The sequence below is a fragment of the Lysinibacillus sp. FSL K6-0232 genome (genome assembly GCF_038008325.1).
Classification (GTDB): Bacteria; Bacillota; Bacilli; order Bacillales_A; family Planococcaceae; genus Lysinibacillus.
Window position 1 is genome coordinate 243,185 of record NZ_JBBOYW010000001.1, and the last position, 115,343, is coordinate 358,527.

Annotated in this window: 86 protein-coding genes, 17 tRNA genes, 3 rRNA genes, 1 pseudogene and 3 riboswitches (2 of these 110 running past the window's edge); of the genes and pseudogenes, 82 read left to right on the forward strand and 25 right to left on the reverse strand. The window is 38.0% G+C overall.

Translation table 11 applies throughout. The annotated features are described in order from the left end of the window. The 8 genes from MHB42_RS01185 to MHB42_RS01220 all read left to right on the forward strand — a co-directional run. Window positions 1-149, forward strand: partial view of a VanZ family protein gene (locus MHB42_RS01185; protein ID WP_340803933.1) — the end only. 997 nt of this gene lie to the left of the window's left edge; only the last 149 of its 1,146 coding nucleotides appear in the window; its start codon lies beyond the left edge, outside the window; it ends in the stop codon at window positions 147-149. A gap of 13 nt (window positions 150-162) precedes the next feature. Beyond that, window positions 163-1,497: an FAD-dependent oxidoreductase gene (locus MHB42_RS01190; RefSeq protein WP_340803934.1), complete on the forward strand. Its 1,335-nt coding sequence runs from the start codon at window positions 163-165 to the stop codon at window positions 1,495-1,497. A 10-nt stretch (window positions 1,498-1,507) separates the two neighbouring features. Further along, the gene (locus MHB42_RS01195; protein WP_340808502.1) at window positions 1,508-1,981 is read left to right on the forward strand and encodes a glutathione peroxidase; all 474 of its coding nucleotides are present in this window, start codon (window positions 1,508-1,510) and stop codon (window positions 1,979-1,981) included. 186 nt (window positions 1,982-2,167) lie between these two features. After that, entirely contained in the window at window positions 2,168-2,923 is a 756-nt protein-coding gene (locus MHB42_RS01200) for an ABC transporter ATP-binding protein (RefSeq protein WP_340803935.1), read from the forward strand. Further along, window positions 2,910-4,778, forward strand: a complete 1,869-nt coding sequence (locus MHB42_RS01205) for an ABC transporter permease (protein WP_340803936.1) — start codon at window positions 2,910-2,912, stop codon at window positions 4,776-4,778. Before MHB42_RS01200 ends, MHB42_RS01205 begins: the two co-directional genes overlap by 14 nt. A 1-nt stretch (window position 4,779) precedes the next feature. Beyond that, window positions 4,780-5,139: a YxeA family protein gene (locus MHB42_RS01210; protein ID WP_340803937.1), complete on the forward strand. Its 360-nt coding sequence runs from the start codon at window positions 4,780-4,782 to the stop codon at window positions 5,137-5,139. 122 nt (window positions 5,140-5,261) lie between these two features. Beyond that, window positions 5,262-5,669, forward strand: coding sequence for a hypothetical protein (locus MHB42_RS01215; protein WP_340803938.1), 408 nt, complete (start codon window positions 5,262-5,264; stop codon window positions 5,667-5,669). Between the two features lie 107 nt (window positions 5,670-5,776). Continuing rightward, the gene (locus MHB42_RS01220) at window positions 5,777-6,007 is read left to right on the forward strand and encodes a hypothetical protein (protein ID WP_340803939.1); all 231 of its coding nucleotides are present in this window, start codon (window positions 5,777-5,779) and stop codon (window positions 6,005-6,007) included. A 17-nt stretch (window positions 6,008-6,024) separates the two neighbouring features. Here the strand turns inward: MHB42_RS01220 and MHB42_RS01225 are convergent, their stop codons facing one another. Genes MHB42_RS01225 through MHB42_RS01235 form a run of 3 tightly spaced genes read right to left on the reverse strand, consistent with a single transcriptional unit; the run spans window position 6,025 to window position 8,980 of the window. Then, window positions 6,025-6,852, reverse strand: a complete 828-nt coding sequence (locus MHB42_RS01225) for a hypothetical protein (RefSeq protein ID WP_340803940.1) — start codon at window positions 6,850-6,852, stop codon at window positions 6,025-6,027. 29 nt (window positions 6,853-6,881) lie between these two features. Continuing rightward, window positions 6,882-8,261 carry a sensor histidine kinase gene (locus MHB42_RS01230; RefSeq protein WP_340803942.1) on the reverse strand — a complete coding sequence of 460 codons (1,380 nt, stop codon included), beginning with the start codon at window positions 8,259-8,261 and terminating at the stop codon, window positions 6,882-6,884. Then, window positions 8,258-8,980: a response regulator transcription factor gene (locus tag MHB42_RS01235; protein WP_340803943.1), complete on the reverse strand. Its 723-nt coding sequence runs from the start codon at window positions 8,978-8,980 to the stop codon at window positions 8,258-8,260. Before MHB42_RS01235 ends, MHB42_RS01230 begins: the two co-directional genes overlap by 4 nt. A 212-nt stretch (window positions 8,981-9,192) precedes the next feature. Here MHB42_RS01235 and MHB42_RS01240 point away from each other — a divergent pair, with 212 nt between their 5' ends. The 4 genes from MHB42_RS01240 (at window position 9,193) to MHB42_RS01255 (ending at window position 13,557) form a co-directional block, all read left to right on the forward strand. Further along, complete coding sequence (locus tag MHB42_RS01240) at window positions 9,193-9,807, forward strand: PH domain-containing protein (protein ID WP_340803944.1); 615 nt, start codon at window positions 9,193-9,195, stop codon at window positions 9,805-9,807. Between the two features lie 85 nt (window positions 9,808-9,892). Beyond that, window positions 9,893-11,251: an acetamidase/formamidase family protein gene (locus MHB42_RS01245; protein WP_340803945.1), complete on the forward strand. Its 1,359-nt coding sequence runs from the start codon at window positions 9,893-9,895 to the stop codon at window positions 11,249-11,251. Window positions 11,252-11,359: 108 nt separating this feature from the next. Next, entirely contained in the window at window positions 11,360-11,914 is a 555-nt protein-coding gene (locus MHB42_RS01250) for an HPP family protein (RefSeq protein ID WP_340803947.1), read from the forward strand. Between the two features lie 164 nt (window positions 11,915-12,078). After that, window positions 12,079-13,557 (forward strand): hypothetical protein, encoded by a 1,479-nt coding sequence (locus tag MHB42_RS01255; protein ID WP_340803948.1) that lies wholly within the window; start codon window positions 12,079-12,081, stop codon window positions 13,555-13,557. A gap of 40 nt (window positions 13,558-13,597) precedes the next feature. Here MHB42_RS01255 and MHB42_RS01260 read toward each other — a convergent pair whose 3' ends face one another. Beyond that, window positions 13,598-14,782: a CaiB/BaiF CoA transferase family protein gene (locus MHB42_RS01260; RefSeq protein ID WP_340803949.1), complete on the reverse strand. Its 1,185-nt coding sequence runs from the start codon at window positions 14,780-14,782 to the stop codon at window positions 13,598-13,600. 548 nt (window positions 14,783-15,330) lie between these two features. Between MHB42_RS01260 and MHB42_RS01265 the strand changes: the two genes are divergently transcribed. After that, complete coding sequence (locus tag MHB42_RS01265; protein WP_340803950.1) at window positions 15,331-16,896, forward strand: sensor domain-containing diguanylate cyclase; 1,566 nt, start codon at window positions 15,331-15,333, stop codon at window positions 16,894-16,896. 388 nt (window positions 16,897-17,284) lie between these two features. Continuing rightward, window positions 17,285-21,658 carry an S-layer homology domain-containing protein gene (locus MHB42_RS01270; RefSeq protein ID WP_340803951.1) on the forward strand — a complete coding sequence of 1,458 codons (4,374 nt, stop codon included), beginning with the start codon at window positions 17,285-17,287 and terminating at the stop codon, window positions 21,656-21,658. 511 nt (window positions 21,659-22,169) lie between these two features. Here MHB42_RS01270 and MHB42_RS01275 read toward each other — a convergent pair. Further along, window positions 22,170-23,459, reverse strand: a complete 1,290-nt coding sequence (locus tag MHB42_RS01275; protein ID WP_340803952.1) for a hypothetical protein — start codon at window positions 23,457-23,459, stop codon at window positions 22,170-22,172. A 717-nt stretch (window positions 23,460-24,176) separates the two neighbouring features. Between MHB42_RS01275 and MHB42_RS01280 the strand changes: the two genes are divergently transcribed. After that, window positions 24,177-24,923, forward strand: coding sequence for a peptidoglycan recognition protein family protein (locus MHB42_RS01280; protein WP_340803953.1), 747 nt, complete (start codon window positions 24,177-24,179; stop codon window positions 24,921-24,923). Window positions 24,924-25,059: 136 nt separating this feature from the next. Here the strand turns inward: MHB42_RS01280 and MHB42_RS01285 are convergent, their stop codons facing one another. Next, window positions 25,060-28,119, reverse strand: a complete 3,060-nt coding sequence (locus MHB42_RS01285) for an ATP-binding protein (protein WP_340803954.1) — start codon at window positions 28,117-28,119, stop codon at window positions 25,060-25,062. Between the two features lie 116 nt (window positions 28,120-28,235). On the opposite strand from MHB42_RS01285, the gene MHB42_RS01290 reads away from it, so the two are divergent. From MHB42_RS01290 to thiC, 4 genes are all read left to right on the forward strand, one after another. Further along, window positions 28,236-29,396 carry a response regulator gene (locus MHB42_RS01290; protein WP_340803955.1) on the forward strand — a complete coding sequence of 387 codons (1,161 nt, stop codon included), beginning with the start codon at window positions 28,236-28,238 and terminating at the stop codon, window positions 29,394-29,396. A 325-nt stretch (window positions 29,397-29,721) separates the two neighbouring features. Next, window positions 29,722-31,728 (forward strand): methyl-accepting chemotaxis protein, encoded by a 2,007-nt coding sequence (locus tag MHB42_RS01295; RefSeq protein WP_340803957.1) that lies wholly within the window; start codon window positions 29,722-29,724, stop codon window positions 31,726-31,728. 156 nt (window positions 31,729-31,884) lie between these two features. Beyond that, the gene (locus tag MHB42_RS01300; protein ID WP_340803958.1) at window positions 31,885-32,814 is read left to right on the forward strand and encodes an AEC family transporter; all 930 of its coding nucleotides are present in this window, start codon (window positions 31,885-31,887) and stop codon (window positions 32,812-32,814) included. Window positions 32,815-32,876: 62 nt separating this feature from the next. Next, window positions 32,877-32,991, forward strand: a riboswitch (TPP riboswitch). A 145-nt stretch (window positions 32,992-33,136) separates the two neighbouring features. Then, window positions 33,137-34,915, forward strand: a complete 1,779-nt coding sequence (thiC, locus tag MHB42_RS01305) for a phosphomethylpyrimidine synthase ThiC (RefSeq protein ID WP_340803959.1) — start codon at window positions 33,137-33,139, stop codon at window positions 34,913-34,915. A 121-nt stretch (window positions 34,916-35,036) separates the two neighbouring features. Here thiC and MHB42_RS01310 read toward each other — a convergent pair whose 3' ends face one another. Both MHB42_RS01310 and MHB42_RS01315 read right to left on the reverse strand, forming a co-directional pair. After that, window positions 35,037-36,542 carry a catalase gene (locus tag MHB42_RS01310; RefSeq protein WP_340803960.1) on the reverse strand — a complete coding sequence of 502 codons (1,506 nt, stop codon included), beginning with the start codon at window positions 36,540-36,542 and terminating at the stop codon, window positions 35,037-35,039. A 458-nt stretch (window positions 36,543-37,000) separates the two neighbouring features. Then, window positions 37,001-38,458 carry a helix-turn-helix transcriptional regulator gene (locus MHB42_RS01315; RefSeq protein WP_340803961.1) on the reverse strand — a complete coding sequence of 486 codons (1,458 nt, stop codon included), beginning with the start codon at window positions 38,456-38,458 and terminating at the stop codon, window positions 37,001-37,003. A gap of 228 nt (window positions 38,459-38,686) precedes the next feature. Here MHB42_RS01315 and hutH point away from each other — a divergent pair, with 228 nt between their 5' ends. The 5 genes from hutH (at window position 38,687) to MHB42_RS01340 (ending at window position 44,641) form a co-directional block, all read left to right on the forward strand. Next, window positions 38,687-40,201 (forward strand): histidine ammonia-lyase, encoded by a 1,515-nt coding sequence (hutH, locus tag MHB42_RS01320; RefSeq protein ID WP_340803963.1) that lies wholly within the window; start codon window positions 38,687-38,689, stop codon window positions 40,199-40,201. A gap of 19 nt (window positions 40,202-40,220) precedes the next feature. Next, window positions 40,221-41,891, forward strand: a complete 1,671-nt coding sequence (gene hutU / locus MHB42_RS01325; protein ID WP_340803964.1) for a urocanate hydratase — start codon at window positions 40,221-40,223, stop codon at window positions 41,889-41,891. Beyond that, window positions 41,888-43,159 (forward strand): imidazolonepropionase, encoded by a 1,272-nt coding sequence (hutI, locus tag MHB42_RS01330; RefSeq protein WP_340803965.1) that lies wholly within the window; start codon window positions 41,888-41,890, stop codon window positions 43,157-43,159. The genes hutU and hutI overlap by 4 nt, the downstream gene beginning before the upstream one ends. A gap of 291 nt (window positions 43,160-43,450) precedes the next feature. Beyond that, the gene (locus tag MHB42_RS01335; RefSeq protein WP_340803966.1) at window positions 43,451-44,167 is read left to right on the forward strand and encodes a GntR family transcriptional regulator; all 717 of its coding nucleotides are present in this window, start codon (window positions 43,451-43,453) and stop codon (window positions 44,165-44,167) included. A gap of 162 nt (window positions 44,168-44,329) precedes the next feature. Continuing rightward, entirely contained in the window at window positions 44,330-44,641 is a 312-nt protein-coding gene (locus tag MHB42_RS01340; RefSeq protein WP_340803967.1) for a transporter substrate-binding domain-containing protein, read from the forward strand. On the opposite strand, the gene MHB42_RS01345 is transcribed toward MHB42_RS01340, so the two are convergent. Further along, window positions 44,638-45,758 (reverse strand): IS3 family transposase gene (locus MHB42_RS01345; protein WP_152927986.1). Its coding sequence is split into 2 segments (ribosomal slippage): window positions 44,638-45,509 and window positions 45,509-45,758, totalling 1,122 coding nucleotides; the frame shifts between segments, so codons are not numbered across the junction. The genes MHB42_RS01340 and MHB42_RS01345 overlap by 4 nt on opposite strands. A gap of 89 nt (window positions 45,759-45,847) precedes the next feature. Here MHB42_RS01345 and MHB42_RS01350 point away from each other — a divergent pair. From MHB42_RS01350 to nadD, 10 genes and pseudogenes are all read left to right on the forward strand, one after another. Next, window positions 45,848-46,321: a transporter substrate-binding domain-containing protein gene (locus MHB42_RS01350; RefSeq protein WP_340808503.1), complete on the forward strand. Its 474-nt coding sequence runs from the start codon at window positions 45,848-45,850 to the stop codon at window positions 46,319-46,321. A gap of 36 nt (window positions 46,322-46,357) precedes the next feature. Beyond that, window positions 46,358-47,014, forward strand: coding sequence for an amino acid ABC transporter permease (locus tag MHB42_RS01355; protein WP_340803968.1), 657 nt, complete (start codon window positions 46,358-46,360; stop codon window positions 47,012-47,014). After that, window positions 47,011-47,733: an amino acid ABC transporter ATP-binding protein gene (locus MHB42_RS01360; RefSeq protein ID WP_340803969.1), complete on the forward strand. Its 723-nt coding sequence runs from the start codon at window positions 47,011-47,013 to the stop codon at window positions 47,731-47,733. The genes MHB42_RS01355 and MHB42_RS01360 overlap by 4 nt, the downstream gene beginning before the upstream one ends. Window positions 47,734-47,851: 118 nt before the next feature. Then, the gene (locus tag MHB42_RS01365) at window positions 47,852-48,853 is read left to right on the forward strand and encodes a hydroxyacid dehydrogenase (RefSeq protein ID WP_340803970.1); all 1,002 of its coding nucleotides are present in this window, start codon (window positions 47,852-47,854) and stop codon (window positions 48,851-48,853) included. Between the two features lie 16 nt (window positions 48,854-48,869). Further along, window positions 48,870-49,757: a 4-hydroxy-tetrahydrodipicolinate synthase gene (gene dapA, locus MHB42_RS01370; protein ID WP_340803972.1), complete on the forward strand. Its 888-nt coding sequence runs from the start codon at window positions 48,870-48,872 to the stop codon at window positions 49,755-49,757. Between the two features lie 77 nt (window positions 49,758-49,834). Beyond that, window positions 49,835-51,382: pseudogene (gene pruA / locus MHB42_RS01375) on the forward strand (L-glutamate gamma-semialdehyde dehydrogenase). Between the two features lie 165 nt (window positions 51,383-51,547). After that, window positions 51,548-52,348 (forward strand): NUDIX hydrolase, encoded by an 801-nt coding sequence (locus MHB42_RS01380; RefSeq protein ID WP_340803973.1) that lies wholly within the window; start codon window positions 51,548-51,550, stop codon window positions 52,346-52,348. An 84-nt stretch (window positions 52,349-52,432) separates the two neighbouring features. Beyond that, window positions 52,433-52,987, forward strand: a complete 555-nt coding sequence (locus MHB42_RS01385) for a cysteine hydrolase family protein (protein WP_340803974.1) — start codon at window positions 52,433-52,435, stop codon at window positions 52,985-52,987. An 18-nt stretch (window positions 52,988-53,005) separates the two neighbouring features. After that, entirely contained in the window at window positions 53,006-54,469 is a 1,464-nt protein-coding gene (locus MHB42_RS01390; protein WP_340803975.1) for a nicotinate phosphoribosyltransferase, read from the forward strand. A gap of 25 nt (window positions 54,470-54,494) precedes the next feature. Further along, a complete protein-coding gene (gene nadD / locus MHB42_RS01395; RefSeq protein ID WP_340803976.1) occupies window positions 54,495-55,112 on the forward strand; it encodes a nicotinate-nucleotide adenylyltransferase in 618 nt (205 codons plus the stop codon). On the opposite strand, the gene MHB42_RS01400 is transcribed toward nadD, so the two are convergent. Beyond that, window positions 55,081-56,889 (reverse strand): IS1182 family transposase, encoded by a 1,809-nt coding sequence (locus tag MHB42_RS01400; protein ID WP_340803978.1) that lies wholly within the window; start codon window positions 56,887-56,889, stop codon window positions 55,081-55,083. The two genes, nadD and MHB42_RS01400, sit on opposite strands and share 32 nt — an antisense overlap. Before the next feature lie 238 nt (window positions 56,890-57,127). Here MHB42_RS01400 and MHB42_RS01405 point away from each other — a divergent pair, with 238 nt between their 5' ends. The 8 genes from MHB42_RS01405 to MHB42_RS01440 all read left to right on the forward strand — a co-directional run bounded on the left by MHB42_RS01405 (window position 57,128) and on the right by MHB42_RS01440 (window position 66,653). Further along, entirely contained in the window at window positions 57,128-58,981 is a 1,854-nt protein-coding gene (locus MHB42_RS01405) for an SLC13 family permease (protein ID WP_340803979.1), read from the forward strand. Between the two features lie 276 nt (window positions 58,982-59,257). Further along, window positions 59,258-59,938 carry an RraA family protein gene (locus MHB42_RS01410; protein ID WP_340803980.1) on the forward strand — a complete coding sequence of 227 codons (681 nt, stop codon included), beginning with the start codon at window positions 59,258-59,260 and terminating at the stop codon, window positions 59,936-59,938. After that, the gene (locus MHB42_RS01415; protein WP_340803981.1) at window positions 59,935-61,101 is read left to right on the forward strand and encodes a pyridoxal phosphate-dependent aminotransferase; all 1,167 of its coding nucleotides are present in this window, start codon (window positions 59,935-59,937) and stop codon (window positions 61,099-61,101) included. Before MHB42_RS01410 ends, MHB42_RS01415 begins: the two co-directional genes overlap by 4 nt. Before the next feature lie 52 nt (window positions 61,102-61,153). After that, a complete protein-coding gene (locus tag MHB42_RS01420) occupies window positions 61,154-62,107 on the forward strand; it encodes a D-2-hydroxyacid dehydrogenase (RefSeq protein WP_340803982.1) in 954 nt (317 codons plus the stop codon). A gap of 119 nt (window positions 62,108-62,226) precedes the next feature. Next, window positions 62,227-63,606, forward strand: coding sequence for an MFS transporter (locus tag MHB42_RS01425; RefSeq protein ID WP_340803983.1), 1,380 nt, complete (start codon window positions 62,227-62,229; stop codon window positions 63,604-63,606). A gap of 165 nt (window positions 63,607-63,771) precedes the next feature. Further along, the gene (gene pxpB, locus MHB42_RS01430; protein ID WP_340803984.1) at window positions 63,772-64,563 is read left to right on the forward strand and encodes a 5-oxoprolinase subunit PxpB; all 792 of its coding nucleotides are present in this window, start codon (window positions 63,772-63,774) and stop codon (window positions 64,561-64,563) included. Next, on the forward strand, window positions 64,530-65,483 hold the full coding sequence (locus MHB42_RS01435; RefSeq protein ID WP_340803986.1) for a 5-oxoprolinase subunit C family protein: 954 nt from the start codon (window positions 64,530-64,532) through the stop codon (window positions 65,481-65,483). The genes pxpB and MHB42_RS01435 overlap by 34 nt, the downstream gene beginning before the upstream one ends. 33 nt (window positions 65,484-65,516) lie before the next feature. Next, a complete protein-coding gene (locus MHB42_RS01440; protein WP_340803987.1) occupies window positions 65,517-66,653 on the forward strand; it encodes a glycerate kinase in 1,137 nt (378 codons plus the stop codon). A gap of 57 nt (window positions 66,654-66,710) precedes the next feature. On the opposite strand, the gene MHB42_RS01445 is transcribed toward MHB42_RS01440, so the two are convergent. Continuing rightward, a complete protein-coding gene (locus MHB42_RS01445) occupies window positions 66,711-67,589 on the reverse strand; it encodes a LysR family transcriptional regulator (RefSeq protein ID WP_340803988.1) in 879 nt (292 codons plus the stop codon). A gap of 134 nt (window positions 67,590-67,723) precedes the next feature. Between MHB42_RS01445 and MHB42_RS01450 the strand changes: the two genes are divergently transcribed. The 23 genes from MHB42_RS01450 to MHB42_RS01560 all read left to right on the forward strand — a co-directional run bounded on the left by MHB42_RS01450 (window position 67,724) and on the right by MHB42_RS01560 (window position 77,715). Then, window positions 67,724-68,491 carry a LamB/YcsF family protein gene (locus MHB42_RS01450; RefSeq protein WP_340803989.1) on the forward strand — a complete coding sequence of 256 codons (768 nt, stop codon included), beginning with the start codon at window positions 67,724-67,726 and terminating at the stop codon, window positions 68,489-68,491. Window positions 68,492-68,940: 449 nt separating this feature from the next. Continuing rightward, window positions 68,941-70,491 (forward strand): 16S ribosomal RNA (locus MHB42_RS01455). A gap of 307 nt (window positions 70,492-70,798) precedes the next feature. Further along, window positions 70,799-73,727, forward strand: a 23S ribosomal RNA gene (locus MHB42_RS01460). A 69-nt stretch (window positions 73,728-73,796) separates the two neighbouring features. After that, window positions 73,797-73,912: ribosomal RNA gene (gene rrf / locus MHB42_RS01465) — 5S ribosomal RNA — on the forward strand. Together the 16S, 23S and 5S rRNA genes with 17 tRNA genes alongside form the textbook arrangement of a ribosomal RNA operon. A gap of 13 nt (window positions 73,913-73,925) precedes the next feature. Then, window positions 73,926-74,001, forward strand: a tRNA-Val gene (locus tag MHB42_RS01470). 4 nt (window positions 74,002-74,005) lie between these two features. Continuing rightward, window positions 74,006-74,081, forward strand: a tRNA-Asp gene (locus tag MHB42_RS01475). Between the two features lie 8 nt (window positions 74,082-74,089). Then, window positions 74,090-74,162, forward strand: a tRNA-Thr gene (locus MHB42_RS01480). Between the two features lie 10 nt (window positions 74,163-74,172). Further along, a tRNA-Tyr gene (locus MHB42_RS01485) sits at window positions 74,173-74,256 on the forward strand. Window positions 74,257-74,261: 5 nt separating this feature from the next. After that, window positions 74,262-74,335: transfer RNA gene (locus MHB42_RS01490), tRNA-Trp, on the forward strand. A gap of 45 nt (window positions 74,336-74,380) precedes the next feature. Then, window positions 74,381-74,456 (forward strand) — tRNA-His (locus tag MHB42_RS01495). A gap of 9 nt (window positions 74,457-74,465) precedes the next feature. Further along, window positions 74,466-74,540 (forward strand) — tRNA-Gln (locus MHB42_RS01500). Window positions 74,541-74,553: 13 nt separating this feature from the next. Further along, a tRNA-Lys gene (locus tag MHB42_RS01505) sits at window positions 74,554-74,626 on the forward strand. 17 nt (window positions 74,627-74,643) lie between these two features. Next, a tRNA-Arg gene (locus tag MHB42_RS01510) sits at window positions 74,644-74,720 on the forward strand. Between the two features lie 14 nt (window positions 74,721-74,734). Beyond that, a tRNA-Pro gene (locus tag MHB42_RS01515) sits at window positions 74,735-74,811 on the forward strand. A gap of 14 nt (window positions 74,812-74,825) precedes the next feature. Then, window positions 74,826-74,901: transfer RNA gene (locus MHB42_RS01520), tRNA-Ala, on the forward strand. A 17-nt stretch (window positions 74,902-74,918) separates the two neighbouring features. Beyond that, a tRNA-Ser gene (locus MHB42_RS01525) sits at window positions 74,919-75,011 on the forward strand. Window positions 75,012-75,017: 6 nt separating this feature from the next. After that, window positions 75,018-75,093, forward strand: a tRNA-Phe gene (locus MHB42_RS01530). A gap of 6 nt (window positions 75,094-75,099) precedes the next feature. Continuing rightward, window positions 75,100-75,173: transfer RNA gene (locus MHB42_RS01535), tRNA-Gly, on the forward strand. A 1-nt stretch (window position 75,174) separates the two neighbouring features. After that, window positions 75,175-75,248 (forward strand) — tRNA-Ile (locus tag MHB42_RS01540). Window positions 75,249-75,262: 14 nt separating this feature from the next. Beyond that, window positions 75,263-75,339: transfer RNA gene (locus MHB42_RS01545), tRNA-Asn, on the forward strand. A 1-nt stretch (window position 75,340) separates the two neighbouring features. Next, a tRNA-Glu gene (locus MHB42_RS01550) sits at window positions 75,341-75,412 on the forward strand. Window positions 75,413-76,025: 613 nt separating this feature from the next. Then, entirely contained in the window at window positions 76,026-77,072 is a 1,047-nt protein-coding gene (locus tag MHB42_RS01555; RefSeq protein ID WP_340803991.1) for a nitric oxide synthase oxygenase, read from the forward strand. Between the two features lie 106 nt (window positions 77,073-77,178). Next, window positions 77,179-77,715, forward strand: a complete 537-nt coding sequence (locus tag MHB42_RS01560; protein WP_340803993.1) for a hypothetical protein — start codon at window positions 77,179-77,181, stop codon at window positions 77,713-77,715. A 23-nt stretch (window positions 77,716-77,738) separates the two neighbouring features. On the opposite strand, the gene MHB42_RS01565 is transcribed toward MHB42_RS01560, so the two are convergent. Then, the gene (locus MHB42_RS01565) at window positions 77,739-78,950 is read right to left on the reverse strand and encodes a CynX/NimT family MFS transporter (protein ID WP_340803995.1); all 1,212 of its coding nucleotides are present in this window, start codon (window positions 78,948-78,950) and stop codon (window positions 77,739-77,741) included. 177 nt (window positions 78,951-79,127) lie between these two features. Continuing rightward, window positions 79,128-79,304: riboswitch (Lysine riboswitch) on the forward strand. 81 nt (window positions 79,305-79,385) lie between these two features. On the opposite strand from MHB42_RS01565, the gene MHB42_RS01570 reads away from it, so the two are divergent. After that, on the forward strand, window positions 79,386-80,840 hold the full coding sequence (locus MHB42_RS01570) for an amino acid permease (RefSeq protein WP_340803996.1): 1,455 nt from the start codon (window positions 79,386-79,388) through the stop codon (window positions 80,838-80,840). A gap of 61 nt (window positions 80,841-80,901) precedes the next feature. On the opposite strand, the gene MHB42_RS01575 is transcribed toward MHB42_RS01570, so the two are convergent. The 5 genes from MHB42_RS01575 to MHB42_RS01595 all read right to left on the reverse strand — a co-directional run bounded on the left by MHB42_RS01575 (window position 80,902) and on the right by MHB42_RS01595 (window position 86,424). Continuing rightward, window positions 80,902-81,573 carry a GNAT family N-acetyltransferase gene (locus tag MHB42_RS01575; RefSeq protein WP_340803997.1) on the reverse strand — a complete coding sequence of 224 codons (672 nt, stop codon included), beginning with the start codon at window positions 81,571-81,573 and terminating at the stop codon, window positions 80,902-80,904. Between the two features lie 115 nt (window positions 81,574-81,688). Then, window positions 81,689-82,360 carry a GNAT family N-acetyltransferase gene (locus MHB42_RS01580; RefSeq protein ID WP_340803998.1) on the reverse strand — a complete coding sequence of 224 codons (672 nt, stop codon included), beginning with the start codon at window positions 82,358-82,360 and terminating at the stop codon, window positions 81,689-81,691. Beyond that, window positions 82,344-83,225 (reverse strand): carbon-nitrogen hydrolase family protein, encoded by an 882-nt coding sequence (locus MHB42_RS01585; RefSeq protein WP_340803999.1) that lies wholly within the window; start codon window positions 83,223-83,225, stop codon window positions 82,344-82,346. The genes MHB42_RS01580 and MHB42_RS01585 overlap by 17 nt, the downstream gene beginning before the upstream one ends. A 429-nt stretch (window positions 83,226-83,654) precedes the next feature. Further along, window positions 83,655-84,782: an IS4 family transposase gene (locus MHB42_RS01590; protein WP_340804000.1), complete on the reverse strand. Its 1,128-nt coding sequence runs from the start codon at window positions 84,780-84,782 to the stop codon at window positions 83,655-83,657. A 376-nt stretch (window positions 84,783-85,158) separates the two neighbouring features. Further along, window positions 85,159-86,424, reverse strand: a complete 1,266-nt coding sequence (locus tag MHB42_RS01595; protein WP_340804001.1) for an Nramp family divalent metal transporter — start codon at window positions 86,422-86,424, stop codon at window positions 85,159-85,161. Between the two features lie 192 nt (window positions 86,425-86,616). Between MHB42_RS01595 and MHB42_RS01600 the strand changes: the two genes are divergently transcribed. The 11 genes from MHB42_RS01600 to MHB42_RS01650 all read left to right on the forward strand — a co-directional run bounded on the left by MHB42_RS01600 (window position 86,617) and on the right by MHB42_RS01650 (window position 103,139). Next, window positions 86,617-89,112: a LuxR C-terminal-related transcriptional regulator gene (locus MHB42_RS01600; RefSeq protein WP_340804002.1), complete on the forward strand. Its 2,496-nt coding sequence runs from the start codon at window positions 86,617-86,619 to the stop codon at window positions 89,110-89,112. Between the two features lie 27 nt (window positions 89,113-89,139). Beyond that, window positions 89,140-91,662: a LuxR C-terminal-related transcriptional regulator gene (locus MHB42_RS01605; protein ID WP_340804003.1), complete on the forward strand. Its 2,523-nt coding sequence runs from the start codon at window positions 89,140-89,142 to the stop codon at window positions 91,660-91,662. Between the two features lie 139 nt (window positions 91,663-91,801). Continuing rightward, a complete protein-coding gene (locus tag MHB42_RS01610) occupies window positions 91,802-94,435 on the forward strand; it encodes an InlB B-repeat-containing protein (RefSeq protein WP_340804004.1) in 2,634 nt (877 codons plus the stop codon). Between the two features lie 135 nt (window positions 94,436-94,570). After that, a complete protein-coding gene (locus MHB42_RS01615; protein ID WP_340804005.1) occupies window positions 94,571-95,266 on the forward strand; it encodes a response regulator transcription factor in 696 nt (231 codons plus the stop codon). Beyond that, window positions 95,256-96,551 (forward strand): HAMP domain-containing sensor histidine kinase, encoded by a 1,296-nt coding sequence (locus tag MHB42_RS01620; RefSeq protein ID WP_340804006.1) that lies wholly within the window; start codon window positions 95,256-95,258, stop codon window positions 96,549-96,551. The genes MHB42_RS01615 and MHB42_RS01620 overlap by 11 nt, the downstream gene beginning before the upstream one ends. Beyond that, a complete protein-coding gene (locus tag MHB42_RS01625) occupies window positions 96,548-97,219 on the forward strand; it encodes a PepSY domain-containing protein (RefSeq protein WP_340804008.1) in 672 nt (223 codons plus the stop codon). Before MHB42_RS01620 ends, MHB42_RS01625 begins: the two co-directional genes overlap by 4 nt. Window positions 97,220-97,309: 90 nt before the next feature. Further along, on the forward strand, window positions 97,310-97,831 hold the full coding sequence (locus tag MHB42_RS01630; RefSeq protein ID WP_340804009.1) for a PepSY domain-containing protein: 522 nt from the start codon (window positions 97,310-97,312) through the stop codon (window positions 97,829-97,831). A 267-nt stretch (window positions 97,832-98,098) separates the two neighbouring features. Continuing rightward, window positions 98,099-98,200: riboswitch (purine riboswitch) on the forward strand. A 135-nt stretch (window positions 98,201-98,335) separates the two neighbouring features. Next, window positions 98,336-98,920, forward strand: coding sequence for a xanthine phosphoribosyltransferase (locus tag MHB42_RS01635; protein WP_340804011.1), 585 nt, complete (start codon window positions 98,336-98,338; stop codon window positions 98,918-98,920). After that, window positions 98,920-100,218 carry a nucleobase:cation symporter-2 family protein gene (locus tag MHB42_RS01640; protein WP_340804012.1) on the forward strand — a complete coding sequence of 433 codons (1,299 nt, stop codon included), beginning with the start codon at window positions 98,920-98,922 and terminating at the stop codon, window positions 100,216-100,218. The genes MHB42_RS01635 and MHB42_RS01640 overlap by 1 nt, the downstream gene beginning before the upstream one ends. An 892-nt stretch (window positions 100,219-101,110) precedes the next feature. Next, window positions 101,111-101,677, forward strand: coding sequence for a hypothetical protein (locus tag MHB42_RS01645; protein ID WP_340804013.1), 567 nt, complete (start codon window positions 101,111-101,113; stop codon window positions 101,675-101,677). A 940-nt stretch (window positions 101,678-102,617) separates the two neighbouring features. Further along, window positions 102,618-103,139, forward strand: a complete 522-nt coding sequence (locus MHB42_RS01650) for a DUF2179 domain-containing protein (protein ID WP_340804015.1) — start codon at window positions 102,618-102,620, stop codon at window positions 103,137-103,139. Window positions 103,140-103,194: 55 nt separating this feature from the next. Here the strand turns inward: MHB42_RS01650 and MHB42_RS01655 are convergent, their stop codons facing one another. Then, complete coding sequence (locus tag MHB42_RS01655; protein ID WP_340808504.1) at window positions 103,195-104,061, reverse strand: DUF2252 family protein; 867 nt, start codon at window positions 104,059-104,061, stop codon at window positions 103,195-103,197. Then, window positions 104,046-104,435 carry a DUF2252 family protein gene (locus MHB42_RS01660; RefSeq protein WP_340804016.1) on the reverse strand — a complete coding sequence of 130 codons (390 nt, stop codon included), beginning with the start codon at window positions 104,433-104,435 and terminating at the stop codon, window positions 104,046-104,048. Before MHB42_RS01660 ends, MHB42_RS01655 begins: the two co-directional genes overlap by 16 nt. Before the next feature lie 157 nt (window positions 104,436-104,592). Here MHB42_RS01660 and MHB42_RS01665 point away from each other — a divergent pair, with 157 nt between their 5' ends. After that, window positions 104,593-105,162 (forward strand): YitT family protein, encoded by a 570-nt coding sequence (locus MHB42_RS01665; protein ID WP_340804017.1) that lies wholly within the window; start codon window positions 104,593-104,595, stop codon window positions 105,160-105,162. A gap of 26 nt (window positions 105,163-105,188) precedes the next feature. Here the strand turns inward: MHB42_RS01665 and MHB42_RS01670 are convergent, their stop codons facing one another. Further along, entirely contained in the window at window positions 105,189-106,064 is an 876-nt protein-coding gene (locus MHB42_RS01670) for a DMT family transporter (protein WP_340804018.1), read from the reverse strand. 106 nt (window positions 106,065-106,170) lie between these two features. Next, the gene (locus MHB42_RS01675) at window positions 106,171-107,331 is read right to left on the reverse strand and encodes a PucR family transcriptional regulator (RefSeq protein WP_340804019.1); all 1,161 of its coding nucleotides are present in this window, start codon (window positions 107,329-107,331) and stop codon (window positions 106,171-106,173) included. A gap of 376 nt (window positions 107,332-107,707) precedes the next feature. On the opposite strand from MHB42_RS01675, the gene MHB42_RS01680 reads away from it, so the two are divergent. The 3 genes from MHB42_RS01680 to MHB42_RS01690 all read left to right on the forward strand — a co-directional run bounded on the left by MHB42_RS01680 (window position 107,708) and on the right by MHB42_RS01690 (window position 111,412). Continuing rightward, the gene (locus tag MHB42_RS01680; protein WP_402896344.1) at window positions 107,708-108,589 is read left to right on the forward strand and encodes an EAL domain-containing protein; all 882 of its coding nucleotides are present in this window, start codon (window positions 107,708-107,710) and stop codon (window positions 108,587-108,589) included. Then, window positions 108,567-109,517 carry a GGDEF domain-containing protein gene (locus MHB42_RS01685; RefSeq protein ID WP_340804022.1) on the forward strand — a complete coding sequence of 317 codons (951 nt, stop codon included), beginning with the start codon at window positions 108,567-108,569 and terminating at the stop codon, window positions 109,515-109,517. The genes MHB42_RS01680 and MHB42_RS01685 overlap by 23 nt, the downstream gene beginning before the upstream one ends. Window positions 109,518-110,017: 500 nt before the next feature. Then, window positions 110,018-111,412, forward strand: coding sequence for an L-cystine transporter (locus tag MHB42_RS01690; protein ID WP_340804023.1), 1,395 nt, complete (start codon window positions 110,018-110,020; stop codon window positions 111,410-111,412). 56 nt (window positions 111,413-111,468) lie between these two features. Here MHB42_RS01690 and MHB42_RS01695 read toward each other — a convergent pair whose 3' ends face one another. From MHB42_RS01695 to MHB42_RS01710, 4 genes are all read right to left on the reverse strand, one after another. Further along, window positions 111,469-111,783, reverse strand: a complete 315-nt coding sequence (locus tag MHB42_RS01695; RefSeq protein ID WP_340804024.1) for a hypothetical protein — start codon at window positions 111,781-111,783, stop codon at window positions 111,469-111,471. A 123-nt stretch (window positions 111,784-111,906) separates the two neighbouring features. Continuing rightward, entirely contained in the window at window positions 111,907-112,446 is a 540-nt protein-coding gene (locus MHB42_RS01700; RefSeq protein WP_402896367.1) for a DUF1273 domain-containing protein, read from the reverse strand. A 125-nt stretch (window positions 112,447-112,571) separates the two neighbouring features. Then, window positions 112,572-112,820 (reverse strand): LapA family protein, encoded by a 249-nt coding sequence (locus MHB42_RS01705; protein WP_340804026.1) that lies wholly within the window; start codon window positions 112,818-112,820, stop codon window positions 112,572-112,574. Between the two features lie 212 nt (window positions 112,821-113,032). Continuing rightward, a complete protein-coding gene (locus MHB42_RS01710; RefSeq protein WP_340804027.1) occupies window positions 113,033-113,941 on the reverse strand; it encodes a TetR/AcrR family transcriptional regulator in 909 nt (302 codons plus the stop codon). A 157-nt stretch (window positions 113,942-114,098) separates the two neighbouring features. Here MHB42_RS01710 and MHB42_RS01715 point away from each other — a divergent pair, with 157 nt between their 5' ends. Then, window positions 114,099-115,343: the 5' portion of a DHA2 family efflux MFS transporter permease subunit gene (locus tag MHB42_RS01715; RefSeq protein WP_340804028.1), read on the forward strand. Its footprint extends 270 nt past the window's final position; 1,245 of the gene's 1,515 nt are visible here — the first part of the coding sequence; the start codon lies at window positions 114,099-114,101; its stop codon lies beyond the right edge, outside the window.

Below are 115,343 nucleotides of genomic sequence, written 5' to 3' on the forward strand. Positions count from 1 at the left end.
AAATTGCTTTTTCTCTATTAGCGTTTTTGGCAAAGCTGACTCTGACAATTATTATCATAATTCATGTTATACGTGTGATTGTCAGTGGAGGAAAGCGTCGTTTCTACGTGGATCAATATGCAGATTTAATCGCAACAAGGAAAAAATAAGGGGGTTTGTAGCATGAAATACGTCATCATTGGAGGAGATGCTGCAGGGATGTCTGCGGCAATGGAAATCTATCGTAATGTACCAGAAGCAGCTATAACGACTTTAGAACGTGGCTTTATTTATTCGTATGGGCAATGTGGGTTGCCCTATGTGGTGGATGGACGTATTTCATCAACCAAACGCCTAATTGCTAGAGATGTCGAAACTTTTCGTGATAAGTACGGCATTGATGCGCGAGTTGGCTATGAGGTAGAGCATGTAGATAGTGATAAGCAGCTTGTTACAGGTACTAAGGCAACAGGAGAATCCTTTGAAATCCCTTACGATAAGCTCCTAATTGCAACAGGGGCAGACCCAGTAATACCTATTAAAAGGGGAATAGATTTAGAGGGTATTCATACAGTGAAAACAATTCCTCAGCTTGAGGATTTGCTGGCGGATTTAACGCCTACTATTGAGCAGGTAACCATTATAGGTGGTGGCTATATTGGGTTGGAAATGGCAGAAACCATTCATGCTTGTGGAAAAAAGGTAAGACTTATTCAACGAGGAAGCCATGTGGCAAGAATTTTGGATGAGGAGCTTGCACAGCATGTGCATGAGGAAGCAAAAAAGCATGATGTAGAGCTGCTTGTTAATACAAGTGTCGAAGCCTTTGAAGGTGGTCAACGAGTTGAACGTGTTATTACAGATAACGGTGTATTTAGCACAGATTTAGTAATTGTTGCGTCAGGTATTCGTCCAAATACAAAGTTTTTACAGGATACAGATATAGCACTTGCTAAAAATGGCGCTATTATTGTTAATCGTCATTTAGAAACATCCATTGAAAATATTTATGCAGCAGGCGATTGTGCTACACATTTTAATATTGTAAAAGAACGTTTAGACTATGTGCCTTTGGGAACAACCGCTAATAAGCAAGGTCGTCTAGCAGGCTTGAATATGTCTGGCAAATTTGCGCCATTTAGAGGAATTGCTGGCACATCTATTTTAAAGTTTTTTAATTTAACAATTGCTACAACAGGTATAAATGAACGCAAGGCAAAAGAGCTTGGCTTTGATTACGAAGCACATAAATTATCAGCACGTCATATTGCAGGTTATTATCCAGGCGCACAGCGTATCTATATGAAAGTTATTGTACGCAAGCGCGATCAGCTACTATTAGGGGCGCAAATTGTTGGACCAGCAGGTGTTGATAAACGTATCGATGTTTTTGCTACTGCCTTATATAGTAAAATGACATTACCTGATTTATTGGACTTAGATTTAGCCTATGCACCGCCATTCAATGGTGTATGGGACCCATTACAGCAACTAGCAAGACTAAATGGACGTAATTAAGGAGGTAACAATGAGCATTTACGATATACAAGTAACGTTAGAGGATGGTACGGTTTACAGCTTAGAGCGTTATAAAGGACAAGCCATGCTAATTGTAAATACAGCTTCTAAATGTGGCTTTACACCGCAATTTAAGGAGTTGGAGGAGCTTTACAAGCAATATCAGGAGCAAGGTCTTGTTGTGCTAGGATTTCCATCCAATCAGTTTAAACAGGAGCTAGCAACTGCTGAGGAGGCGGCAACACAATGTCGAAGAACATATGGTGTTACATTTCCAATGCATGATATTGTTGATGTAAACGGCAAGGAGGCACATCCTCTTTTTGACTATCTTACAGCACATTCTAAAGGCTTTTTAGGCAATAGCATTAAATGGAACTTTACAAAATTTCTTGTGAATTGTGATGGTGAGGTAGTTGGACGCTACGCATCAAAGGATAAACCGAGTAGCTTTGAGGATGATATTAAACAAGTTTTAGCATAATAAATTAGAAGGATTCATGCACAGTTTTGTGTATGAGTCTTTTTTTGGTTAACAAATCTTAAAAGTTGGTCCATAAAATGCGAAGTTTGGTCAATAACAGATGATTTAAGGTTAATGTAAGCTTGTGACAAATTTGCTGTAAGTTTGGGCTCGTATACTAAAGTCAGAAAGAAGAGGTGAGCGTATATGAAGCCATTATTAAAGGTACAAAACGTTGAAAAAACTTACGGAAAATTTACTGCGCTATCAAATATCTCATTTGAAGTAGCAAAAGGAGAGTTCGTTGGTGTAATGGGTCCTTCTGGGGCTGGGAAATCTACGCTTCTCAATGTATTAGCTACAATTGATACGCCAACAACAGGTGAGATTATTATTGATCAGACAAACCTAGCACAGATGAAGGATGCACAATTAGCAGATTTCCGACGTGATAATTTAGGATTTATTTTTCAGGACTACAATCTGCTTGATTCATTAACAGTACGAGAAAATATTGTGTTACCACTAGCCATTGCAAAGATGCCAACAAAGGATATTAACGCAAGGGTGGAGCAAATTGCTTCATTATTTGGCATTAGTGACTTACTTGATAAATACCCCTACCAAATTTCAGGGGGACAAAAGCAGCGGACAGCCTCATCACGAGCGCTTGTTACGGAGCCAAAATTAATTTTTGCTGATGAACCTACTGGTGCGCTTGATTCGAAATCGGCAACAGATTTACTAGAAAGCTTAAGTGATTTAAACAGCTCCCAGAGAGCAACCATTATGATGGTTACCCATGATGCTTTCGCGGCTAGCTTCTGTCAGCGCATACTATTTATTCAGGATGGAGAGCTTTCGAAGGAAATTCATCGTGGCACTTTAACAAGAAAGCAATTTTTCCAGGAAATCTTACAGGTGCTAGCTAGCATCGGAGGTGGAGTAAATGACGTTATTTAGTTTAGCGCGTAAAAATATTCAGCGTAATTTATCGAATTACTTTTTATATATTGCCTCAATGGTATTTAGCATCGTTATTTACTTTACATTTGTCACACTAAAATATAACGATGACCTTGCAGCGTTAAAGCAATCCTCACAGCAAATTAAAGGATTGATGGGCGCTTCATCCATTGTGCTCTTATTCTTTATTGTCATTTTTATGGCTTATTCAAATTCATTTTTTATGAAAAAGCGAAAAAAGGAAGTAGCGCTATATTCTTTACTAGGCGTGCGCAAGCAGAAAATTGGCTTAATGCTCTTTTTTGAGAATTTAGTAATTGGGCTTGTTTCTTTAGTATTTGGTATTGTTTTAGGTTTCTTTTTATCGCAAGGCTTATTAATGATTTTAGTGCGCTTAATGGGCTATGAAATTGTTGGAAGTCTAACATTTTCAATGGATGCCCTTATGAATACAGCAAGTATTTTCGCACTGCTTTTTTTATTAACATCGTTACAAGGATATCGTGTTATTTATCAATTTAAGCTTATTGATTTATTTCATGCAGAAAAGCAAGGGGAGCAAATCCCTCGTGCATCTTTGATAGCTGCACTTCTGGGAGCGGCGCTTATAGCATTTGCCTACTATACATCTGCCTCTGATATCTTTTCAAGTGGAATTTGGAAATTTTTCACCTTCCTAGGCACACCGATGTTAGTAATTGGCATAACAATTGTAGGAACCTATCTTTTATTCCATAGTGTTAGTGTGTTTATATTAACAGCCTTGAAGAATGCAACGTCATGGTCTTGGAGGGGCTTAAATTTAATAGGAGTTTCGCAGCTCCTGTATCGCATTAGAGCAAATGCAAAATCATTGTCAATTATCGCTATTTTAAGTGCTACAACGATTACAGCAGGTGGTGGTGTCTTTGGTATGTACTACAATGCTGAAGTGTCAGTACGCCAAATGCTACCAAATACCTTTATGTGGAAAGGCGATACAGTAGAATTTTCTCAAGAAAATGTTATGTATCATGAATCACTAACTGTAAAAAATTTACGTGTTGATAATGAATTCGCATTATTTGAGTATACATTACTGAATGAAACTGACTATAACCGTTTAGCGCAATTACAAGGAAAGGATCAAGAGCTACACATTGCTACTGGCTCAACTGTCCTACTTGATGCAACCTTTGACGAACGTTTTTCATATGATTTCACAGGTGAGAACTTTAAGTTGGCGAATGGAGAGTCCTTCTATGTCGATAAAATGCTGACAGAAAGTGTCCTAAACTTTATACCAGCAGGCACTGTACTCGTTGTAAATGATCAGGACTTTGCTGCTACTAATGCGGAAGCTGTGACAATGCAAGTTGTTGGCATGGACAATGATTTACAGCAGCAGGAAACTTCACAGGACATTTACAAGCAATTATCAAGTGAGCAGCAAGAAGGTTTTTCTAGTGTGCCACAAAGCTATCAGGACAGCTTGGCTACAGTTGGCGCATTATTATTTGTAGGAAGCTTTTTAGGGCTAGTATTCCTAGCAGCAACTGGCAGTATTATTTATTTTAAAATTTTAACGGAAGCAGAGGAAGATCGGGCGAAATATGCCATTTTAAATAAAATAGGTGTGAATAGTAAGCAAAGATTAAAAACAGTAGCAGGGCAGGTAGCAGTTATTTTTAGTACACCGCTTATTGCTGGTATTATGCATAGTGCCTTTGCATTAATAGCATTTTCACAATTGTTCAATATGAATATTACAAAGCCCGTATTATTATGGATGCTTGCATATTCAGCCATTTACTTTATTTATTATATCTTTACAGTACGTTCATTCTACAAAATTGTAAGGCAGGAGAATTAATATGAAAAAAGCATTTTTAGGAATCGGTGCATTACTGATGCTATTTATTGCAGGCTTAATTATACTAATGACGGTAGATTTTAATCGTTTAAATAAAGATGCATACTATGTTCAAATTACAGTAGATGGAGAGGCAGAGGAATACAAGGCGGATAATGGTGAAATTTTTACAACGTATTGGTACGAGCTGCCTGCCTATAACGATAAGGGAGAAGAGAAAACATTAAAGTTTTCAGCTCAAAAAAACTTACGTCAGGATGCCTACCTACAGCTTTATGTAAAAAAAGAGGCAGAGGTCACTTCCTACGATGAAGTCCAATTCAATGAATTACCTGTGAAGGTGCAGGAGCAACTAAAATAGCAGGCAGTATTAAGGTAGAGATCACCATCTCTGCCTTTTTCGATAGAAAAATTTGGTGATTTATATATGGAGATATTGTTATAATATACATGATAATGTAATTTGAAAATGGGGGGATGAAGATGAAAAAGGAAAGCAAGCTACTGCTATTTATTTTAACAATAAGCATTGCAACGATTCTTATCATTCCTGTTTCTGTAAACTTTATTGCTCAATCTAACAATAGCCATCAAATGATTACGCTACATGGCATAGATATTGCAAGAGGTACATATTCGGGTAGCCAATTTTTCGATAAATATAGAGTATCCAAAAGAAATGGTGAAATGCTTAACTTTTGGATTAAAAATACGGGAAAGACAGGTATTAAAATTACAATAGATGAAAAGAGTGGTGCGATTTTTCAACCGGGGGAACAAGGGCATATTTCTACTTCTGTTGGGTTCTTTGCTAAAACCTATGAATTTAAAGCCACCTCTTTACAAAGTGGCGAAAATATACGGATGGAATATGGACTTAGTCAAAGATAATAACGGTTGACTATAAAATTATCCAAAGGCATAGTCAAGCAGACATTTAAAGTGAAGCTCTTCCACTTGCTTATTCGTAGTTATATTGAAATATGGGGGGAAATTGAATGAAAAGAATAATAGGAATTTTTCTAGGAATAGCGATACTATTAGTAGTATCAGACCTTCTTCAAGGAATTATGCTAACGATACTCTATGATCCAGTAGGGTCAGAGAATATTTATGAAGCTGCATGGATTGTAAAGTATAGTTTAACTGCGGCTATTCTTACTATTATGATTGTGCCAGTCATGAAATTTTATAGCCACATCACTAAAAAAGATGTACCCATAAATTAGAATGATGCCAACCTTCATTACCCAAATAATGTGAGTAATGAAGGCCAAATCTGAATAGTTGAAGAGCATGCAGGACAGTCAATCTTGCCTGCTAAATAGGGCAAATGGCGGATAAGTTTATCTTCGCCAATCGCCTCTGCTTGCTCTAGCAATATTTTTTGTTCTATATTTGTAAATTTTGTTGAGGGAATAATAGTGTGAATCTTTTGCTCCTCATTAAATACAGGGTCTTGTGTAAATGCCTGTATGCATGTATCATCCTCATTCGGCCATAAATACATCTCCTGTTTACATTTTGGACAGGTAATAATGTATTCATCTCCCATTGTAAATGTCATAAGCATATTTGCCACTTTGTATAATCCTTGATAGGTAGCATTAGCACTGAGGATGTAGCGCTTTTCCACATGATCCTCTAAAGTAAGCGCTGCATAAGCAAGTATTTCTGGTTCTAGTAATGCGATCTTACGTATAGCCTTTAGATATTCATTGTAAATATCTGCACAGGTTGATGCTCCGATCTGTTCAGCTAAGTCCATCCAAGTTGCAGGAAATGGAGCTGCATCATTTTGATCGCGGCTTGCTTCAATAATACCGCATGTAATAAATAGCTCACATTGCACTTTAAGATCTTTTGTTGAACGGGCAATGTGTACTAAATAAGGAACAGCAGCATAAGTAACCGTGTAAATGGTGTTTTGATGAAACAAGTATTCTTGAAAAAGTTCATCAGCCATTTCTTGACTGTACTCCTGCGTCAACTGCTGTAAGAGTGCAGGTACATCTGCCCCAGAACCATATGGTCCCATTAATTTGCTCCACACATCGCTTGTCCATTCAAGCATCGTAATTGCCCCCTATACAATAAATTCTGCTACGCCCGTTCCTTTTTTAGATAAATGCTTACAGTTGTCCCTTTTTGTACTTCGGAGGTGATAGTTACTGTTCCTCCATGTGCCTCAATAATATCTCTAGCAATAGCTGTGCCTAAGCCAGTGCCAGCCGTTTGCTCGGTATTTGTGCCTCGATAGTAACGTTCAAAAATATGCTCCAAATCCCCAGCAGCAATTCCTTTCCCAGTATCAGCAATTGTAATCGAATCCTCGTCAACCATTACTCGAACAGTTACATCTGGTGTATTATGAAGCAGCGCATTGTGTAAAAAATTGATAATCGCTCGACGCATAAAATGCTCGTCAATATAATATTCGATATTGTCAGAAGCGGCCTCAAAGTCAATATTCGCCAGCTCAAATTGTGGTGAATTTAAAGTATCAATAACAATCTCACGAACAAATGGTACAAGATTGACCTTATTAAATGTTAGTGGAAGCTGTTGATGTCTGAGTCGCATTGTTAAATTAAGATCATCCAATAACTCCTGCATATGCAATGCTTGTCTTTCAATAATTTTTGTATACTCGGCTTGTTCACTAGGTGTTAATGGACTATCATTTAAGAGTTCTGCATAGCCTCGAATGGAAGCGAGTGGTGTTTTCATATCATGTGATACATTACTAATCCATTCCTCACGCATCATTTCTAGCCTTTTTCTCTCCTGCTCATGGATAGCTAATTCTTGTGATACTTCATCTAAATTATCAAAAACAGGCTTATAGACCCCACTAGGTATTTTAATAGGGGTATACTTATGATTTTTTAAGTAATGAATACGTTCAATCATAGCATACAGTGGCTTTGTTAATGTACGACCAAAGAGCCAGCCTACTAATGCTGCGATCAATAAATCGACAATGATAATAAGAAGCCCAAATTTACTAATAAACTGTAGTGTGGACGAGCCAGAAATATGCATAATTAATCGAGAAATACCACTACCCTTAATGCCAATAAGATAACTTAGTTCATCCTTTGTTCCTACATAAACCGTTGTTTCCGCATCAAATTCTTTATATTTATACACTTGAATAATATCGATGGGTGCGTAGTGCGTAAGGGCATCATCTGGTGCAAAATAGTCTTCAAGCACCTGTCCATTTTTATCAAGCAATTGAATCCATGCATTTCGCTGATGCAATTCCTGAAGCCCTTCTTGATTAATGGTTGCTGCGTCACTATCAATATACTGCTGAAAATCACGAACAAACTGTTCCTCTGAATAGGAGGACACCTCATAATTATGAAGCTGTTGAAGCATAAAAAAGCCTATAAAAATAATGGAGTTAATGATAATAACAATAAAAACAATGGAAAGCACGGATAGAAGAAAACGAGCGGTGAGTTTCCATTTCATCCTTGTGCCTCTTTCGGTATAACCAATTTATAGCCAAGCCCCTTAACCGTTGTAATATATATAGGCTTTGAAGCATCCTGCTCAATTTTTTCGCGCAAACGTCGAATATGCACCATTACCGTATTATCAGAACCGAAAAAATCCTCGCCCCATACACGCTCAAATAGTGTTTCTTTACTTAAAATGCGATTCGGATTGCGCATAAAACATGCCATTAAGCCAATTTCCTTCGCTGTTAACTCCAATAAAATACCATCCTTCTGTACCTCGGTTGCATCGGCATTAAGCTGAAATGGTCCAACCTGAAGTGCCTTCTCAGAAATACTTGGCACAGCTTCTTGCATTTGATAACCAGCTCTTCGTAATTGTGCCTTAACGCGGTAGGCAACCTCTTTAGGACTAAAAGGCTTTGTAATATAATCGTCGCCACCAATAGCTAGCCCTACAATTTTATCAATTTCTTCCGCTTTAGCAGACATAAAGAGCACAGGTACATGTGATACCTCTCGAATTCGTCTACATAAATCATAGCCCTCACCATCTGGTAGCATCACATCAAGCAGCACAATATCAGGCTTTATTTGCTGAAAGCTTATCCAGGCATCCTGTATAGTGCCTGCTGTAGTAATTTGTTGATAGCCTTCTTTTTGAAGACTAACTTTTAGCAGATTGGCTAAATCAGCCTCATCCTCTACAATTAAAATAGTTGGCTCTTGCATATGCGCACACTCCTTTTTTTATTATTATAAATGAAATATGGAGGAAAGCGGTGGATAGAAGAGTGAAAGTGACGGATAGAAAGCTTAAAGTGGTGGATAGAACTCAAAAAGTGACGGATTGAGCCAAAAATCATCAAAAAATTTCTTGAGAAAGGAAACTTTTAGTGATATAAAAGCGTACAAAGAGTAATCATGAATTAGGAGGAATGAAGATGTTTAAAAAAATGGCAGCAGAAGCACTTGGACTTTCAGATATTGGAGTAGTTGTTCCAAAAGAGGATTATGATAAAACAGATGCAGATGATTTTATTTTGCATGAAATTGATGAGAAAATTTATTTTTTAATTAAAACAAAAGCAGATGAGTATTGCTTTACAAATCGCGCCATTATTCATGTAGATGGTGAAAGCGCAATGAGCAAAAAGCGCTTACTACGTCGCTATGATTATTCAATGTACACAATTACAGATGTTTTTCTCGAAACAGCAGGAACAATTGATCTTGATGTCGAAATTAAGTTTACAATAGGCAATACGCCATTATCCATTGATATTCATAAACGCTTTATTGACGAAATTAAAGATTTATATAAAGCATTGCATGCAATCAGCTATGAGCAAAAGCAAAATGCCTATAAGCTAGAGGTAGCAGAAAGAAGCCTAAATATCGCATCTTCATCTCTTGGGCGCATTGGCAATAACAATATTACACCAGCATCATCGTTCAAGGAAGTTACGCGCTTTGCAAATGATTGGATGATTGACCATAAAAGTAAATACAACAAAGAAGATTTCGCACATATTTTTAATTTATATATAAATAATTAATGAAAATAGCTCTCTGCATATTGTAGGGAGCATTTTTAACATATAGCTCTATACATAAAAATTCAAACGGGGAGTGTGAAGAAAAATGACAAGTGAGTGGCATGTACTAGAAAAAGAAGAACTAGAAGGTGATAATGCTGTTCATCAGCCACAAGCTGTGGAAACATTGTTTGTAAATGAGTTTATTAACGGTATTTTAGACCCCTCGCAACAAATGCTAGGACCTGTGAAAAATGGAGGAACCATCATTGCTAATACAACACCTGGATGCTGGGGGCCTATGCTAACACCAACTATTCGTGGTGGACATGAGGTGACAAAACCTGTTTTTGTAGAAGGTGCTGAGGTAGGAGATGCTATTGTTATTAGCATTAAATCTATACAGGTAACATCATTGGCAACCTCATCTGGTCATGATGAGGCAATCATAGAGCGATTTATTGGTGATCCATTTGTTTCTGTAAAATGCCCAGGCTGTGGTAGGCTGCATCCAAGCACAGTTATTAAAGGTATTGGAAGACAGGCAATTCGCTGTGCTACATGTGATACAGAAACAGCACCGTTTAAAATGACAAATGGCTATACAATGGCACTCGACCATAAGGGACATATTGGCGTGACTGTTGGGCGAGAGGGAGCACGACGCATTGCTCTTGATGCGAAAGGTTATATGAGAACACCTGAAAATTCGGTACAAAACCCTGTTGTTACATTAGCACCTAGCGATTTAGTCGGTGTGATGGCAAGAATGCGCCCATTTTTAGGTCAGCTTGGCACAACGCCTTCAAAGGCAATGCCTGATTCTCATAATGCAGGAGATTTTGGCTCGTCTTTAATTGGTGCACCACACGAATATGCCTTTACACAAGAAGAATTGGATAAACATCGTACAGACGGACATATGGATATTAGTAGAGTTCGCGAGGGGGCAACTATTATTTGTCCAGTAAAGGTTCCCGGCGGTGGTGTTTATATTGGTGATATGCATGCTATGCAGGGGGATGGTGAGATTGCAGGGCATACAACAGATGTAGCTGGGATTGTGCAGCTACAGGTGAGTGTCTTGAAAAAGGTGCCATTAGAAGGACCAATTTTATTGCCTAATGAAGAAGATTTACCTTATACAGCAAGACCTTTTACAAAAGAAGAAAAACGCCGTGCACGTGAACTAGCAGAGGAATTTGGCGTAAAACAGGTTGAGGAGGCATTTCCTGTATCTGTGGTAGGCTCAGGGAAGACGCTAAATGAGGCAACGGATAATGCAATCCAGCGAGCCGCTAAGCTATTCGATATGAGCGAGCCTGAAGTATTAAATCGTACAACTATTACAGGCTCTATTGAAATCGGTCGTCATCCAGGTGTTGTAACAGCAACATTACAAGTGCCAAAAGCAATATTGAAAAAGGTTCGTATATTAAAGACAGTGAAAAAGCAATACGATTAAAATTAAAGTATAGTAAATTTATCTGAATTTTAAAAATCACATTGAATTCTCTAGCTGTGTTGGTATAATAGTTTAAAAATTGAATGTTTATAGTAAGGTTGGTGACAAATGGCAGAGTCTATTCATGTACAACACAAGCTAGAGAAAAAGAATACTATAAAGCCTTTTATTGCAAAAATGCGAGGGGGAGGACAAGCTCCTTCGCGTACAAACTTCGCTGATGCTTTTACAGGAGCACTAGGCGGCTTAATATGTATTTTTGTTTTATTATGGCTAACAAATTATACAAATGCACCATGGCTAATGGCATCGCTTGGTGGGAGCTGTGTGCTTGTTTTCGTTGTTTGGAATGCACCATTATCTCAGCCACGCAATATTATTGGCGGTCATGTTATTTCTGCATTTATTGGTTTATCGATGTATTCTTTACTAGGATCAAATATGCTGTCCATCAGCCTTGGTGTTGGATTAACGATATTTTTTATGGCATTTTTAGGTACAATTCATCCGCCAGCAGGTGCTAATCCCATTATTATTATTTTAGGCGGCTATAGCTGGGGCTATCTTATTATGCCTGTACTGATTGGTGCTGTTATTATCGTGCTTTTTGGGCTGTTAATTAATAATTTGCGAGATACAAGAAAATATCCACTATTTTGGTAATAAAGCTTTTCCATCTATAAAGTGCTTAACTTTATGGATGGATTTTTTCTGTTTGCAACTTATGTATATCATAATTTTTTCGCATATGTTAGAAAAGATTTGTTATATTGAAGAAAGATAAACATTATTTGTATTGGTTAAATTTGATGGGAGGCTCCAATTGTATGTTGTTGGACTGTGATGAACAATTATTCATGGCATATAAACAAAGTAGTCAAAAGGGTGCAGAAAAATTACTTGCTACATGGCTAAAGGAAACGCCTAGTCTACAGGAAAATCCTCAAATATTAGGTCATTCACTCTCACCGCAGCTATTTTTAGTAAATGAAGAAGCTGCTAAAAATATTGCCTTTTCCACAGCACGTAAATATTGGGGTCGTATATCCACAGAAATGCAATTATTGTTTGAGCAATATGGCTTTGATGCAAAATTTGTGAATGAACGACTTAATGCATTTTTTTATACACAAAAAGGAAAAGAAACATTTTTTGAGCAGCTTTTTGCCCAGCATACTATAGATTTAGAACGAGTGATTTGGCTTATTTTTGGGAAACGCCTGCAAATAACGATGCCAGTGAATGAACTACAAACGATGTTTTTATATAAATTTCAGGATAAATATTTAGTGCATATGATGTACCAAGAAGATGCACCGTTCTGGCATTGGCTTTTTGCAAAAAAAGTTTATTCACTACTTATCCACAGACCTTTAGAACAATTCACATTTCTTTATGAAATAATGGGTCATTTTGAGCAATCTATTAAAGAAAATTGTGAACATGTGGATAACTTTGTGAATAACTATAAAGTGATACTGGATAAGTGTATAACCTATGTGGATAAGCATAATCCCTCTTGTTTAGTGAAAAAACAGCTACGACTGTATCAAATTGTAACCCATTATTGCTTAACAGAAGGGGATTTTGATAGGGTGAAAGCGTTAATTACTTCTTTTGAAATGGATTGGCGCTACTCGATGTATGCATTAACGGAGAAGGAAAAGGTATTAATTGCTTATATTTTATTGCATATTGCAAATAAAGAACAGCAAAGTGCGGCTGTTATACGCTATGGTGAGTATTTATTAGAGGATGAGCGCTTAAATAATTATGCGGTAGAAATATTATTGGAGTATAAGGAGCTGTTGCCGAATCGTAAGCCAACTCCACCTGCTATTATTAAAAATTATCAGCTTAATTATTTAGAAAATCTATATGCAGTATTACTTGATCATTATATAAAAATGGGACGTTATGAAGATGGCTTACTGCTGTTAAAGGAGCATGTATTAGCATCCAATAAAAAAATTCATGCTTCATTAGTACAAAAAAATTATAGTAAAGAGCAATTTATTACCATCGAGGCATATGTGCAGCAGGATATTGCTTTACATGTGAATAACTCGCTACAACATATTGGCTTATCTGTGGAGGAATGGCGGCAACATTATCGTCACAAGGAAGCACCCTATTATGCTGTTGCACAAAGCGCATCATTACATATGCTAAATATTTTACGTATATTGTTTGTTACGGAGCATTTTGAGCTTTTTGAAAAATTAATGGAAATTTATAAAAAATATTTGCTGATTGATGATCACTTTGAAAATCTTCGTTTATTTATTAGTGCATATGTTGAATAGCAAAAGGGCCATCGTGATTTTTCGATAGCCCTTTGCTATGTTATTCTAAAACGCCCTTTTCTGTTAAAGCTTTAATTTGCTCGTCATTATAGCCTAAAGCATGTAGCACTTCTTCATTATGTTCACCAAGCTTAGCACCAACATGTTTATATTCAGGACGTGCGCTACTAAATTTAAAGGGAGAAGCAATTTGTTTTTGCGTTGTTCCATCGTGCTTTGGAATATCTATGATCATTTCCCTAGCCTTGAACTGTGGATGCTCACATGCCTCTGGAAATGTCAGGACAGGCTCTACACACCCTTCAAAGTCCTCATTAAAAACCTCTAGCCATTCATCATATGTCTTGGACAAGAATGCATCCTGTACGGCCTCTTTAAAACGAATTTGTGTATAGTAGGAATCATTAAAAGTATTATCAATGAGCTCAGGAATATCAAGTGCTTCACAGAGTAGCTTTCGAAATTGAGGCTCTAAGCTACCAACAGAGAAAAAGCGACCATCCTTTGTTTTGTAAAAATCATAGTAGCTGCCACCATTTAAAATTTCTTGCTCAGGCTGTGGTACACGCCCACCACCAATATAGGCAGCCCCATACATGGCATTTAATGAAAAAACAGCATCCGTCATACTAATATCAACAAATTGACCTTCACCTGTTTTTTCACGATGAAGTGCAGCCGCGAGCACACCGATGGCAGCATGCATTGTGCCACCTGCAATATCTGCTAGCTGAAGCCCCATGGAAACAGGTTTTTTATCCTTATGACGTGAATAATCTAGCAATCCTGATAATGATAGATAATTATTATCATGTCCCGGTCGGTGGCTATATGGACCTGTTTGTCCATAGCCTGTAATTGCACAATAAATAACTTTTGGATTGATTTCTTTTAGTGCTTCATAGCCGATTCCTAGTCGTTGCATAACTCCTGGTCGAAAACCTTCAATAATAATGTCATACTCTTGTACAAGCGAGTTTACAATTTCTATCGCTTCTGGTGATTTTAAATTTAAAGTAATGGATTTTTTGGATCGATTTAAGTGTTGATGGATATACGCCTCATGATCATTATCATAGGGAGGCATAATACGCATTAAATCAACACGCTTTGAAGATTCAACATGAATAACATCCGCTCCTAAATCAGCAAATATCATTGTTGCCATTGGTCCTGGTAGTAATGCAGAAAAATCGAGAATTTTTAACCCCTTTAAAATACCCAAATCTTTCAACCCCTTTTTGTGTAGGCTACAGACTATCCATAGGATGACAGCGTAGCGCTTTTCCCATCATGTGCATTGTTATAAAAATGTATCGCTAAATCTGTAATAATACAGTTAGTTTTTATTTAATCAGTATTATAACAGATTGCTGCGTAACTTGCCTATGTTATTTTTTATTATAAAATAAACAATCTAAATTTTATATATCAGAATAGCAAAAAGAGTAGAAAAATTTAGAATTTAGACACCTTAGCAAAATTCAAATAAATAAAAAACATTTTTTTGAAAATTCAGTTGTATGAGTGCTTTTAAATAGAAGAATGATCATAAAGTTTTTTCTAAAATATTTTAATGAATGTTTAGCAAATGTCCATATGATTTGTACCTTTTGGTTGATACAATTTTAAGGATATATTGCATGTTACTTTGTAGTAAACTATTATACATGTTGGAGAATTCCAACTTTTCTGATAATAAGTTTTTATTTGTTATAAATGACATTTTGTTAAGATACATTTGAAAAATAATACAGGAGGTAATTAGTACGCATGCATCGGTTGAAATTAAAGCATTTAATTATGGGGGTAGCGCTAGCAGCATTCTTCTTCACATGCATTGGAAGTATTTGGAGCGGATATAGAATGAATGTTGATTCGATAAAGGAAAATGCACTTGAAACAAATCGGGTTTATGCTCAGAAATTGGCATCAACCGCAGATGACTATCTCAATGAAGCCTTTCAAATACTGGGTTATAGTGCCAAACAAATAAGTACAAGGATGGATGATGAACAAGTATTATATCAGGAAACAGATCGATTAAAATTGCAAAATCAAATGTTCAACTCTGTAGTCATTACAGATGCGGAGGGGCTTGTATTGGCTATATCACCACCGTCAGTTGATATTAAGGGAGAGGTGTTAACATCTGTCGGTGCTAAAGAAGCGTTAGCAAAAAAGTCACCAACTATTTCTAAACCCTATGAGGCGATCACAGGACGTCTCATTATTTTTATGTCCTATCCTATTTTCTCAGAATCTAATGAGTATTTAGGTATGGTAGCAGGCTCCATTTATTTAAAGGAACCAAATGTTTTTAAAACATTACTAGGAGAACATTACAGCAAGGATGGCTCTTATGTATATGTAGTGGATGCGGATGGACGCATCATCTATCACCAAGACCCAACGCGTATTAATGATGTTGTGACAAAAAATAAAGTAGTGCAAGCTGTAATGGCTGGAAAAAATGGTGAACAACTAGTAGAGAATACAAAAGGCGTAAAAATGCTTGCTGGCTACAGCTCAGTAACCTCTGCAGGCTGGGGAGTTGTTTCTCAAAGACCTTTACAGGTAGCACTAGCTCCTTCATTTGATCGCGTGGAGGAGTTTATTGTAAAATCTATACCGCTTATGATTATTTCGATTATTATTGTACTTTGGGCAGCCGCGCGTATTGCCAATCCACTACAGCAATTAGCGACATTAACAGAGGAAAGCTTAAATACAAAAAATATAGAAAGATTAGAATCAGTAAATGGTTGGTATTACGAGGCTAATTTTTTAAAGAGTGTGCTAATACGGAGCTTATCTTTTTTACAGGGACAGATTACATTTTTTAAAGATCAGTCGACAATTGATCCACTAACAGGTGTTACGAATCGGCGTACGATGGATGCCTTGCTTGCGGAGTGGCTAGCAAAGAAAATACCACATGCCATTATTTTGCTGGATTTAGACCACTTTAAAAATGTGAATGATACATATGGTCATGCAGTAGGTGATAAAGTATTGCAATTTTTAGCGAAACATATGGAATCAGTAGTACGTGAGGGAGATGTTTGCTGTCGCTATGGTGGTGAAGAATTTATAATACTTCTGCCAAAAACAACAGCACAGGAGGCAGAACAAATAGCAGAGCAGCTACGGATAAGATTAGCTCAAACAGATAGCCCATGTGGCAGACCTGTAACATTATCCGCAGGTGTTGCTGTTTACCCAGAAATGGCTCAAACAGCTGAGGCATTATTAGAGGCTGCTGATGGTGCATTATACCGTGCAAAGCAGGCTGGACGCAATCAAGTAAAGGTGGCTGAGCTAAAAAATTTATCGTAAAAAAAGCTTATTTCTCTAAATTTTGGGGTAAATGATTAATGTAAACCTCATTTGGGCAAGCTATTTTTGAGTCATCCGCCATATGACTTCTAAGCCATGTTCAAATGATATGTAACTCAGGCAACACCTTATGCTCGACTTGACGGTATGTAAGGTTATCCCCCTTTCCCTTACAACATAGCAAGTGTAGCGAGATGTATGCCTATATATCGTGAAAGCCAAGAAGCACCGATGCTTCTTGGCTTTTTTATTGTGTTTATTTGAATTTACACTTTATTTGATTTTCTTGTATTTATCTATGAAGGTTCGCTAGCTATTGGTCGATATAAAGAGTATGGAAAAATGATATTTGTACGTATCACGATACATAAGTGAAAGGAAGAGTGAGATGGATAAAACTAAAATCCAAAAAGTAAATAAAGCCTTGATCGCTACAGTATTTGCTACAAGTGGAATTGCCGTTGTTGTGCCTCCATCGCACAAAGCGGAAGCGGCAACATCACCCTTTAAGGATATTGACCAATACTCAGATCATTATAACGATATATTAAAATTACATTCGCAAGGTGTTATTAACGGTTTTTCAGATAACACATTCCGACCAGATTTGAATGTAACACGTGGGCAGGCAGCAAAAATGCTAGTAGCTGCGTTGAAATTAGATACAAAAAATGTGCAGGATCCTTACTATAAGGACGTACCTAAAAGCAGCGAATATTATCGAGCTGTTGCAGCATTACAAGATGCAGGTATTATGTCTGGTTATTCAAATGGCACATTTATGCCAAATGAAGTTATGACACGTGGTGAGCTAGCTAAAATTATCGTATTAGCCTTTAATTTAGAGGTATCTCCTACGTATAATCATATATTCAAAGATGTTGATAGCAACTCTAGCAATGCTGTTTATATTCAAACATTAATTGATTTGGATATTACGGAGGGAACAACACCTGTTACATTTGCTCCATTTGAGCCTGTAACACGTGGACAATTTGCATCTTTTGTTGTTGGTGCACAAGAGAAAAAGAGTAATGAAACATCTTTTAAAATTACCAAAGTTGATGATGATGCTATTTATATCAATGGAGATGCCTATACAGTTTCAGACAGCCTTACGCATATTTTCAACGAAGATAATGCGGCTGTTTTAAAAGGCGCACTTATTGAGGGGGAGCTTTCAGGAAAAAGACTTCGCTCCGTGTCAAAATTAACATTAAATGCAAGTGGCACAAGCTCGGATTTCCTTGAACTGGATGGTGACTATGGTTCCCTTGGAGCAACTATCGTTGTAAATGGTAACTATATCGAATTTTCAAATATTACACTAACAGGGACAATGTTTGTTAATGAAACAGTACGCCCGCCATTACGTCTAGGTACACCATATAGTCAGTCATTAACAACAGGACGTGTGGCAAGCTTAAATACTTCCTTTATCAATTGGTCTAATCCTGATAATGAGGAAGAGAATTCATCTACTAACAATTCAACAAATGATTTGCAAAATTGGACAAAGCCAAATCCAGATAATAATCCGCCTTTTGTAAACTGGTCAAAAGAAAAGCAGGAAATGAAAAATGTTGATAAGCATCTAGTGTTTTATAATAGCACGGTTGCGCGTTTAGTCGTATCACAATCCAATACGAAAATCGAAACTGATACAAAGCTACCACGTATAGATATTACTGGAAATGTCCGAGAGTTTGAGATTCAAGGCGATATTGGTACATTAAATCTTAATACAAAAACGAAGCTTACAATTTATGGCGAAGGCAATATCGATTGGATTAATTACAATAGTTCTACTGACCTTGAGCTATATATTGATGGGCGGATTGGTACATTATATGTTGATAATAAATATGGCAAGATTGATATTGGCGACTACACATATATAGATAAAGTTATTATTCCTAAAGATGAAACACCAAACAATATCTTTGATGACTTCCTTGAGGATAAAGATAACGTAGGGAGTATTACAGACCCAGATGGCAAGCCGATTGATAAAGATGATATTGATAATCAGCAGCCTGATGATAAAACAAAGCCTACTGTCAGCATTACAGCGCTGGAAGTACTAAATGGCAGTGAAATTGAAGTGAGATTCAATTCAAATGAGGTAGGCACATACTACTATATTGTGCGTGAAGCGGATGCAGATGCACCAACAAGACGAGAAATGATTGATCGTCTTTCTAATCAAAATGTAGCACATGGCACAGGTGCGGCCGTGAACGGTACAAATACGATTAGAGTTTCCAATCTTGGTGAGAAAAAAGAATATGAGATTTATATTTTAGTTGTAGATGGAGCGAAGAATGCGTCGGATATTGTGTCACAATCGTTCCAAATGAAGGATGCCTCACCGCCAGTTGTAAGATCACTCCAAGTAACACCTTTACATGGAGGCACACGTGCAGAATTTAGATTTACAGCAAGCGAGCCTGGGGATTACTACTACTATGTACGCCCACAAACAACAGCACCAGACCCAACAACAGAAGATATTATTGCCAACCCAACAGGCAGTGGCAATGCAAGAGCTGGTGAGTTAGGTATTGAAGGAATGCTAACAGGCTTAGAGGCTGAAACAACGTATCAGCTATATGTTGTGATGAGGGATGTTTCAGGCAACTTATCAGTAGACCCTCCAGCCGCGCGAGAATTTACAACGTCAGAGCTTGATCTTGTTCATCCATATGTAGAGGCAGGTCAGTTAGTAAGAAGAAACAATAATCAGTTTGAGCTAACTGTAAGCGAGGCACTAGACCCAGAAAGTGCTAATGATATTAATAATTATTTATTAACAGGTACGGTTATTGTCAATGTATCTGGAGAAAGAGGAATTAAACCATCTGCTGTTGAATACACGCCAGGTAGTCGAAGAGTATTGTTAACAATTCCATCTGACACAGGGTTTGTTAATGGCGATACATTGCGTGTAACAGTATTGCCTGATGTGAAGGACTTGGCAGACAATGCATTTGAAAATATAAATACTGTACAGCCGGGCGACCCAGTGCGTAACTATGCAGAATATAAGCATGCGGACACAGTAATGCCTGTTATAACAATTGAAAATGTTATCAATAGGGCTGATGAATCGGATGGATTTAGACGAGCAGAGGTTGAATTCAGACCAAATAAGGCTGGAACATACTACTATATGATTTTACCGAATGTAGTGGTAGATAATGGTGAAACAAAAACATTACAGCAATACTTAACAGATCACGAAATTACAGAGCGTGATTTTATTAATGAATTTAGTAGTACAGATAGATCAAATAAATTCCAAATAGATGGCGAGAATATTTATGTGACAAGCGGCACAGGTACAGCCGATTTAGAAACAGCTACACAAAGATTCCCTGTATCTGTAGCACAAAATGCCTTAAATCCATTTAATAATTACTCTGTTTATATGATATTAAGAGATCGTGGTGGTGAGCTTTCTCGAATTGCAGGTCCAAGAGAAGTATTTAATGATGTGAAAGCACCACTTATCCGAGGCTTGGAAATTAAGCCAATGGAAAATAATGATACAAAAGCAACCATTAGCTTTGAAACAAATGAAACAGCAAAGGTGCATTACTGGTTTGTTGAAAAGAAAATTCAGGATGCAGATGGGAATTGGATTGACAATCCAGATGCGAACTTAAGTGTTCCAGCAAATGAACAACGTTTAGAAGCTGAATTAAAACGTAGACCATCCGTTGAAAAAATAGGAAGCGGTCTTTCTGGAACAGTAGAGGCAAGAGGTGTAACATTAAAGCCTCATACAGACTATGTTGTGTATGTTGGAGCTGAAGACACATACGGTAACTTTACGATTTACCGAGCAAATAGTGACTATAATGACCATAATCGAACAGCAGCGGGCTTAATGAAGCAAGATTTCTATTCAGATGGTACGCCACCGAAAATCGGTATGAGGTCACCAATGGATAATCGGGATTATCCTGGATTAATTTACCGTAATAGTGATAATACCTTTACCATTACATTTAGCGAAACAATTATACGTGAGGCAGATGGTAAATCTAAATTGGTAACAACAGGAGATACAGTTGCTCTTGATTTAGCAGATATTCTAACAATTACTACAAAAGATGCAAATGGCAACGATGTGGATGTAACAAACCAATATGAACCTGTCCGTTATACAGTAGGCACGAATACAACAAGGGACAGTCAGCTTATTATTCAGCCGATAGCACCGAATACTGGAAATCAAACAATTACGGTGACAATGAATGATGATACAACAGAGGTAAGAGACTTTGTTATTCAAGGCTATGAGGGACATAGGTTTGTGAATGCTGCTCAATATCTATACCGTACACTGGATGCAACATTTATGGAAATTCAGCTTAGTGATTTGAATACAACTAATGACCATAGAAAAGTTCAAGCGACATTTGACTTGTTAGGAGCAGAGGAACAAATTTATGAGAATGGTGAGTTATTGAAATACTACTATCTATCTGATACAGCAGGAACAACAGAATCTGTTATTCAGAATCGAACAGCAGCACAAGTTATTCAGACAGTTAATGACGGTACAAATAGTTCATTAGCAAAAGGAACAGGAACAGTAGCAACTAATGTAGCACGTATTACGGTAGAATTTACGCACCCAGCTAAATTCTTCACAGGTGACTATGTAACGATTGTCTTAGAAGATAAATATGGTAATTTCCATAAATTCTATGCAAAGGTTGGTTACCGCAATCCTATCCTTGATACACCATAAATACCCAAAACCAAGTAGGCTTACACAGACCTACTTGGTTTTTAATTTTTAGGCTACTAGGTATATAAGAACCGAGGAATTCAACCAAGCATACTAGAAAGAATAGTAACATGGTCCTCCTCGTTGAACTTTGTATATTGAGTGTAAACATTCTTATCACCTAAGCATTTCATTTACGCTAATTGTTAGGGGACGGTTAATAGGATGTTCTCCTTTAATGATATTAGAGTTGTCATTATATCTGTCATGCTTGCTGTTTTTATGTAACATATCATCCCTCATCTGACTAAATAAGTATGGTTGGTTTGTACAGCAGGGGGGCTTTCCAAATATCTCTATAACGGTTTGCAGCGGACACATTATTTTTTCTCGGATTTTATAATGTGTTAGCCAATCCTCTGCATGTTGTTGGATCAGGTTGAAAAACTAATAAACAATAAATAATAAAAACATATCGCTTTCCTATCAAGTAAATAGGGAAGCGATATGTTTAAGAATAGATGTATGCAGTTTAGTTGTATTTAATTAGGAATGCACCTGAAGTAGGAGTTTGAATAAAGTGACGCAGACCATCCGTTGTAAACTCAAATGGAGCTGAATCGTCGGAACCATTTACACGAGTAATCATTGCATTTCGTCGTAGCCCCTCTATAATAATTTCCATATTGGCATCAAATTCTACAGGCTTGTTATTTAATGTAGCTGTAAGTGTAATACGATTGCCTCTTTTCATTACCTGAATATCCATCACACCCTCATCCTCATTAATAAGTGTGTAGAGCGGTGGAATAATAATGGTCATTTTATTTTTCGTTGTTAAAATAAAACGCTCTGTATCCACCTCAGCTGCTGAAACATTAATTTTAGCTTTATACGTATTTTTGCTTTTAGTCATTGCTGTGATTTTACCTGGAACGGCTGCGCTAATTGATGACTCAGGGATTTTTGGAATATTCTCCTTTGTCGGCAATGTATATTCTCCTTGGACAAAATCTACTAATGTCCAAACATTTGGTACAAGTTGCTGCTGGACAGGTGTTAAGGCTTCAAAGGCTGTCTTTACTTTTTGTACGTCCTGCACAGTGGATGTTTTTGGCGATAAAGCAGCAATGGCATTTTCTACTTCCTTGGCCGCAGCCTTATCCTTTACTACAAGCTGCTCTGCATCTAGCAACAATTGCTCAATGCCAGTAGGTAAAGAGGCATTGGAAAACTTACGCAGGGCATTCAGCTCAGCTCTAGCATCAGCTACATCCTTATGAAATGAGAGTCGAGATGAATTCAGTAACTGAATTTTATGAACGACCTTAGAGATAGTTGTGTTTGGTGCAATATAGGATGTTAATATTTTTCTGGCAGCTTCACTGACAAAGGATTTTTGTGCAGCATTCAACCTGTTATACCAATCTCTTGTTTCTATTACATTGGAGTAATAATTAATAGATGAAGAATCTACAGAAGCTAGCTTTTCTTCAATTTGAGCAGCAAGTCTACGATAATCCCCTCTTGTCTGCTGATGTGCTGACAATGTGGAATAGTTTGTGACATATTGTTTTTCTATTTCTGTTAAAGCATTATAAGCCTTTAACGCTGCCTCTAAATTGGTCTGGAAAGTGGCTGTTGTATTATTAATATTGTTAATAAGCTGTATAGTATTCGATACATTCGCATTGTAATAATTATTGGCTATGTAAGTTGCTGCTGTATGTTCTGTCACTTCAGTTGCTAATGCTGGTGCATTATAAAGAAGTGAAGGAACAGCAACCAAAGACAGCAAGGCCAATCTTTTTTTGTTTTTCATATGATAAGATGCCCCCTATTTTTATGATAGATAGTCGATGAAACGGAAATTCGCCCAATATATGGTGTTACATTAATTTTAGCATAGCCTAGAATTTTTTTATGCATTTTTTGAATGAATAGGTAGAATGGTTATAATTTCTTTGTTTGAGTTTCACAACTTCAGTACCTATAAAAAAGGCAAGATGGATAAAGTTAATGAGTAAAACAGGTAATGTTAAGCAGCATTACCTGTTTCTTATATTCCAGTGCTTATGTAGCAGTTAAGTAAGAATGAACATTTTTGAGCAATAATCAATGTAGATATTTTGTAGAGGTTGCTCTTCTAGCACTGGGCATTTAAAGAAATTGAAGAGGCAGCCACTACACATTCTTATTATATCGCTGAGGATGGTAACGAGCAGCTAGCATAATAAGTAAGAAACAAAACAGGCAAGGAGCAGCCCTTCGCCTGTTTTGTTATTAATTGTTTAGAAGTTGGTGAGGTTATGTATGTTAGTGTATAAACATGATTATTGTGAGAAACACAGCGTACAAGTATCAAGAATGACTAGGTATTCCAATGCCTAGTCATTTTTCTGTTGTATTAGGCTTGTTCAGAACTTGTTTAGCCCTTTGACGTAAGCTAGAAGTAACGTATTTTTCTTAAGAAATAGTAAAGAATTGCGGATGTTTTTAATGCAAAAATGTCAACGATGATTTGAGGGGATGGGATACAATGGTGGTATGGCGTCAATATTTAGTTCCCGAAGCACAGGCAGCTAAAGTAACTTATGGTAAACAAAATACAAAGAAATATATTATTATTCATGAAACAGATAATGAAAAATTAGGAGCCGATGCAGACGCCTATGCTCGCTTACAGTTTAATGGTATCAATCGAGAGGCTAGTTGGCATTTAACGGTGGACGATAAAGAGGCTGTTCAGTCATTCGAATTTGACCATGCCTGTGGAGGGGCAGGATCGGCTAAAGGAAATTTACAAGGCATTCAAATTACAATATGCGTAAATTCGGATGGCAACTATTTGCAAGCTCTTCATAATACAGCTGAGGTTGTTGCTAGAATTATGAAGGAAGAAAATATTCCGATTGAGAATGTAGTTCAGCATCATTACTTTAACGGAAAAAATTGTCCCAGAAAAATGCGAGAAGGGCAAGTTAATTGGTTGCAATTTATTTCATGGGTCAAAAATGCACCGGTAGGAACTGTGCGAAAAAGAAAAGTATTAGAAGATATAAAGCCATATTATGTTGTAACAGGTACATATGAAACGCGACAGGCTGCTGAAAATGCACATGATGTATTGACATATCGCTTTGGCTGGGGTGTATATATTGAGCAGATTAGCGGTAAGTGGAGGTTGAAAACAGAGGCGTTTCAAAGTAAGGCTGAAGCGAAGATAGCTGAGAAAAAAATAAAGGCTGCCCAGCTTTCAAAAATAACAAATGTCATTGCTGAATAGTGTATTGTTTAGAATTTGTTTAGAACGCTGTGATAAGCTATTCTATGTAATCTTGTCAATGTCTTAAACCTTAAACAAACCAAAAAAGACCAGGCTTCTTTATTGTAAGCTTGGTCTTTTTTGACTTTATTTTCTATTAATTTTTAGGAATGGAAAAGGAAATTATTGTGCCTTGACCAATCACACTATTTATTGTTAGTGTGACCCCAAATAACTGCTTTAGACGCTGCTCCGTATTGACAAGACCAACACTTGATTTCTTTTTAGAGCCGTTATGCTCAAAGCCAACGCCATTATCCGATATAGCTATTGTAAAATACTTCTCCCCCTCTTTAATAGAAATCGTGATAGTGCCGCCTTCTCGCTGTTGTAAAATACCGTGTTGGATAGCATTTTCAACAAGCGTTTGTATAGTTAGAGGAGGAACAAATAACTTGATATGCTGAGGAATATCCCATATTACTTGTATTTTATCAACAAAGCGAATTTGCTCGATAGCAAGATAGGCACGAACAAGCTTTAATTCATAGTCAATTGGCACGATTAAATCAGCATTTTTAAAATCGAAGCTCATTTGTAAATAATCACTAAAGGCAAGCAATAATTCCTCCATTTTTTCATCATCTATACCATGTAACGAAATAATAGAGTTTAGAGTATTGAAGAAAAAATGAGGCTGTATTTGTGCTTGAAGCCACGCAGCCTCAATACGAAGCCGTTCCTCGCTAGACTGTTTCATTTGAATAAGTGCCTGCACGCGTGATTTTAACTCCATATATTCCATTGGCTTCTTAACATAGTCATTTGCTCCACTTGAGAAGGCAGTTCGGATATCCTCGCTTTGCTGTCGAGCTGTTAAGAATAGTATTGGTAGCTCTGCAATAGAGAATTTTCCACGAATATGCTCAGCCAGCTCATAGCCAGACATATGCGGCATCATAATATCCGAAATGACTAAGTCAAAACTATTTTCTTGAAGTTTTTCAAGTGCCTCAGCTCCACTTAACGCTGTTTCGATTTCAAACGGCTCTGTCGAAAATGCATTTACAAGTATTTGCAGATTGACAGCATCATCATCAACGATAAGAACTCGTGAACGGCTTGTTACTAATGAATTTTTATCATCAGTAGAAGCTGCAATGCCGGGTTCCACCGAGAAATCATCTACTAATGGAGCATACTTGAATAATGCTGTATCCTGCATTGTATTAGATGTGTCACCTGTTATGTTGTGCGTTTTAGCAATTGGTAATGAAAAAGTAAAAGTTGACCCTTTGCCAATAGTAGACTGCACTGACATTGTACCGCCATGTAAGGATATAAGCTCCTGACAAATACTTAAGCCTAGTCCAAGCCCACCACTAATAGCTGCCATTGTGGAATCAGCCTGCTCATAAGGCTCATAAATTCTTTTTTGCATATCTTCGTCAATGCCAGCTCCAGTATCTATTACTGATATATACAATTTCTTACCTTTTACTTCAGCCTCAATACTAATGGAGCCCTGTTCAGTAAATTTAATCGCGTTATGAATTAGGTTAGAAAAAATTTGAATAATTCGTGTTTCATCTGCTAAGACAAGGGGAGAATCTTTTGGTATACGCACAATAAGCTCAATAGGCTTGCCCTTTAGCATAAAACGAAACATATTGCAGACACCACTGGCGATTGTATACGTATTTAATGGCTTAGGCTGTAATCGTAGTGTTTTTTCTTTTAATTTCACTAAATCTAATAAATCATCCAGCATAGAGGTCATATGGTTACCAATTCTTACGAGTAGGCGTAAATCCTCTTGGTCTTGCTGAGCGGAGGATTGATTTTGCTTGGCTAACAGTGTTTGAGCAATACTCATCATGCCATGCAGTGGGTTGCGTAGTTCATGAGAGGTATTTGCTAAAAAATCATCCTTTGTATGAATTTCTTTTTGTAATTTTACAGAAAGCTCTTCCGTTTGGATGGTTGTTTGGAAATAACGTGTAAACCAAAATGCTGATAAAGCAGTAATGCCGATTAGCAAATCAAAGGGATAATGACTATAAGGTAATATTTTATTTTGTTTTAAAGAGAAAAATAATGAATTTGTTGCTACAGCTGTTCCAGTTAATAATAAAAAGATTACACCTTTTTGCCCTTTAATAGCTATATTCAACATGAAAATAGTTATAATAATAGGGGAGATAATAAAAAGTATGATAAATATAATTTTTGTTTTAAGAATAATTTCAATGGGCGCTGTTAAAATAAATAATAGATAGGCAGCACAGATCAATGGGACAATTGTCAATATTTTGGGCTTAGCATATTTCTTCATCAATTCACGTAGAAATAGTACAAAGAACAACATATTGTTGATGTATGAAAAATAAAACAGCCTATTTGCCCAAATCCAATTAATCGGTATATAGTTATATAAAACTTTATTGCTGGAAACGAGTACTGTAACACATGTAGAAATAAGAATCATTGCAAAGTAAAGAAGTGATTTATCTCGAATACCTATAGCCCATATTAAAATTGTAAAGAGTAAATAAAAGGCGAAAATTAAGCAAACAGCCAATTGAGTTGTGATAGAAAAGTAGGCAGCCTGTTTCATTGAGTGCAAGTCACCAAAAATTATTTCACGGCTAAAACCACCTTGTACATAATGATTTACTTGAACACCCTGAATAATGATTTCGCTTTCATTTGTATTTAGCGTAAAATAATGCGTAATAGGTCTACCTATGGGAGAGGTGGACCTATTATCTAGGGTCAGGCTTCCAAGTCCTCCAATTAATTGACCATTTACATAAAGTTCATAAGGAGCTAAGCCTTCAGGTACTGTGATACCATACATCTGAGGAGAAGCATGTTCCTTTAAAATTTTTAAACGATAAGAGCCATAACGAACTTCATCGTTATGCTGAAAATATGCATCCCAAGCTTCAGGCTGATTTGTATAAACTTTTTGTTGCCCTAAAGGTTTGGTGCTTTCTGAAAAAAGCAGGGTGTTGGGATAGAGCTCCCACTCTTTTTGTAACCTAACTTTAAAATTATGGCTGGTATCTATGCCTGTTAAATCGACCACCCCTTGTTGAGCATCGACTCCTTCTGAAATATTGGTGAAATCCATCCAAGTAAATCGAAGCGTGGTAAGGAAGCAAAAAAATAATCCAGAAATTATTAATATTTTTAGTTTTTTGTTTTTCATCATAGCAATATTTTCGACGGATAACGCTAGTTCACCTTCTAAAGTAGTAGCTTCTCTATCAAGTTTTCTAAAAAGTAAACGATAATAATATAAGGAATAAGGCTAAAGGGGGGATACGTATGAGAATCGTGCTAGTAGATGATGAACATTTGCCATTAGCGAGATTAAGAGCCTTACTTGAGAAAAGTAATGTTCCTGGAATTGAGATCGTTGGCGAGTATACTGATTCTCTGAAGGTATTGAATGATATTGAAACGCTACAACCGAATGTTGTATTTTTGGATATAGTAATGCCTGGTATGGACGGTTTAGCATTAGGCGAAAAAATTCAAGAATTATTACCCCATGTGGAAATTGTTTTTACTACTGGGTTTGATCAGTATGCGATTGATGCATTTAATTTGCATGCGATTGATTATTTATTAAAGCCTATACAAAATTCACGTTTAGAAAAAACGTTGGAACGACTTGATAAAGTTACAAGTAAAAGCGACAAGACTATCACAAAGCATACAATGCTTAAGCTTTTTGGAGGACTTTATGTTGTGTCACCAGACGGTCAGACACAGCTTATGAAATGGCGAACATCCAAGGCGAAGGAATTATTTTCTTATATGCTTAATCATCGTGATGAGGTGATTTATCGTGATACTATTTTAGAGCTATTTTGGCCAGAATATGATATCGATAAAGCATCGAAACAGCTCTATACAGCGATTTATACAATACGTAAAACATTAAAAAACTATGGGCTAGGTGGTATACAAATTTCAAGTCCTTTGCTACATTCTGGTTATAGATTACTAGTTGAAAATACGGTGATTGATGTTGAACAATGGCTACTTCGTCTAAAAGCATTGCCTCCTTTACAGCGAACAACAGTAGAGGAACACGAGCAAGTTTTCCAAATGTATACGGGTGATTATTTAGGAGATTGTGATTATCTATGGGCTGAGAGTGAAAGGGAGCGTCTAAGACGACTGCTGCTACATCATACTTCCCAATTAACTGAATTTTATATTAAAAATGAAAATTATATTGCTGCTGTGAAAGTGCAGGAAAAAGTGAAAGCACTCTGTCCAGATGAAGAGGAAACGTATCTTACTTTAATGAAGCTATACGAATTACTGGATAATGTAGCTGCTGTAGAGGAGCAATATTTACTATTAAAGAGAATGCTTCAAGAGCATTTGGCGGTAGAGCCAAATGAGGAAATTGAAAGCTGGTATCAAAGCTGGAAGCAAATTAATAATCTATCACGTATAGATGCCTTTAGTTAGGAAAATGCCAAAGCGCTGTTAAATCAGTGCTTCGGCATTTTTTTGTGGCTGAAGCATCTTTTGCGATACTATCTGTCACATTTATTACCTTAAAGTAAGCCATAAGTCCCTCTATTTATCGGATAAATCTTTACAATAATATCAGTAATTTTTTACTATATTCAATAAATAATTTATTGTGATATAGATAGGTATCCTTTATTATTAATGTAAAAGTGAGGTGCTAGAGATGAAAAAATCTAGAGGTATTGCTTTAAAATTATCCTCTCTTATAATAGGACTATTTCTAGTGCTATTTATAACCTATACCGTTATAACTGGAGCTATGATAAAAAATCAAAGTATGAAAGATTCAGAGCATGGAGCGTTGGAAACGGCTGAATCTTCAGTAGCTATTATGAGCGAGCGTTTTAAAAAAGTGAATACGACATTGCTAACAACAAAACGCATGGTCGAAAGTATGGGAAAAAATGGTGCGTTATCTGCAAAAGCTATTCTAGATATAATGGAAGGTAATTTAACTAATAACGATGATTTAGTAGGTGTAGGTGCTATTTTTGAGCAGGGTTCTATTACGTTTGAGCCGTCTGAAGCCGCTACATTAGTAGATTCAAAACAGCGTTTCAGCCCTTATTTAAGTAAAAATAATAGTGATATTACGGCTGCTTTAATTGAAGGAGCTGATGATAAAAGTGTTGCCGATTGGTATTGGATTCCAAAAGAGGAGAAGCGAGCGGTTTTAACGGAGCCCTATAACTATAATGTAAACGGACAAACTGTATTAATGACAACTATTTCAGTGCCATTAGTCAATGCTTCAGGGACGTTTTTTGGCGTATTGACAGCTGATATGTCCATTGACTTCTTAAATGGGTTAACAGAATCCATTGCACCAGAGGGTGGCTATGCTGCTATTATTACAAATCAAGGTGTGCTGACAGCCAATAGCTTTGGTGAAGAGCTAGGTGGGCATAATATGCAGGAGGATGCTGCTTGGGCAAGTATTAGCGAAACAATGGAAAATGGCGAAATCACAACGCTATACTTGGATTCTGAGCAGTTAAAGGAAAATGCATTTAATGTGTTTGCACCAATGATTTTAGAGGACATCGATGAAACATGGACTGTTCAAATTGTGCTGCCCGAATCAAAAATTTTAGAAACGTATCATTATGTATCAATGTTTGCAGTGATAGCATCCATTATTATGGTTACGCTTATGGCTGTTGCAAGTGTGCTCTTTATTTATCGACAGTTAAAGCCATTAAAATTTTTACGTGCATCGATTGAACGAGCGGCAGAGGGAGATTTGACGCAAAAAGTAGATGAGAAATATATTAAGGCCGATGAAATTGGCATGGTAGCATCTGCTTATAATAATATGCTTGATAAAAATACCCATGCGATGCAAACAGTATTAAATTCTACGACATTATTGAGTCAATCCTCCAACCAAGTTTTTGAGGCTTTTAATGAAGTTGTTGCTTCGAGTCAAGAGGTTTCAGTAGCTATCAATGAAATTGCGCAGGGAGCGTCTAAGCAATCCGAGGATACAGAAGAAACGAATTATCGAATGATGGATTTAGCCGAGCAAATTGATGCTCTTACGATGCTTTCCAATGAAATGGAGGAGCTAGCACATCGAACAAATGCAACAACAGAAAAGGGCATGCAAGAGGTTACAAGCTTGCGTGAACGTAATATAGCAACAAATGAGATGAATGGGCGGGTTCAACAGCAAATTGAGTCTTTAGGGTCCAGTATTAATAATATTAATCAAATTATTGCCTCTATCCAAAGCATTACAGAGCAAACAAATCTATTAGCTTTAAATGCAAGCATTGAGGCTGCACGTGCAGGTGAATATGGCAAAGGATTTGCAGTTGTAGCAGATGAAGTAAAAAAACTAGCTGAGCAATCGAAAAGTGAAACAGAAATTATTAAGGACACTGTAGAAAGTATACTGAATAATTCCCATCAGGCTGTTGCTGTAATTGCTTCGAATGCAGATTTAATGCAAGCCCAAAACGAATCCGTACAAAGCACACAGCTAGCCTTTAAAGATAATAGCGAGCTATCACAATCCATCGCTACTTCCATCAATGAACTAATGAATAAGCTTGCACATATGCTGGAACATAAAAACCAGGCAATTATGGCAATCCAAAGCATTTCAGCTATTTCGGAGGAAACTGCTGCCTCTGCTGAACAAGTAAGTGCTTCTGCAATGGATCAACAAGCAGAGCTACAAAAGGTAGCAGAGTCTATTGACAATATGAATCATATTTCTAAGGAGTTGCAAGAAGTCGTGAATCGATTTAAGCTTGCATAAGGGAAGGGGCTGCCTAATCAAAGGCAGTCTTTTTAGCCTTGCTGTAAAAGGGGAGCTGACGGATAGAATATGGAAAGAGGCGGATAGGTTGCTGAAAATGGCAGATAGAGGATTGAAAATGACGGATAGCCAGACAAAGGGGGAGGGAGCGTTTATATGACTTATCTTGGTATGATTTTTTTCCAAATTGTTGCACCTATTTTAGTGCTACTTGTAGTAGGTGCTATACTACAAAAGAAATTTCGCTTTAATTTAAAAGCATTATCACAACTTATTACATATTGCTTTATGCCTGCAGCTGTTTTTATTAATTTATATGAAACAAGTGTAGAGCTATCTGTGCTTGGAGAGGTTGCCCTATTTATTGTACTCTTTATAGGTAGTCAAATGCTGCTTAGTCACTTTTTAGCAAAGGGATTAGGCTTAGCCAAAACAGAAACAGCTGTTTTTAAAAATAGTGTTGTACTCATTAACTCTGGTAATTATGGTATTCCTGTTGCCCAGATGATTTTTGCAACACAGCCAATTGGTGTAGCGATTCAGGTGATTCTTGTTATTTTTCAAAATATGACAACTTATACATACGGGTTATATAATTTAATTTCCTCCACTAAATCAGGTCTTACAATTATTAAAGACTTTTTTAAAATGCCGATTATTCACGCACTTATTATTGGTGTCGCAATGAATTATTGGAATATTGGTATTCCACAGTTTATTAGAATTCCTATAGACCATGTAGCGGATGGCTTTATTGCGGTGGCGTTAATTACTTTAGGCGCACAGCTATCACAGCTTGAAATGAAATCAATGTTTAATAAAACGGTTTTTATTAGTTGCTTTACACGCTTAATTATTGGGCCAGCTATAGCATTAACAGTTATTTTTCTATTGGGCTTGGACGGAGTTGTTGCACAATCTTTACTAATTGCTAGTGCTTTTCCAACATCCCGTAACAGCTCTAGTTTAGCATTAGAATATGATGTGGAATCAGAAACCGCTGCACAAACCGTATTATTTTCAACGATTGTTAGCTGTATAACGGTAACAGTTGTTATTTATCTGGCAGAAATATTGTTTGCATAGCTAAAAGAAAAAATAAGCTTCCATCTCTAAGCAATATCTGCTACACTAGCATCAAACTAAATAGTATTAACTAGGGGAGTCTGATGAGTCAGGCTGAGAGGGAAACGCTTAGAGGTTTCTTGACCCTTTGGACCTGATCTGGCTCATACCAGCGTGGGAAAGTTAAGAAGCTATTGCATCATAGTATTATATGCAATCAATAGACCTTTACATTGACAGCCGGATCCAAATGATTATTTTGGATTCGGCTTTTATTTATTTTGTTGGGGTGAGCTAGATTCGGTCCTTGTATCACAATATATATAAGGGAGAGAATTAGCTTATGTCAGAAATTAGTGAAAAGAACATGATGATTATGTCAAGCTTTGAAGGAAGCAAGAAGGTATATGTAGAGGGGTCACGTCCAGATATTTTAGTGCCTATGCGTGAAATTGCATTAAGTCCGACAACTGGTAGCTTTGGGGATGAGGAGAATGCGCCAGTGCGAGTATATGATACGAGTGGGCCCTATACAGACCCAAATTATCAGGTAGATATTACAAAAGGGTTGCCAGCTTTACGACGTACATGGATACAAGGGCGTGAGGATGTTGAGGAATATGAGGGACGTACGATTAAACCAGAGGATAATGGTTTTCGCCATGCAGACGATCCACGCATGCAAGAAAACGTCTTCCCTAAATTGACAAGAAAGCCTTTACGTGCAAAAAGGGGGGGAAATGTTACACAGCTTCACTATGCACGACAAGGAATCATTACACCTGAAATGGAGTTTGTGGCGATACGTGAAAATATGGACCCAGAATTTATTCGTTCAGAGATTGCAGCAGGACGAGCTATTATGCCTTCTAATATTAATCATCCTGAGGCTGAGCCAATGATTATTGGGCGCAATTTTCATGTAAAGGTTAATGCAAACATTGGCAATTCTGCTGTATCATCCTCAATTGCAGAAGAGGTTGAAAAAATGACATGGGCAACACGCTGGGGTGCTGATACAATTATGGACCTATCGACTGGTAAGCATATTCACACAACACGAGAATGGATTATTCGAAATGCTGCTGTACCAGTTGGCACAGTACCAATTTATCAGGCGTTGGAAAAAGTAAACGGTGTGGCAGAGGATTTAACATGGGAAGTTTATCGTGATACGCTTATTGAACAAGCTGAACAGGGTGTTGATTACTTCACGATCCATGCAGGCGTGCTATTGCGCTACGTACCACTTACAGCAAGTCGTGTAACAGGCATTGTGTCACGCGGTGGTTCGATTATGGCGCAATGGTGTTTATATCATCATCAGGAAAATTTCCTTTACACACATTTTGAGGAAATCTGTGAAATTATGAAAGCCTATGATGTTGCTTTTTCATTAGGGGATGGTTTACGCCCAGGCTCCATAGCTGATGCCAACGATGAGGCACAATTTGCAGAGCTTGAAACATTAGGGGAATTAACGCAAATTGCTTGGCAGCATGATGTTCAGGTGATGGTAGAGGGGCCAGGTCATGTACCGATGCATCTGATTAAAGAAAATATGGATAAGCAATTAGCGGTTTGTAAGGAAGCCCCCTTCTATACATTAGGGCCACTAACAACAGATATTGCTCCTGGTTATGATCATATTACATCGGCTATTGGCGCAGCAATGATCGGTTGGTTTGGCACAGCGATGCTCTGCTATGTGACGCCGAAGGAACATCTTGGCTTACCGAATCGTGAGGATGTTCGAGTAGGGGTTATTACTTATAAAATCGCTGCACATGCGGCAGATTTAGCAAAAGGACACCCAGGTGCACAACAACGAGATGATGCGCTATCAAAAGCACGCTTTGAATTCCGCTGGCGAGATCAATTCAATTTATCATTAGACCCTGAGCGTGCAGTAGAATATCATGATGAAACCTTGCCAGCAGAGGGAGCAAAGACGGCACACTTTTGCTCGATGTGTGGACCTAAATTCTGTAGTATGCGAATTTCACAGGATATTCGTAACTATGCGAAAGAAAAGGAGCTAACGGCAACGGAGGCTATCCATCAAGGTATGAAGGAAAAGGCAGAAGAGTTTCAAAAAGCGGGCAGTCAGATTTATCAATAATGAAAGGGAGCTTGCGTCAACTTTGTTTGACACAAGCCTTTTTCATATAAAAAAGCTCCATGTGAATATATTATTCACATGGAGTAAAAGTTGGATTTGGATATCAATAATAAGTGGAATTTTAAACGTTTGTTGTTTGCTGAACATATGGATTTGTAAGGTCCATACCATCTAATGAAAGACCCATTGCTTTTGCAACACCTTCACCATATGCTGGGTCAGCTAAATAGCAGTGAAGAATATGACGGCGTTTAATAAATTCTTCAACAGAAGCCATATCATTCGCTGTATTTTCGAATAAACGTTGTTGCTCTTCAGCAGTCATTAAACGGAATAGCTTGCCTGGCTGCTCAAAGTAGTTATTATCATCTTCACGGAAATCATGAATACCTGCATGACCATCAATGCGTAATTCAGGTTCTTTATAGTCTAAGTTATGCTCCCATTCACCGTAGCTATTTGGCTCATAACCTAAAGTTGAACCAAGGTTGCCATCAAAACGCATAGCGCCATCACGATGGAATGTACGGAATGGACATTTTGGTGCGTTAACAGGTAGCATATAGTGATTTACACCAAGACGGTAGCGTTGTGCATCAGCATATGCAAAGATACGACCTTGTAGCATTTTATCTGGTGAGAAGCTAATACCAGGAATAATGTTAGATGGTGCAAATGCAGCTTGCTCTACCTCTGCAAAATAGTTGTCTGGGTTTTTATTTAACTCAAACTCCCCTACAGGAATTAATGGGAAGTCTTTTTTATACCAAACCTTTGTTAAATCGAATGGGTTATATGGTAATTCACGAGCTTGTTCCTCAGTCATTACCTGAATATACATTTTCCATTTAGGGAAATCACCTTTTTCGATAGCTTCATATAAATCACGTTGTGAAGACTCACGATCTTGACCAATGATTTCATTAGCCTCAGCACCTGTTAGGTTTTTAATGCCTTGCTCTGTACGGAAATGGAATTTCACCCATACACGCTCGTTATCAGCATTAATAAAGCTATACGTATGAGAGCCAAAACCATGCATATTGCGATAACCAGCTGGAATACCACGATCAGACATAACGATTGTTACTTGATGAAGAGCCTCTGGTAATGAAGTCCAGAAATCCCAGTTAGAATTAGCATTTTTCATGTTTGTACGTGGGTCGCGCTTTACCACGTGGTTTAAATCTGTAAAGTGTAGTGGGTCACGGAAGAAGAATACAGGTGTATTGTTTCCTACTAAGTCCCAGTTACCTTCCTCTGTATAGAATTTAAGTGCAAAGCCGCGAATATCACGCTCAGCATCTGCAGCACCACGTTCACCAGCAACTGTAGAGAAGCGAGCGAACATTTCTGTTTTCTTACCAATCTCTGAGAATATTTTTGCCTTTGTATACTTTGTAATATCATGCGTTACAGTGAATGTACCGAATGCGCCAGAACCTTTTGCGTGCATGCGACGCTCAGGAATTACTTCACGGTTGAAGTTCGCTAACTTTTCAACCAACCATACATCTTGAAGTAAAAGAGGGCCACGTGGACCTGCTGACATAGAGTCATGGTTACTTACTACTGGAGCACCACCTGCTGTTGTAAAGCGACGGCTGCGATCATTTGCGTTTGTCATATTAGTTTACCTCCTGAAAAAAATGTGAGTCAAACTCTTCGTATATAACTATAACAAATATAAACTAGAATTGCTAGTACATTATAATAATTATCGTTAAAGAATTTATATATTTAAAGATAAAGTATAATTATATGTAGAGAACAGAAGCTTTATACATACATAGGTAAAGTCAAAACAAGCAGCGGCAATGGACATTGTTTTAATTCCTATATATAGTTTCTACCTTATTTAAGGCATTTTTAAACATCCTACTAAAAAGATTTATCTTGGTTCAGCAAATTCTTTTTGTATCGAAAGTGAAGCGACAAATCTTTTTTGCGCGAAAGTGAAGTGTCAGATGCTTTATGTACCAAAAGCATTAGCGACAGGTACAATTACACTAGGACGTAATTGATAAGTATTGCAAAATGATATTGAAAATAGAATAGACTAATTGAAAATTATTGAAAGCGCTATTATTTCGTTTTACGATAGCGATTAGGTGTAATCCCAACGTGCTGTTTAAATATTTTAATAAAATAATTGGGGTCATCAAAGCCATTTAATTGGGCAATTTCACTAATCGCAAAATCTGTTTCGATAAGCATTTTTGTAGCATGCTGAATTCTTAGCTGTTGTAAATAACGCTTAAATGGTAAGCCCTGCTTCTTTGAAAAAATGGTACTTAAATAATTAGGACTAATGCCAAGCTGCTGTGCAACATATGGTAGAGATAGCGTACTATTTTTAAATTGCTGGTCAATAATCTCTAACGCAAGCTCAACATAGTCTGCTCTTTTTTCCATACGAGCTTCACGTGCCAATTCAATTAAGCTTTGAGTAAAGGCAATAATGCCATTAAGAATTGTATACAATATAGGATGCTCAATAATTAAATGAAAGAGCTGACGATAGTTTTGTTCCACAACTGCTTTTTCATGCAATTTATATTTCAGCATAAAGCGTCGAATTTGCGCCAAAACACTTGTAAGATGGATGCGTAGGTCATCCTGCTCATAATAGACGCCCTCATTCGCCAAACGATATAAAAATGCTTTTACAGCTCCGATATTGCTATCCTCTAAGCTGCTTATTAATAATTGCTGCTCCTCGGGCGTTAATAAAGGATCGAAAGGCTGTGCTTCAAATTGCTTGCTAGCATAAAAGATTTGCCCAAAGCCCTCGTAAAAGCTTTGATAGAGTGCACGTGTTGTTGAGATATACATATTTTTAATGGTTGTAGGTGTACCATCATAGATGCCTATATTTAAAGAGCTATTACTCATCACGTGCCACTCTTTCATTAATGTACGCATATCCTTTTCCACCATTTTGAGATTATTTGTTTGAAAAAGGCAGACAATTTTCTCTGATAATGGATAGCTTTTCATATAAAAATGAATCGGTGTTTGTTGCAGCCAATTATAGAGCCTAGAAAAGGTGTCGGCATGTTCAGGCTCAATCATTGTAAAGATAATATCGGTTTCGATAGCATTAGGCGTATGATCTAAAAATAATTGATAGTAAAAGCTTTCGTTTGTAGTTTCTTGAATGTGCTCCATAAACTGTGGTGTGCGAAGTGAGATAGCTGTAAGCTGCTGCTTTAATACCTCTAAATCAATAGGCTTTACAAAAAGATGCGCTACTTGTAACTCAATTGCCTTTAATGCATTTTTAAATAACGGTTCAGCTGTCATAGCTAAAGTTGCAATAGATAGCTTTTGTACATCACGATAAAGAGCGGTTAAATGCTGACTTGACAATAAATCAATATTGACGAGAATGGCATCAGGCTTAAATTGCCGAATGCTTTGAGATACCTCTGAGGTAATTGTGCATATTTCAATAACAATATCGCCCGGAAAATATGTATGTAAAAACCATTTTATTCCTGCTAGCTCTGTAGAATCTTTGTCAAATAATAGCAGCCTCATGTTAATCACCTTTCCTTAAAATATTCTAGTTTTATATAAAAATACGATTATATTATTAAAAATAACATAAAAATCTGAAAAAAATCATATTTCCTCTTTTAAAATTCTCTATATTCCGAAAAAGGGAGTTAGTACAATGTAAATAGAGTAATTGATTATTTTTAAATGCATGTGAAAGCGCTTAATAAAAATTTTTATATAGCCATATAAGAAACAGGGGGATGTCATGTGAAGTCAATCATCGAGCTTGATGGCAATACATTAACAAGACAGCAAGTTGAACAAATCGTAAAGGGAGATGCAACGGTTGCACTTTCTGCGGAGAGCGTAGCACGTATTCGCTTAAGCAGAGAGCGTATTGAAAAACGTTTAGCAGAAGGACAAACGATTTATGGTGTTAATACAGGCTTTGGCAAGCTAAGCAATATCAAAATTGACGATGAGGATATCGAGCTTCTACAGTTAAATTTATTACGCTCAGATGCAACGGGTGTTGGTGAGCCGTTTCCAACAGATGTTGTGCGGGCGATGATGGTATTACGTGCGAATGCTTTAGCAAGAGGATTTTCAGGTATATGTGAGGACACGGTACAGCTATTAATAGCTTGTATTAATAAAGGAGTCCATCCTATTGTGCCTTCACAAGGTTCAGTTGGGGCGAGTGGCGATTTAGCGCCATTATCACATTTAGCCTTAGTGCTAGTAGGGGAAGGTAAGGCAGAGTTTAGCGGGCAGGTGATGATGGGCAGTGAAGCATTGCAGCAGGCAGGACTTTCGCCTGTTCGACTTCAGGCTAAGGAAGGCTTGGCACTTGTAAATGGAACACAAGCAATGACTGGTATTGGTGTACTAACGGTAAATGAAGCTGAGCGCATTGGACTTGCTGCGGATATGGCGGCTAGTTTAACGCTTGAAGCATTAAAAGGAATTACATCGGCATTTGATCCAGCACTTTTAGCGGTAAGACCACACCCAGAATTAGAGCTTGTTGGTGGTCGTATTCGCAAGTGGCTTGAGGGCAGTAAGCGTGTCACAAAACAAGGAGAAATTCGTATGCAAGATGCGTATTCACTGCGCTGTATTCCGCAAGTACATGGAGCCTCTTGGCAATCATTTTTCTATGCAGAAGGTCGTGTACAAACAGAAATGAATGCGACAACGGATAATCCCATTGTTTTAGAAAATGGCGAGGTGCTATCAGGTGGGCATTTCCATGGTCAGCCAATTGCTTTAGCAATGGACTTTTTAAAAGTTGGTGTTAGTGAATGGGCAAATATTTCAGAGCGCCGTACAGAACGCATGGTCAATCCGCAATTAAATGAAGGATTACCACCATTCTTAGCAACAAATCCTGGCATTGAATGTGGGCTTATGATTGCGCAGTATACAGCAGCGTCCATTGTGTCAGAAAATAAAGTGCTGGCACATCCATCTAGTGTTGATTCAATTCCTACATCTGGTAACCAAGAGGATCACGTTAGTATGGGCACAACTTCGGCTCGTCAAGTACGACAAATTGTTCATAATGCGGCTCGTGTTATAGCAATTGAGATGATTTGTGCGTCACAGGCAATTTATTTAGATAAGGCAGAAGAGCAACTAGCTCCAGCAACACGCCAATATTTAGAGAAGGTACGTGAACACTGTCCACCATTATTAGCAGATCAACCAATCGGTGATGAGATTGAAGCACTAGCGAAATATTTATTAGAGAGCAATGATTTAGTGACATTATCCAAATAATATTAAAGGGGATGGGCGTATGAAAACAACAACAAATATTCGTGCACCAAGGGGAAATACATTAACATGCAAGGGCTGGACACAGGAAGCGGCACTGCGTATGCTGATGAACAATTTAGACCCTGAGGTGGCAGAAAATCCAGATGAGCTAATTGTTTATGGAGGTATTGGTAAGGCTGCGCGCAATTGGGAATGCTATGAGCAAATCATTACCTCGTTAAAGGAATTAGAAAATGATGAAACATTGCTTGTTCAATCAGGAAAGCCTGTAGCAGTATTCCGTACACATGAGCATGCGCCACGTGTATTAATTGCTAATTCAAACCTAGTACCAGCATGGGCAAACTGGGAGCATTTCTATGAATTAGAGGATAGAGATTTAATGATGTATGGACAAATGACTGCGGGTAGCTGGATTTATATTGGTGCTCAAGGCATTTTGCAGGGCACATATTTATCATTTGTAGAAGCAGGAAAGAAAGTATTTGGCACAGCGGATTTACGTGGTAAATTCATCCTTACAGGTGGTATGGGTGGTATGAGTGGTGCACAGCCTTTAGCCGGAAAAATGGCAGGCGCTGTCATTCTAGTTGTTGAAGTAGAACGTGCACGTATTGAACGTAAAATTAAAGAAGGTTACTGTGATTACATCGTGGAAACGGTGGACGAAGCGATTGCATTAGTGAATAAATTACGTGACCAAAAAGAACCAGCCTCAATTGGGCTTGTTGGCAACTGCGCAGACGTTAATCGTGAGCTGCTAAATCGCGGCATTATTCCAGACTTTGTAACAGATCAAACATCTGCGCATGACCCGATTAATGGCTATGTACCAAATGGTATGACCTTTGAAGAAGCATTGGAACTCCGTAAAACAGATGTAAAAACATATGAGCGTAGAGCAAAGGAAACAATGGCAGAGCATGTTCGTACAATGCTGGAATTCCAAGCAGCTGGTGCAGAGGTATTTGATTATGGGAATAATATTCGTGCCTATGCTAAGGAGATGGGTGTGACAAATGCCTTTGATTTCCCTGGCTTTGTACCAGCATATATTCGTCCATTATTCTGTGAAGGAAAGGGACCGTTCCGTTGGGCAGCACTGTCAGGCAACCCAGAGGATATTTATAAAACAGATGCACTTGCGAAAGAAATGTTTGCTGAAGATGAGGGTCTTGTGAATTGGATTAATATGGCACAAAAAATGGTGAAATGGCAAGGGTTACCTGCACGTATTTGCTGGCTAGGCTATGGAGATCGCCATCGCTTTGCCTTAAAAGTGAATGAAATGGTGGCAAATGGTGAATTATCAGCGCCAATTGTTTTTGGTCGTGATCATTTAGATTCAGGTTCAGTTGCGTCGCCAAACCGTGAAACAGAAGGAATGTTGGATGGTTCGGATGCAGTATCAGATTGGCCAATTTTAAATGCACTTGTCAATACAGCGAGCGGTGCAAGCTGGGTAAGTGTACATCATGGTGGCGGTGTTGGCATGGGGTATTCACAGCATGCAGGTCAAGTATTAGTAGCAGATGGCTCAGCGCTTGCTGCAGAGAAAATTGCCCGTGTATTAGTATCAGACCCAGGTATGGGTGTGGCTCGTCACGCTGATGCAGGCTACGATATTGCCATTCAAACAGCAAAGAACAAAGGTGTGCATATACCAATGTTAAAGGATGATGTAAAGTGACCATTTTAATCAAGGATGCCAATGAAGTCATTACGCTAAAAAGCCATGTACAAGGACCCCGAACAAAGGAGCAGATGCGAGAGCTTGCAGTTGTTGAAAATGGCAGTGTACTTGTTGAAGGCGATAAAATTGTAGCTGTTGGGTCATTTGAGCAGTTAGCTATAGATTTTCCTGATTTGACGAAAAAAGCAACTATTATTGATGCCTCTGGGAAAATTGTTATGCCAGGCCTAGTCGATTGTCATACGCATTTAGTGCATGGTGGCACACGCGAGGAAGAGTTTAATATGCGACTCAACGGTGCTACCTACATGGATATTATGAATGCGGGTGGCGGTATTCATGCGACAACAAAGCGTACAAGAGAAACAAGCTTTGAAGCATTATATGAAAAAACAATGCAGCATTTAGATGTATTTTTAAAGCATGGTGTGACAACAGTTGAGGCAAAATCAGGCTACGGCTTAGATTGGAAAACTGAAAAGAAGCAGCTAGAGGTAGCAAAAAAACTCCAAGAAACACATAGCGTTGATGTTGTTAGCACCTTTATGGGCGCACATGCAGTTCCACGTGACTATAAGGGTCGTGAGGATGACTTTGTTGATATTGTTATTCGAGAAATGCTACCGAAAGTGGCGGAGCTAGGCTTAGCTGAATTTAATGATGTATTTTGTGAGAAAGGCGTCTTTACCCCAGAGCAATCACGGCGTATTTTAGAGGCTGGGAAAGCACTTGGCTTAACACCGAAAATTCATGCGGATGAAATCGAGCCATATAAAGGCGCAGAGCTTGCGGCAGAGGTAGGGGCTATTTCGGCAGAGCATCTATTAGTAGCTTCTGATGAAGGCATTCAAAAAATGGCTGAAGCGGGCACAATTGCCGTTTTATTGCCAGGGACAGCATTTTTCCTACGTGCACCGTTTGCAAGAGGGCGTTTAATGATTGATGAAGGTATACCTGTAGCCATTTCAACAGACTTTAATCCAGGCTCATCGCCAACAATGAGTTTGCCGTTTATTATGAATTTAGCCTGTATGCATATGGGCATGACCTTAGAGGAGGTATTAGCTGCCACAACGATTAATGCAGCCTATGCGATTAATCGGGGGGCACAAATAGGCTCCCTTGAAGCAGATAAGCAGGCGGACGTTATTCTGTTAGACGTTGCTAACTATAAGCAATTACAATATTTCTACGGCATGAATCATACAAATACGGTCATTAAAAATGGTCGCATTGTTGTGCAAAATGGCATTCTATTAGAATAGGAGCAGTGAAAAAGTGAGAAGTTGCTCAATTCAGTATATAGTTGTTGACGAATAAATTGATAATTTTCTCCCTCCATTGTTGACGAATGGGGGGATTTTATATATTTTTGGTGATTGAAATCAAAAAATAATTATAATGGGGTTATATACTCTAAATAAATTAAGGCTATTTAGAGAAAATGTCTTCATATATTTTAAGAAAAAGTTATAGTAAAATGAATACTTAGTATTATAAGTGTTTGTAAAAATAATGAATTATAGGGTATTATATTCTAAAAAGAAGTGGGGTAGATGATTATTCAAACGAAACCAGCCTATCAAAAAATTTATGAAACAATTAAAGAAAAAATCGTGGAAGGCACATATTTAGTGGGCGATATTTTACCTTCTGAGGCTGAACTGGAGAAAATGTTCAACGTCAGCCGCACACCTGTAAGGAACGCCTTGAAGCAGCTTGAAAATGATAAGCTTATTCATAGAGTGCAAGGGAAAGGTTCTTTTGTAAGCAACCAACAGCCAAAACAAACATGGACGAGCATGTCGGGCTTTAGAAATCATTATTCGAATGATTGGGAGAAGATATCTGTTAAAACAATTGAAGTGAAAAGGGTGACTAATCCACATTTTGCTAAGCTATTAAAACTAGAGGAAAATACAGAGCTCATCTATTTAAAAAGAATTCGCTATTTAAACAATCAGCCCATGTTTTTCTTGGAGCACTATATTCGCCCTGTACTTTCCACGGATATCTATCGTGATAATGCAACGATTTCCTCAGTGCAACAGTTGCTGAAAGAGAAAATGAATGTAGATATTGTTGAGGTAGAGGATGAAATCGAGGCTGTTATTGCGACACCATATATAGCAGGCGCTCTGCAAATTTCCGATACGGCAGCTGTATTAAAAGGAACAAGAATATCTTATGCAAAAAATAAAGAGCCTATGGACTTAAATATATTCTATATAAATACAGATAACTGGAAATATTACTCTTATTTTAAGTTCTAATAGACTGATTAGCCAATGAAACTATGTGAATTGGCAAAATAAGCATGGGATTTAATATAATACTTAGTATTATAAGATGTTGACATTCTTAGTATTATATTTTAATATCTAACTATTCGGTATTATCAGAATTAAATGAAAATGATCAAAGGGGATGAGAAAATGTTTAAAATGAAAAAGTTGCTTTTTTTGTTAGGGACAGTTGGATTGCTATCCATGAGTCTCGTGGGGTGTAGTAATAACAATGATAAGAGCGTAGATGGTGCAGAAAAAGTAAGCGTAGCTGCTTTAAATAATTATCCACCACTTATTTTTAAACAGGATGGTAAATTAACCGGTTTTGAATACGATTTATTGCAAGCGGTTGCAAAGGAGGAAAATTTAGAACTTGAGTTTAAAGAAATGAAGTTTGATGGTTTTATTCCAGGTTTACAATCTAATCAGGTAGATATTGGTATGTCAACACTAAACTAGACAATTTTTTTAAGGTGTCTATGTTTGTACTCAATTGGGCTTTCATATCCAAGGGTTCCATGAATTCTTATGCTATTAAACCAGTGAACATAGTCCTTTAACTCCCTTGTTAATTCTTCTAAACTACTAAAATGTCTGCCCTTCACAAACTCTGTTTTGATGATTTTGAATGTTGCTTCAGCTACTGCATTATCATACGGGCAGCCCTTCATACTTAAGGATCGTTGGATATTAAAAGTCTTTAAAGCATCATCAATCAAATTATTTTTAAACTCATTTCCACGATCCGTATGAAAAAGCTGTATCTTATTAAGATCGACTTTGATAGAAGCTAACGCACGATAAACGAGTAATGCATCTTTATTTGGCCCTGTACTAAAACCGACGATTTCCCGATTAAAGAGATCGACAAAGACACATACGTAGTTCCATTTTTGATTGACTCTTACGTACGTTAAATCGCTAACGATTGTGGTCATTTCTTGTTCCTGTGCGAATGCACGATTTAGTTCATTTGTTTGTTCTGATTCATTACAGGATTTTGTATGTGGTTTAAATTGAGCGATTGTGTATGAAGAAACGAGACCCTGCTCCTGCATGATGCGCCCAATTCTTCGCCTGGAAACAATATGACCGCGCTTTTTTAATTCTACTTTGATTTTACGTGTTCCATAGTTCTGACGGCTTGCGTGAAAAATATCGATTACATCAGAGGTAACGGGATCCTCCGATACTCTTTCTTTTGCTTCATAATAATAAGTACTTCTAGGGATTTGCAGGACTTTGCACATTGCTGATATCGAGTATTTGTGTTGATTATTCTTGATTACATTTACTTTCGTCCTAGTATCAGCGCGGCTTGCTTTAAAATGTCATTTTCCATTTCTAGTTGCTTGTTTCTTTTTCGGAGTTCCATCAATTCTTTTTGTTCATCTGTTAAATTGTCTTTCTCCTTAAAAGAACCTGATTTTTGACTCTGACTCACCCACTTGTCTAAAGATGAAGGAGTAAGATCATATTCACGAATAATCTCTTTTCTTGGTTTTCCATTTTGGTACAGCTGCACGATCTGTTGCTTGAAATCTTCAGTAAATGTTCGGCGTTCTCTTTTAGTCATGTAGATTCTCCTCAAATGTGTTATTTGTAGTCTACTTGACCTTAAAAATTCTGTCCAACTAAGTGTAGCCTATCCATATTGCCTCTTCCATTTTAATACGTGAAGAACGAAAAGAAGTAGTTGATTTTACAGATATCTTCTTAGAATCAGGTCTAGTGCTTGTTGTAGCAAACGATAGTTCTATTCAATCATTCGAGGATTTAAAAGGTAAAACAATTGTTGCGACACAGGGTTCTACGACATATGAGGAAGCAAAGAAATTAGCAGAACAATATGGTGGACAAGCGAAGCCATTGAAAGAAACTGATGCATTGTATTTAGATGTAGAGAACGGAAATGCAGATGCACTTGTATTAAATTCGCCAACAGTAGATTATCGCTTAGCTGTAGATGGGGACAATGTGAAATTCCGAATTGTTGGCGAGCATATGACAGTGGATGAGCATGCATTTGCAGTAAAAAAAGGAAATAAAGAGCTAGCAGATAAAATCAATGATGGTTTAAAAAAGGTTCAGGAAAATGGTGAGTATGACAAAATTCATGAAAAATGGTTTGGTAAATAAAATTCGTTAATGATTCATTTAAAGTGAGGTGTTTGTATGGAAACAACTTTTAACGTTATTGTAGACGCACTGCCTTATCTTTTAAAAGGCTTATATATGACAATATTAATATCTGTTTTATCAATTGTTTTCTCACTTGTAATTGGGCTTATTGCATGTTTTATGCGGATGTCAAAGTACGCAGTTTTACGATATCCAGCAGCCATCTATGTCAATCTTATTCGCGGTACGCCAATACTTATTCAAATACTATTTATTTACTTTGGCGCACCTACAGCTTTAGATATTCATCTTTCTGCTTTTACAGCAGGATTGATTGCCATTAGTTTAAATATTGGGGCTTATAACACAGAGATTTTCCGTGGAGGAATTGAATCGATTGGTAAAGGTCAAATGGAAGCGGGTAGATCATTAGGTTTCTCTTATGCACAAACAATGGCTTTAATTATTTTGCCGCAAGCTGTACGCCGCATGATTCCATCCTTTGTAAACCAATTAACGCATGCAATTAAGGATACATCAATGCTTTCAGTTATCGGCATCGCAGAATTAACAATGGTTGGACAATCCATTTATGCGATGAATTTCAGATCTTTTGAAATATTAACGATGGTAGGATTATTCTACTTTATCACGATTTACACAGTTTCCTTTATCTCAACTAAGATGGAACGGAGGTTCGTTATCTCATGATTAAAGTAAATAATCTAGCAAAATCCTTTGGCGAGTTACAGGTATTGAAAAATATTAGCACAGAGATTGCGGCAAAAGAGGTTGTTTGTATTATCGGTTCCTCTGGTTCAGGTAAAAGTACATTTTTACGATGCTTGAACTTGTTGGAAGAGCCAAGCGGTGGTGAAATTATTATAGAAGGCGAAAATATTTTAGATAAAAGTGTTGATATTAATAAGCTCCGTCAAAAAATGGGCATGGTGTTCCAACAATTTAATCTATTTCCGCAAAAAACAGTTTTAGAAAATATTTCATTAGCACCGATGAAACTGAAAAAGAAGAGCAAGGCAGAGGCTGAAAAGCAGGCAATGGAACTGCTAGAGAAAGTGGGATTAGCAGCTAAAGCAGATGCCTATCCAACGAATTTATCAGGTGGACAACAACAACGTGTTGCCATTGCACGAGCGTTAGCAATGGAGCCACATGTAATGCTGTTTGACGAGCCGACATCTGCCTTGGACCCTGAGATGGTTGGTGAAGTTTTACGAGTTATGAAGCAACTAGCGCAGGAAGGGATGACAATGGTAATTGTCACGCATGAAATGGGCTTTGCGCGTGAGGTAGCTGATCGTGTGATATATATTGATGGTGGTAATATTGTGGAAGATGGAAATCCAAAAGACATATTTACAAATCCATCCCACGAAAGAACAAGAGCATTTCTATCAAAAGTATTATAAAAGCAATGGAGTCTTTGTGTTGAAAAACGAAGACTTCCATTCCTAAAAAAGATATAAATTTTTTTATCCTAACTTAGTATACTAAGTATTATAACAAAGAAATTAGAGGAGAAATTACATGACAAAAACAGTCCTATTAATTGAACCTACTATTCGAGCGAATGGTGTTAAGTATTTAACAAATTATTTTAATGTAGTGTTAGCACCGAACGGTTCAGAGGAAACCATTATTCAATATATCAACGAACATCAGGCGCATGCGGTGATCGTCAGAACAGAAAAAATAACAAAGAAAATTTTGGAAAGCTGTCCTTCCCTTGAAGTTGTTGGGATGCATGGTGTTGGGCTGGACCATATAGATGTTCAAAGTGCTACAGAAAATGATGTAGTTGTGCTAAATGCACCATCCAGCAATTATACATCTGTTGCAGAACATGCAATGATGTCTGTTCTAGCTTTGAGTAGAAACTTAAAAATTAGTGATGCAAAAGTTCGGAATAATGAATGGCATTATCGAGAAACATATTTCCCAATGGAAGTGAATGGGAAGACACTTTTAATCGTAGGAATGGGTCGAGTTGGACAGGATTTAGCTAAAAAAGCAAAGGCATTTAACATGACTGTTTTAGGCTTCGATCCATTCGTCACAGAATCTGAAATGCAGCTACATGGTGTTGTAAAAATCAATGACTTAAATATGAATCTTCCAATATGTGATTTTATCTCTTTACACGCACCGCTAGCGAAGGGTACCTATCATTCGTTTTCTACAAAGCAATTTGAGTTAATGAAAGATTCCGCGTATGTCATTAATTTGGGGAGAGGCCCATTGATTGATGAAGAGGCGCTCTATCAGGCATTGGTGAATAAGCAAATCGCTGGTGCAGCATTGGATGTTTTAGAGCAAGAGCCCCCAGCTAGTGATAACTCTCTCTTTGCCTTGGACAATGTTATTCTTACACCACATTTCGGTGGCGATACATTAGAAGCGAAGGATAGATGCTCTGAATCGATCACACAAGAGGTTGGCGTTGTGTTACATGGAAGAATTTCGAAAAATGTAGTAAATCCGCAAGTATTAGGCTCTGCAAAAGCCTATAAAATACTAAATAACATTTAAAAGGAGAGTTTTAATTATGAAATACAATGGAATTATGACAGCATTAGTAACACCTTTACATCAGGATGGGACAGTAAATCAAGAAAACTTTGCCCATTTAATTGAAGATCAACTGAACCATAATATTCACTCTTTACTCGTACTAGGTGGAACAGGTGAATATGCTGCGATTACTATGGAGCAGCGAAAAGTTGCAATTGATGTAGCAATCAAAGCATCAGCTGGTCGTGTGCCAGTGGTAGTAGGCCTACTTTCTCCAGGAATAGGTGACAATGTAGAATTGGGAAATTATGCAAAACAAGCTGGTGCTGACGCTGTGATGGTCGTGACACCATACTATGTAAATCCAACAAGACAAGGCTTTATCGAATACTATCAAGAATTTGATAGACGTTTAGATATGCCAATTATCCTTTACAACATCCCTTACAAAACAGGTATTCATTTAGCAAACGATGTCGTAAAAGAAGTAGTTGAAAAAGTACCAAATGTAGTAGGAATGAAAGTTTGCTCAGATAATATTGGTGATGTTCTTGAGCTGCTTCAAACAGTTGGGGATAAAATCGCAGTTCTTTGTGGAGAAGATTTCAGGGCGGTATCTTCATTTATCGCAGGAGCACCAGGTGCTATAACGGCTAGCTCAAATCTTCTTCCAGATGTATGGGTACAAATTTATAACTTAGTTCAAGAGAAAAAATATGATGAGGCAGTAGCATTACATCAAAAATTCTTCCCGTTAATGAAGTCACTATATAAAGAAGGCAATCCAGGACCTGTAAAAGCAGCATTAAGTATGATTAATGTACCAGTTGGCTCAGTTTCAGTGCCGTTAGTGGATGTTTCTGTTAGCCTGCAGGAGGAACTAAAACAACAATTAATAGAACTAGAAGTGCCTGTAAGATAAGTAGATGAAATGCATATTCAATCAGTGGAGTAAATCGAGTTACCCATTAAGAGGGGATAAAAATATTGGAGGTATATATGGTAGTAGCATATAAGCATGAGCCTTTTACTGATTTTAGTGTAGAAGAGAATCATTTAGCATATACAAAAGCTTTACAAACAGTTGAAGGATATTTAGGGCAAGATTATGATTTAGTCATTGGTGGGGAACGAATTACTACAGAGGACAAAATTGTTTCCTATAATCCTGCCAATAAAAAAGAGGTAATTGGCCGTGTATCAAAGGCAGATCAGGAGCTAGCTGAAAAAGCAATGCAAGCAGCTGTCGAGGCATTTAAAACATGGAAAAAGGTAAAGCCTGAATTTCGTGCGGACGTTTTATTCAAGGCTGCTGCTATTATTCGTCGCCGTAAGCATGAGTTTTCAGCATTGCTAACAAAGGAAGCGGGTAAACCATGGAGAGAGGCGGATGCAGATACAGCAGAAGCAATTGATTTTTTAGAGCATTACGCACGTCAAATGCTTGTTATTAAAGATGGCGCACCTGTTCAAAGCCGTCCAAATGAATTTAACCGCTATGATTATATTCCACTAGGTGTTGGTATTATCATTTCACCATGGAACTTTCCATTTGCAATTATGGCTGGCACAACTGTAGCTGCGATTGTGACAGGTAACACAGTATTATTAAAGCCGGCTTCAACGACGCCAATTATTGCTGCTAAATTTGTTGAAGTCATGGAAGAAGCAGGTCTTCCTAAAGGTGTGCTTAACTTTGTACCAGGAAACGGTGTAGAGGTAGGAGATTACCTTGTTGACCATAAGGATACAAGATTTATTAGCTTTACAGGTTCACGTGATGTTGGTCTTCGTATTTTCGAACGTGCCTCAAAAGTTAATAACGGACAAATTTGGATTAAACGTGTTATCGCAGAAATGGGCGGAAAAGATACAATTGTTGTTGATAAAGAGGCAGACCTTGAGTTAGCAGCGAATTCAATTGTCACTTCTGCATTTGGTTTCTCAGGGCAAAAATGTTCTGCCTGTTCACGTGCAGTTGTGGTAGAAGATGTCTATGACCAAGTGTTAGAACGTGTTGTAGCATTAACAAATGAATTAACACAAGGCGATCCAACTGACTATGCAAACTATATGGCAACCGTGATTGATCAAAGTGCATATAATAAAATTATGGGTTATATCGAGATTGGCAAGCAGGAGGGCAAGCTATTAACAGGTGGAGAAGGAAACGATTCAATCGGTTACTTTATTCAACCTACTGTATTTGCTGACCTTTCTCCAGACTCAAGAATTATGAAGGAAGAAATTTTTGGCCCAGTTGTTGGCTTCACAAAGGCAAAAGATTTTAATCATGCTATTGAAATTGCCAACAACACAGAATATGGCTTAACAGGTGCAGTTATTACGAATAACCGCGAGCATATCGAAAAGGCTCGTGAAGACTTCCATGTTGGAAATCTTTACTTTAACCGTGGCTGTACAGGGGCTATCGTTGGGTATTAACCATTTGGTGGGTTCAATATGTCAGGCACAGACTCTAAAGCTGGTGGTCCAGACTATTTACTACTGCATATGCAAGCAAAAACATCCTCAGAGATGTTTTAATCATAAAAGCCAACCAATTGTCAGCACTTATATTAGCAATTGGTTGGTTTATTTTGAATACAATTATTAAAAGCTTGCAATAAGGAGAATGAAGGATTATTATATTAAATAGTAATCATTAAATTACAAATTACTTAAAGTTGCTTTTATAAAGGAGTTTACAAAATGTCAAAATTCCATAGTGAAGAAGATATACTTGCTCACTACGATTCTTCTAAATATCAAACACCCGATGGCTATACAGCAGATATTGCAATTTTTACAATTGTTTCAGAGAAAAAAGAGGAAAAAGCGCCGCCAAATATGACGCTAAAAATTATGCTCATCAAGCGTGCAGCAAAGGATGCGGAAGGCAATCCAAATATTGAAGGCGGCAAATGGGCACTGCCTGGAGGCTTTGTAGACGCTAATCACAAAGAAACAGCCTATATTGCTGCGAAAAGAGAGCTAAAAGAAGAAACAAACGTAGAGGGGTTGCATTTACAACATTTTGGCGTTTACGATAAGGTTGATCGTGACCCTCGTGGATGGATGATATCGAATGCCTTTTATGCAATTGTGCCAGAAATGTTTATTGAACAACGACAGGCGAATGATGATGCTGCTGAGGTGGAGCTATTCGATATTGAGGAGGTATTTACGCTCCAGCTTGCTTTTGATCACCGCCAAATTATTGCCGATGCATTGGCATTTATTAAAAGGGATATGATTCAAACAACTGTTGCGAAAAACTTTTTACCACAAGAGTTTACGTTATCTGAATTACAGCGTGTGCTGTTAACAGTGGATGAAGACCCACGAATTGCCAATGACTCTGTATTTTTTGCAAAGGCTCCTAAATTACCTTTTATTGATAAGGTATTGGATAGGGAAGGGAAGCCAAAGAAAACAAAGCGAAATTCATTTAGACCGTCACAATTGTATACATTTAATGACCGTGAGATTGTGGAATCAATTTATCATTAGGAAAGAGCCGTCTTTCCTGATTATTTTAAACTTTGTAATTTGTAATTTATATATTACTAATTAATAAAATGGAGTGATGAAATAATGACAAAGCGTGCATTGATTAATATTGATTATACAGTGGATTTTGTTGCAGCAGACGGAGCTTTAACATGCGGAGAGCCTGGGCAGCTACTAGAGCAAGCAAATATAGCATTAACAAAGGAATTTATTACGAATGGTGAGTTTACAGTATTCGCAATAGATGTCCATGAAAAAGGCGATCAATATCATCCAGAAACAAAGCTATTTCCACCGCATAATATTCGGAATACAAAAGGTAGAGAGCTATATGGTGGCTTACAAGCACTGTATGAGGCAAATCAAGAGCAGGAGCATGTCTACTACCTCGATAAAACGCGGTATTCTGCTTTTGCAGGAACAGACTTAGAATTAAAATTGCGTGAGCGAGGCATTACAGAGCTGCATTTAATTGGCGTTTGTACAGATATTTGTGTCCTTCATACAGCGGTAGATGCTTATAATAAAGGATTTACAATTGTTATTCATAAAAATGCGGTTGCATCTTTTAACCAAGCAGGACATGAATGGGCATTAGGTCATTTTGAACATACACTAGGTGCGACAATTATTGAATAGATAAATGGAGGGAAGGACATGACATATACAGATGATAGCTTTATGCTACACACTGATTTATATCAAATAAATATGGCTCAAGCCTATTGGCAGGATGGTATTCATCAACGTAAGGCTATTTTTGAGCTATATTTTAGAAAGCTGCCATTTGGCAATGGATATGCCATCTTTGCAGGTTTAAAAAAAGTAGTAGAGTTTATGAAAAACTTTGGCTTCTCTGCTAGTGATATTCAATATTTGCGTGAACAAGGGGGCTATCCAGAGGAATTTCTACAGTATTTACAGGAGATGAAGTTTACAGGCACAATTGTAGGCATGAAGGAAGGGGAGCTTGTCTTTGCAAATGAGCCGATTTTACGAATTGAGGCACCGTTAGCACAGGCACAACTAATTGAAACGCCATTATTAAATATTGTGAATTACCAAACATTAATTGCTACAAAGGCTTCACGTATTAAACAAGTAGTGGGTGAGGATATTGTTATGGAGTTTGGTACTCGACGTGCCCATGAGTTTGATGCAGCGCTTTGGGGAACACGTGCAGCTTATATTGGTGGCTTTTCTGCTACAAGTAATGTACGGGCTGGAAAACTATTTGGTATTCCCGTATCAGGCACTCATGCACATGCGATGATACAGGCTTATCAAGATGAATATATGGCATTTAAAAAATATGCAGCAGCACATAAGGACTGTGTGTTTTTGGTGGATACCTATGATACATTACGTTCAGGTGTGCCAAATGCTATACGCGTGGCGAAGGAGCTAGGTAATACAATTAATTTTATCGGTATTCGTTTAGATAGCGGTGATTTGGCATATCTTTCGAAAATGGCAAGAAAAATGCTAGATGATGCAGGCTTTACACAAGCAAAAATTATGGCTTCAAATGATTTAGATGAATATACAATTATGCATTTAAAATCGCAGGGAGCTCAAATTAATGCTTGGGGAATTGGCACAAAGCTTATTACAGCATACGATCAAGCTGCTCTTGGTGGCGTCTATAAATTAGTTTCCATTGAAAATGGGGACGGCGAACTGGTTGATACGATTAAAATTTCAGCTAATCCTGAAAAGGTGACAACTCCTGGGCGTAAGCGTGTTTACCGTATTATTAATAATGAGAATGGTCATGCTGAGGGGGACTATATTGCATTGGATGAGGAAAATATTCAGCAAGTAGAACGGTTAAAAATGTTCCACCCTATTCATACGTATATTAGTAAATTTGTCACCAATTTTACGGCGATTGAATTGCATGACAGTATTATAGAAAACGGCAAGATTGTTTATAAGGAACCGACACTGCAAGAAATACAGGCATATGCAAAGGAAAGCTTGCAATTGCTATGGTGTGAGTATAAGCGAACACTCAATCCAGAAGAATATCCTGTCGATTTAAGTCAGGCTTGCTGGGACAATAAAATGGCAAGTATTCAAGCAGTAAAGGAAAAGGTTTCAAGAAGAATGAAAATGTAAAAGACAACGGCAGGAGGAAATGACAATGGCGAGAATAGGCATCTATGGTTCATCCTTTGATCCAATTACTAATGTTCACCTTTGGACAGCTAGCACAGTTGCACATCGCTGTAAGCTAGATCAGGTTATTTTTTTACCTTGTTCAAGTAAACGTAAGGATAAAACCATTCAAACAAAGGATATGCATCGTTGGAATATGCTACAGCTAGCAATAGCCAAGGACGAACGTTTTATTGCGGATTCCTATGAAATGGAACAAGAGGGCTGGAATATCTACACATACGATACAATGAAATATTTTCGAGTAAAGCATCCAAATGATGAGGTACATTTTATTATGGGTGCAGATTTATTGGCGGATATCGGTGCAGGGTTATGGAAAAAAGGTGATGCACTTGTAGCGGAAAATAAATTTATTGTGATGGCAAGGCATGGTATTGATATGCTATCAACCATTAGTCGTTCTCCTATTTTAAGAAACAATGATGATGGGCGATTTCACCTTATTGATAAGGGCTTAGCTATGGAAATTAGCTCCACCTACATTCGAGAGGAATTTGCCATGGGCGGAGAACCAAGATACCTCCTGCCAGATGCATGCTATGACTATATTAAAGAGCATCAGCTTTATCAGAAGTCATAAAGGGGCTGTCCCATAAGTCCTTAAAATAAATCTGGAGGAGAAAAACATCACGTTTTTCCCCTCCAGATTTTTTGTCTATTCGCTTGTTCCCTGAAAGTAGCTGACGGATGGCAGCTACTTTCAGGAGATTGTGGGCTAATGCCACAATCCCAAATTCCACGTGGACCTTATCAAGGCCCCGTAATAGGAATCGACGGAACGACCGATTGCCCTTGATGTGACCGAACACACTTTCTACCTCGATTTTACGTCGAGCATAGATGGCGGCTTTTTCTTCACATTCAAGGGCTGCTTTTGCCTTTGCCTTCATTTCTTCAAATACGGTATTCCAATGAACCTGACGATTACCTTTTGCTGTTGTACATTGTGCCTTTAATGGGCAATCTGAACAATCTTCACATTCGTAGATTTTATAGCTTTGCTGAAATCCCGAGGCATTCTTTTTGTTTTGATATTTTTTAAATAGCACCTTGCGTCCATTCGGGCAAATAAACCAATCGTCCTTTTCCTGATAGTCCCAATTTTTCGCATTCTTGATATTATTTTTATACTTGCGCGTGTTTTCTTTTAAATATGTATTATATGGAATTAAATAATCAAAACGTGGCTCTTTTTCTTCCCCTATTGCATATAAGTAATTTTCTTCGCTGCCATATCCTGCATCGGCGATGACGGTTTTTGGCATTGGCAAAGTAGACGCTGCTAGTTTTTCCAAATGAGGAATAAAACAGCGCGTATCTGTTGGGCGTTGATGGATGGAATAATATAAAATAAATTGATTCTCCGTTGCCATTTGAACATTGTAGCCGGGTTTCAATTGACCGTTTTTCATGTGATCTTCTTTCATGCGCATAAACGTGGCATCCGTATCCGTTTTTGAAAAACTATTGCGATCGCCAAATGTCTCATGATACGCTTGATATTTTTGAATGCGTGGGATGAAATTTTCTTGAATTAGTTTGATCGGTTTCTTTAACGCACTTCGACGTGAACGGAGTTCTTTTCGAACAGACACCTCTTTGGTCGCTTCGATTTCAGCTGTTAAGGTATTTACTTGTGTTTCTAATTGATGGGAAAGGGTTGTCAATTGTCCTGACGTTACATCTTCCTCCGGAATCTCCTCCAGTTCCATTTCTTCTGTCTGGGCAAGTTCGTGAATGTGCTGAAGGTTTTCCTTGATTTTCTCTTTCAGTTTTTCTTCAAAACGGACCGTAGATTTTTTCCAAATGAAAGAATACTTATTGGCATTCGCTTCAAGCTTTGTCCCATCCAAGAAGTAGTCCTCAAAGGTAATATATCCTTTCTCAATTAATTGGTGGATCATGTTTTCAAATAACTCATCCATTAGGGTTTTCATACGATAGCCACGAAAAAAGTTGATCGTACGGAAGTCGGGGTTTTGCATGCCTGCTAACCACATCGCGGGAATGCTTTCCCGAATCAATTTTTCAATCCCACGGCAGGAATACACCTTTTGGGAATAGGCGTACAAAATCACTTTCAGCATCATTTTCGGATGATAGGAACTGCGCCCACCACCTAAATAGTGTTGAAAAAGTAGCTCATCTGGAATGTCTTCGATCATTTCATCAACAACACGTGCGACGTGATTCTCAGGAATCAGTTCTTGGAGATCATAAATAAAAAAACTTTGATGATTGTTATACGGTTTGAACGTAGGGGCAAGTTGTCTTTTGGATACAGGTTTTTCTTGTACCTCTAGAAGAAGTGTGGTTTGTGTGGTATACTCTTCATTAGTAATCTTTTGATTGCTCATAAAAAATCGTCCTTTCTACTAGTGATTGTGTGGTACTTTCATTTTACTAGAAGTGGCGATTTTTTTGTTGCCTTTTTTAGAAAAATTAAAAGGGGTGTCGCAAAAGGTCAGTTTTCACTGACTTTTTGGACAGCCCCTTTATTTTGAACAGATGGTGAATTTTATCATATCTCACCTTTTGTAAGCTATAATAAAATAATATGGACAATAAAATGTTTTGAATGTTAGAAAGGAATTCATGAATGTGCAGCTTACATTAACATTTCTTATTTTAGGAGCAACAATCTTTGCATTTATTACCAATAAAATACGAGCAGACCTTGTAGCTCTTATCTCACTTTTGGCATTTGTCATTACAGATATTTTAACGCCTGCTGAAGCATTAGCTGGCTTTTCCAACTCTGTTGTGCTAATGATTGCAGGGCTATTTGTCGTGGGTGCTGGTATTTTACGTACAGGTCTTGCAGGGATGGCAGGGCAATTACTGCTTAAATGGTCAGGCAATAGTGAGCTAAAATTATTTGTATTGCTGCTGATTATTGTAGGAACAGTTGGGGCATTTATGAGTAATACAGGTACTGTAGCATTAATGATGCCAATTGTCGTTAGTATCGCTATTAGTATGAAGGTGAGCCCTTCTAAATTTTTATTACCATTATCTTATGTGGCAAGCTTATCAGGGCTTATGACATTAATTGCATCACCAACCAATTTAATTGTAAATCAGCTACTAATTGATCGAGGCTATAGTAAGCTAGGTTTTTTTGAAATAACACCTATTGGCATTGTTGGAATGATAGCAGGGATTAGCTACTTAGTGCTTGTGCGCAATATTTTATTACCAAAAGATCAAAATCGTACACAGACAAATGAAGGCTATAAGCTTTCACCTAAAAAAATTATTAAACAATATGATTTAAACAACCGTCTTTTTAAAGTTTTTGTACCAGATGATTCACCGATTATTGAAACATCATTGGCAGAATTAAAGCTGCCAGCGAAGTATACACTTTGTATGATGAAAATTCATCGGAAATCACAGGAGGGCATCAATTTACTGCCAATGACCTATCAGGAAATGGCGGGTCCTACCAGCGTGATTCATGCTAAGGATGAGCTATATGTCCAAGGTGAGGAAGAGGATATTCGCCGTTTTGCTGAGGACTATCATCTTGAGGTGCAAGGATTAGTAAAAGGTGAGGCAGATGAATTAGTATCCAAACATCTTGGCATTGCAGAGGTATTGCTCACACCAAATTCAAGCTTTATTAATGAAACAGTTAGTTCTCTTGGTTTCCGTGAGAAATATAACTTAAATATTATTGGTATTAATCGCAGAGGTGGCTATAAGCTTCAGGATATGGTTTCACATAAGCTGAAATTTGGAGATGCGATATTAGTACAAGGTGCATGGGATGAAATTTTGTTACTGGCAAGAGAAACACAGGATGTTGTTGTTGTTGGTCAGCCGAGGGAGCATGCCAGCGTCGCAGCTGCTACAGGAAAAGCGGGTATTGCAGGGATTATTATGCTATTGATGATTATATTAATGGCATTTGAAATTTTCCCAGCCGTTATTTCAGTGATGATTGGCGCTGTGCTTATGATTTTAACAGGATGCTTGCGCAATATGGAAGATGCCTATAGCAATATGAATTTTGAAAGTATTGTATTAGTTGCAGCCATGCTACCAATGGCAACAGCGTTAGAAAAAACAGGAGGCATGACCATTTTGTCTGATGGTATCATTCATGCACTTGGTGATTATGGCCCTTATGGCGTATTAATTGGAGTTTATCTATTAACGGCTGTTTTTGGTCAGTTTATTAGTAATACGGCAACTGCTGTATTATTTGCCCCTATTGCAATGAGCGCTGCTATTGCAATGGAGGTTAGCCCTACAACTTTTATGATTGGCGTAGCAGTAGCGGCAAGTATGGCATTCGCTACCCCAATTGCTTCTCCTACAAATGCATTAGTCATGACAGCGGGTGGCTATAAATTTATGGATTTTGTTAGAATAGGTATTCCACTACAAATCGTGATGTTTATTGTGATGATGGTAGCTATTCCTTTCTTCTTCCCATTTTAAAAATACTAACACGAAGCAGTGCAAATTATGCGCTACTAGTGTTAGTATTTTTTGTTTCGATTAAGCAGATAGCAATGATTTTCTGTGTGAACTCGCTAATTATACCAAGCTGTAATTGGTTTTATAATCTCTGCATATTAGAATAATTTAGGTTTGAAAATCTATATTTTCGATTTTAAAACTCAATATATTCAATTTTACAATTAATAAATGAGCCATTATGATAATGAAAAATAAGAAATTTCTGAATAACCAGAAATTAAAGGGGTTTTCAAAATGATTTATCGTATGGAATCAATAGAGAAAAAGGTTTCTAAAGAATTTGTTGATGCATTTGGCAAAATTAGCACAACCATTATTGGAGATGCTTTAGGTCGTTTTAATTGTATGAGTTCTATTAAACATTTCAATAAGCCGGGTATTCGTTTAAAGGGGACAGCTTTTACAGTAAAAACATCAGCTGGCGATAATTTAATGATTCATAAGGCAATACATATGGCAGAGCCAGGAGATATTATCGTCATTGATGGGGGTGGCTTTGAAAGCCGTGCATTGCTAGGAGAAATTATGAGTTCCATTGGGCAAAAAAGAGGACTTGCTGGATTTGTTGTTGATGGTGCAATTCGTGATCCAGAGGAGATTAAGGAATTAGGCTTTCCCGTATATGCAAAGGGGGCAACACCAGCCGGACCATTTCGTGAAGGGCCAGGTCAAATTAATGTCCCTATTATTTGTGCAGGAGCTATCGTCAATCCGGGAGACTTAATTATTGGTGATGATAATGGAATTACCGTGATTCCTTGTGCACAAGCAAATAACGAAGTATTACAGGAAGCTCTACGAATCGAAGCGATGGAAAAAAATCAACTAGAACAAATTGAAGCAGGCACCCTTAATTACGACTGGATTGATGAAGCTTTAATGAAAAAAGGTGTGTTAGGAGGTACGCGTGTATGACGCTATTAAATGCTGAGGTGTTTAATCATTTATCGGAATCAAAAACTGTCGCAATAAATGATAAAGCAAGGTCATTAATTGAACAAGGGAAGGACGTTATTAACCTAGGTGGAGGAGAGCCAGATTTTGATACGCCGCACAATATTATTAATATTGCTGAGGAAGCGATGAAGGAAGGAAAAACACATTATGTAAATAGTCCAGGAATCCCTGAGTTACGTGAAGCAATTGCTGCTAAATTGCGTAATGTCGATAACTGTAATTATCATGCCTCACAAATTATCGTAACACCAGGTGGAAAGTTAGCACTCTATATCGCACTTATGTCCGTAGTTAATCCAGATGATGAGGTTATTATTGTTAATCCAGCTTGGGTAAGCTATGAGCCACTCATTACAATGGTTGGTGGCAAAACGATTTATGTTAGCCTAGATCAAAAAGACAATTTTACCTTAAAAGGTCACTTAATTGCTGAAGCTTGTACGGCAAAAACAAAGGCAATCATTATTAATACACCAAATAACCCGACAGGAAGAGTATTAAAGCAGGAAGAAATTGCTGAGCTTCGTAAAGTTGCTAAGGAGCATAATTTAATCGTTATTTCTGATGAAGTATATGATCGTTTAACATATGATGGCCACCAATTTATAAGTGTAGCGAGCGACCCTGAGCTATTAACAAGAACGATTACTGTTCAAAGCTTTTCAAAGGGCTATGCAATGACAGGTTGGCGTTTAGGGTACTTAGCATTACCAGAGGAATTATGTAGTGCAGCGCTAAAGGCACAGCAACATATGATGACTTGTACAACATCTTTTGTACAAATTGCAGGTATTGCAGCATTAAAAAATAGTGAAGAAGAAGTAATAAAAATGAAAAATCGCTATGAGGAAAGATTAGATTTTGTGGTGGAGAGCTTAAATAAAATCTCTGGTGTAAAGTGTGAGAAGCCAGAAGGAGCTTTCTATGTATTTCCTGAGATTGACTTTAAAGGCTTTGATTCTTATCAGCTAGCGGAATATTTATTAGAGGAAGTAGGTGTAGCTGTAACGCCTGGAGAGGCGTTTGGTCCAGAATACAAGAAAAATGTTAGAATATCTTGCGCAAATTCAGATGAGCTGTTGAAGGAAGCTATGCAAAGAATGACAAAGGCATTTTCATAAGCACTGACTATTTTTAGCATGATCATATTTGAAAGGAAGGTTAAGACAAGCAATGAATATCGTTATTTTGGATGGCTATACGTTGAATCCAGGCGATTTGAGCTGGGACAAATTATCAGAAGTCGGTGAAGTGACTGTATATGATCGCACACCCAATAATTTAATTGTGGAACGTGCAGCGGAGGCTGAACTCGTTTTAACGAATAAAACGCCACTTACAAAAGAAACCTTTGCACAATTACCAAAATTAAAATATGTGGGGATACTTGCCACTGGGTATGATGTTGTAGACATTGAAGCAGCTAAAGAGCGAAACATCGTTGTAGCAAATATTCCAGCGTATGGAACTCATTCTGTGGCACAAATGGTTTTTGCTTTATTATTAGAGCATTGTCAGCGTGTACAAAGGCATAGTGATGCAGTAAGGGCTGGAGAGTGGACAAATAACCCTGACTGGTGCTTCTGGAATTATCCCTTAACTGAATTAGCAGGTAAAAAATTTGGTATTATTGGCTTTGGACGCATTGGCTATCAAACAGCCCAAATAGCATCAGCATTAGGGATGTCGATTATCGCATATAACCGTCACCAACGTGAAGTAGACCTACCATACTTTCAATGGGCAGATAATTTAACAGATTTATTACAAGAAGCAGATGTTATTAGTTTACATTGTCCATTAACCCCAGAAACAGAAGAAATTATTAATCGAGATAATTTAGCGATAATGAAAGGGTCAGCCATTATTATTAATACGTCTAGAGGGAAGTTAATTAATAATCAAGACCTTGCGGATGCATTAAATAATGAGGTAATTGCAGGAGCAGGCTTAGACGTTTTGGATATTGAGCCACCATCTGCATTAAATCCATTATTATCAGCAAAAAATTGTTTAATAACCCCGCATATTTCATGGGCAACAAAGGAAGCTCGTGGGCGACTACTAGATATGGCAATTGATAATGTGAAAGCGTTTATGGCTGGAACAACGCAAAACATTATATAACCAAAATCTAACTAAAATGATGGATATAATTATATTTCATTGCCTGTAATTACAAATCATCTAAATACAATAGACCTTCATATTTAAAAATGATTATTACTTAAGGAGGGGAATATGCTGTGGCAAAACAAAATGACATAGGTGCAAGAATGGATCGCTTACCCATTTCGAAATGGCATCAAAGTGTATTCTGGTTAATCGGAATCGGGATTTTAATTGATGGCTTTGACAATTATATGGGAGGAGCAGTTTTAGCTCAATTAATTGAAAATGGGTGGTCCAATAACTATTTGAATGCTGCTTTTACATCAGCAACAATGGCAGGGTTATTTATCGGTTCGATTTTAGCAGGGCTTCTTGGTGATCATAAGGGAAGAAAATTTGCCTATCAAATTAATTTATTAATCTTTGGAATAGCTTCAATTGCAGCAGCTTTTGCCACAGATATGGTTACGTTAATTATTTTACGAGGAATTATTGGTATCGGGTTAGGGGCAGAGCTTGTGGTAGGATTTGCAACGTTCCCAGAATTTATCCCAAGTAGGGTGCGAGGGAAATGGTCAGCTAAATTATCATTATTAGCAAACTTTGCACCGCCTATCGCAACTTTAACAGGTTTATTGGTGATGCCTGCTTTAGGGTCAGAGCTAGGCTGGAGAGCAATGTTTATGATTGCTGGGGTAGCAGCATTAATTTTATGGGTTGCTCGTCACGGCTTACCTGAATCACCTCGCTGGTTTGCAGCACGTGGAGAGCTCGATAAAGCTGAGGCTATTCTATCGAAGGTAGAGCAGGATATTGAAAAAGAAACAGGAACTAAATTACCTCCTGTAATGGAAGCGGATATTGATGTAGGCCAAGAAGTTAAAAAAGTTCCGTTTTCAAGCTTATTTAAAGGTAATTTATTAAGAAGAACGATTTTAGGAAGCTTTGTGTTAATTGGGATGAATACAGCTATCTATAGCATTATGACTTGGATTCCTACATTGTTTGTTCAATCAGGAATTACGGTTAGTAAATCATTATTAATGACAACTATTATTTTGTTTGGAGCACCCTTTGGCGTATTTGTAGCTACTAAAATTATTGATAAGTTTCCACGTAAATGGTTAGCAGTTGGATTGCTAGTAACCATTGCCATTCTCGGCTATATTTACGCCTTACAATCCTCCGAGATTTTGATTATGATTATCGGTTTTATTTTGATTACAGTGCTTTATATATATGTTTGTTTATCCTCTGCAGTATATGTTCCAGAAATTTGGCCAACAGAGGTACGTTTAAGAGGCTCAGGCTTTTGTAATGCAGTTGGACGAATTGTTACAATTTTTACGCCGTATGGAATTGCGTGGGTATTAACACAATTTGGTCAGGTAGCGGTATTTGTTACGATTGGCTCTATATTAGGAGTTGTAGCATTAGTAGTAGCAATTTTAGGCGTAGAAACAAGGTTCAAATCAATGGAGGAAATTGGTAGAGAGGCTTTTGGTGAGGATTAAGAGCTGTTAGTAAAATGGGTGGAACAATACATGGTGATTTTAAAAGGAGTAAGGTGATATTGGATGAAGTATAGGTTGTCGATGGAAAAATATAATCATCGCTATTTTATGCTGATTCCAATATTTTCATCTTAGTGAGGAAGTGACTGATTCGGGGGGATAAAGATGCTTAAGGAAACTACAGCAGAGCAGTCTGAACAAAATAGAAATGTACAATATCCTAAGTTTTTGCCATTAGGAGATCAAGTAATTGTGGCTCAATTTGAAAAGGAAATAACAATTAATGTAAATCAAAAAGTATTAAGCTTTGCACAAGAGGTTGAGGCCATAAATATTTCAGGTGTCACACAAATTATTCCTACATTTTGCACGGTTGCGATACGTTATAATCCTTTAATCATAACGTATAAAGCATTAACAGAAGAACTTGATAGGATAAAGGGTCACATCATTATTAATCAATATAAAGACCATAAGTCGAAAAATATTATTCATATTCCAGTCGTGTATGGAGGAAAATATGGTTCAGATATTGAATATGTTGCTGAAAACACAGGATTGGATATAGATGAGGTTATTCGACTACATACATCGAAACCATACTTTATTTATATGTTAGGAGTAATTGGTAGCTATCCATATTTAGGCGACTTGGATGAACGATTAGCATTAAAAAGAAGAAGTAGTCCAAGAATAAAAGTAGAGAAAGGCTCGATTGTCATCGCTAATCGACTTACTGTACTGCATCCGCTAGCATCACCGAGTGGCTGGCATGTAATCGGTCAAACGCCTATGGAAACATTTAATCCATACCAAAACCCGCCGAGCACATTACTTGCTGGAGATTATATTAAATTTGAGGCAATTAGTGTAGAAGAAGCTGAGCAATGGAATGACAATAAACAGAGAGAGTGGATTGAAAAATGGAATTCATTGAAATCATTAAACCAGGACTAATGTCAACAATTCAAGACCTCGGCAGAGCTAATTATCAAAAATATGGTATTTCAGCTAGTGGTGCAATGGATAAGCTATCATTAAGAATCGGAAATATTTTAGTCGGCAATCATGATGATGAAGCAGCAATCGAAATAACTCTTATGGGACCACATTTAAAATTTTTAGAAAGTGGCATTATTGCGATTACTGGTGCAGATATAGAGGCAAAGTTAAATGGTGAACCTGTGCCACTTTGGACTTCCATTAAAGTTGAGAAGGGAGATGAATTAACTTTTGGCTTTGCAACTGGCTACGGTTGTCGTGCCTATATTGCGATTGCAGGGGGCGTTGATGTTCCAGTAGTGCTTGGCAGTAAATCCACTTCTTTAAGGGCAGGCTTTGGAGGCATTAATGGAAAAGCATTGCAGTCCAAAGATATTATTTCAATCGGAGATACTGTAGATGTATCAGTTGGAAGGATAGTTCCAGTAGAATATCGGCCTAATTTTAGTAAGCATCGTCCAATAAGATTTATTTTAGGGCCACAGGCAGATGAGTTCGAAACAACAGAGCTTGAAAAGTTTTGTACAAGCAGCTACAAAGTATTAAATGAATCTGATCGAATGGGCTTTCGCTTAGAGGGAGTATCCATTTCACATAAAGTTGGCCCAGATATTATTTCTGATTATATTACGATGGGATCAATCCAAATTCCAGGAAATGGACAACCGATTGTATTAATGGCAGATTGTCAAATGACAGGTGGTTATACAAAAATAGGTGTTGTTACTGATGTAGATTTACCATACTTAGCGCAAAAGAAGCCAGGAGATACAATTTGTTTTGAAAAAATAAATATTGAAGAAGCACAGCAGCTTTATAAAGAAAGAGAAAGGCTTTTATCTTTAATGAAGGTAAATAATAGACCTTCCAAATAATTAGTATAAATATCGTAAAAGGTGTTGTTCAATATGAAAATAGTTATCGCACCCGATTCTTTTAAAGGAAGTATATCAGCATATGACGCAGCTGTTGCAATAGAAAAAGGTGTAAAAAAATATTTACCTGACGCTGAAACGATTATTGCTCCAATGGCTGATGGTGGTGAAGGAACAATGGATACACTTATAGCAGCCACAAAAGGGAAGGTATATCAAGCTGAGGTGAAAAATCCACTTGGTCATGAAATAACAGCGACATATGGTGTTTTAGGAGATTGTCAAACATGTATTATTGAAGCAGCAAGTGCTTCGGGGTTATATCTTATTCCAGAAGATAAACGTAATCCTTTAAAAACGACAACATATGGGATAGGACAGCTTATAAAAAAAGCATTAGATGAGGGCTATCGTCATTTTATTATCGGTTTAGGTGGCAGTGCGACAAATGATGCGGGAGTTGGCATGTTACAGGCACTGGGCTTACGGTTTTTAGATTATAATGGTGATGAGATTGGCTTTGGCGGAGGGGTGCTACATAACATTACTATGATTGATAATCATAAATTTGATAAAAGAATTACCGAAGCAACATTTATGATTGCATCAGATGTGCAAAATCCATTTATTGGTCAAAATGGAGCTTCGGTTGTTTTTGGACCGCAAAAAGGTGCCACACCTGAGATGGTAGAGCTTTTGGATAATAATCTACATCATTTAGCCGATTTAATTGAAAAGCATAATGGCATTCGCATTCATGACAGAGAAGGGGCAGGAGCTGCTGGTGGATTAGGAGGGGCATTTCAGGCATTTTTTCCAGCTAAAATACGATCGGGAATTGACATCGTTATTGAATATTCAGGCTTTGCCAAAAGTGTAATAAATGCTGATTTAGTCATTACTGGTGAAGGGCAAATTGATTTCCAAACAGCTGAAGGGAAAACACCAATGGGCGTTGCACTGGAAGCCCAAAAATATAATATTCCTACAATTGTTCTTGCAGGCTCAATTGGCGAAGGGATTGATGTATTATATCAATATGGAATTATTAGCATTCACAGTATTGTAAATGGTCCAATAACTTTACAAAAAGCGATGGAGCATGCATCAAATTTACTGACTACTTGTGCGGAACAAGTTGTTAGAACATTTTTTGCTTATAAAGCATAAAAAGTTGGGAAAGTTAGACCTTTAATCTGACCTTCCCTAAATTTGTTTAAAGCTACTCTAGTTATTCAAAACCTTTTTAATAACAGAATCTAAAATTTTTAAACCTTCTACTGCGCTTGGACGTGGATATATAGATTGAATTTGATAGCAAATACGATCTGGGGGCGGATTTTTTAATTGATATAGTCCATATTTTCCAGTTGCTTTAAAGTTTTCTGCCATTGATAAAGGGACGATTGCCCAATAGCCGGATGTTTCCATAAATGTATGTAGTAATGTAGAGGTATCGACACGGATAGGCGGATATTTTATCGCCGAACGATATTTATTGTACCAGGCATGAAATGATGCATGCCAGTTCATATACAATTCTTTGTCTGGATCTAATTCCAGAATATCAAGCACTTCATAAGTTTGCGGTGTTTCTTCTCTACGAATAACAACAAGTGGCTCGGCTAAAAATTTATCAATAATCATACCTGGCATTGGCTGTTCAATAAGACCAAATGCAATATCAATTTCTCCACGTTCAAGAAGTAAATATAATTCCGTTGATTGTTGTGTACGAATGCTGATTTCTAAATCGCTGCTTAATTCGCTAAGTGCTCGGTATACAGGCGGCAATACATAAGAATTGATACTATCTACTGCCCCAATCGAAAGACTAATTGGTTTTTTACGTGAACGAATTTGCTTTGTTTCTAGCAATAAACCTTCCCATCTTTTGGCTAATAGCAAAAACTCCTGTCCATCCGCTGTTAATGATAACGATCTTATGCCACGACCGCGTTCTATTAAATTTACACCTACATCACTTTCCAATTTTGCTAGACGATGACTTAATGTTGATTGTGAAATAAATAATGCGTTGGCAGCATCTGTTAGTGAGCCATGACGAATTACTGCTAGAAATGCTTCAATTCCAATTGAATCCATCGTCCACACCCCAATATATTAATTTTATTGATATTATATTTCGAATTATCTAATTTTACAAATATTCTTTTAATGCCTAAAATAAAAATTAAATATTTTAAAAGAGTTTAAACGTTATAAAAGGGGAGTCATATATGGGGCGTGTAATTGATATTATTTCAGATTTAGGTGAAGGCTTTGGTTTATATGAAGCTGCTGATGATGCTAGTATTATTGAAATTGTTAGTTCAGCAAGTGTTGCCTGTGGTTTTCATGCGGGAGACCCTAGAACGATGGCGCTGGCTGTTAATGAAGCGATAAAAAAGGGGGTTGGTGTTGGAGCACATCCCGGTTTTCCAGATTTATTAGGCTTTGGGCGTCGAAATATTAGTGTAACACCATGGGAAGTGAAAACGGATGTTCTCTACCAATTAGGTGCACTAGATGCATTTGTTAGAGTGGCAGGTGGTAAACTACAACATATATGTCCACATGGAAGTTTAGGTGATCTTTCCATGGTTGATACAGAATGTGCTGCGGCGATGCTTGAAGCAGTAATCGAATTTAATCCCTCATTAGTTATTGTTACACAAACTGGCGAATTAGAGCGACTTGCTAGAGAACAAGGAATGAAGGTGGCGAAGTTAATTTTTGCTGATCGTGCTTATAATGATGATGGTACATTAGTTTCAAGAAGAAATCCGAATGCTGTTCTCCATGATAAGGATATTGTGATTGAGCGCTGTGTTCGTATGGTGCTAGAAGGTAAAGTAACAACGATTACAGGAAAAGAAATAACAGTTGATGGTGAAAGTATTTTAATTCATGGTGATACAGTAGGCTCTTTAGCATTAGCACGAGATATAAAAGCTGCCTTAATCGACAAGGGTGTGGAAATAAAAAGATTAGCTGATTGGCTTTAAAATATAGAGGGCGTGTCTGAAAAGTTATTTAAAGACATGCTCTAGCTTAATAAGGCTCTTTTAAGAAGCAAGGTTTTATTATTTACTCACTTTCTATAAAAAAATATTATTTTTTATGAAAAAATATGATAAGATTATTTTCTGATTAGCAGCATAGTATGGTGAAAGTATCATAAAACTTTTTACTAATATAGGAAGCTTTTCTATGTTGAGAAAAAAATAAAACTTTTTTTAGAAAAAGTGTTGACCTTTTTTAGATAAGGGTATATTATTATACAAGTCGCCACGGTGACACGCTAAAACAAAGCAAAATATGAACCTTGAAAACTGAACAAGCAAAACGTAATCAATAAATTTTAGTAGCTTACTTTAGTAAGTGAACGAAATAAATTTGGACATCGAATGAAGATGAGATGCCAGCAAAACAATTTGAGCAAATCAAATTTCTTTTTATGGAGAGTTTGATCCTGGCTCAGGACGAACGCTGGCGGCGTGCCTAATACATGCAAGTCGAGCGAACAGAGGAGGAGCTTGCTCCTCTGACGTTAGCGGCGGACGGGTGAGTAACACGTGGGTAACCTACCCTGTAGTTGGGGATAACTCCGGGAAACCGGGGCTAATACCGAATGATACTTGGAAACACATGTTTCTGAGTTGAAAGATGGTTCTGCTATCGCTACAGGATGGACCCGCGGCGCATTAGCTAGTTGGTGAGGTAACGGCTCACCAAGGCGACGATGCGTAGCCGACCTGAGAGGGTGATCGGCCACACTGGGACTGAGACACGGCCCAGACTCCTACGGGAGGCAGCAGTAGGGAATCTTCCACAATGGGCGAAAGCCTGATGGAGCAACGCCGCGTGAGTGAAGAAGGTTTTCGGATCGTAAAACTCTGTTGTAAGGGAAGAACAAGTACAGTAGTAACTGGCTGTACCTTGACGGTACCTTATTAGAAAGCCACGGCTAACTACGTGCCAGCAGCCGCGGTAATACGTAGGTGGCAAGCGTTGTCCGGAATTATTGGGCGTAAAGCGCGCGCAGGCGGTCCTTTAAGTCTGATGTGAAAGCCCACGGCTCAACCGTGGAGGGTCATTGGAAACTGGGGGACTTGAGTGCAGAAGAGGAAAGTGGAATTCCAAGTGTAGCGGTGAAATGCGTAGAGATTTGGAGGAACACCAGTGGCGAAGGCGACTTTCTGGTCTGTAACTGACGCTGAGGCGCGAAAGCGTGGGGAGCAAACAGGATTAGATACCCTGGTAGTCCACGCCGTAAACGATGAGTGCTAAGTGTTAGGGGGTTTCCGCCCCTTAGTGCTGCAGCTAACGCATTAAGCACTCCGCCTGGGGAGTACGGTCGCAAGACTGAAACTCAAAGGAATTGACGGGGGCCCGCACAAGCGGTGGAGCATGTGGTTTAATTCGAAGCAACGCGAAGAACCTTACCAGGTCTTGACATCCCGTTGACCACTGTAGAGATATAGTTTCCCCTTCGGGGGCAACGGTGACAGGTGGTGCATGGTTGTCGTCAGCTCGTGTCGTGAGATGTTGGGTTAAGTCCCGCAACGAGCGCAACCCTTGATCTTAGTTGCCATCATTTAGTTGGGCACTCTAAGGTGACTGCCGGTGACAAACCGGAGGAAGGTGGGGATGACGTCAAATCATCATGCCCCTTATGACCTGGGCTACACACGTGCTACAATGGACGATACAAACGGTTGCCAACTCGCGAGAGGGAGCTAATCCGATAAAGTCGTTCTCAGTTCGGATTGTAGGCTGCAACTCGCCTACATGAAGCCGGAATCGCTAGTAATCGCGGATCAGCATGCCGCGGTGAATACGTTCCCGGGCCTTGTACACACCGCCCGTCACACCACGAGAGTTTGTAACACCCGAAGTCGGTGAGGTAACCTTTTGGAGCCAGCCGCCGAAGGTGGGATAGATGATTGGGGTGAAGTCGTAACAAGGTAGCCGTATCGGAAGGTGCGGCTGGATCACCTCCTTTCTAAGGATATTTTCGGAATACAAACCTTGGGTTTGTACGATTACGTTTTGCTGTTCAGTTTTGAAGGTTCATTCTTCTGAATGAAATACTTCAAAATCATGTACTCCTGTTATTCTCAACAATAGAAGCAGGTAGTAGCTTTGTTCTTTGAAAACTGGATAAAACGACATTGAAATTGTAACAAACACATTTATTTTTTAAGTTTTTTATAGGCTTAATAACATTGTAAAGGTTTCAAGACACGAGCAGTTCTAGGAAGCAAACGAGTGAAGCTGACAACGAAATGCGATGTGTATTGAAAGCTGACGGTTAAGTTATTAAGGGCGCACGGCGAATGCCTTGGCACTAGGAGCCGAAGAAGGACGGCACTAACACCGATATGCTTCGGGGAGCTGTAAGTGAGCTTTGATCCGGAGATTTCCGAATGGGGGAACCCACTACGTTTAATGGCGTAGTATCTTGACGTGAATACATAGCGTCTTGAAGGCAGACCCAGGGAACTGAAACATCTAAGTACCTGGAGGAAGAGAAAGAAAAATCGATTCCCTGAGTAGCGGCGAGCGAAACGGGAAGAGCCCAAACCAAGAGGCTTGCCTCTTGGGGTTGTAGGACACTCTATACGGAGTTACAAAAGAGCGAGTTAGATGAAGCGACTTGGAAAGGTCCGCCAGAGCAGGTAATAGCCCTGTAGTCGAAAGTTCGTTCTCTCCTGAGTGGATCCTGAGTACGGCGGAACACGTGAAATTCCGTCGGAATCCGGGAGGACCATCTCCCAAGGCTAAATACTACCTAGTGACCGATAGTGAACCAGTACCGTGAGGGAAAGGTGAAAAGCACCCCGGGAGGGGAGTGAAAGAGAACCTGAAACCGTGTGCCTACAAGTAGTTAGAGCCCGTTCATGGGTGATAGCGTGCCTTTTGTAGAATGAACCGGCGAGTTACGATTACGTGCAAGGTTAAGCTGTAGAAGGCGGAGCCGCAGCGAAAGCGAGTCTGAATAGGGCGAAGTAGTACGTGGTCGTAGACCCGAAACCAGGTGATCTACCCATGTCCAGGGTGAAGGTAAGGTAACACTTACTGGAGGCCCGAACCCACGCACGTTGAAAAGTGCGGGGATGAGGTGTGGGTAGCGGAGAAATTCCAATCGAACTTGGAGATAGCTGGTTCTCTCCGAAATAGCTTTAGGGCTAGCCTCGTGATGAGAATACTGGAGGTAGAGCACTGTTTGGACTAGGGGGCCATCCCGGTTTACCGAATTCAGACAAACTCCGAATGCCAGATATTTATACACGGGAGTCAGACTGCGAGTGATAAGATCCGTAGTCAAAAGGGAAACAGCCCAGACCACCAGCTAAGGTCCCAAAGTAATCGTTAAGTGGAAAAGGATGTGGCGTTGCACAGACAACCAGGATGTTGGCTTAGAAGCAGCCATCATTTAAAGAGTGCGTAATAGCTCACTGGTCGAGTGACGCTGCGCCGAAAATGTATCGGGGCTAAACGATTCACCGAAGCTGTGGATTGACATCTACGATGTCAGTGGTAGGAGAGCGTTCTAAGGGCGTTGAAGTCAGACCGGAAGGACTGGTGGAGCGCTTAGAAGTGAGAATGCCGGTATGAGTAGCGAAAGACGGGTGAGAATCCCGTCCACCGTATGACTAAGGTTTCCTGAGGAAGGCTCGTCCGCTCAGGGTTAGTCGGGACCTAAGCCGAGGCCGATAGGCGTAGGCGATGGACAACAGGTTGATATTCCTGTACCACCTCCTCACCGTTTGAGAAATGGGGGGACGCAGGAGGATAGGGTAAGCGCGCTGTTGGTAATGCGCGTCCAAGCAGTAAGGTGTGTGTGTAGGCAAATCCGCACACTGTAACGCCAAGCTGTGATGGCGAGTCCGTATGGACGAAGTTCCTGATTTCACACTGCCAAGAAAAGCCTCTATCGAGGTGAGAGGTGCCCGTACCGCAAACCGACACAGGTAGTCGAGGAGAGAATCCTAAGGTGTGCGAGAGAACTCTCGTTAAGGAACTCGGCAAAATGACCCCGTAACTTCGGGAGAAGGGGTGCTCTGTTAGGGTGAAAGCCCGAGAGAGCCGCAGTGAATAGGCCCAGGCGACTGTTTAGCAAAAACACAGGTCTCTGCAAAACCGTAAGGTGACGTATAGGGGCTGACGCCTGCCCGGTGCTGGAAGGTTAAGAGGAGTGGTTAGCGCAAGCGAAGCTACGAATTGAAGCCCCAGTAAACGGCGGCCGTAACTATAACGGTCCTAAGGTAGCGAAATTCCTTGTCGGGTAAGTTCCGACCCGCACGAAAGGCGTAACGATCTGGGCACTGTCTCAACGAGAGACTCGGTGAAATTATAGTACCTGTGAAGATGCAGGTTACCCGCGACAGGACGGAAAGACCCCGTGGAGCTTTACTGTAGCCTGATATTGAATTTTGGTACAACTTGTACAGGATAGGTAGGAGCCAGAGATCTCGGAGCGCCAGCTTCGAAGGAGGCGTCGGTGGGATACTACCCTGGTTGTATTGAAATTCTAACCCATGCCCCTTAGCGGGGCAGGAGACAGTGTCAGGCGGACAGTTTGACTGGGGCGGTCGCCTCCTAAAAGGTAACGGAGGCGCCCAAAGGTTCCCTCAGAATGGTTGGAAATCATTCGTAGAGTGTAAAGGCACAAGGGAGCTTGACTGCGAGACCGACAAGTCGAGCAGGGTCGAAAGACGGGCTTAGTGATCCGGTGGTTCCGCATGGAAGGGCCATCGCTCAACGGATAAAAGCTACCCCGGGGATAACAGGCTTATCTCCCCCAAGAGTCCACATCGACGGGGAGGTTTGGCACCTCGATGTCGGCTCATCGCATCCTGGGGCTGTAGTCGGTCCCAAGGGTTGGGCTGTTCGCCCATTAAAGCGGTACGCGAGCTGGGTTCAGAACGTCGTGAGACAGTTCGGTCCCTATCCGTCGTGGGCGTAGGAAATTTGAGAGGAGCTGTCCTTAGTACGAGAGGACCGGGATGGACACACCGCTGGTGTACCAGTTGTCTTGCCAAAGGCATCGCTGGGTAGCTATGTGTGGACGGGATAAGTGCTGAAAGCATCTAAGCATGAAGCCCCCCTCAAGATGAGATTTCCCATTACGCAAGTAAGTAAGATCCCTCAAAGACGATGAGGTAGATAGGTTCGAGGTGGAAGTGTGGCGACACATGGAGCTGACGAATACTAATCGATCGAGGACTTAACCAAAACCAGTTTGACGCAATTCAATGCACCGTTTATCCAGTTTTGAAAGAATAATTCTTTCAATTGAATAAGTGAAGTGATAATGGCAAAGAGGTCACACCCGTTTCCATACCGAACACGGAAGTTAAGCTCTTTCGCGCCGATGGTAGTTGGGGGCTTCCCCCTGTGAGAGTAGGACGTCGCTTCGCTTATTTTTTATGTGGAGGATTAGCTCAGCTGGGAGAGCACCTGCCTTACAAGCAGGGGGTCGGCGGTTCGAGCCCGTCATCCTCCACCATTATGGTCCCGTGGTGTAGCGGTTAACATGCCTGCCTGTCACGCAGGAGATCGCCGGTTCGATCCCGGTCGGGACCGCCATATTATATGCCGGTGTAGCTCAGTTGGTAGAGCAACTGACTTGTAATCAGTAGGTCGTGGGTTCGACTCCTATCGCCGGCATCATTCCCTTGGAGGGGTAGCGAAGTGGCTAAACGCGGCGGACTGTAAATCCGCTCCTTAGGGTTCGGCGGTTCGAATCCGTCCCCCTCCACCATTTTTAGGGGCATAGTTCAACGGTAGAATAGAGGTCTCCAAAACCTTTGGTGTGGGTTCGATTCCTACTGCCCCTGCCAGGTCTTGAGGTACTCGTTCATATGTAGCTGTTATCATATATAGTGGCGATTGTGGCGAAGTGGTTAACGCATCGGATTGTGGTTCCGACATTCGTGGGTTCGATTCCCATCAGTCGCCCCATTTTAATGTTGGGGTATAGCCAAGCGGTAAGGCAACGGATTTTGATTCCGTCATGCCTAGGTTCGAATCCTAGTACCCCAGCCATTTTTTCTTTTATGAGCCATTAGCTCAGTTGGTAGAGCATCTGACTTTTAATCAGAGGGTCGAAGGTTCGAGTCCTTCATGGCTCATTGTTATTACATAATAAGCGCCCGTAGCTCAATTGGATAGAGCGTCTGACTACGGATCAGAAGGTTATGGGTTCGACTCCTGTCGGGCGCGCCAATAAAATGTGTTTTCGGAATGTAGCTCAGCTTGGTAGAGCACTTGGTTTGGGACCAAGGGGTCGTAGGTTCGAATCCTGTCATTCCGACCATTTTCTAAAATGATGGGGCCTTAGCTCAGCTGGGAGAGCGCCTGCCTTGCACGCAGGAGGTCAGCGGTTCGATCCCGCTAGGCTCCACCATATATTTTAATATTTTTGGAGGTATACCCAAGTCTGGCTGAAGGGATCGGTCTTGAAAACCGACAGGCGGGTAACACCGCGCGGGGGTTCGAATCCCTCTACCTCCTCCATTTCTCGGGTCAGTAGCTCAGTTGGTAGAGCATTAGATTGAAGCTCTAAGTGTCGGCGGTTCGATTCCGTCCTGACCCACCATTATTTGCGGGTGTAGTTTAATGGTAAAACCTCAGCCTTCCAAGCTGATGTCGTGAGTTCGATTCTCATCACCCGCTCCAAGGGCCTATAGCTCAGCTGGTTAGAGCGCACGCCTGATAAGCGTGAGGTCGATGGTTCGAGTCCATTTAGGCCCATCAATCATCATTATTCCGAAGTAGCTCAGTTGGTAGTAGCACCTGACTGTTAATCAGGTTGTCGCAGGTTCGAGTCCTGCCTTCGGAGCCACGGCCCGTTGGTCAAGTGGTTAAGACACCGCCCTTTCACGGCGGTAACACGGGTTCGAATCCCGTACGGGTCATCAAGCATGTAGCATAAGTATATGTTACATGCTTTTTTATTTGTCTTTATACTTGTGAATAGTAATGAGGAAATTTAATAAGTATTAGGATAACTAATGGAAAGAGCTGTTCATATATATTTACTTAATAATATATTGACTGCCCTCTCTTAGAAAAATTGATTCTACGATAAATATGTTAATAATTACAGGTCGGCTATAGAAAAAGATGATGCTGGATAAAATATGTCTGTATTTAAAAAATTTAACTGTCATAAATGAGTCCCATCATCGACAATAGTCAAATTACAATGACTTCGGCAAATGCCAAATAGCCGAGGTACATTTCTATATGGATATTTATGATATTCGTTGGGCAGGTAGTAACTATTTTGTTCAGAAATTGTTTAGTACAATATGCTAATCTATACATGTCATCGTAATTCAAAGCCTAGGCATTCAATTTGTGCCTAGGCTTTTCCATTGTTTAATTTTATATAAAATAACATAACAACTAGCTTTAATTTTGAACAAACTATTTCATATATAAAATATGTATGTTTTTTTAAAAGATATTTTCATGGTGCTAGCACTTTCCTTCCTCTAATATGAGGGTAGATGGAGGAATTGGACTATGAATAGACAGGAGATACAGCAATTTTTAAAGCTTTATCAAGCAGAGCAAAATCACTCAAATACTTGGTTAGAAAATAGATTGCAGCAAATTGCAGCAGCAGGTGAATATAATCCTACAACAGAGGAAATAGTTTTTGGTGCACGAGTGGCATGGCGTAACAGTAATAAATGTATTGGACGTCTATTTTGGCAGTCGCTACATGTAGTAGATGCACGCAATGTTCTAGACGAGCAGGAAGTTTTTCAAAAATTACTAGAACATATCCAGTACGCTACAAATAATGGGAAAATCCGTCCGACTATTACAGTATTTGCATCAGGAAGGGTGCGAATTTGGAATCATCAGCTAATACGCTATGCAGGTTATGAAACGGATTCAGGTGTTATTGGTGATGCACATTCTATTCCGTTTACTAAAATATGTGAATCGTTAGGCTGGAAAGGCGACAGAACTGCCTTTGATGTGCTTCCGCTTGTGATACAGGTGGATGAACGTGCACCACAATTATTTCCAATCCCTAAAGACTATATTTTAGAAGTGCCAATTCGTCACCCAGAGTCAGTAGAGATGGAAAAATTAGGAATGAAATGGTATGCTGTACCTATTATTTCAAGCATGCGTTTTCAAATGGCAGGTATTGATTTTCAGGCAGCTCCATTTAATGGCTGGTATATGGGTACGGAAATCGGAGCGCGTAATTTAGCAGATTATGAGCGCTATAATATGCTTCCAGCAATTGCGGAGATATTTAACCTTGATACAACAAAGCAAGCTTCTCTTTGGCGTGACCGTGCACTAGTTGAGCTTAATATTGCAGTGCTTCATTCCTTTAAAGAAGATGGAGTGAGCATTGTGGATCATCATACAGCAGCGCAACAGTTTAAATTATTTGAAGAGGCAGAGGCATCAGTAGGGAGAGAGGTTACAGGTAATTGGACATGGTTAATTCCACCGTTATCGCCTGCAACTACTCATATTTTTCATAAGCCATATGTGAATGTTTATCATACGCCAAATTATTTTTATCAAAAGCCATGCTATTAATCGCCGAAGGGCTATCGGACTATCCTGATAGCCTAATTTTCTATTAAATTAATAAAGATGCTGTTACACTAAATATACTTTATGTTCTAAGAGAGGGTGAGTCAGTATGCTAAACGAGCATATTCCAAATATCCCGTGGCAGCAATTGACAACGGCTTATGGCAGAGGAACGACTATTCCTCAACTAATTGAGCAAGAGCAATATCAACAGCTAGCCACATTAATTGAGCATCAAGGTACACTTTGGCAGGCAACGCCATGGACTTTGTTAATTCCTTTAAAACGACTTACTGGCAAAAATAAAGAGGATGTGACTTTACAAGAAATAGAACTTTATTTAAGTGTAGCATCCGTTATTACAAAAGATTCCCTCAACCCAGCAAATACTGTTTCCACCATGCAGGAGCTGCTAAATACCCAGTATTTATGGTCAGAGGAAGATGATGAACTAGAGTGGGATAAAGATTTGCCTAAAGGTTATGAACAGCAGGCATTTTTAGGCTATTATTATTTTAGTTATTTACTTTTACAAGAGGCTACTCCGATTTTTACAGCTATTGCTACTACCGATAATAGAGAAGTAGCAGACAGTCTTGCTGAATTATTAGCCTTACTTAAACAGCAAAGCAGCTGGGGAGCGTAATGTATTTTCCCAGCTGCTTTTCTTTAATGAACATATTCATCTCTAGAGGCTCTCATTGAACATAAGAAAAGTACCATTGTGACAACGACAAAGAGCCAGCCTGCAATATTCCAGCCACCGAATAAATCATGTAAGTACCCAAAAAGAATAGGGCCAATAGCAGCAAATAAATAACCGAGTGATTGTGCAAAGCCTGATAAATCTGCCGCCTCAAACGCAGTGCGAGTACGAAGCGTAAAGAACATCATTGCTAATGCAAATGAAGCACCACCTGCTAAACCTAGCAAAATCATCCATAATACCCCTAGACTTGTCCATGCCATCACAACACCTACAAAGCCCACTAAATAAAAGCTTGTAAACATTAAGACAAGAGGTCGCTGTGAAGCCATTTTACTGGCAAAAATGGGTACAGCTAATGCCATCGGAACTTGTGAAAATTGCATAATCGAAAACATCCAGCCAGCTTTATCAGGAGATAACCCTTGTGCAATATAGATTTCAGGAATCCAAGCTGCTGTTGTGTAAAATAGTAAAGACTGCAAGCCCATTGCGCCCGTTACTGCCCATGTAACAGGTGATTTCCATAATGGTGGTGTATCTGACTTTTTAGAGGCAGTAACGGATTCAGGCTTATTTGCTTTTAATTGAGGTAACCATATGACAATAGTGATTATAACAAGCACCAGTGCAATGGCTAATGCTCCTTGCCAGCCCAATGAGGAGTTAGCAATAGGATAGCTAATGCCTGCCCCAACGCCTGCGGTTAAATTCATGGACATTGTGAAAAATGCCATGAGTAAGCCTACATGATAGGGAAATTTCAATTTTAATAACCCTGGAATTAGTACGTTACCAAAGGCTATTGCTACACCAATAAGTACAGTACCAAAGACAAGCAACCCTGTTGTGCCAAGTGAGCGTAGAACAATTCCTAGTGCTAATAAAATAGTAGATAATAATAGTGTGAGCTCAAGTCCTAATTTGCGTGCTACAACTGGCGCAAATGGCGATACAACAGCGAAAGCAAGTAATGGAATCGTTGTTAGAAAGCCTGCTAATACATTAGAAATACCAAGGTCATCACGTATAAAGGATACAATTGGGCCAACAACCGTTAATGGCATTCGCAATGTAGACGCTATAAAGATGACTCCTAAAACTAATAGTAATGTTCTTCCTTTCCAGCTAATTTTTTTACTTGGATAATTAGTGGAATGATTATTTTCTGTCAAAATAAGCTCCTCCTATTCATAACCATTCTAATTGGACTACTATAACACTTTATCACAGGATTAAAAATAGTAGAAAATTCATAAAAAATTGAACATTTAACATTGTATTGAAACGGCAAAGGTCTTATGTTAATATAATAAACATCATAAATTTAATAATTATATGCCTCATGTTTGTATTGAGGTAGAGGTCGCGGTATTTATTAGTAAACTAATGGAGATGACAAGCATTGAAGAGATTAGTTGAAAGGAAATACTGCCGAAGTGTAAGGGGACTTGAAAACCTTATGCTGGGGCTGTTTCCGAAAGGAACAGAACTGTCACGTTGACACAACGTGTTGAGCTATCATTTAAAGAAACTGAGGATTAACTTAGCCATCACAGTGTTTATGTGATGGCATTTTTTTGCCTCATTAATAGGAAGGAAGCTATATCGTGAGTGAAATAAAAGTAAATCAGCTTGGTCATAAAACGCCGAAGCTGAAAAAGGAATTAAAAAGTCGCCATATTACAATGATTTCTTTAGGTGGAACAATTGGCACAGGGTTATTTTTAGCTAGCGGAGGAGCCATTGCACAAGCAGGTCCTGGGGGAGCATTGCTTGCCTATGCTTTAATTGGTGTGATGGTGTACTTTTTAATGACAAGCTTAGGAGAAATGGCTGCTTATATGCCGTCATCAGGTTCCTTTAGTACGTATGCTACAAAATTTGTAGACCCTGCTCTTGGCTTTGCATTAGGATGGAATTATTGGTATAACTGGGCAATTACTATTGCAGCAGAAATTGCAGCTGTATCCTTAATTATGAAATATTGGTTCCCAGAGAGTTCATCAGCATTATGGACAGTATTATTTATTGCAGTTGTGCTAACGTTTAATTTATTATCCGTTAAGAGCTATGGTGAGAGTGAATATTGGTTTGCGATGATTAAAGTAGCAACTGTTATTGTATTTATTATTATTAGCATCTTAATGATTTTTGGAATTTTGGGTGGACAAGCACCTGTAGGATTTACGAATTTCTTTATTAGTGATGGGCCGTTTCATGGTGGCTTCCTTGCGACATTTGGAATTTTTCTTGCCGCTGGATTTTCATTCCAAGGAACAGAGCTACTTGGCGTAACGGCTGGTGAAACAGATGATCCCGGCAAAAATATTCCAAAGGCAGTGAAATCAGTATTTTGGCGAATTATTTTATTTTATATTTTAGCGATTGCTGCAATAGGGCTATTAATCCCATTTACAGATGAGCGTTTATTGTCAGAAGATATTGCTGTATCACCGTTTACGTTAGTGTTTGATCGTTTAGGTATTGCCTTCGCTGCTTCTCTTATGAATGCCATTATTTTAACGGCTATGTTATCGGCAGGTAATTCAGGGCTATATGCAGCTTCGCGTATGCTATGGCAATTAGCAGTGGAGGGACATGCACCTAAATTCTTTACAAAGCTAAGCCGTCGAGGAATTCCAATCTATGCATTGCTTGCAACATTAGCTGTAGGTTGCTTAGCATTTTTAGCATCATTTTTCGGAGATGGCGTTGTCTATATTTGGCTGTTAAATGCTTCAGGGATGTCTGGCTTTATCGCATGGCTTGGTATTGCCTTTAGCCATTATCGCTTCCGTCGTGCTTTCGAGGCACAAGGCTTAGACCCAAAGCTTCTACCATATAAAGCTAAACTATACCCGTTTGGACCGCTCTTTGCCTTTACCGTTTGTATGATTGTTGTAGTAGGTCAAAATTACACAGCCTTTATGGGTGGTAAAATTGATTGGTATGGCGTTCTAGTTTCTTATATTGGGATACCGCTATTTTTACTGCTATGGTTTGGCTATAAGATTAAGTATAAAACGAAAATACTTCCACTTGAACAATGTGATTTACGTTAGGTGCCAAGTATGCACACAATTTCAGCCCCTGTCCATGAAAGAGGATAGGGGCTGAAATGAATTATAATGGCTGAAGTAGAATTGTTTTTCTTTTTTTCAAGTCCTCAACCATGTCGAGCCAGCGCTGTGGTTTATTAGGCAAGACTGTGTAATAATCCGTGATAAAATCTACAACTAAACTCGCTTCAATTTCTGTTATAGTAGCGTCTGTTGGCATGAAACATAAATCAAGCCCTTCTACCGCCTCCCCGTCATTTTTCCAAGAAGGATGGACGTAAGGGAAATCAAGACGCTGATAGCCAAGGTGCGATAGTACCTCGCGGCGAACATATGGATTCATCGCCATAACTCCGCCAAATGCAAAATCTTCACGCTCATAGGGATTATATATTTCTGCAAACATACCATATAGTACTTTGCCTTGCTCTTTTGCCAATCTCTCTAAATCCGCACTACGATTTACTGCCAGGTAACGCCCAATACCTAGGTTAGGCTTACCGATAATTGTGAAATCAGTCATCGCTATATTCCATGCAGGATAGTAACGATATTCAGTAGCCCCGACAACAGCGCCTTCATGGACTGCGACAAAAACGCGAATGCTTGGGTCTTCCAAAGGCTCTTTCCATAAATCAAATGCCAGAACCTCTTCAGGCGGGAAAATTTCTCCTAATAATATATGCATTTTTGCAAAAAGCGGATCCTCAATTGTTGTAATACGTTTATATTCCATTGCTACTTCCTCCTTACTATCAATTACGCCTGAGCATAATTGTACCTATCGCGAATGCTTTCGGTACATAAAGCATCTGCTGCTGACGCTTTGCTTTCGATACAAAAAGAATTTGCTAAGTCAAGATAAAAGGATTTTGCCATTCCATTAATAAAGCATAATTTAAGGATGCCTCGTCGTCTAGGTAATTTTCGACAAGTGCGAGCGGCATGCGTCCACAGCGCAATAAAAATGTTAAGACAGGATCCGTTAAATCACCATTGACGACTGACTGAACATATTGAGCTGCCGTCAGATGCTCTGCGTATTGATGGTATCCAGGCATACGCCCACCGCCAACGAGTCGATCAAGTTTTTGTTCAACAACAATTTGATACATTGCTTGCATCATTTGTTTGCCTAAATTAAGCCTTCGATACTCAGGGCTTATGCAAATATCCACTACATACAATGTATTGCCTGTTGGATCATGGCTGCGAATATAGCCGTTATCTGTCATCTCTGCCCAGCTATGCTGTGGATGTTTAGGGTCAAATTGAACACATAATGTTGTCATGGAGCCAACAATTTCTCCTGCGATTTCCACGCAAATTGCTCCCTCTGGAAACAGTGTGACATGATTTTCAAGCTGCTGTTCGTTCCACCATAATTCAGCAGGGAAAGGTGGAGGGAAGCAGGCAGCTTGCAAGCGTATCATAGCGGCAAAATCTGACTTTGTGTAATTACGAATAATAGCAGGAATGGGCTTATCACCATCAAAGACATATACCTCACTTCGATAGGTCATGACTTCCATCCTTTTCCCAATCAATATACAAATCTGTTCGTCGATCTCGCCATGTTGTGACAGAGCCCTTTTCTCGCACTTCATACAATAAATTGAGGTCAAGGTCAGCTGTCACCAGCATGTCATGATTGAGTTCACCTTCTGCGAGAAGCCCTTTTGGTGGAAAGGGGATATCGTTTGGAGAAATAATTGCTGCTTGGCCAAAATTGGCACGCATCAAATCAACAGAAATGGAACCTACTGTACCGGTTAATACAACATATACTTGATTTTCTATAGCGCGTGCATGGCTAGTATAACGTACACGATGGAAACCGTGTCGGTCATCTGTACAGGAAGGACAGAAAATCACATCTGCGCCTTTTGCTTTTGCCATTCTCACGATTTCTGGAAATTCAATATCATAGCAAGTTAAAATAGCGATCTTTCCCTTTTCTGTATCAAAAACATGCAATTGTTCACCCGCTGCCATATTCCATCCCTCTATTTCAAAGGGGGTAATATGTAATTTTGCTTGTTCTTCAATTTTTCCATCAGGATAAAACAGATGGGCAACATTGTACAAACGGCCCTCACGCTCAATAATATGTGTGCCCCCTACAATATGTGTATTGGTTGTCTTTGCAAGCGTAGTAAATAAGGTCTTGTATTGAGCTGTAAAAGCAGGTAAAGCTGTGATTTCAAGAGGCTCTCTCTTGTCATTACCGATGGACAGTAGTTGTGTTGTGAAAAGCTCTGGAAACAACACAAAATCCGCCTCATATTCTTGAGCTGTTTTTACATAATGCTCACATTGCTGTGCGAATTCGTCAAAGGAACGAATATCATGTAGATGATACTGAATAGCAGATACGCGAAGTTTCAATGCCAGTCCCCCCTTAATGATATAAGATTTACAATAATCATAGCTTGTGTTTCTTTATTTGTCATCAATTCCTTACGTCTTTATAGAGAAAGGATAATGGCATTGTTGCTTTGCGTTATGAGCAATGTCAACTGTTTTTCAAGAGCATGCCGAGGAATCAGCATGGAACCCAGCCCTTTATTTTATTACATTAATGACTTTAGAAAAGATGTAGTATCATTCCTATAATAAGGAAAATAGGTTTCTAAAATAGAGTAATTTCCTCTGTTGAGTCCATGACTCCCTTGAAATCTGTCCCATATTTCAATTCTTGTTTTATGCATAAAATATATAACGAAAAATTCAGCTTTATGTGTAGTATTGAATTAATTTAATGTGATGCTACTTAGCGTACAAAATAAATAAAACACGCGTGTTGATTAGCCAAAATCACGTAACACTTTTTTGATAAATCATCCGAGCTGATGATAAGATTTCTTCGACGTACGTTCGCCATTTCACCGGAAGCGCATGCCAAAGAAACAGGCGTGTAAAACCTGCGAATGACAAGGAGTCTACGTCTGATTTCAACTGAATGCGGCTGTGTAAAAACTTTAATAAAACATAGGCAATTAACGCGGCGAAAAGCTGACTAAATACCGCATTTTTAGTCGTGCCAAATAATACTGGCACATTTAAATTTTGTTTAATCCAGCGAAAGAAGGATTCGATTGCCCAACGTTCCTTATACATGCCTGCGATTTCTTCTGCGGATACATCGCGAAGATTCGTGACGACACGTACAATCGCACCTTCATAATCGGTAAACTCGACAATACGATGGCGTTTTTCGGTTTGTTTTTGTGCCGTACCTAGCGTACAAGTAAAGTCTGCGACGATATTTGAACCTTCCACAGCTGCTCGTTGTAACGATTTTTTACGGTTTAACTGAATATTCTCTTTTAAACGAATGACAAAATCCTGCTGCGTTTTTGCATATCGATCGACTTTATCAATTGAAAAATAAGCACGATCCGCCACTAAAATAAAACGCTTATCTTCTAATTGAACACCGATTGGACCATCATGCTTCAGCCCAGTTGTTTCAACGATTTGAAGAGGCATACCTGTTTCATTTGTAAAGCTGACGTGCAGTTTGATCCCTGAACGATTCCCGTGATAAAGCGCCCATGGTAAACGAGTTTTTCCGACCGTAATCGTTGTCGAATCAATTGCCAGAAGTTCTTTTTTTAACTTGAGAGAACGCCTTGCAGCTCGGTTTAATCGGCCGACAATTAATTCGAAAATACGCTTCACGATGAGGTAATTCAGTTCACCTAAACGTTTTGAAAGTGTCGAATAGTCCACTGATTTTAAGCCGTGTGCGGGTGCAACATCCGCAGCGTGGCGCATACTTTTCCATTCAAATGTAGCAGCACCAACCAAGTAGTCTAAAAGTGTCGCTACATTACATTTACGAGCCGTATCTTCAAACTGAAACTCAGCTAGAATCCCGTCCAGTTCTTCCTGTGAAATAAAGTTTTGAAGTAATGTGAAAATCGTGGTATTCTTAGCCATGAGAGATTCCTCCTCGTAAATGTTGGTGTGGTAACTTACATTTTACATGGAATCTCTCTTTTTTATTAGTTTTTTATAGGAAAATTTAGTTAATCAACAGACGTGTAAATAAAACATACTAGAGATGTTAGAAGAGGGTATATGAAGCTGGAAAAGCGTATTTTACTAATAAGAGAAGATGTTCCGTTGTCATCTATTTGTACGGTATCCATTGTATCATCTAATAGAGAGAACCTTTCCTTGACTGCTACTTTTTATCCCCATTATTTTAGCAGGTGTGGCATATATATCATTTCGAAAAATTGACAAGATGGATGTTTAAGGCATTGAAACACAAATGTCAAAACCAGACACAAAGATTGTTGTGTCCGGTTTTTTAACCAAAGATTGTTTCCCATAATAAATAAACATTTAATACTACAACAATAGCAGCTACAAGCCACCCTAAAACCGTTATTAGACGATGGTTAACAAGGCTGCCCATAATGCTTCGTTTACTTGTAAACATAACAAGTGGGACAAGGGCGAAGGCAATCCCAAAGGATAATATGACCTGACTTAGAACTAAGGCATAGGTTGCATTAACCCCAGAAGCAATAATGGCTAGTGGAGGTAGCATGGTAATAGCTCGACGTAAATAAAGTGGGATTCTTTTTTGAATAAAGCCCTGCATGACGACATCACCTGCTAATGTGCCGACAGAGGAGCTAGCCAGCCCTGCAATCAGTAAACCAAGACCAAAGGAAATGGCTGCCATTGGACCAAGCGCATCCTTTAAGCCATTATAAGCAATATCTAAATCCTCCACTACAACGCCTTGTGTATGGAATACTGCTGCCGCGATAATAAGCATACTCATATTAATAGCGCCAGCAATCAGCATAGCGATAAGAATATCGATAAACTCGAAACGGAAAATACGTCTTTTTTCAACTTCATTACGACCTACAATACGATTTTGAGTTAATGAAGAATGTAAGTAAATCGCATGTGGCATTACTGTTGCACCTAAAATACCTGTTGCTAGTAATAAAGAATCTACTCCCTCAAATCGTGGTGTCAACATACTAATGCTTACATCGCTCCAATTTGGCTGTGCTAAAAAAGTTTGGAAGGCAAATGCTAGCACGACAATTAACACCATACCGGAAATGCCCGCCTCAAATGCTCGAAAGCCTCTTCGTTGTAATTCTAATATCGCAAATGATCCCACGGCTGTAATAATGGCTGCAGGTAGCATAGGAATATTGAATAATAAATAAAGCCCTAATGCTGCCCCAATAAACTCAGCAAGGTCAGTAGCGATAATGACTAATTCAGCCTGTATCCATAAGAAAATAGATGTTTTTTTAGAAAAATGTTCACGCGCTACTTCAGGTAGATTTTTACCTGTCGCTATACCAAGCTTTGCTGATAAGGATTGAATGAGCACAGCCATTAAATTTGAAAAGACAATGACCCAAAGCAATAAATAGCCATATTGAGAGCCTGCTGTAATGTTTGTAGCAAAATTGCCAGGGTCAATATAAGCAACGGCTGCTATAAAAGCTGGGCCAAGAAACGGTAAAAAGCGTCGCCAGCCTTGTATATCTCCATCTAAAACCGCCTCAGCAGACGATTTTGTTGCTTGTTTGTATACCATAATGTTCCCTCGTTTCAAAAAATATCCCAAAAGAAATAAAGTTTCCTACAGGAAAATAATGTAGTAGTATTCTAACGCTAGCAGTTAAAATTGTGAAGTAATTTGCTTGTCAGCATGATACCCTTTAAATAACATGGCAGGAAAATTCAAAAGTATATCGAACTAATGAATTAAGAAGAAGGGGTGAAAAGAATGGATATGGTCTGGGTAAAATCAAAAATAACAATGCCTCGCACCGTCCCAAATGCTATCAGGAGAAAGAAATTATTAGCCATTCTTACTAACAACCGGCTGAAGAAGTTAATTATTATACAAGCACCAGCAGGCTATGGTAAGACAACGCTTCTTAGTCAGTGGTTTGGATATAGAAAGGAACCTGTGGCATGGTTTACAATTGATCGAAATGATGATGAGCCCATTCGTTTTGTCAAATATTTAATACATACTTTATCATTAAGCCTAAAACAAGAGCTAAATTATTTAGATGAAAGAATTACGCTAGAAACAGTTATAGATAAATTATTAAATACGTTAGAGCTATATAAAGAAAATTTGCATATTGTTTTAGATAATTTCCAAGCAATTCAGCATCCCCAAATTTATCAACTTCTTATTCGCTTCATTGAGTATTTACCAGCTAATATACATATCTACCTAACAACTCGAAGTCACCTAGAGCTACCGCTAGCAAATTGGCGTGTAAAGGGATGGGTGTTAGAGGTGGGGATCCGTCAATTACGCTTTGACTTAGAGGAGTTACAAGCCTTCTACTATGATTCTTCTTCTAATGATGAGCAGCAGGTTAATGCATTGAAGCCCTTGTTAAAGCAAACGGAGGGGTGGATAGCAGGTATCCAGCTTATTAGATTGTCAAACGATGATGGGACGTATATTGATGAATTTTTTATGCAGGAAATTGTGACAGAGTTACCAGTAGCACTACAGGATTTTTTAATTCGTACCTCAATATTAAATGATTTAGAGCCATGTGTTTGCACTGTGATAACAAACGAAGCAAACAGCTTAGCAAAACTTATAGAATTAGAGAAAAATGGTGTATTTATTGAACAAATTGCAGGCCATCCATCTGTTTATCATTACCATACATTATTTAGAAAGGCCCTGCAGAATGAGCTTAGAAAACGTTATTCATTTGAAACCGTTACTGCTATTTATTGGGAAGCGGCTACAAATCTATGTCAAAGGGGAGATTATGTAGCTGCAATTGAGCTTGCCTTAAATGGGGAGCTATATGAGCTAGCGCACGAGTGGATTCAGTGCTATTTGGTGGAAATATTTGCTGAGGGGCATACATTATTATTTAGGCAATGGGTGCAAGTATTAAGACATGCACAGTTTTCTGTAGATATTAATTTACTTGTTTTATATATTACTACATTGTTTTCGATGCATGAAATAGACAGGGCGAATGAAATTATTAAGGAGCTACTTTTTAAGCAAGATGCCTTGCAATGGATGGATAGCTTTAAATTTATCGCTGTATCAAAAATCTTTGAAATTATTAATGCATATGTTGCTTATATGAAGGATGGGAATCTCGAAAAAGCCAAAGTAGGCTTACAAACACGTGTCAATGTAAGAAAGGAAAAATCATCTTTATATCGTATTTCCTTAAAATATAATCAATTTGAGCCTAAAATTTTACGTACAATGGCAGGCATGAAAGGAAGATTTTTACCAGTAGAAAAAATAGATGCTCTTATTCAAGTATTATGTGACAGTGAAATAAAGGAACGAAATATAACAGGCGTGACCTATGGGCTGTTGGCAGAAATATTGTATGAAATAAATGATAGAGAGAGGGCAAGTAAAGAGCTAGAAACCGCCTTACAATACGGTTTACATTTTCAGGACCCAGGATTGTTTATACCAATGTATTTATTGAAGGCTCGTATTTATATGACGAACAAACAATTTGAAGAGGCATATATATTATTGCATGAGGCTATGAAGAAAACAGATAAGCCATACTGGATTGGTGTGTTATATATAATGAAGGCGCAGGCTTATTTACAGGAAGGGAATATTTCATATGCGCAGCGAGAGTTTTTTAGAGTGACTGATTTTATTAATTATAAAATAGCACGAAGAAATCCATTTTATTTATTTGTTCAAAGCAAAATATATTATGCTAAAAATCAAATAGAGGAAGCGCTGCAAATCGCTATTCGTATGAAAGAGGGGGCGATTCAGGAAAAGCAAGTGGGTACATTGATTGAAGCGAGTTTAGTAGAGGCTGCATGCCACTTTGAACTAGGAAAAGAGGAAGCTGCTTTAGCAATCTTACATGATGCCCTTGAACAAGGAGCTTTATATGGCTATTGTCGAACCTTTTTAGATGAGGAAGCCATACTTTCGTTGCTTCATAAATATTGGCGTATACGTCAGCATAATAAACAGGATGCCTTTCAATCAGTACCTTTAGCATATGTTTACAAACTATTGCAGCAAAATAATTACACAGATGAATGGTACGATAGCTTTACACCGAGGGAACGAGATGTTTTACAATTGCTTGCTGAGGGTGCTTCTAATAATGAGATTGCTCAGCGCTTACAGCTTACAGAGGGAACCATTCGTGTTTATTTAACAGAGATATACGCTAAAATAGGCGTGAAATCTCGTATGAAGGCAATTGTGTGGGCGAAAGAATGGCTGGGCTATTAAACTTATAAAGCAGAAGGGGGTGAAAAGATGCCTACTATTTTATTAGCCTCAAAAACGACTATACCTAAAATAAGTAAGCAAGTTATTCAGAGAGAACGTTTAATGGCTATTTTTCAACAAGCACAGGTAAAGCTTATAGTAGTGCAGGCGCCAGCAGGGTATGGTAAAACGACCTTAATAAGTAGCTGGTTTCATCAGCTTAATACAGCCGTTGCTTGGTATACGGTGGATCGAACGGATAATGACCCGATGCGCTATTGGAAATTTTTTATGCATGCGATTAGTCATGCCTTACCTATAGAATCAACAGCTCGTATTACTGCCATACTCCATGCTCAACCACAGCTACCATTAGCACATTTAGTAGATGCTTTATTGCATGAATTATCACGAGTTACCAAAAAGGTTCATATAATGATTGATGATTATCATCATATTCACAATGTAGCAATTCATCAAATGATGACTAGGCTTATTGATTTCTTACCAGAGCATTGCTGTATTTACCTAGCAAGCAGATCAACGGTTTCACTTCCTATTATAAGGTGGCGATTAAACCATTGTTTAGTAGAAATCGGTGTAGATCAACTTCTTTTTACGTATGAGGAGATAAAGGATTTTTATAATAGGCTTAATAGAAAAATAGATACGAAGGAGCTACAACGGGTTTTTGACAGAACAGAGGGCTGGGCTATCGGTTTACAATTAGAAAATTTAGCCGAATTTAGCGATGATGGTGATGAACCATTAAAAGAAAGCAATTCATATATGGCACAATATATAGTAAAAGAGATTCTTGCCAAGCTTGATCCATCTCTCCGAATGTTCCTTCTTTATACCTCATTGCTGGAGCAACTAACTCCTGATACTTGTAACCTTCTAACGAATCGTCGTGATGCTCAACAGGTTTTAGTAGAACTTGAAAAACAGGGATTATTTATTAGTAGAATTGAAGCACAGCAGCAGGTTTATAAATACCATAATTTATTTAGGCAAACATTGCGACAAGAGCTGCATAAACAATTTTCTCATCAAGATATTTCCGCACTATATGAAAAAGCTGCTGTTTCCTTATATAATAACGGTCATTTTTTATCTGCTATAGAGCTTGCATTAAGCGGTGAGATTTTCACTTATGGAGAACAATGGATTTATAAGCATATTGTTACATTTCTTTCCTGTGGTCATGCCACAACCTATATAAATTGGATAGATACTTTATTGACCAATGGCTGCGAAATCCATCCAGAGCTACTGGTGATGTATGCCTATACACTTGCTGTATTGCACAATTTAGATGAGGCCTATCAAATAATAATGGAGCTGGAACAAAAGAATAAATCAAATCAATGGATGGAAAAAGCTGAATATACCTCTGCTGTAGATGATTTTTTAGGGGTGAAAGCCTATATTGTTGTTATGAAAAATGGAAACCTTGCACAAGGGGCAGAATACATTCGGCAAAGGCTAGAGAGAAAGCCTGTTGGTTCAAAATGGGACGCTATTTTTATACAATATAATCAAAAGGAGCATATGCTGTTTCGAACAAATATAGGCTCTAAAGGGAAACTGCTTTCAGATGAGCAAGCAATGTCCTTTTTTGCGAAGTTTCGAACTGGTGAGTTTAAGGATTTAAGTATGACAGGCTATAGCTATGGCATGCGTGCGGAAAAATTATATGAGTGGCATCGCTTTGAAGAGCTATCAATAGAGCTAGAGGGGGCTTTACGTGCTGGCCATCAATTCCAAGATGCAGGATTATTAGTGCCGATGTACATGTTAAAAAGTAAAATTGCTGTTTTCGATGGTCAATATCTCGTAGCGCAAGCTGTGTTAGACCATGCAATGGAAATTGTCAGAGAGCGTTATTGGATAGATGTGATAAGAGTGATGAAGGCACTTGTATTTTTACGCGAAAACCATATTGTTCAAGCAGAGCAGGAGCTAGCCAAGGTTAATGAAAATGAGGTGATGGATTCGCCATTCTATGCACTTGTCAAAGCACGAATTTTACTGATGAAGGATCAGCCTTTAGAGGCACAGCAGCTTATGATACAAGTGAAATTGCAGGCAGAGCAGCAAGGACAGCTATCTACTTGTATTGAAGCTATGGTTTTATTGGCGATTTGTCTAGCAAAGCAAGGAAAAATAGAGGAAGCCTTATGGACATTACATCAAGCCTTAAAATTAGCTGAGCCGTATCAATATATTAGAACATTTATAGATGAGCCTCAAACATATGCTTTATTAAAAAACTATGCCGCTATTCGACAGCAGCCCTCTTATAAGGCATGGGGGGAGGTTTCCATAAGCTATGCTAAGCATTTGCTAGAGTGCGCTCAACAGCATAAGCAAATCCCAGCATTCGCAACCCTTTCCACTCGTGAACAGGAAATATTTTTATTATTATCGGAAGGTGCTTCTAATAAGGAAATAGCCGAGCAGCTATTTTTATCAGAAGGTACAATACGCGTCTATCTTTCAGGGATTTATAGTAAGTTAGGTGTTAAAAACCGCGCACAGGCAATATTATTAAAACCAATGTCATAAAATCATCCGCTATCGTTTCTAGGTAGCGGACTTTTTTGACGTGAAAACAATTAACATTCCTCAATGGTGGCATTAGCTTTATTTTTTTAATATGAGAGGGAAAGAATATTTGATTTTTTAGATGAAGGAGAGGGGATGCATGAAGAAGACTACAACGATTATAGTGATGCTTATATTGTTCTTTTTGCAATGGAAACAAATTTCGATTTCTTATGCAAACGAGCATGAAGTAAATGATGGTGAAGATACCAGTATAAGCAATGATATAATGCCCTTTAGTAAACCCGAGTTTTATACAATACAAAACGATACAGGCATCACCATTGCAGCCTATTTGTGGGGTGGTGGGCATGTTGATATTCCTGCTGTTATTAACGGACAGCCTGTTACTATCATAGGGGAATCCTCATTTTTTAATAAAAATGTGACAAGCGTAACTATTCCTGACAGTGTGACCAAAATAGGAGATAGAGCATTTTTAATGAATCAGCTAACGACTGTGACCATTCCAAATAGCGTAGAGAGTATAGGGAATCTGGCGTTTTTTAACAACCAGTTAACGATGGTGGATATTCCTGATAGCGTGAAAAAAATAGGATCAGAGTCATTTGCAAATAACCAGCTCACATCAGTGACACTCCCTGATGGCATAACAAGAATAGAGAACGGTGTATTTACGAAAAATAAATTAGAAAGTGTAGTCATTCCAAGTAGTGTGACAAGTATAGGGAACTATGCCTTTTATCAAAATCTATTAACAACGATTATTCTTCCAGATGATTTAACCAGTATAGGAAACTATACTTTTTATGGAAATTCTTTAAAAGATGTAACTATTCCTGAAGCAGTTACACATATAGGGGATTGGACATTTGCCTATAATCAGTTACAGTGGGTTCGCTTTTATCATCCATTAGTGTTGCAACCTAATACATTTGGAAACCAAGGTAGCACATTTGATGGTTGGTATAAGGATTTAGTATGGGCTACGCCGTGGGATGGCAATATTACACAACCGACAAGAATTTATGCAAAGGGAAATGCGCTAACATATACACTGATGTTTGACACAAATGGCGGTACAGCCCTTGATGAACAGAAAATACTTGCTGGAGAAAAAGCGTCGGCACCAGCAGCCCCAATAAAAAAAGGCTCTTTATTTGTGGGCTGGTATAAAGATGAAGAGCTAACTGTGCCATGGAACTTTGATACAGATGTGGTAACAGAGCATCTAATTTTATATGGAAAATGGACGAAAAAACCACATACTGTCGTATTTCATACAGACCCAGACATAACAACAGTTGAAGTATTAGATGGAGAGCTGCTAACAAAGCCGCTAGACCCAACTAAAGCAGGCTATACATTTTTAGGCTGGTATAAGGATGAGGAATTTAGCTCACCGTGGGATTTTGCAGTAGATAAGGTAATGGAGGATATAAGCTTATATGCAAAATGGCTGAAAAATACCTATACTGTGCAATTTCGCACAGATTTTGAATCCATCGTTAGTTATGTACGATATGGTGATAAGCTAGAAGAGCCTGTACCCTTGAGGAATATAGGGCATACATTTACAGGTTGGTATAAAGATAAAGAATTCACGGTACTGTGGAATTTTGCGGAGGATAAGGTAACAGAGGATATCATGCTATACGGACAATGGGTGAAAAATATCTATACTGTGCAATTTCAAACAAACTTTGAATTACTCACTAATAATGTGCAATATGGAGATAGGCTGGAAAAACCTATCTCTTCAGTTAAAGCAGGCTATACATTTACAGGCTGGTATAAGGATAAAGAGCTGACAATACCATGGAACTTCGAGATAGATAAAGTGACAGAGCCTCTCACTTTGTATGGAAAATGGACAGCGAATGACTATACTATCACCTTTCAAGTAAATGGAGGTACAGCTATCCCTCCTATAACAGCAATATACAACCAGCAAATAAGTAAACCAGCAGCTCCAACAAAAGCAGGACATGCATTTGTAGGCTGGTATAAGGATGCTCAATTCACAACACCATGGAATTTTAACACAGATGTAGTAACAGCCAATCTTACGTTATATGCTAAATGGTTAGCGAATAGTTCATCGGGTGGTGGGGGAAGCGGTAATCCAACTCCAACTCCAACACCAACAGAGCCAATTCCTAAAGAGCCCACACCAGCATCTGAACAGCCAGAGCCTATACCAGAAGAGCCAGCAGAGCCACAACTACCAGAGCCCACACCCCAGCCAGAGGTAGCTATTAGCTTCTCAGATATTTCTCAGGGACATCGGGCATGGACGATGATTCAGGAGATGGCAAAGAAGAGCATTATTACAGGCTATCCAAATGGCACATTCCAGCCAAATGCGCCGATTCAGCGTCAGCATGTCGCTCTTATGCTAACAAGAGCATTGAAGCTAGAACCAAAAAAAGAGGCACTAGCATTTCATGATATTCCTGAAGGTCATCGCTATTTTGAGGTAATCAATCAGGTGCAACAGGCAGGGCTGTTTGATGGTATAGATGGCAGCTTCCAGCCAACAGCTAATATGACACGTGCTCAAATGGCAAAAGTATTGGTACTGGCTTTTGATTTAACAGCTGATGAAAAAGAGGCATTTAACGATGTGCCACCAACACATTGGGCATATGATTATATTGCCATTCTCGCAGCCAATGGTATCACGATAGGTGATCAAGGTAATTTTAGACCGAATGACCCTGTGACACGTGCAGAATTTGCAACATTTTTATATAGAGCCTTAAAGCTATAACGAAAAATCTCATCCAGAGCTATTTGGATGAGATTTTTAGATACAGAAGCTTAATTTATTTCTCATCATTTTTTAATTAGACTTTGACCTCTTGCATCGTTTACGATGAAAGAAAAGAAGAAGGACTGATTCGACATGACCCATCGAATTTTAATTATAGAGGATGAAGAAAATATTGCGAGAGTGCTACAGCTTGAGCTTCAATTTGAAGGCTATGAGGCAGAAATGGCACATACAGGGACAGAAGGATTGCTGCTATACCGTGAGCAGCAGTGGGATTTAATCTTACTAGATATTATGCTGCCTGAAATGAGTGGGATTGATGTACTAAAACGTATTCGTGCAACAGAATCACAGACACCTGTTATTATGCTAACTGCTAAAAGTGAGGTAGAGGATAAGGTAAAGGGCTTGGATTTAGGAGCAAATGATTATGTAACAAAGCCTTTTGAAATTGAGGAATTACTTGCTCGTATTCGCAATGCTTTACGCTTTTCCCAAAACGCTCGTCCTAAGCAAGACGCTCTTACATTTGGCAAGCTAACTATCAATGTACAAACAAGAGAGGTGTTTTATTATAGTAAGGAAATTCAACTAACCCCTCGTGAGTATGATTTATTGCTACATTTACTAAAACATCCAAGGCAGGTGCTGACGAGGGAGCAACTACTAGAGGCTGTTTGGGGCTACGATTATTACGGAGATACAAATGTTGTGGATGTTTATATTCGTTATGTTCGTCAAAAGCTTGAGGCAGCAAATGTAACACCGCTTATTCAAACTGTTCGTGGTGTTGGGTATGTGCTAAAGGAACAAAGTCATGAAACTTAAAACAAAGATTCATCTGCTCACAACATTGCTAATGCTTGTTATTTTAATAGCAACGAATAGTGGCATTTATTTTTTATATGAGAAATTTGCCTATCAAACAGAATATCAGCAGCTCCAAGCGCGTGCAAATGAGCTAAGCTCCACATTAAGTCAACTAAATGCCGAAACAAATCTACAGCAAGTATTACGAGCCTATATGCCAACAGATGGTGCTGTTTATATTTATGAGGGAGAGCGTTTAAAAACAAAGGTTCAGGCTACACTCGAAATGCCTGATGCTCCTTCCATCACCTACACAATGCCAGCTATTTGGGTTGATGGTACAGTTGTGGCGATAACATTGCAACAATCTATGGAAGCAGTAGCAAGCACATTGGAGTTATTAAAGGTAATATTGGTCGTTGTATCCGTTATTGCAGCGATGCCAATTTTTTTAGCAAGCTTAATGCTTGGGCGACTGATTTTATTACCATTAGAGCGTTTAAATACTACAATGCGTAAAAGTGCAATGACAGGAAAATATGAAAAAATGGACATTCCAGCTAAAGGCGGTGATGAATTAACGAATATTAACCGTACCTTCAATATGATGATGGAGAAGCTTGAGCAGCACTATCAAAAACAACAAGACTTCGTATCAAATGCCTCTCATGAATTAAAGACACCCATAACGGTTATTGAAAGCTATGCAAAATTACTGCTAAGAAGAGGTTTTGACAATCGGGAGGTTGCACAGGAATCCTTACAAGCGATTGTGAATGAATCCGCTCGTATGCATGAAATGGTGCTGCAATTGTTAGAGCTAGCTAAAAATAGTGAGCATTTAGATGTTGATATTACAAGGATTGAGCTTGCACCATTTTTAAATAAAGTAGCTATACAAATGCAGCAGGCTTATCATCGAACATTTGTAGTCGATACACATATTCCAAAATTTATTGATAGTGATGAAAAAATATTAAAGCAACTACTATTTATCTTACTGGATAATGCACGGAAATATAGTGAGGATGAAGTTCGTATTTTGGCTAAGGAAACGACTGACCACGTCTATATTACGATTCAGGATTTTGGTGCTGGTATTCCAGCAGAGCATATCCCGCATTTATTTGAGCGTTTTTATCGAGTAGCAGAAGATCGTAATCGTAAGACGGGTGGCTCAGGATTGGGGCTTGCGATTGCTTATGAGCTTGCAGAGCAGCTAGGTATTACAATAGATGTAAAAAGTACACTAGGAGAAGGCTCAAGCTTTACCCTATGTATACCAAAGGAGGGACAGCAATGAAAAAATGGCTTTTGATAATTGCTGTTATTATTCTTTTGGGTGGCGGAATTATTTGGCTTATTCAATATCGTTATTTTCATAATGAACCACTGAGTGAAGCTGAGGCTGTTGGGCATATCGAAACAATTTACCATGCACAAGTAACAGATGTGGAAAAGCAAGGGGATACTTATAAAATGCTGTTGACACGAGAGCAAGTAATATACGCAGTGACGTTTGATGCCATAACACAGCAAGTAATAGATTTAAGCATGAAAGAAGCGCAACGGCCATTGTTGCTAACAGAAAATGAAATAAGGCAGCTAGTGAAAAAAGAATATAGCGATGTAGAAAGCATTATATTAACAGATAATATATATACAGTACGTGTTGAACAAGAGGACAAGCAAAAGGAATTAACAGTGGATGCCTATTCAGGTGAAATTGTAGCAGAACGAGCTATAGAACCATCTAAGCAGCCTGTAGCAGAACATATTATTTCACAACAGCAAGCCATTCAAATCGCACAGCAGCAATTAAATGGGGAAGTGGATTCGGTTGATTTTGAAGAAACAGCAGACGGTGGTTACTATTTAATCGAGATTGAAACAGAGAATGATGAAGCTACTTTTCAAATTCATGCAATCTCAGGGAAGGTTATGTCAATTACATGGGATGACGACCAATGAGCCATTCTCATGAAATTCTAATGTTTCTCTTATAGTCTTATCATCTTTGCTTGCTAAGCTAAGAATAGATAAAACAAAGGAGAGATGGACATGAAAAAAATAATTGTAATTCCAGCATTAGTGGCTACCCTTGGTATTGGAGCGGCTATTGGGTCTACAACATTATTATCAGGTAACGCAGAGGAAAAAAAGGTATTATCTATGCAGGAAATAGAGAAAAAGGCTTTAGCAGTAGTTGATGGGGCGGTAACAGATATTGAGCTTGATCGTTCTATTTATGAGGTAGAGGTGCACACTGATACAGAAGAGCATGACTTGAAATTTGATGCCTATAGTGGAGAACTATTAAAACAGAAAAAAGAGCGCCGAGATGATGATGATCACGATGACTGGGATGATCACGATACTCTCCCAGCATCTACCAAAACAATTACACAAGAGCAGGCGATTAAAGCTGCACAAACAAAAGCAAAAGGTACAGTAACAAAAATTGAGCTAGATGATGATGGTATTTATGAAATTGAATTTAGAGATGGTCAATATGAATATGATGTAGACGTGGATGCAATTACAGGAAAAATTATAGATTTTGAGCAAGATATTGACGATTAATATAGAAAGTGGGCTGTTGGGAAGGCATTTGTCTTTTCTAATAGCCCTTTGTTTTTGTTGTTATTTCACAAAAATGCCGTCATTATGAACATACCTTTCTATTTATCAAAATAATACTAGCAAGCTAGAAAAGAGTCTGCTATAATCAGTACGTTGATTGAAAACACGAACGTTTACAATTCAAAAGTTGTAGAATGCCATTAAATTCCGAAAAATCAAACTCTTTTTCATAGAAGATAAAAGATTATATCAGAAATTGGCCATTCTCATTTTTTATACAAATTCACTCATATAATAGCGAGAATAAGGCTCGCGAGTTTCTACCGATTTACCGTAAATAAATCGACTATGGGTAGCAATGTGTTTAGAGAACTTCACAGATAGCTGATGTTTTCTATTCGTTTCGACGTTTTGACGCTGAATGCTTTGCTCCACTCGTAGCTGAATGGAACTAAGTATTCAGCGTTTTTTATTAATTTGAAGGAAAGAAGGACATAACAAATTATGAAATTACTACACGACAAAATTATGCAAGAGGGTAAAGTATTATCCTCATCCGTATTAAAGGTTGATTCATTTTTAAACCACCAAATTGACCCAATGCTAATGAAGGAAATCGGTCATGAGTTTGCAAATCGTTTTTCTGATCAAGTCATTACAAAGGTTTTAACAATCGAATCTTCAGGAATTGCGCCATCTGTTATGCTTGGCTTAGAGATCGGAGCACCTGTTGTATTTGCACGTAAGCGTAAATCTTTAACATTATCAGATAATCTTTTTTCATCAAAGGTACATTCATTCACAAAAAATGAAACAAATGATATTTCAGTATCTCGTAATTTCTTAAATGAAGATGACAATGTTTTAATTATTGATGATTTCTTAGCAAATGGAGAAGCGGTAAAAGGTTTATTGGATATTGCTGCACAAGCTGGCGCTCATGTTGTTGGTGTTGGAATTGTGATTGAAAAGGGCTTCCAAGATGGTGGTAAATTATTGCGTGAGCAAGGTGTGCGTGTAGAGTCATTGGCCATTATAAATTCTCTTGAAGATGGTAAAGTGACATTCGCTACGGAGGCCCGTGCGTAATGAATACCTTTAAATCCACAACGCTAGCGATTCAACATTTGCTTGCCATGTATGCTGGCGCCATTTTAGTACCATTAATTATTGGTGGAGCGATTGGCTTTGATGCAGCGCAAATGACTTACTTAGTGGCAATTGATATTATGATGTGTGGTGTTGCAACACTGTTACAAGTTTATTCAGGGAAATTTATTGGTATTGGTTTGCCAGTAGTGCTAGGCTGTACATTTACAGCAGTGAGTCCAATTATCGCAATTGGTACAAATCCTGAGCAAGGTATTACGGATATTTATGGTTCCATAATTGCTTCAGGGGTAATTGTTATGATTATTGCAGGCTTCTTTGGAAAGCTTGTGAAATTTTTCCCACCAGTTGTAACAGGGTCAGTCGTTTCCATTATTGGTATTTCCTTATTGCCAGTAGCTTTAAATAATATGGCAGGGGGGCAAGGTGCAGAGGATTTTGCATCAGGCTCTAATATCGCCCTAGCATTTATTACATTAGTCATTATTTTAGTTGTCTATCGCTTTTCTACAGGATTTGTCCGTGCTGTTTCTATCCTTATCGGCTTAGTGGCTGGTACAATTTTAGGTGCAGTTATGGGCAAAGTTGATTTTAATCCAGTAGCAGAGGCAGACGTCTTCCATATGGTACAGCCATTCTACTTCGGTATGCCAACATTTGATGTAACAGCTATTTTAACAATGACGCTTGTAGCAATGGTATCTCTAGTGGAATCATCAGGTGTTTATTTTGCATTAAGTGATATTTGTAATAAAAAATTAGACTCTAAAGATTTAGCACGTGGCTATCGTTCAGAGGGTCTTGCTTCTGTAATTGGTGGTATTTTCAATGCCTTTCCATATACAACATTCTCACAAAACGTGGGACTTACACGTATGTCAGGTGTTAAAGATCGTAAAGTCATTTACATTACAGGTGGATTACTAGTAGCACTTGGCTTCCTACCAAAAATCGCAGCGTTAACAACAATTATTCCAACATCCGTACTAGGTGCGGCGATGCTTGCGATGTTTGGCATGGTCATTACACAAGGTATGGGCATGCTTGTACCAGTTATGAACGAATCAGCAGAAAACGCGATGATTGCAGCGATTGCAGTAAGTTTAGGTGTCGGTGTATCCGTTGTTCCTGGCATTTTTGATGCACTACCAGAAAAAGTGTCTATTTTAACATCTAACGGTATTGTTTGTGGTTCAGTCACAGCGATTATCCTAAATATTTTATTCAACATGATTGGGCCTAAGCATAAAAAAGACCCGATGCATGGGGAAGCTTAAAAAATAGAGGCTAGGACATAACTCATTTTATTGAGAAAAAGTAAAAAAATGAATGTTATTTTTGTGATTTATTAAAGTATATGCGTTCTAATAACGCAAAAAAATGTTAGACTAAACTTGGAAATGGTCTAACATTTTTCCTTTTGTCCCAGCCTCCTTCTTACCAATCATAGCAGTCTTCACAGTACCTTATCGTTTCCACTTTTTTATACACGATCTCTTAGGACCCAACATACTAAACTGATTCCTATAAGGGTGTGAAGTTAGCCAGTTTTATATATGGCCTCCTAATTGGTCCCAGAGGCTGGTCGGCTTTTCTTCACTTCTACTATAAAAAAATAGTAGCACAAACCATGGCATTGGTTTGTACTACTAATGTTAGTATGTTTCTATATGGAAGGTTTAATAGCATAACAATACCTAAAAATAAAATAGATTATTTGGAAATTTCCTCAGGTGTAGCTGTTATTTTTAGCCTCTCCAATTCAATTTTTTCAGATTCTACCTCTAATTCTTTCTGCCTCACTAAATATTCTTTTTTAATTTGATACATTTTTATAGCTCCCAGAACTCCAATAATAAAAGCAAATACAAGCATTAAAATTTGAATATTTGAGAAATACAAATAAAACACCTCGCTTTCAACTTTATACCGAATTATTTACCGACATCCAAGCTGATTCATAAATGTTGCTATAAGATTCATCTTTTTATAAGAGATCTCTATCAAAATCAAATTTAACAGTTTTTTAAGAAATGTTAAAGGAATTAGTAAATAATTTAGGTTTATATATACTATACATTTATTTGGAATTTATGTATAATAAATTAAACCCTTTATTATACTTATATGTATTATATTGGGTTAAAAACTAAAAGAGATGAATGTTCAATGAAAAAAGTTAATATTTTTATTTGTAGTTTGATATTCACTTTGATTATCTCTACAGCTTTACCAAACTTTGCACATGCTAGTGAACTAAATAGTAAAGGAGAAGCTCTAACAGAACTAATATTGTATAATTTTAACACAAAAAAATTAGAATTTGATGATAAAATCGCTCAAGAAAAGTATAATTTTACAAATGAAGAAATAAATTACTACGAATATTTAGAAACCTTAACTTCTGAAGAGGTTAATACTAAATTTTTAGAATTAGGAATAGACATGGAGAATTATGATGGTGATGTAATCTACAAAGAAGATGAAGAAGGGGAACTTACAAAATATGGTGTAGTCGCATGGCTTGTAGGAATTGGTTTTGTTTCTATTGTTGGATATTTTTTCTGGGATCGATATCTTACACATAAAGAAAAAATGAATTATATGAATAAATGCTTTGCTCAGGGGGGGAACCCAGTAATTGACTCAAGAGATAATGCTGGTTTAGATGGAACAACTGATGCCATGGCAGCTCAAAAAATTGGTGGATATAATTTTGCGTGTAAAAGACCATAAAGCTATTAAGAATGAAAAATTCTAAATGAGCCAATATGATTATTTATTATTTTAATATAATTATATAGTTTCAGTAACTATATGAGACGCTTAAATTGATAGCTTGAGCTAAATCTATGAAAGTAAATCTTAAAGTGAAAGCTCGTTTATTTTAATAGGATAGAATAACCATATTATTATTTGCCCAATATATTTTTAAAGATGGAACTGCTGAGGCTTCTAAATAGAAAGACCTATTATATGGGAAATTCAAAGAAAAATTATACCATCTCCTAATAATTAAGGAGGTGGTATTTTTACGTAGAAAATTCTAAATATAATGCTGCGGGATGAACTAAAAATAAAGGTATTGCTTTAGTGTATATAGAAATATATGCGATAAGAAAGACAAGGGGGAGGATGTGAAATAAATAGATACGCTACAAATCAGACGTGTTGATGATACCACTATTGGTTGTAAAAAGGCGTGTGTTGCAAGTAAACACTGAAGTGGAGGGAGCGACTCAGGCAAAATAGCATAGACGGAACATCCATTTTTTTCAGCCCTCGCTGAAAAAATGAGTTGGAGCCTGCGCCCGCAACTGAAATGAACAAGGTTTTCGTATCCTCTTTAAAATAAAGGTTAATCAACACGCCTAGTTATAAATTGTATTATTGATAGGGGGAATAAGGAATTTAGCGTTTTAATTGTTTAGTAACAAGAGAATGGAATAAAATCATTGAAGCTTGTATACATTGAAACCTAGATGTGTGAATGATACAAATACTAGTTGTGAAAAGGTGGGGTTTGCAAGAAAATGCTTTATTTGATAGTCTATTCTTGTTCATTGGAGCCTGCACCTGCGAAAAGCGTCTCCCACAACGGAAATGAACATAAAAATACAGGCTAATCAACATGCCTAATTGAGACAATCATTACTTTTAGAAAGGTCTTATGCCAATGCAAAGTATAATTTTAATTTTAATTCTTCAGCTAGTTTATGTACCTTTTTTAACATTACGTACCATCTTTTTGGTAAAGAACATCACCTTCCTTGCTGCGATATTTGGTATGCTGGAGATGTTGGTGTATGTATTTGGCCTTTCGCTTGTTTTTAGTGGAAAGCAAAGTATGCTTGCGATGGTTGTTTACGCATTTGGCTTTGGATTAGGTATATTTTTAGGAGCTAAAATCGAACGTAAGCTAGCAATCGGCTATGTCTATGCAACCATTAATACGCAAAATAAAAATGAAGAACTTGTACAATTTCTACGTAGTGAGGGGTTTGCCGTTACAATCTATGTTGGTGAGGGGCGAGATAGTAATCGCTATAAATACGAAATCCTTACTAAACGAAATCGTGAAGCGGAGCTTTTTCAAATCGTCGAACAATTTGAGCCGAATGCCTTTATTATTTCCTATGAGCCTAAATCATTTAAAGGTGGCTTCTTAGTTGCTCGTATGAAGGCAAGACAAAAATAACTAGCAGAAAGGGAGTCGCTACATCTAGACTCCCTTTTCCTTTGTTATTGAGCGACTAGCTTAAGGAATTGGGTGAATACTCCTCTGCATTAATTGACGCATTAGCTTCGACCCAGTTTTTAAATAACTCAAAGTCTGTATAGACAACTTGCTTGTAGTGCATAGCCTGTAATAGAATATGCTCTATAAAAATTGTATGGTTTTTACCAATAGCTTTTAAAATTTCATCTTCACTATGATATGTGAACACATGTGAGTAGTCGATATCGGCTCTGGCATGGATTTTGGCAGCAATTTGTCCCATAATTGCAGTTGTTGTATAGTAATCCTCTAAGCTTTTGTAGTTTTTTGGCTTTACCTTTTTCTTAAATGGTGAACGTTCACGAATATAAAATTCTTGCCCATCCAGTGTTACATAGGCAAGGTGAGGATCTTCTAAATGGTGCATAGCCTTTTGTGTACCGACAACACGTGCACCTTGATGACTATATATATTCCAAAAATCCTCGTGATATGGTAGGAAGTAAGCTGGAATAGCTGTGCGAACCTCCTTCATTTCTAGCACAATATCACCCTCTACTAAAATATAGTAGCGTTTTAAACCAATGGAGGCGGTGCCAGAGCCATATTTAATGGCGATGTCCTTAATTGTATAGTTGGTTAAAGCATTTGAAATCGCTTCATATTCCTCTGCTGAAACAGGCTGTATTTCCTCCTTCCATTGAAAAACATGCTTGCCATCCTCGTTAATTTGTGTAATATCTTGCACAAATTGAGTGCTTTGGCGTTTCTCCAGCTTTTTCAGCATCTTTTTAATAGGCCCCTTTGTATTATCCTTTGTAAAGAGCATTGTCATTGGGTCATCCTGCTGACGCTGAAAACGTTTCAGCTGCTGAAGGTAGCTGCTCAGAAAGCTTTGAATCGCTGTTTCCTGGGCTGCGTTATGTAGGAGCCAACATAGCCCTCATCAAAATCATTCACATCAAATACAATATTGCCTGTTTCATTTTGAAAAGCGCCAAAGTTGTCCATATGCATATCGCCCTGAATCCAAGTTGGTTTTATATCAGGTGTGTGGAAGATAGAAGCAATCTTTGTCACATCAAAATAAAATAAGTATGCACTACCACGGAAAAAACGAAATGGACTTTCCAGCATTTTTCGATATTTCTCCAAGCGTTGAGCCTCTGTTAAACTCATACGTTGACCATCAAATTCCTCAAAAATCGTTGCTAATAGCTGTTCTCTTAAATGTACCCTTGTTTGTTTAACTTGCTCTAATAAAGCATGTCCCATTTTTATCAGCTCCCTTTGTTTTTAAGTATATACGGAAGATATAGCAATAGGTTTCAAAACCATTCAAAAAATGTCTATGTATCTTATGCGATTTTATAACATGTTCAATAATTTGCTTTCATACTATAAGACATGCTTAGTTGCAGAGGGGGGTAATATGTATTTTTTGACCAAAAGCCTTGTTATTATAATAGGAAGTATTGCTTTATCATTAGGCATTAATGTGTTTTTAACACCCCATGAAATTTTAGATGGGGGTGTTGTGGGACTAGCGCTTATTTTACATTATTTATATAAGCTAAAAATTGGTTTAATGATTATTCTCATTAGTATTCCAATTTTTATTATTGCTTGGTTTAAATATAGAGCCTATTTTTACAATAGTGTGCATGGCTTAATTACTTCTTCCTTTATTATTGATTTGCTAAAGCCAGTAAGGAATATTGTACAAATAGATGCTCTTTATAGTGCCATATGTGGAGGTATTCTCGTAGGCTTTGGTATTGGCTTAATGCTTCGATTTCAGACAAGCACTGGTGGGACAGATTTAATTGCTCAATTTATCTGTGACAAAACAGGCATCAATGTAGGTGTTCTTATCTTTTTTATTGATTCCATTGTTATTGTAATTGGTGGACTTCTTTTATCCTCAACAACGTTTTTGTTATCAATTATTACGGTGTTAGTTGTAGGGCTTACAACAAGTATGATGACAAGCCGCATATAAAAAAATAGCTCCAGTATACACTGAAACTATATTTTCATCAGCTTCTTTTTCGGGTGTGCAGGCTTTACTTCTGCAAGGAGTATCGCAAGTAAAATAAGCGCTGCACCTGCAATCATACGTCCTGTTAATAGCTCATGTAAAAAGAGCACGGAAAATGCCATGCCGAAGAATGATTCCATTGATAAGATAATAGCACCCTTTGTAGCGGATGTATGTTTATAGGCTATATTTTGACATAAATAAGCAATGACTGTTGAGAAAATCGCTAAATATACAATGGATAGCATACCTTCTTTTTCGATGCTTGTTGGTATATCCCCTTGTCCAATCACAATGATTATCCCTATGATCGAAGCGGATATAAATTGGATAATGGTTAATGTAATAGGGTCCTCTTTTTTTACAAAGAGATTTGTATAGAAAATATCAAAGGCAAAGCCAACAGCACAGGCCAATGATAACAGGTCGCCTATATTGATTGTCAATGAGCCTTCAAGCGATAAAAGTCCAATTCCGAAAATTGCCATAAAAGCACCGATAATCTCATAGCCATCAATACGGCGTTTATACACCGCAAGCGCAATTAGCGGCACAATAATAACATTCACAGCGGTTAGAAAGGCATTTTTTGATGGTGTTGTATATTCGAGTCCAACGGTTTGTAGCGCGAATGCTGTATATAAAATTGCGCCTAATATCGCACCTTTCCAAATAACTGATTTCGAAGCTTTTTTTAATCTTTTACCGAATAATAAAATTAAAATCAGTGTTGCTAAAGCAAAGCGAGCAGCCATCAATTGATAGGCTGTGAAATATTCTAAGGCAATGGCTGTTACGACAAATCCACTACCCCAAACGATTGCAGTAATCAGCAGCATACCATCAGCTATATAGGTTTTCATTTTTCTTCTTTCCTCCTAACTTCACTAGAATAGCATAAGAAAGAGGGAAATAATTTAATTTTATTTCTAAATATTCAGGCGTTTTTTTGTACTTATTCCAAAGCAATTACTCAACATTTAATAGGCTATGTAATAAGTACAATTTAACGGCTGCGGAAAGGCGTTCATAAAAAACATGATCATTATCTATAGGTGCCACTAGCTGACGTATTTTTGTCATGCGATAGCGAATTGTATTGGGATGGCAAAATTGTGCTACAGCTACTTCCTTAATATTTCCCTTTTTAATAATATAGTTGATAGCTGTTTCCATTAAATCTGGGTCTGCCTTATGATTCAGTAAAGGGTCTAAAAACTCTGTAACATATTCCATTGCAAATGCTGGCTCTTTTCGATAAAGCTCAATAAATAAACGATCAGATGCAAGGCTTTTATAATGATAGCTTGGTAGCATATCAATTTTAGCTAGAATACTAGCAAAAAAGGCTTCCCGTAAAGCGACAGGAAATCCAGTTTGGCTATTATAACAGCTACTATAGCCGAAAGTGATTGTATCCGTAGGGATGGCGTATAATGCTAACCATTCATGTAAAACCTTGTCAAATTGAAACTGCTGGGATGAGTGCGTCATAATAATAAAAATGCTCTGTTTATAGGTACATACCAGACCTGATTTTAAGAGTGACTCTAACGAGAAAAAGGGTTGCATCCAGCTAGGGTGAGATAAGGTATCTGCTCGTAAATTTGCTACAAATACATATTTTTCAAAGGGTTTATTAAGTTGCTGTAAAATAGATTGAACTTGCTCTTGTGTAATATCCTCTTCGATTAGCCTTCGTAATATAGTTTCTAAAAAGAACGAATAATCCTGTGTTTTAGCATAGGCCATCGTTTCTAAAATAATTTTCTCAAAAAACTCATCTCCACCAAATTTTAATATCGGGAAATTTTGCTCCTCTGCATAGGCTAAAACCTCGTCAGGCAAATGCTGAAAAATAACAGGCTTATAGGCTAGGGCACTCGCCCCAAGCTCCACCAAATTTTTAACAGCATTCAATAAATAGTCAGGCTGTTGCTTAGCGAATAGCAAGCTGCTTAGCACAACGCTATTTGGTGTGAAAATCGTTTCTCGTACAGGGTCAATATCTGGTGAAAATTCAAAGTCTAAAATTTCTACATTGTGAACAGCTCTATGTAACCCATTGTGACCTGCAACAACAGTAAAATTTTTTGTAATGGGGAGTTGTAAAAAATTTTCTACATTCATAATGAAACCAAGCCTTTCCTGTAATCAATTACGCCTCAGCGTAATTGTACCTGTCGCTAATGCTTTCGATACAAAAAGAATTTGCTGAACTAAGATAAACTGCTATTCCCTATTATAAAAGGACTGATGAGTAAAAGACCAATAGTATTATGAGCTATGCTAAATAAAAAATTTGCTTGTTTAACGGACAGTCCCACATAAGTAGACTTTTTATTAATACTAATGAAATAGTATAAAAAGCATGTTTCCTGAAAGGGATTTATGAAAAAGTAAGGTAAGAAATAGTGCTGAAGACTTCTTTTTTACACTTGATTCACAGTCTGTTTACAATGAAAGCGTACAATGAACCATAATAACTAATTGGAGAGGTGCAAAAATGGAGTCTGCTATAAGGTATAGGATAAAAACTAGTAATATAGTTTCCCTATTGAAATATTTATATGAAAAATATCGACATAACACATTATATATAAAACGTTTAAAAGCATTAAAGCAAATTATTCAACATAATGATTTGCAGACATACTTTCAGCCTATTGTAGATTTACAAGCAAAGCAAACGATAGGATTTGAAGCATTAAATCGTCCCACACCTTCACAATTATTTTCTAGCGTGGATAAATTTTATGAGTTTGTAGGACAAACAAATTGCGTATTTCTATTTGAGTGCTTTTGTAGAAATCTTTCCTTACAACGTTTCAAGGAGCGGTTATCTGAAAAGAAGATGGACAGAAGCTTTTTAGTGTTTCTTAATATCCATCCGAATGTATTGATAGATAAAAAATATCACAGTGGGGAAACATTACAATTATTAAAAGAACTTGGTATTAAACCTCAGCAAGTAGTTTTCGAATTAACTGAGCGTAGTGCTGTAGTAGATTTTGTGGAATTTGAACGTGTGTTATCTCATTACCGCTCTCAAGGCTATCGTATTGCTGTAGATGATGTAGGCTCAGGCTATAATAGCTTAAAAACGCTTATTTATTTAAAGCCAGAATTTATTAAGCTGGATCGTTCGTTAATTCAGTTTATTGATAAAAATAGGGAGCAACAGCAGCTTGTTACCCTGTTGATGGAATATGCGGAGCAGGCGAACACTAAAATTATTGCTGAAGGAATTGAACGATATGAAGAACTTGAATATTTATCCCGTATAGGTATCCACTATGCACAGGGTTATATGATAGGAAAGCCTGCGGAGGAAATACAATTAGGGAGAATAAGGATGGGTGACTATGAAGATAGGAGAAGTCATTGAAAAAGGTCCATGTATAAACGAATTTATGAAAAATAAAGAAGTGGACAAACTTTTTACAAGCAATCCTTCATTGCGTAGTGTAGTAGTCGTTCGTGATGAAAAACCAATTGGATATATTACACGTACACATTTCTATCAAAAAATAGGCACTCGCTATGGCTATAATTTATTTATGGAACGGCAAAACAAGCTTGTTATTAAAGAAAACTTTTTAATAGTAGATCGTAATATGCTTATTACAGAAGTTAGCACGCTCGCAATGTCTAGGCCTCCAGAAGATTTATATGATGATATTATTGTCACCAAAAATGGCTTATATAATGGAATAGTTAGTATTCGAGAATTACTATTAAGGCTAGTAGATATACAGGTAACGATCGCAAGCTTCTTAAATCCTTTAAGCAGTCTTCCAGGCAATAAATTAATCGATGAAAAGCTAGAGGAAGCATTACAGTTATCAGAATATAGTTTAATATACTTTGATTTAGATCATTTTAAATCATACAATGACACATACGGTTTTAATAAGGGTGATAAGATTTTATTGTATTTAACAGATATTTTAAAAAGGCATATATGCGATGCTGAAGATTTTTTAGGGCATATTGGTGGCGATGATTTTGTTGCTATTCTTCCGCATCATAATATAGAGAAAATTTGCCAAAACATTATAGCTGACTTTGATGCCAATATTTCAAGCTTTTATCATTTAGAGGATTTAACATATGTGCAGGTAGCCAATAGAGCAGGGGAGCTACAGCCTTTAACATGCACTTCTTTATCGATTGCTGTTATTACGAATGAATATCAATGCTTTGACACGGTTGAACAATTGTCGAATGTAGTAACACACGTAAAAAAACAGTGTAAAAAAATAACAGGTAGCTGTTATTTAATTAATAAACAACAAACCTACTTCGTGCATTAAAGAAAACTACGTATGACCTTAAGAAATACTTTTAATTTGTCAACAAAATGGCTTTATAGCAATTTGGATTATATAGAATAGCTTGAGCAGCTCCTATGAAGAAATATCGATCGTTGAATATTATATTTATTATAATAATTGAATTTTTACCATAATTAAGGATTTTAAAATGAGGTTTGTGACTAGAAATAAAGCTTAAAATGGATGTCTATAAACTGCCCCTAGATTATTAAAAAATCTAGGGGCAGTTTATAATTTGTCACCAATTGCAGTGTTAGTGATTAAACTATCTATACATTCAAAAGGATATTTAGATGATTTTCTCTAAAACTAATTCTTTACAATAGGGTGATTGTTACTGAATTTTCCGGGTATACTCATAGGCAAGGAAGCGTTTTATTTTAGAAATTTATTAATCTCAATAAAACATACTTGAATTATAGGAATTAAGGGTATATAATTCGAATACGTTATGATAAAACATCTTAGGGGGACTTTCAGTGTCAAACTTACAAATCATTCTGAACGTAGCAGTGTTGCTTGTGTTCGTTGGAATTTTATATGTTATGAACAAAAAGCACGTTAAATTTTCTAATCGTGTTTTTGCAGGTCTAGGCTTAGGGATTGTACTTGGGCTAGGGCTTCACTTTATCTATGGTATTGATTCGGAGGTACTGACGAAAACAACATCTTGGTACAATATTATCGGTACAGGTTATGTAAAATTACTACAAATGATTGCTATGCCATTGGTATTTATCTCTATTTTAATTGCCTTTACAAAAATGAAGATTGGCAAAAACTTTGGGAAAATGGCGGCACTTATTTTAGCGATTTTAATTGGTACAACGGCTGTTTCAGCAGCGGTAGGTATTTTTTCAGCAACTGTATTTGATTTAGATGCAACGCAAATTTTGCAGGGGGATGCAGAAGCTGCACGTGGTCAATATATTGAGGAAAGAGCAACAGGCTTAGCAGCACCAGATTTACCAACACAAATTATTGAGTTATTCCCAGCAAATCCGTTCCTTGATTTAACGGGTGCTCGTTCTACTTCAACGATTGCGGTTGTAATTTTCTCAGCATTCCTTGGTTTTGCTTATTTACGTGTGGCACGTAAGGATGAGGGGACAGCAGCTACTATTAAAAAAGGCTTGGATGCTATTTATGCGCTTGTCATGGGTGTTGTAACAATTATTTTACGTTTAACACCATACGGTATTTTAGCGATTATGGCTCGTACTGTGGCAACATCTGATTTTAGTGCTATTTATAACTTAGGTAAATTTGTCATTGCGTCCTATGTAGCATTAATTATTGTATTTATTGTACATTTATTAATTTTGACATTTAGTGGCTTAAACCCAATTACGTATGTAAAAAAATCTGCAGAAACATTGTTATTTGCTTTTACATCACGTTCAAGTGCGGGCACATTGCCTATGAATATTCAAACGCAAACAGGACGTCTTGGGGTATCTGAAGGTATTGCAAACTTCTCTGCTTCCTTCGGCTTATCTATTGGTCAAAATGGCTGTGCAGGCGTCTATCCTGCTATGCTAGCCATTATGATTGCACCAACTGTTGGCATTAATCCGCTTGATCCCGTCTTTCTTATTACGGTTATTGCAGTAGTAGCGATTAGCTCGTTTGGTGTAGCAGGTGTTGGTGGTGGTGCGACATTTGCAGCAATTCTAGTATTATCAGCGCTTGATTTACCAGTTGCGCTTGCGGGTGTATTAATCTCTGTGGAGCCTTTAATCGATATGGGGCGTACAGCTTTAAATGTTAGTGGTTCAATGACTGCTGGTGTGACAACAGCACGTGTAACAAAAGAATTGGATACAGCTATGTATAATAATAAAGAATTAGGTGCGCAAGTATCAGACCTATAACATAAAAAGAAGCCTCTTTTAAAGTAAAAAACTTTAAAGGGGCTTTTTTGTGTAGGTTATATTATTTTTACATAAAAATCTTGACCATTAATTAACTCGGCAACCTCGATATGATAATTTTGCTTGTAGTAATGATAAATATTGTAGGCTAAACCGGAGTGTCCATTTAAATATGTGCCTTTTTTAATTTCTTTACGTGGGTTATGGAAGTCAAAATATAAACGTGCATCAGGGCTCATTGTCTTTAAAATAGCCAGAAACTCTTGTTCTTCAATATGAATACCACGTGTATATCTACACTCTCTGCGATACGTATCGTGAGCGACATTCACTGGAGACGCTTCAAAAATCATTTCAATTTGTTTATTCAAATGACAACAACTCCTTTCGAATTATTAGTAGCATCCATTAAGAACAATTGATGAAAACTAAAACTTCGCGAAAGTTTTTATGGTTCTAGTATATAATTATCAGAAAATTATAGCAATATTTTTCTACCAATCCTGCTGCTGTATTTCCTCCGCTACAATTTGTAAATCATAGGCATTAATAATGAAAAGCGTATAGTCATGTGTTTCCATATATTTTTCAGTCAAACGCTTAATATATTTTGGTGATCCTTCATTTTCCTCATCATAAATAAGCAGTAGTCCATCTGTATTTTGAATAATAAATTTATCCTTCTCAATAAATTGCCAAGGTGCTTCATAGGGTCTTTTGGTAACGCTTGTCACAAAATCGGCTTGGGCAAGTATTGTTTGATATTTTTCCTTTTTAGGGTCCTGCCAATTTTTCTCTTGTTCTAAAAAAGGGGTAATAACCGAATATTTCAAGTGAGGAAATTCCTTTTGTAGCATCCATATTACTTCAGCACTCCATGTTTCCACGCCCTGCTGTCCACTGATAATCACCCATTCAAGTCCTTCATCTAATAATACACGTAAGCGATCCTCTACTGCTTTTTTAATAATGGCAATGCCCGGATGCTTATCATTAAAAATACCAAGTTCATGTGGTCGATAGCCAGTAATCATAATTCGCTGTAACAACAAAATGCCCCCTAAGCTGTATAGTTGTACTAATAGTATACAGTAGGGGACAGATGAAAACGATTTATAAGGTTAAATAGGAAATAACATCGCTATTGTTCAATGTGTATTTAAGATAGACGGTCTATTTCAGCTTGAGCCTTTTTTAAAGCCTTTTGAAGCTGATAAACTTTAAGCATACTAATTAATCCACCTAGTAATGCGCCCAATAAAACAGAGCCAATAATAACAAGGATTAATGGCCATTCTGCTTCTCCAAATAAATAATTAACGGTTACACGATCTACGTTGATTACTGAAAAAGCCGCAATAATTAAAACAACAACTAGAGTTAATATTAAATTCCATTCTTTTTTCATCAGCCATTGCCTCTTTATTTGAAAGTTTTTAATTATTATATAATTTAATAGGAACAACTGACAATATTAACTACTCTAAATAAGTAAAAATGATGACAGGTATAAAGAAAGCCTGTGGAAACCTCTTTTCTCTGCACTAGAATATTTGACATTAACCATAAAAAAGATGACCTCAATTACCTTAGAGAAGTCATCTTAACGCCTTTTATTGATTATCTATTTTGTGAACGCTCAGCCGGTTGTTCAATTTTGACATAGCGCCATAAGCTGTTGGCGATATCGCGTGCTTCACCTACATGCTCTGTGCCTGCGAAAGCTTTACGGAAAGGTGTAAGCAATGATTCAACAATAAAGAGCTTTGGTTTTTCTTGCTGTAATTCCTCTAATAAAAACTGTGCATATTCTAAGCCCTCTGGTGTATCTGTACTTGATAGCCCTTTTGTAAAGCCTTGTAATTGCTCAATCACCATTTCCTTTGTCACATTTTTATAGTTCACGACATTTTGAATGGTATTAATCATTTCCACACTAATCAGAATTTCTTTTGATTCCAGCATAGTAGGTATAATTACGCTAATATTGCGTAATGCTACACGTACAATGGCTTCTCGATTGATGTATTTATAATCAGCAATAAAGACTGCACGTAATGTGAGGTTAATCATGCCAAATGTTTGCACAGCACATTCATAGCTAATAGGGCTAATCTCTTCTCCAAATACTTGTACAAGGCGATTAGCAAGCCATTCTACTTCTTGTAAATGGTAGTTAATAATAATTTTTTTTAGCTCGGCATCACGTGAATGGAAGATAGATTCGAAAATTTGTACTAAATTTAGCTCTTTATTGACATGCATAAGCACCGCAACTTGCTGTGTTAGTACCTCTAAATCCGTTGGGTCCTTTCCATAAAGCAGTTCATGGCGACGATTGCTTGCTTCTTCACGTCCCTCATCTAGAATGGCGATTAAGCATTCGTTTTTAGAAGCAAAGTGATTATAAAATGTACCCTTTGAAATTTTAGCAGCACTAATAATGTCATTAATGGATGTATCAACGAATCCTTTTTTTATAAAAAGTTCACGGGCTGCTGTAATAATTTGTCGTTTTCTTTTATTCATAACCTCACCTTTTTTAAAGTATTATACTCTTATTCTATAGTATAAACGCTTATACATCAACATTTATAAAATTTATAAACTTATTTGTTGAAAAAAATAGACTGCGAGTATAAAATAAATTTTATCGCAAAACATAAGAAAGAATTGAGGGATAAAAATGGATAGTGAGCAAATAATGAAAAAGCCCCCATATGGCATGATAGCCATTTTATTTGTGGGTGCTTTTGTTGCTTTTCTAAATAACACACTGTTGAATGTAGCATTACCAACAATTATGAACGATTTTGGTATCACATATGCAAAGGTACAATGGCTTGCAACAGGCTATATGCTTGTTAGCGGTATTTTGGTTCCTGCTTCAGCATTCTTTGTTACACGCTTTAAAAATAGACATTTATTTATTACAGCGATGTCTATCTTTACAATTGGTACAATTATGGCAGGTTTCGCACCGAACTTTGGTATGCTGCTAGCAGGTCGTATGGTGCAAGCAGCAGGTGCTTCTAGTATGTCACCACTTTTAATGAATGTGATGCTAACGAGCTTCCCGAAAGAAAAACGTGGGGCAGCAATGGGGATTTTTGGTTTAGTAATGATTATGGCGCCAGCAATTGGTCCTACATTATCAGGCTATATTGTGGAACATCACGATTGGCGTATGCTTTTCCAAATGATTATTCCATTTGCTATTCTTAGCTTATTATTTGGCGTTTGGAAACTACGAAATGTTATGGAAACACGTGAAGTACACTTAGATTTCCCTTCAGTCCTGTTATCAACAGTTGCATTCGGTGGTATTTTATACGGCTTTAGTACAGCAGGTGATAAAGGATGGTCAAGTCCTTGGGTATACGGCACAATTACAATTGGCTTTATCGCATTAATTATTTTCATTATTAAACAGTTGAAAATGGATGAACCGCTACTGGAGCTACGTATTTATAAATATCCAATGTTTGCATTAGGATCTGTGATTTCCGTTATTATTTCGATGGCAATGTTCTCAGGAATGATTTTAACGCCAGCTTATGTCCAATCTATTCGTGGTATTGAACCGTTTGAGGCTGGTTTAATGATGCTGCCAGGGGCACTTGTAATGGGGATTATGTCGCCAATCACTGGTAAATTATTTGATAAGTTTGGTCCACGAGTGTTAGCAATTATTGGTTTGGTAATCACAACAGCCGCGACATTCGGTTTAACAAAATTGGAGATTGATTCAAGCTACACATATATTGTATCAATGTACACAATTCGTATGTTTGGTATGTCGATGATTATGATGCCAATTATGACAAATGGCTTAAATCAACTACCACAAATTATGAATCCGCACGGTACAGCGATTAACAATACATTGCAGCAAGTGTCAGGCGCTATTGGTAGTGCAATATTAGTAACA

Bases quoted from the DNA above. Each gene is read 5' to 3' on its own strand.
- MHB42_RS01410 (WP_340803980.1), top strand. From the start codon at position 59,258: ATGATTTATCGTATGGAATCAATAGAGAAAAAGGTTTCTAAAGAATTT.
- MHB42_RS01555 (WP_340803991.1), top strand. From the start codon at position 76,026: ATGAATAGACAGGAGATACAGCAATTTTTAAAGCTTTATCAAGCAGAG.
- MHB42_RS01420 (WP_340803982.1), top strand. From the start codon at position 61,154: ATGAATATCGTTATTTTGGATGGCTATACGTTGAATCCAGGCGATTTG.
- MHB42_RS01245 (WP_340803945.1), top strand. From the start codon at position 9,893: ATGACAAGTGAGTGGCATGTACTAGAAAAAGAAGAACTAGAAGGTGAT.
- MHB42_RS01630 (WP_340804009.1), top strand. From the start codon at position 97,310: ATGAAAAAAATAATTGTAATTCCAGCATTAGTGGCTACCCTTGGTATT.
- MHB42_RS01390 (WP_340803975.1), top strand. From the start codon at position 53,006: ATGACATATACAGATGATAGCTTTATGCTACACACTGATTTATATCAA.
- MHB42_RS01575 (WP_340803997.1), bottom strand. From the start codon at position 81,573: ATGGAATATAAACGTATTACAACAATTGAGGATCCGCTTTTTGCAAAA.
- MHB42_RS01275 (WP_340803952.1), bottom strand. From the start codon at position 23,459: ATGAAAAACAAAAAAAGATTGGCCTTGCTGTCTTTGGTTGCTGTTCCT.
- MHB42_RS01710 (WP_340804027.1), bottom strand. From the start codon at position 113,941: ATGAATAAAAGAAAACGACAAATTATTACAGCAGCCCGTGAACTTTTT.
- MHB42_RS01355 (WP_340803968.1), top strand. From the start codon at position 46,358: ATGGAAACAACTTTTAACGTTATTGTAGACGCACTGCCTTATCTTTTA.
- MHB42_RS01250 (WP_340803947.1), top strand. From the start codon at position 11,360: ATGGCAGAGTCTATTCATGTACAACACAAGCTAGAGAAAAAGAATACT.
- MHB42_RS01195 (WP_340808502.1), top strand. From the start codon at position 1,508: ATGAGCATTTACGATATACAAGTAACGTTAGAGGATGGTACGGTTTAC.
- MHB42_RS01595 (WP_340804001.1), bottom strand. From the start codon at position 86,424: ATGGTATACAAACAAGCAACAAAATCGTCTGCTGAGGCGGTTTTAGAT.
- MHB42_RS01620 (WP_340804006.1), top strand. From the start codon at position 95,256: ATGAAACTTAAAACAAAGATTCATCTGCTCACAACATTGCTAATGCTT.
- thiC (WP_340803959.1), top strand. From the start codon at position 33,137: ATGTCAGAAATTAGTGAAAAGAACATGATGATTATGTCAAGCTTTGAA.
- MHB42_RS01280 (WP_340803953.1), top strand. From the start codon at position 24,177: ATGGTGGTATGGCGTCAATATTTAGTTCCCGAAGCACAGGCAGCTAAA.
- MHB42_RS01600 (WP_340804002.1), top strand. From the start codon at position 86,617: ATGGATATGGTCTGGGTAAAATCAAAAATAACAATGCCTCGCACCGTC.
- MHB42_RS01335 (WP_340803966.1), top strand. From the start codon at position 43,451: ATGATTATTCAAACGAAACCAGCCTATCAAAAAATTTATGAAACAATT.
- nadD (WP_340803976.1), top strand. From the start codon at position 54,495: ATGGCGAGAATAGGCATCTATGGTTCATCCTTTGATCCAATTACTAAT.
- MHB42_RS01640 (WP_340804012.1), top strand. From the start codon at position 98,920: ATGAATACCTTTAAATCCACAACGCTAGCGATTCAACATTTGCTTGCC.
- MHB42_RS01230 (WP_340803942.1), bottom strand. From the start codon at position 8,261: ATGAAATGGAAACTCACCGCTCGTTTTCTTCTATCCGTGCTTTCCATT.
- MHB42_RS01590 (WP_340804000.1), bottom strand. From the start codon at position 84,782: ATGGCTAAGAATACCACGATTTTCACATTACTTCAAAACTTTATTTCA.
- MHB42_RS01285 (WP_340803954.1), bottom strand. From the start codon at position 28,119: ATGATGAAAAACAAAAAACTAAAAATATTAATAATTTCTGGATTATTT.
- dapA (WP_340803972.1), top strand. From the start codon at position 48,870: ATGAAATACAATGGAATTATGACAGCATTAGTAACACCTTTACATCAG.
- MHB42_RS01220 (WP_340803939.1), top strand. From the start codon at position 5,777: ATGAAAAGAATAATAGGAATTTTTCTAGGAATAGCGATACTATTAGTA.
- hutU (WP_340803964.1), top strand. From the start codon at position 40,221: ATGAAAACAACAACAAATATTCGTGCACCAAGGGGAAATACATTAACA.
- MHB42_RS01405 (WP_340803979.1), top strand. From the start codon at position 57,128: ATGAATGTGCAGCTTACATTAACATTTCTTATTTTAGGAGCAACAATC.
- MHB42_RS01315 (WP_340803961.1), bottom strand. From the start codon at position 38,458: ATGAGGCTGCTATTATTTGACAAAGATTCTACAGAGCTAGCAGGAATA.
- MHB42_RS01360 (WP_340803969.1), top strand. From the start codon at position 47,011: ATGATTAAAGTAAATAATCTAGCAAAATCCTTTGGCGAGTTACAGGTA.
- MHB42_RS01300 (WP_340803958.1), top strand. From the start codon at position 31,885: ATGACTTATCTTGGTATGATTTTTTTCCAAATTGTTGCACCTATTTTA.
- MHB42_RS01440 (WP_340803987.1), top strand. From the start codon at position 65,517: ATGAAAATAGTTATCGCACCCGATTCTTTTAAAGGAAGTATATCAGCA.
- MHB42_RS01210 (WP_340803937.1), top strand. From the start codon at position 4,780: ATGAAAAAAGCATTTTTAGGAATCGGTGCATTACTGATGCTATTTATT.
- MHB42_RS01665 (WP_340804017.1), top strand. From the start codon at position 104,593: ATGTATTTTTTGACCAAAAGCCTTGTTATTATAATAGGAAGTATTGCT.
- MHB42_RS01635 (WP_340804011.1), top strand. From the start codon at position 98,336: ATGAAATTACTACACGACAAAATTATGCAAGAGGGTAAAGTATTATCC.
- MHB42_RS01255 (WP_340803948.1), top strand. From the start codon at position 12,079: ATGTTGTTGGACTGTGATGAACAATTATTCATGGCATATAAACAAAGT.
- MHB42_RS01685 (WP_340804022.1), top strand. From the start codon at position 108,567: ATGAAGATAGGAGAAGTCATTGAAAAAGGTCCATGTATAAACGAATTT.
- MHB42_RS01660 (WP_340804016.1), bottom strand. From the start codon at position 104,435: ATGGGACATGCTTTATTAGAGCAAGTTAAACAAACAAGGGTACATTTA.
- MHB42_RS01380 (WP_340803973.1), top strand. From the start codon at position 51,548: ATGTCAAAATTCCATAGTGAAGAAGATATACTTGCTCACTACGATTCT.
- MHB42_RS01625 (WP_340804008.1), top strand. From the start codon at position 96,548: ATGAAAAAATGGCTTTTGATAATTGCTGTTATTATTCTTTTGGGTGGC.
- MHB42_RS01265 (WP_340803950.1), top strand. From the start codon at position 15,331: ATGCATCGGTTGAAATTAAAGCATTTAATTATGGGGGTAGCGCTAGCA.
- MHB42_RS01580 (WP_340803998.1), bottom strand. From the start codon at position 82,360: ATGACCTATCGAAGTGAGGTATATGTCTTTGATGGTGATAAGCCCATT.
- MHB42_RS01400 (WP_340803978.1), bottom strand. From the start codon at position 56,889: ATGAGCAATCAAAAGATTACTAATGAAGAGTATACCACACAAACCACA.
- MHB42_RS01700 (WP_402896367.1), bottom strand. From the start codon at position 112,446: ATGATTACTGGCTATCGACCACATGAACTTGGTATTTTTAATGATAAG.
- MHB42_RS01310 (WP_340803960.1), bottom strand. From the start codon at position 36,542: ATGACAAACGCAAATGATCGCAGCCGTCGCTTTACAACAGCAGGTGGT.
- MHB42_RS01605 (WP_340804003.1), top strand. From the start codon at position 89,140: ATGCCTACTATTTTATTAGCCTCAAAAACGACTATACCTAAAATAAGT.
- MHB42_RS01365 (WP_340803970.1), top strand. From the start codon at position 47,852: ATGACAAAAACAGTCCTATTAATTGAACCTACTATTCGAGCGAATGGT.
- MHB42_RS01340 (WP_340803967.1), top strand. From the start codon at position 44,330: ATGTTTAAAATGAAAAAGTTGCTTTTTTTGTTAGGGACAGTTGGATTG.
- MHB42_RS01190 (WP_340803934.1), top strand. From the start codon at position 163: ATGAAATACGTCATCATTGGAGGAGATGCTGCAGGGATGTCTGCGGCA.
- MHB42_RS01270 (WP_340803951.1), top strand. From the start codon at position 17,285: ATGGATAAAACTAAAATCCAAAAAGTAAATAAAGCCTTGATCGCTACA.
- MHB42_RS01675 (WP_340804019.1), bottom strand. From the start codon at position 107,331: ATGAATGTAGAAAATTTTTTACAACTCCCCATTACAAAAAATTTTACT.
- MHB42_RS01415 (WP_340803981.1), top strand. From the start codon at position 59,935: ATGACGCTATTAAATGCTGAGGTGTTTAATCATTTATCGGAATCAAAA.
- MHB42_RS01215 (WP_340803938.1), top strand. From the start codon at position 5,262: ATGAAAAAGGAAAGCAAGCTACTGCTATTTATTTTAACAATAAGCATT.
- MHB42_RS01225 (WP_340803940.1), bottom strand. From the start codon at position 6,852: ATGCTTGAATGGACAAGCGATGTGTGGAGCAAATTAATGGGACCATAT.
- pxpB (WP_340803984.1), top strand. From the start codon at position 63,772: ATGCTTAAGGAAACTACAGCAGAGCAGTCTGAACAAAATAGAAATGTA.
- MHB42_RS01650 (WP_340804015.1), top strand. From the start codon at position 102,618: ATGCAAAGTATAATTTTAATTTTAATTCTTCAGCTAGTTTATGTACCT.
- MHB42_RS01705 (WP_340804026.1), bottom strand. From the start codon at position 112,820: ATGAAAAAAGAATGGAATTTAATATTAACTCTAGTTGTTGTTTTAATT.
- MHB42_RS01615 (WP_340804005.1), top strand. From the start codon at position 94,571: ATGACCCATCGAATTTTAATTATAGAGGATGAAGAAAATATTGCGAGA.
- MHB42_RS01295 (WP_340803957.1), top strand. From the start codon at position 29,722: ATGATAAAAAATCAAAGTATGAAAGATTCAGAGCATGGAGCGTTGGAA.
- MHB42_RS01680 (WP_402896344.1), top strand. From the start codon at position 107,708: ATGGAGTCTGCTATAAGGTATAGGATAAAAACTAGTAATATAGTTTCC.
- MHB42_RS01445 (WP_340803988.1), bottom strand. From the start codon at position 67,589: ATGGATTCAATTGGAATTGAAGCATTTCTAGCAGTAATTCGTCATGGC.
- MHB42_RS01450 (WP_340803989.1), top strand. From the start codon at position 67,724: ATGGGGCGTGTAATTGATATTATTTCAGATTTAGGTGAAGGCTTTGGT.
- MHB42_RS01235 (WP_340803943.1), bottom strand. From the start codon at position 8,980: ATGCAAGAGCCAACTATTTTAATTGTAGAGGATGAGGCTGATTTAGCC.
- MHB42_RS01670 (WP_340804018.1), bottom strand. From the start codon at position 106,064: ATGAAAACCTATATAGCTGATGGTATGCTGCTGATTACTGCAATCGTT.
- MHB42_RS01290 (WP_340803955.1), top strand. From the start codon at position 28,236: ATGAGAATCGTGCTAGTAGATGATGAACATTTGCCATTAGCGAGATTA.
- MHB42_RS01560 (WP_340803993.1), top strand. From the start codon at position 77,179: ATGCTAAACGAGCATATTCCAAATATCCCGTGGCAGCAATTGACAACG.
- MHB42_RS01610 (WP_340804004.1), top strand. From the start codon at position 91,802: ATGAAGAAGACTACAACGATTATAGTGATGCTTATATTGTTCTTTTTG.
- MHB42_RS01205 (WP_340803936.1), top strand. From the start codon at position 2,910: ATGACGTTATTTAGTTTAGCGCGTAAAAATATTCAGCGTAATTTATCG.
- MHB42_RS01645 (WP_340804013.1), top strand. From the start codon at position 101,111: ATGAAAAAAGTTAATATTTTTATTTGTAGTTTGATATTCACTTTGATT.
- MHB42_RS01385 (WP_340803974.1), top strand. From the start codon at position 52,433: ATGACAAAGCGTGCATTGATTAATATTGATTATACAGTGGATTTTGTT.
- MHB42_RS01200 (WP_340803935.1), top strand. From the start codon at position 2,168: ATGAAGCCATTATTAAAGGTACAAAACGTTGAAAAAACTTACGGAAAA.
- MHB42_RS01240 (WP_340803944.1), top strand. From the start codon at position 9,193: ATGTTTAAAAAAATGGCAGCAGAAGCACTTGGACTTTCAGATATTGGA.
- MHB42_RS01435 (WP_340803986.1), top strand. From the start codon at position 64,530: ATGGAATTCATTGAAATCATTAAACCAGGACTAATGTCAACAATTCAA.